This window comes from Yoonia sp. JB2-21, assembly GCF_055693545.1.
The window spans coordinates 512731-623361 of record NZ_JBVFUC010000001.1; the positions used below are offsets into that span (position 1 = coordinate 512731).

A 110631-nucleotide genomic window follows, 5' to 3' on the forward strand; every position below is an offset into this window, starting at 1 on the left:
GTGGATTGCGCCCGCAATTGGATACACTGTCCGGGTCTTAGGACGCGTCAAAATCTACATCCACTTGGGGGAAGTCAGTCATCCCCTCAGTCGGCAAGTCAAGATTTTCAGCAGCAACGAGGTCAGCCGAGACCTCAGGGAATTCATTATCCGGTAGCGGATCGACACCGACGTCAAGGCTCATCGCCACTTCATCGTGCACGACCATTACCGCTTCTCCAACGGACGCAGGAAGATCAGCAAGCAAAGGCGCCGGTGCGGTTTCCAACCGGACGGCCCGGTTCCCCCCAGCCTGTCCGAGTTTCGCCTGCCCCACCGTCTTTCCATCGGGAGCGATGAGGCGAACCGAATGCACCGTGCATCCCGGCAATGGGACGACAGAGCCAACTTTCAGCGAATGAGCAAACCCCAAAGGCACAGAAAACCGATGCAAAACAGCGTCCAATTTAGCCGGGGCCTTTGACACAACATCGTGGAACGCAGTCCCCCAATCGGCCCTGGCGCTTGGTGCGATCGCTACGTTTTCAACGGCTGGCTGAACCGGCAAGATAATCATCAGCAAACCGCTTCGGTCAGCGATCCCAAGATCAACGCTCATCCGGACCGTGCGATAGTCGCAATCCTCAAGCAACAATCCGGCAGCACGTGGACCTTCGATAAGTCCAGCGTGGGAAATCGTCTCCATCCACCCATCCAAGGGGGTCCCGCGGACGGCCTGTGGAAAGGAGGATAGCAGCCTGTCGAGCAGCGGTTCGCAGAGCATTTCATCGGTGCGTGTGGGTTTTCTACCCTCCGCCTTCTGGCCAAGCAGTGCGCCCATCGTTTCCATTTCCAACACGGCACTTCGTAGTTCCACGTCAAACGCGATCAGGCCAATCAGCGCATTGTTCCGTTCCAATCGGATCAGCATAAGATCATCACCAAGCGACCCGAGCATATCCTCAAGATGCGTGATCTCTTCGGCGACGCTACTGACCGTCAAAACGAGATTGACTGTATCGTTAGCGGCCTTTGTCAGCACCAGACGCACAGCGCGCGAAGAGGTAAGCGGATTATCCGTAACCTCAGCGCCTTGCTGACGGGTCATCCGCCGCAACAATGTCGCTTGTGTGCTTTCAGTCATTTGCCTGCCACAGATCTTCGGCGATGACACTAGCCACAAGTGGTTACGTTTGTTCTAACGTCTCTCTTGCATGAACGGGTGGCAGGCTTACTCGGAAAGCGACCCCTGTCTTCTGCGGAAGATAGAACACCTCACCGCCGAGCCGATGCATGATCTCTCGACATATGGCCAGTCCCAACCCAGCACCACCAGCCTTTGATTCATCACCAATGCGGGAAAACTTTTCAAAGATTAGTTCTTCGTTTTCGGGCGCGATGCCTTTGCCATTGTCGATGAAGTCAACGGTACAGTTGGGTCCATCTTTGGTAACTGTGATTGTGAGATGCGGATCCTTCGCGTCACAGTATTTTCTGGCATTTGAGATCAGATTGATGAAAACCTGCGCGAGCCGATCAAGATCCGCTGTCAACACCACCTGTTCGCTCGCGCGATTACGGCTCACTTTCAACGGGCTATCATGCAAGCCGGCGGCACGAACGGCGCGATCCAACAAATCGGCAAGCCAACCCGTTTGTTCGTGCAACACGACCTGACCATTTTCCAGCACCGACAAATCCAACAAATCATCGAGCAATCGCGTCAGTCGCACCGCTTCATCATGAATGATGCCAGCATAGCGCTCTTGATCCGCCTCTGACATCTCGCCATCCCTCAGAATATCCGAGAATGATCGGATGGACGTCATGGGCGTGCGCAGCTCATGGCTGATCTGACTAAGAAACGCGTCTTTCTGGATCGACAGTGCCGTCAGTTTGTCATTCGCGGCGCGTAGGGCTCTTGCGGTCCGTTCTTGCTCCCGCGATTTTGCCTCAAGCCGATTTGAGTACTCCAAAATTTGCGCAGCTTCGTCCGCGACGGCTATAAGGTCTTCGACAGAAACCGTACTGCCGCCAATGACTTGCCCGATCATAGCATGCGCGGTTGCAGCACCAACCGAACCTGCCAGCTCACGCTCCAGCCGCTCGATGAAATCCGGCGTGACCTCAGGCAGATAGCCAACTTTGCCTTGATGCAGGGACTCGCGCTCAAAGAGAGCTTGCGCTTCGCTACTGCCAATAATGCGCTGCGACATGATCAGCAGGTCCTCGGCGCCGGTTGCGGCACTGGTCCAGGCAGGTGCGGCGCTGGAATGTTCAAATACATTGACGAACTGCGCGCCCTGCAGACGCTCCAACGGCGCGGGGAAAGTCAACAAAGACAGTATGACGAAAACGGCGGTGTTGAGCAGCATCGACCACATGATCCCGTGCACCAAAGGATCAAGCCCCGTTACCCAAAATAACGCCTGCGGTCGCAGCCACGCCATACCAAATGGACCGTGATCCATAACCGCCTGGCTGATCACTGCATCCGCACCAAAGCTTGGCAAGAACAACGTCCACAACCAGATCAACAGACCCGTGACGAGACCCGCACCAGCACCGACGCCCGTTGCACCACGCCAGAAAATACCACCAATCATGGCTGGCAATATCTGAACAGCACCGGTGAATGATATCAGACCGATTGCCGCCAAAGCCGTCCCACCGCCCGACATGCGGTAATACAAGAAACCTAATGCCAAGATGCCTGCGACCGAAAGCCGCCGAGACAACAAAATCACATCCCGGACGTCCCCCGACATCACGGCCTGTTGGTTGGTCTGAAAACTGAGCCATATTGGTACGACGATGTGGTTTGATACCATGGTCGCCAGTGCAATCGTGGCAACAATCACCATTGAAGTCGCAGACGAGAACCCCCCCAAAAAGGACAGGATTGCCAGCCCCCCCGGCCTTCGTTCAGTGGTACAGTCAATACAAAGAGATCGGGGTTGCTACCGGCAGGCAAAAGATCCAACCCGACAACAGCAATCGGAACGACAAAAAGACTCATCATGAAAAGGTAAAGTGGAAAGGCCCAACTTGCGATGTGCAGGTGGCGCTCATCTGCGTTTTCAACGACCAAAACCTGAAACATGCGCGGCAAGCACAAGAACGCCGCACCAGATAGGAAAATCAGGCTTACCCAGCGGCCACTGTCTTGGTTCCACAAAATAATATCGGACTGGTCAATGCGGGTCAGCATCTGGGCAGGACCACCGGCGATGCCCCAGACCACAAACACACCGACAGCGACCAAAGCCAATAATTTGACAACCGCCTCAACCGCAATCGCCATGACAACGCCGTGGTGCCGCTCGTTTGCATCGAGATTGCGGGTGCCAAAGATCACGGTAAAGACTGCCAAGCCGACAGCAACCCACATTGCGGTGACATTAAAGTCAGATTGATCCCAGCTGACGCCCCCGCTTTGCGCGAATATGGCGAAAGACAAAGTCACCGATTGCAGCTGCAAAGCAATGTAGGGTGTCGCCGCGATCACGGAGATCACCGTCACAATCATACCCAATTGGGTCGACTTGCCAAAGCGCGATGAGACAAGATCCGCGATCGACGTGATCCGATGCGCGCGTCCGATACGCACAAGACGCCGCAGACACCACCACCAACCAACCATAATCAGCGTCGGGCCCAGATAGATCGTCACGAATTCCAAGCCAGAGCGCGCAGCATATCCGACTGCGCCGTAAAAGGTCCAAGCCGTACAGTAGATGCTAAGCGACAGGGTGTAGATCCACGGAGATGATAGCCAGTTCGCATGACCATTCGTTGCGCGTTTTTCAGCAATAAACGCAATCGCAAACAGCAAAACAACGTAGCCCAGTGCAATGACGATAAGGGCGTTGAAGGACATCATTTGTTTGAGATATCTTCGGCATTCAAAGATGCATCCGATCGCATACGGCTGGACAGTATAGCCGTCAGAATGATGAGCAATACCCACACACCAAAGATATATATCAATCCAGAAGAACCAACCTTGTCGTCCGGCCCGTTGCTTGACCACGCCAGTGGTATCGCTAGCAAGATGATCCCAAGAAACGGAATCAGCTTCGCGCCATCCTGCAGTCGTCTTTGCCGGTAGTTGGCACGTTGCAGGAAAACCGGCAGGTTTTGCTTGCTGCTCATGTCTCCATCAGTCTGCGCACGTGGTCGCGCACCTCTGAATTCGAGAACGGCTTTGTCATGAATAGATTGGCACCAAGACGCATTGCCAAAGCGCGATCTTTTTCCTGACCACGCGCTGTCAGCATCATCACAGGTGTCCGCCGCGTCGCGTCGTGGCTGCGCAACTCACGCAGAATGTCAAAGCCGCTTCTCCCCGGTAACATCACATCAAGGATGATCATGTCAGGTGGCAGATCAAGCACCTTGTCGATTGCGGTTGTCCCATCCTCATGGGTGTGAACAGTCCATCCATCACGAGATAGAATAAAACTGATCGCCTCGATGATGTTAGGTTCATCTTCGATCAGAAGGACGCGTTTGCCCACCTCATCGCCTCCCTTATTTATAGTTCCCTTTCAGTAAAAGGAGCCTCCCCAAGATCAGACTATCACTGCATTTTCCAATGCTGTCAAAGAGGAGGTGAAGGGTTGATCCCCTGCAACGCCGGTTCACGGCGACTTGTGCAGGCATGGCGTGGGCAAATCCGACATGAAACACCAACCGGGTGCGGAGATTGCCCGGTTTCCGGCGGGTCGGGCATGACGAGCATCGTGCTGTGCAGCGGCGGCGGTCCGTCAAATGTGCCACGCCCGACCGGCTCTGCCACCGCATAACATAAGAACCGTGTCGGATTAGGAGCGGGCATCTCGACATGTAACCGCACTGGCTGGGACGGTCGGCTCAGCGCACCATAAAGCGGCCAAAGTGGGCATGCACCGCCGACGCGGGGCATGGAGAAGCCGGCAACCGGTTTCGTGATCAGTAGCGCGCCGGCGGCGTCGCTCACGACCAGCCCCATGGGCGGGTGTCCGTTATCGGGCGGCAACTGTGCCATGCGACGAAGCACTTGTGAGACGGGAACATCAAACTGGTCTGCGACGCGCGCGGGATCATAGCCAGCCTTGCGGCAATATCTTTGGAACGGCAAGAGCGGGAGCGCTGCAACGTCAACGGCATATTGTTTGACGATGGCTTGCAAGATCATAGCGGGCGCGCCGGTCAGGCCAGCGTCCTGCACAATAAGGTTGCCATCAGCCCCCTCTTCCAAAGCCGCCAAATGAAAACCCAATCGAGACAAATAAACTTCGACCTGCTCGAAAGGTGAGCCTGCGTGATCCAACACCGCTTCAGGTGCTTCGAGATAGGTGATCAAAGCCTCGCTACTTGTAGCGAGGCGCACACTGTCGTTGTGGATATTCTCATGAAATCGACGCTGCCAGTCGGTATCCAATTCTTCGGGCCCCACAAGAATTGATGCCGAAGACCGAATGGCGCTCACAGCTGAAATGACCTCATGCAATGCGTTGGCCAGTTTGGGATCATACGCCAGGCGGTCCGTCAGTATCTGACTTTTCTCTTCAAGGTGGGCAATTCTGCGGGCTTGCGCTGCGATCAGGGCGCTCCATCCAGGAAATCGCGCGGCGAGCTCCTCGGTCCGATCCACCTCGACAGCGCCATCAGCAGTTGCAGCCGCACTACGCATATGATCGAGTATTTCTCCATCAGCGCCATCAGCCAACAGGCCGGTATCGACATCCAGCGCGCGCGCAATATCTGCCAGCAGCTTACCGCCGATTCTGCGACGGTTGTGCTCAATGAGGTTCAGGTAAGATGGGGAAATGCCCACCTTTTCGGCAACCGATGCTTGCCGCAAACCAAGGTCAAGGCGTTTTTCCCGGATCCTTGATCCAACGAGCCGCTGCACAGCCATTTCGAATTCCCTCAACAGTTTCAGTGGCTTTCTGCGGGCGCGAGAAAACCGATTTACTAGATTTGCAAGTTATTTGTTCATGATTTTACAAATAAGTCTAGCGCTCTCAATGACTTGTTGCCGAATGAACAGATCGCCACAAATATGACATAGTGTCTAAACGCACGCGTTGCTTGGGCTTGGGGCCCATCTGACAAAAACTTTAGGGAGGATAATAATGTCCAAATCGAATTTCTCGCGTCGTGGCGTCCTGAAAACTGGCATGGTTGCCAGTGCCGGTCTCGCTCTGCCGCAATATCTGCGTGCGGATGCGCATGCCGGGTTCACAAATGCGCCAGGCGACAGTGAGGTCATTCTTGGCTTCAACGTGCCGCAAACCGGTCCTTACGCAGATGAAGGTGCCGATGAACTGCGCGCCTATGAGCTTGCGGTGGAGCACCTGAACGGTGGCGGCGATGGCGGTATGATGAATACGTTCTCGTCACAGGTTCTGGACGGTACGGGTATTCTGGGTCGCGAAGTGAAGTATGTGACTGGCGATACACAGACGAAGTCTGATGCCGCACGCGCTTCTGCACGTTCGATGATCGAAAAAGATGGCGCCATAATGATTACTGGCGGTTCATCCTCCGGTGTTGCGGTGGCCGTACAGGCGCTCTGCCAAGAAGCTGGCGTCATCTTCATGGCGGGCCTGACCCATTCCAACGACACAACAGGTAAAGATAAGCGGGCCAACGGCTTCCGTCACTTCTTTAACTCCTACATGTCCGGTGCGGCGCTTGCCCCTGTGCTAGAAGCGGCTTACGGCAACAACCGGAAAGCCTATCACCTGACAGCCGACTACAACTGGGGTTACACAACACAGGAAGCTGTGCAGTCATCCACAGAAGCGATGGGTTGGGAAACCGTGAACACGGTACTGACACCGCTGACACAGACTGACTTTTCCTCCTACATCGCACCTGTTCTGAACTCTGGTGCTGACGTTCTGGTTCTGAACCACTACGGCGGGAACATGGTGAACTCGCTGACCAACGCCGTTCAGTTTGGTCTGCGTGAAGCACAGGCCAACGGTCAGAACTTCGAAATCGTTGTTCCGCTCTACTCTCGCCTGATGGCGAAAGGTGCAGGTGCCAACGTGAAGGGCATCTTTGGTTCGACAAACTGGCACTGGTCCCTACAGGACGAGGGTTCGCAAGCGTTTGTCCGTTCGTTCGGCACCAAGTACGGCTTCCCACCATCGCAGGCTGCACACACCACATACGTGCAGACACTGCTTTACGCAGATGCGGTCACACGCGCCGGTTCGTTCAACCCATGTGCGGTTGTCGAAGCTCTCGAAGATTTCGAGTTCGACGGTCTGGGCAACGGTCCAACACTCTACCGTGGCGAAGATCACCAGTGCTTCAAGGACGTGCTGGTCGTGAAGGGTAAAGAAAACCCAGAAAACGAATTCGACCTTCTTGAGATCGTCGAAGTCACACCAGCCGCTCAGGTCACATACCCAGCAGATCACCCACAATTCCAGGGTGGTGCTTTGGGAACATGTAACCCAGGCGCGTAAGCCTACAATGCTTCAGGTCACCCTTTACGGGTGGCCTGATCCCCCCAATCACGGGTCATGCGGCGCCAAACTTGGCTGCGGCGTGATGCAGAGCACCGCAAGCTCTTTCCCATAACTGATCAGAGGTCACCAGATGGACCAGTTCATACTCCAGATTCTTAACGGATTAGATAAAGGCTCCGCCTACGCGCTCATTGCGTTGGGCCTGACACTTATCTTTGGTACGCTTGGCGTTGTGAATTTTGCGCATGGTGCCTTGTTCATGCTGGGCGCCTTTGTGGCAGTCACCGTAAGCAATCTACTGACACTGAGCCACAAGGTCGTTGACGAAACGCGGACAGATTTCTTGGGCAATCCCCTACAGGTCGAGGTGCCATATATACACGATTTCTTTGGGCAAGTGGCCGGCGATGCGGTCATCGACTGGGCCGTCCCGATCTCGATCCTCATCGCTATTCCTATCATGGTCGCTATCGGCTTCATCATGGAGCGCGGCCTGATCAAGCACTTCTACAAACGCCCCCATGCGGACCAGATTCTTGTGACTTTTGGTCTGGCCATCGTCATTCAAGAGATCGTCAAATATTTCTATGGTGCAAACCCAATTCCAACACCTGCGCCCGAAGCCTTTGTTGGCAGTTTCGATTTCGGCGTTGCCTTTGGTTTTGATCCAAACGCGATTATCTATCCTTACTGGCGTCTGGTCTATTTCTTCTTCTCGATCATTATCATCGGGGCGGTCTTTGCATTTCTACAATTCACGACCTTTGGTATGGTGGTACGGGCCGGCATGGCCGACCGCGAAACTGTCGGCCTCCTTGGTATCGATATCGACAAGCGGTTTACAATCATGTTCGGGATCGCGGCCGCGGTCGCAGGGCTTGCTGGGGTGATGTATGCCCCCATCAATTCACCCAACTATCACATGGGAATGGACTTCTTGGTGCTAAGCTTTGTTGTGGTTGTTGTTGGCGGCATGGGGTCATTGCCCGGTGCGGTCGCTGCTGGTTTCCTTTTGGGTATTCTGGAAAGCTTTGCGTCGATGTCAGCCGTCATCGACGTGCTGCCAGGGATCAACCAGATCATCATTTATCTTGTCGCAATTATCGTTTTGTTGACGCGTCCTCGCGGCCTGATGGGCCGCAAGGGCGTCATGGAGGAGTAACCAATGCTCGGACTTGAAAAGAAAGACTTTCGTCTGCTGCTGATCGTCGTTGGTTTGACGCTGTTCGCACCTTTCATTCTGAACCCCTTCCCTGAAGGATCCGAAATGGCGCAGTTCAATGCAGGCTATCCAGATTTGATGCAGCGCTTTGTGATCTTCGGGATCTTTGCGATCGGGTTCAACATTCTGTTTGGTCTGACCGGATACCTGTCCTTTGGTCACGCGGCCTTCTTGGGTGCCGGTTCTTACGGTGCCGTCTGGATGTTCAAGCTGCTGAGCATGAACGTGCTGCCAGCCATCGCGATTAGTGTCATCATCGCTGGCCTGTTTTCACTTTTGATCGGGTACGTCTCGCTGCGGCGGTCGGGTATTTACTTTTCGATCCTGACGCTGGCCTTCGCACAAATGTCTTTTGCGTTAGCCTATTCGGTTCTGACGCCAATCACAGGTGGCGAAACAGGGCTCCAGCTTGCCTTGGACGATCCGCGTATTTTTGGTGCTTCGCAAACTGCAACCGGCAATATTCCGGTTCCTGCGCTGTTTGGACTGGAAATGCGATCGAGCTATGAACTCGAACTGGGGGCGTGGTTGTTCACTTTCAACGCAGGCTACTACCTTGCGGCAGTGTTCATGATCATAGCTTTCTACATTGCGATCCGTATCTTCCGTTCACCTTTCGGGATGATGCTGCGCGCAATCAAATCGAACCAAACACGGATGAGTTATACTGGACTGAACGCTAAACCTTATACGCTTGCCGCATTCGTCATCTCTGGCATGTATGCAGGTCTGGCAGGTGGTTTGATGGCCTCGATGGACCCGCTGGCAGGTGCCGAGCGTATGCAATGGACGGCGTCCGGCGAAGTCGTTCTGATGACCATTCTGGGCGGCGCGGGTACATTGATCGGGCCAGTCCTTGGCGCGGGTATGATCAAGTATTTTGAAAACATCTTTTCTAAAATCAACGAAACGATCCTCCATGGCTGGTTTGCTTTCTTACCTGATGGGTTAGAGAACTTTGTGGTGGCGATGATCTATCCGTTTATCGGGAAAGGCTGGCACCTCACGTTGGGTATCGTGTTTATGCTGGTTGTCATCTTCTTGCCTGGTGGCTTGGTCCAGGGCGGTCAAAAAATCGCAGCGGCCTTCAGCCGGAAAAAACCGGAAGACGCCAAGCCAAACGCCACTGAACCGGCCGAATAAGGAGACAGACAGATGGGTTTGTTAGAAGTTAAAGGCATCAACAAGCGGTTCGGTGGTCTGCAAGCGCTGGGTGACGTGAACCTCAGTATTCAGGAAAACACCACCCATGCGATCATCGGGCCGAATGGTGCGGGCAAGTCCACCTTGCTGAATGTCTTGGTGGGCAAGCTGATCCCCGACAGCGGATCGGTGATGTTCGACGGGCAGTCCGTGCTGGGCCGCAAGCCGCACGAGATTAACCAGATGGGCATCAGCCGGGTGTTCCAGACGCCAGAGATTTTCAGCGATCTAAGCGTGTTTGAGAACGTCATGATCCCCTGCTTTGCCAAGCGCGACGGCGCGTTCCGCATGCATGCCATTGAAAGCATTTTTGCTGAAAAAGGCATTCAGGAACAGGCGGGGGCAATTCTGGCGGATGTGAACATGTTGGAAAAGAAAGACATGATTGCGTCTAGCTTGTCGCGCGGTGATAAACGCCGTTTGGAAATGGCGATGTGCCTTGTCCAAGACCCCAAGCTTCTTTTGCTGGACGAGCCAACCGCTGGTATGGCGCGAGCAGATACCGAGAACACGATCAATTTGCTAAAAGAAATCCGCGAGAAGCGCGGGATTACGATGGCGATTATTGAGCACGACATGAATGTGGTTTTCTCACTTGCGGAGCGGATCACTGTGTTGGCACAAGGCACGCCGCTGGTCGAGGACACACCTGACAATATCAAAGGCCACCCAAAAGTGCGCGAAGCGTATCTTGGCGAAGCGCAAGTTTAACTCAGACCATTTAACCAAATGATCTGGGAGGAGACAGAAAATGAACGCACCTTTCAACAAGCACGCCAACAATGCAGCAACCCACCCCGCCTACCTGAGCGTGTGGGAGATCGAGGCCTACTACGGTGAAAGCTACATCGTGCAAAATGTCAGCTTTAACATTCATGAAGGCGAAATTCTCGCACTTCTGGGCCGCAACGGTGCCGGAAAAACGTCGACTCTGCGAACAATCGCCCGCTTGGATGATCCCGAACTGACGCACGGTGAAATCTGGCTCGATCATAAACCGTTACATGAGATGAAAAGCCATGAGGCCGCTGCCAATGGCATTTCGTTGGTGCCAGAAGACCGCCGGATTATCCCTGGCCTAACGGTTGAAGAAAACCTGCAACTGGCCCAGATCACGCCACCGCATGGGTGGTCACTTGATCGAATATACGACCTGTTCCCGCGCTTGGGCGAACGTCGCAAACAAGAAGGCGTGACGCTCTCTGGTGGTGAACAACAAATGCTTTCGATCGCGCGCGCATTGGCCCGTGACATCAAGGTATTGCTGCTGGATGAACCCTATGAGGGCCTGGCGCCCGTTATCGTGCAGGAAATCGCAAAGACACTTGGCGTGATCCGCGATCAGGGGATTACAACTGTAATTGTAGAGCAAAACGCTGTCGCGGCACTCAAGCTTGCCGATCGCGCGGTCATTCTGGACATCGGCAAGGTGGTCTTTGATGGTTCCGCCGCCGAAGTGCTTGAGAATGAGCAGCTGCGCGCGCAGTATTTGGCCATCTGATACGCGGTATACATTAACCTAAAATCGTAGCGAAATTCTTCGCCGCGATTAAGACTTTGGTAATCCGAGAACGCAAAAGTGGTACGATATAGTGCACAGCTTTTCGGAGCCTAGATATGGAAACCACACTCAATTTACAGCCTTCGACGGCAACGAATGTCGCGTCAGCACCAACCTTGCCACGTGCGATCACGACAAAGGTGCAGGAAGTGGAACGCTCCGATCAAGGGGCCACCCTGCCGTCAAACAGACCCTTCGTCGCACAGGTCGTCACTGCGCGACTGTCTGGCTCAGAGTATCCGGAGAACCCAACGGAAATTGCGCCGCCTGACCGGACTTTGCGCCCCTATGATGTGCCGATGCTGCCCTATGATGGAGATGCCGCATCGGCTGACGAAACCTCATCACCCGGCACCCCGGTAACACAAATCACCACTGATGAAGCCTCGCCACAAAAAGTCTGATCGTTTTTCGACCCTATGCTTCCCACCCTCGCAGGGTTGCCCTATAAGCATGTAGATGCTTTGTGACGTAACGTCGCGAAAGCGCCAATAATATGGGCAATGGGCCGAGGACAACATGGGCAACAAAACCTCTCACGATAGCGATGTCAGCTTTATTGCGGCACTGGCAGAACTGCTGCGCGACAACGATTTGACTGAATTGCAGGTCAAACGCGACTATGGCGAAAATGACAGCCTCAACGTCCGCGTCAGTCGTCAAACGCAAACGATTGTCCAAGCGACCGCAGCGCCGGCTGCTGCAGTACCCGCCGCAACCGCTGCACCTTTACCGCCCGCCATGACCAGCAGTAATGAAGACCCTGCCAGCCATCCCGGCGCTGTCACATCGCCGATGGTCGGAACGGTGTATATGGCACCGGAACCAGGGGCCGAACCTTTCTCAACCGTGGGTGCCACGGTCAAGGAAGGCGACACAATCCTCATTATCGAGGCCATGAAAACGATGAACCACATCCCTGCACCGCGTGCAGGAACAATCAAACGTATCTTGGTTGAAGATGGCGGTCCCGTTGAGTTTGGCGCGCCCCTTGTGATTATCGAATAAGGGCAGACCCATGTTCGACAAAATCCTTATCGCTAACCGAGGCGAAATCGCCCTCCGGGTTGTGCGTGCCTGTCGTGAAATGGGCGTAAAATCGGTTGCGGTGCATTCCACTGCCGACGCAGACGCAATGCATGTGCGCATGGCTGACGAGGCGATTTGCATTGGACCTCCCTCCTCTGCGCAAAGCTATTTGTCCTTTCCGGCGATCATCTCTGCCTGTGAGATTACGGGCGCGCAGGCCATCCATCCCGGCTACGGCTTTCTGTCCGAAAATGCAGCTTTTGTGCAGGCTGTCGAAGATCACGACCTGACATTTATTGGACCCACCGCAGAGCATATTCGCGTTATGGGCGACAAGATCACTGCCAAGGACACCATGAAGGACCTTGGCGTGCCTTGCGTACCCGGTTCTGATGGTGGTGTTCCGACGCTTGATGACGCAAAGCGCGTCGGCGAAGAAATCGGCTACCCTGTCATCATCAAAGCCACGGCTGGCGGTGGTGGTCGCGGCATGAAGGTGGCACAAACTGCCGCCGACATGGAGCAAGCCTTTCAGTCGGCCCGCGCAGAGGGAAAGGCCGCGTTCGGCAACGACGAAGTCTATATCGAGAAGTACCTGACAACACCCCGCCATATCGAAATTCAGGTGTTTGGCGATGGCAAGGGCAATGCGGTGCACTTGGGCGAGCGTGATTGTTCCTTGCAGCGCCGCCACCAAAAGGTATTCGAGGAGGCCCCCGGCCCCTGCATCACGCCAGAATTGCGCGCGCGGATCGGGAAGGTTTGTGCCGATGCGGTCGCCAAGATCAATTATATCGGTGCAGGAACAATCGAATTTCTGTTTGAGAATGACGAGTTCTACTTCATCGAGATGAACACGCGCCTGCAGGTCGAACATCCTGTCACCGAAGGTATCTTTGGTGTCGATCTGGTGCGAGAGCAGCTTCGTGTCGCATCAGGTCTGCCGATGTCATTTGGACAAGATGACCTGCAAATCAATGGGCATGCCATTGAGGTCCGCATCAATGCGGAAAAACTGCCTAATTTTGCACCCTGCCCTGGCACCATCACGCAATATCATGCGCCTGGTGGGCTGGGTGTGCGCATGGATTCCGCTTTGTATGATGGGTACCGCATCCCGCCCTACTACGACAGTCTGATCGGAAAACTGATCGTCCACGGACGTGACCGTCCTGAGGCTTTGGCCCGTCTTGAACGCGCCTTGGGCGAACTGATCGTTGACGGTGTCGATACGACCGTCCCATTGTTCCACGCGCTTTTGGCGGAACAAGCCGTCCAAACTGGTGACTACAATATTCACTGGCTTGAACATTGGCTTGATGAAAACCTCGCCTGAGGCCCGTGAAAGATAACGAACCCACCCTCACACCTGAGCTGCTGTTGCAGGCCTATCAGGTTGGGGTATTTCCTATGTCAGAGGGGCGCAACGACCCTGATGTATTTTGGGTTGATCCGCGCATGCGCGGTATCATTCCATTGGACGGGTTTCGGATTTCACGTAGCTTGGCGCGCACAATGCGCCGCGGCACTTTCTCTGTCACCCACGACCGCGCGTTTAAAGAGGTTGTGCAGGGCTGCGCAGATCGCGACGAAACCTGGATCAACGAAACGATCTTTGAGCTTTACTGCGACTTAAATGACAGGAGCTGTGCGCACTCCATTGAAGTCTGGGAGGAAACAGATCTGGTCGGCGGTGTGTACGGTGTCGCGATTGGCGCGGCGTTCTTTGGCGAAAGCATGTTCAGCCGGGCCGCAGATGCGTCCAAAGTAGCACTTGCATATCTGGTAGACCGCCTCAGGCTCGCGGGCTTTCAGCTTTTTGATACGCAATTCATCACCCCGCATTTGGAAAGCCTCGGCGCTATCGAAATACCACGTGATCACTACCGCGCCATGCTGGCGCAAGCGCTCGGTCACAATGCAGATTTTGCTGGTGCCGGTCCGACGCCGAAGGCTCAGGATGTGATACAGCGCAATGCCCAAACATCATAGCGCGGATGGTCCATGGCGTTGAGTGCTGGCGCGGACGCCAACATCCAACCAGAGAAGAGTGTACCTTCGGCATCCCGTACAATGATCTGAGCAAACGCATCGCCGGATGGATTATCAACGGGGTAGCGGCATTCATTCAGCTTGACCGCCAGAAAACCTAAAGTCGCGGTTTGGCCGTTTTCTAACGACAGATCTGTCACTTGGCCGGTCAACTTATCAAGAATACGCAGTTCACCTGCCGTTGCAATAGACACCTTCTGCACCACGGCATCCGTCGAGGTAGAGAGATAGTCTTCGCCTTCTGGTTCGTTCGGCGTCGTGGTCAATTGGCCGATCAGCTCATCCAATGGCACATCTTCGATGGGCGTCGTGACGATTTCTTGCGCTGCCACCGGGGTCGCCGAAAGAAGAGGTGCGAAAACAAGCGCTGCCAGAAGTAACCGCATGATGATACCTCTATTCCGGCGTCCACGCCTCATAGTCTGAACGCGCAGCCGGTGCTTGCCGACGGATCGACCCGGCCGGCGCATAGGCAGCCATTGTTCCAGTCAGGTTTTCTTGATGCGGCTTTTCCCAATCTTTGTGCTTCAGCGCAACTTCGGTCGGCGGCTCATCCCATGTATGATGCAACCATCCATGCCATTCCGGGGCAACGCGCGACGCTTCATTGTCACCGTTGTAAATGACCCAGCGACGACTGTCGTCGCTGTTGCGATAAAACACATTGCCGTCCGCATCCTCACCAACTTTGGTTCCGTTTCGGCTTGTCCAAAGTTGCGTGCCAAAGGACTGACCATCCCACCACGTGAAAATGCGTTTGATGTTATGACCAATGCCCATGTCGCGTCTCCGATTTCGTTAATTATCCATGCACCATGGTGCGGAAAAGGTCCAGTCTACTCAGGCGGGGACCCGCGCAGTGACTTCGATTTCGATCTTCATCTCAGGGCTCTGCAAATTTGCGGAGATCATTGTCGCAGCCGGCTTTGCCTTGGCAAAAGCGGCTGCGGTGATCTCCCAACATTTGGGCCAGTCCGTCTTATTTGGTACGATGTAGTTCACGCGCACTACATGGTCCAAGCTGCTGCCGGCCTGTTCAAGCGCCTTGCCGATTGTGTCAAGCGTATTGCGGCACTGCGCTTCGACGCTTTCAGGCATAACCATGTGGTCGTAGTCATAGCCAGTCGTACCAGCAACAAAAACCCAACCATCCGCCACTACGGCACGGCTGTAACCGATCTGCTCCTCAAAGGGTGATCCGGTGCTAATGTGACGGACGCTCAACGCTTAGCTCGCTGTCGCAGGCTCTTTTTTCTTGCCCTCATCGTGGATCATCAGGGGCGCCACATCAGATGTCACTGCCTCTTCATTCACGACCACTTCCGTCACAGTGTCCATGCCTGGCAGGTCGAACATCGTGTCCAACAGGATATCTTCCATGATCGAACGCAGACCGCGTGCGCCAGTCTTCCGCTCAATCGCGCGTTTGGCGATTGCACTCAGGGCATCTTCGGTGAATGTCAGCTTGGTGCTTTCCAGGTCAAAGAGGCGCTGATACTGTTTCACCAATGCGTTCTTTGGCTGCGTCAGGATCGTGATCAGCGCATCTTCATCCAGATCCGTCAGTGTCGCGATGACAGGCAAACGGCCGACAAATTCCGGGATCAAACCAAACTTGAGCAGATCTTCCGGCTCAAGATCCGTGAAAATCTCTCCAATGCCGCGATCATCGTCTTCGCGCACGTCAGCGCCAAAGCCCATTGCAGACCCCTTGCCACGCTGCGCGATGATTTTGTCCAGACCGGCAAAAGCACCACCGCAAATGAACAGAATGTTTGTGGTGTCAACTTGGAGGAATTCCTGCTGCGGATGCTTGCGCCCGCCTTGCGGGGGTACAGAGGCAACGGTCCCTTCCATGATCTTCAGCAACGCCTGCTGGACACCCTCACCAGACACGTCACGCGTGATCGACGGGTTATCAGATTTGCGCGTAATCTTGTCGACTTCGTCAATATAGACGATGCCACGCTGTGCGCGTTCAACATTATATTCGGACGCCTGAAGCAATTTGAGGATAATGTTTTCAACATCTTCACCGACGTAACCCGCTTCGGTCAGCGTCGTCGCGTCTGCCATCGTGAACGGCACATCAAGAATACGCGCCAGCGTCTGGGCCAGCAGTGTCTTACCGCAACCTGTGGGGCCGATCAGCATGATGTTGGATTTCGCCAGTTCGATGTCCGACTTGTCGGCGTGGTTCAGACGCTTGTAGTGGTTATGCACCGCCACTGACAGCACGCGTTTGGCATGCATTTGACCGATCACATAGTCATCAAGCACGCCACAAATCTCTGACGGTGTTGGAACGCCGTCACCAGCTTTCAAGCCTGCGGTTTTCGTCTCCTCACGGATAATATCCATGCAAAGCTCGACGCATTCGTCACAAATAAAGACAGTCGGACCCGCGATCAGCTTACGCACCTCATGCTGGCTCTTGCCGCAAAAGCTACAGTAGAGCGTATTCTTGCTGTCGGTGCTGTTCGTATTCGCCATCTCAAACCTCTTGGCCCTACGGCCGCTCAAACATCTATCGGACTGCCTCGCCTCCAACACTAGGACAGCCCGCCGAGGTCCACAATGTCAAAATGACCTTGCGCACATCAGCGTTAACAACCCAATAATGCACAATAACGCGCCATGTGAGACGACATTGGGACAGAAACAAGACAAACGCGGCAAATGCCGCGTTTGTTGAGCAAAACGATACTTTTGGGATCAGTCGTCAGCTTTTGTGCGGTTCTCAACAATTTCGTCAATAAGGCCCCACTCTTTGGCCTCTTCCGGCGACATAAAGTTGTCACGCTCGAGTGCCGCTTCAACCTTTTTGAGTGTGTTGCCCGTATGCTTTACGTAGATCTCGTTCAGGCGCGTCTTCAACTTTTGAGTCTCAGCGGCGTGGATCATGATATCGGTCGCCTGCCCCTGATAGCCACCAGACGGCTGGTGCACCATCACGCGGCTGTTGGGCAATGAGAAACGCATGCCTTCATGACCCGCAGTCAACAAAAGTGATCCCATAGAGGCCGCCTGCCCGATCACCAATGTGCTGACCTTGGGGCGGATATACTGCATCGTGTCATAAATCGACAAACCAGATGTCACCACGCCACCGGGGCTGTTGATGTACATGCTGATCTCTTTCTTGGGGTTCTCTGATTCCAGATGCAGCAGTTGGGCCACGATCAACTGGCTCATGCCGTCATGGACGGGTCCATTTACGAAAATGATCCGTTCTTTCAGCAGCCGTGAAAAGATGTCGTAGGCGCGTTCACCCCGGGCGGTCTGTTCAACGACCATTGGGACAAGGTTCATGTAAGTCTCGACGGGGTCTTGCATATATAGTGCCTCACTGTTGGACGGGTTCGTCCTACTTCAAATATCCTGACAGAGTCTTAGTGTTCGGGGTCAGGGGCTTCAAGGGTCCTTGGGGAAACCTTTGACGAATCGTAAGCGGTGACTTACGGTAAGTCATGGCCTACCAAGATGCAATCACCGCTCTCGCTGATCCGACACGCCGGGTCATTCTCGACAGGTTGCGCGCCGGCGCATTGCCTGTCGGGGCAATTGCCGCCGGTATGGCCATCAGTCGCCCCGCAGTGAGCCAGCACCTGCGTGTCCTGTCAGATGCGGGCCTTTTGACGGTAACACCTTCGGGGAACCGCAGGCTCTATGCCATCGCCCCTGACGGCGTGGATCAGCTGCGTCGCTACCTTGATACGCTGTGGGATGACGCGCTTGCCGCCTTTGCCCGCGCGGCCGAAGAAAAAGCAAAGGAAAACAAAGATGCATGACCCTATCAACAAGACATTGACCGTGCCCCTATCTGCGGCAGAGGCGTTTGAGCTCTTTACCTCCGATATGGACACATGGTGGCCAAAGGCCGATTTCTCGGTCACCGGTGCCAAGGCAAAGGTGACCTTTCCCGATCACAAAGACGGCGAGATCATTGAAAAGAGCGACGATGGCAAGACTTCTGTTTGGGGCAAGTTGATCGCTTACGAACCCGGGCAATACCTGGCTTTCACATGGTTTCCCGGCCGCACGGAAGAGGAGGCGACAGTCGTCACGGTGACATTCACACAAACCAATGCAGGCACACAGTGCGACCTGACGCATGGTGGCTTTGACATCTTGGGCGATACAGCAGACGCCGTCAGCACAAGCTATCTGAAGGGATGGGATATGGTGCTCGGCTGCTACAAAGCCGCAGCCAAGTCACCCGTTACGGCCTGAGTTATCCGACGTGGAAAAGCGATGCGAACAAACGCGGATCAAGGCTCTCTGCCGCGAAAGTCTCGCCTTCGGTCAACACCGACACCGCATCGTGGCTGTGAAGACTTTCCTGATGGCTGGCAATCACCCGGAAGTCTGACACGCGCTGATCAAGCTGCAATTGCTCGGTAAACAGACGTGCGGCATCCTCGACAAAGATCGGGTTGGCCGCGTTCAGTTCAGCAAACGCCTGCTCGTCCTCGCGCTTGACCATCACTTGAGTCTCGGTCGGAACAGCGGCACGCGCGCGATCAATCAAGTCTTCGAACCACAAAACGTCGCTACCCTCTTCCAAAAGCACCGAAATACGCGCGACGGATCGTTGGGAATGCGGTGTTGCGAGCTGCCCACGGAATTGGCGGGCATGTTCGGAGAGTTCCAAAGAACATGGGCAGGTCGACGAATAGACATAGTCTAGGTGCACTATTTTTTTGCGGATGCCTGCACTTTCAACCAGTTCAAGCGCGATATCATAATACTGATACCCCGACAGGCCCGACCTCAGGCTTTCAACTTTCATCGGAAAGCTGAACCGCATCTGGATGCGTGCGTCAAAACTCTCAAGATCAGTCTTATAAGCGTCTAAAGCGCGCTCAATCACCTCAAAGCTAAATGTCTCTTCGGCATGCTTGTAGAATGTGCGCATGATCCGGGACATGTTGATGCCCTTCTTCTCGGCTTCAAGCGACACCGTCCCTGTCACAGATGTCTCTAGCGTGAGGTCACCGTTGTCGCGGGTGTGAAAGCGGATTGGCAAGCGAAAATTAGAAATGCCAACGTGCTGGATTTGCTGCTGCGCACCCCGGATCAGACTGGACGGGCCGTTCTGCAAATCAGGCATGGACGCTTTGTAGGCCTCATCAACCTCAAACGCGTCGGGGTAAGCGCGCGCGAGTGCTGGATAATTCGACACCTCCTGCCCAGGGATCAACCGAGAGACAAGCGGATCAAGTGTCGCGACTTCTTCGGCGGTCACGTCAACGACCCAGCGGCGCAGCAGCGCAAGTGCCGCCTCTGCTTCTGCCCTTGTCGGTTCGCGATCCATATCGGGTGAGTGGATATTCATATCTGTGCCCCCCATCGGTGCCTTAGACACCCCAAGATGGGGCCCCTCATCGGAATTTCCAATGATTTCTTTATAGATACGTCGTAATTCCGCGCGCGGATCAGTCATCTGAGGCGTTTTCCATAGGGCTAAACTCATCTAAATTAAGCACTTTTTAGCGCATCCGTCACCTCGTCAGGTCGGTGCAAAGAAAGCCGCCTACTTTTGTAGGGCATTGGCGGCTTCTTGCTGCTCAAGTACACGGCGCAAAGCAGCGACATATAGCCGCCAAACCCCACGTTGCGGCGCATTCATAAACCAACTCTTGCGTAAATCCCAACTCCGGTTGACGGCGGCATCAAGGATATGACCGTTCAGATGAAAGCGTCCAGCTTGGTTGTAGACCGTGATCTCGCCCAGATAGACGATCTTGCCATCTGTCATGATATCAATCCGCAGGAAATCGAATTCCGATCCGATCTCACCAGCGATTTTCAGTCCGATTTCAGCGGCAATTGGCAAAGGCCGTGTGTCAATGTTCGGACTTGTCAGAGCAGGTTTGGTGTCGCGCTCGTATCCGCCCTCCAGCTGACGCAGAAAACGCGCAGCCGAGCCGGGATTGCCATGTCGTCTGATGTTAAACTGCTCAACAATCGAACCGAAGGTATAGTACTTTATTTCGATGAGCGGCTGATCTGGAAACAGTGCCTCCTCTACCAAGAGCCGTGGTTTGATTTTGCGATAGGCCCATTGGTAGGCTTCTCGTCCGTGTTCTCTTTTGAGGAACGCATTCGCCTGTTCAACAATGGATGAACGATCTGCGGGGGGCGACAGAACTGGGATATTCATCTGATACCCATGCGACGCCTTGATGTAGATTGGTTTGTGCCAAAGCTCTTCGGGGATTTCGTTCGCATCCGTGCCAACCCAAAGGGTTGCGGGCATCTTCACATCAAATCCGCGCTCGGCAATCCATTCTTTGCAGGCAATCTTGTCGGTCAGCGTCACAAAAAGAGGGTTGTGGTCGAAAATCTTGCGCCAGAGAAACTTTTCATCACCAAACCGGGGGACCGCCACATCAAGGTCGTGGACGTTGCATTTGCGCATCCGTTTGCGCAGTTCTCGCCACTGCGGACGCGCACGACGTATGATCCAGCCCCGCACCAGCCAAAGAACAGCACCGTCGATTAGCCGCAACATGGAACGCAAAGTCAGATCACCTCAATTGCACCACGTAGATCATCGAGTAGATCCTCTGGGTCCTCAAGACCCACACTCAATCTGATCAGTCCCGGTGTGATCCCCAGCGTCGCTTTCATCTCGTCAGATAACCGTTGATGCGTTGTCGTCGCTGGATGAGTCGCGATGGATTTCGCGTCACCAAGATTATTTGATATCGTCCAAACATTCAGACCATTCAAAAGCTTGAATGCACGATCCTTCGTGCCCGCATCAATCGACAATACGGTGCCACCGGCACCCATTTGTGCTTTGGTCAGCGCATTCTGCGGATGTTTTTCCAACCCTGGATATATCACATCCGTCAGCAGGCCGTCCGCTACAAGGTTTTCTGCGAGATATAGCGCGGTCGTCGCTTGCGCACGCACGCGCAGATCGATTGTCTCTAGGCCCTTCAGCATTAACCATGCCGTAAATGGGGACATGGACCCGCCAGTATGCTTCATAAACGGCTCAACAGTACCGCGAATGAAATCCTTTGTTCCCAATATCACGCCACCAAGCGCGCGGCCCTGCCCGTCTATGTGTTTGGTGGCAGAGTAGACCACGACGTCAGCGCCCTGTGCGATAGCATCCGAGAAGACCGGGGTCGCAAAGACGTTATCGACAATCACCGTCGCGCCTACGGCATGGGCCAACTTGGACACCGCGGTGATATCAATTACTTCCAACGTAGGGTTTGAAATGCTTTCGAAAAAAACGGCCTTTGTGTCGGCCCGGATTGCCGCGTTCCAGGCATCAAGATCAGTGCCATCAACAAACGTGACCTCAACCCCATAGTGCGAGAGTATCTCTTCCAGAATGTAGAGGCATGAGCCGAACAGCGCCCGCGCTGAGACGACATGATCGCCCGCACGCAACATAGACGTCAGTGCCCCATTGACCGCAGCCATGCCCGAGGCCGTTGCAAAGCCACATTCGGCGCCTTCAAGCGCCGCTATCCTGTCTTCGAACATTGCGACCGTTGGATTGCCATAGCGCGCATAAATGAACTCGTCATCGCCCGATGCGATAAAGCGCGCCTCGGCATCTTCGGCAGTGTCGTAGACAAACCCCTGCGTCAGATAGATGGCTTCGCTGACCTCATTATATTGGCTGCGTCTGATGCCGGTGTGCACCGCCTTCGTGCGTTTCTTCCACGTCTTCATTGTTTGTCCTCGCGCATCGATCGCGCAATAAAAAGCCTCGACACCGGGAAAAGGTATCGAGGCATCAAAACCCACAATCCTCTTTAGCAGCATATTTAACGTGGCCCGCAATCCGGTAACAAATCGCCACGCGCATGGCATACGCCGCGACTACGCTATCGTCAAGCAGTGCCCCTTGTTCTTTGGTGGTAAGGTGCGATGTTAAACCTGCGGCGACAAAGGACACAGTATGACAAAACCAATAGACCTGTACTTCTGGCCAACGCCAAACGGCTGGAAAGTCTCCATCGCTTTGGAAGAGATGGAACTGGCCTACACACTGCACCTTGTCGATATCGGTGCGGGAGACCAATTCAAACCAGACTTTTTGAGAATCGCCCCCAACAACCGAATGCCCGCAATTGTTGATCATGATGGGCCCGATGGAGCAGCAATTTCTATCTTTGAATCCGGGGCAATCCTACAGTATCTCGCGCGCAAGACCGGCAAGTTTTATGGCACGACCGAACGCGATCGGGTCAATGTAGATCAGTGGTTGATGTGGCAGATGGGCGGCTTAGGGCCAATGGCCGGTCAAGCGCATCACTTTCTCAAATATGCGCCGGCAATGAACCCACCCAATGATCTGCCCTACGCAAAAGATCGATATCGCGATGAAACAGGCAGACTGTACGGCGTTCTGGATCGACAATTGGCCGATCATGAGTTCGTTGCCGGTGACTTCTTCTCCATCGCAGATATTTCGATTTGGGGGTGGGCTTCCCTTTGGGAAGGCCAACAACAGACGCTGGACGACAAACCCCATATGGCGCGATGGCTTGCGACCATGGGCAACAGGCCCGGCGTACAAAGAGGGCGCGCATTGGCTGCCGAAAAACGCGGTGACTTTCGTAAAGATACCAGCGCGCAAAGCATACTCTTCAAGAAACCGTCGTAACGAATTGTTAGTGCTCAACGCATAAAACAGGGTTAGTTCAAATCAGAGTTGGCCTCGTCATGCAGTATCGCCCACATCGTTACCTCACTGAATTTCCTATCAATTTGCGCACGCCAGTCGGCATGCAAAAATGCAAGGTGATTGATGTCAATAATGCTGGTGCACGCATCTCTGGGCCCTCCAATCTGGAACGTGGACACAAGCTCCAGTTCGATATACTCAGCAACAAAGTTGACGCAGTGGTTTGCTGGGTATCGGGCGACCGGATCGGGATCAGCTTTCGACCGCAAATTACCAACTGCCAAGTCGACACACTTAGGTATCGTCGCGATGCAAGATCTGGCGCAACCCATAGCGCGGTAGGGTTTGCATTTGCAGAAATGCGGTGAGCGCTAACCCTCGTCTTCCGATGTTTCCGCAGGCTCAATAAAGTACCGCTGCAACTGATAAATCTGCACCCACAAGAACACCATTAAGACGACAGGAAAAGCAAACGTTTCCAGCTTGACCCAAAGGTCGGTTGACTGTGTCCGCCAGATGATTTCATTCGCAACACCCAAAGCTGCAAACATATAGCAAAGGCGGCGGGTAAAGATCATCCAACCCTCTTTTTCCATCGGCAGGAATTCTTCCATCACATATTGCAGATAACTTTGCCCACGAAGCAAACCGATACCAAGAAGCCCAGCCATGACGCCGTAAACGATCGTCGTCTTCATCTTGAAGAACCGCTCATCATTGAAATAGGCCGTCAGAGCACCAAAGAAGATCACCATGAACGCCGTAAAGACTTGCATACGACTTAGCTTACCGGTCAGAACCCAAAGAACACCCATCGCAGCCAACAAAATCGGAATGAATATGAGCGCGGCAACAATGAAGCCGGTATAGTCGGTCCCAGCGATAGTGTATGTTTCATCACGGATCCGAAGATAAATCAGGAAAAACGCAAGCGTCGGCCCCAATTCCAACACTTGCTTCAACACTGGATTGATCGTCTTTTCAGCCATGAACCTCTCCCTTATCCACTCATTTCCACGATGACGGCACCAAGTGCAACCAGCGTCATCAAAAACAGCCGACGTGGGCCGACCTTTTCGCCCAAAATAAACCAACCGATCAACGCCGCAAATACAACTGAGGTTTCACGCAAAACGGCGGCTTCACCGACCTTATCTAGTCGTGTCGCGACCAAAACGCCGCCAAAACTTATCCAGGCGATCAATGCCCCGACAAAGCCGCGCCAAACCAATGGACCCAATACGGGTGGGTCCTGCAATCTGCGATAATGCCATGTCGCCAGAAGAGGAAAATCAATCGCGGTCACAAAAAAGAACCATGCCAGAAATGTAAACGGGTCCGGGGATTGGCGGATGCCATATGCGTCGTAGGTCGTGTAAATCGCAACCAAGACACCGCCGACGAGCGCCCAAAGCAGGCCAAGGTTGAGCGCGCGCGGATCAATCACCTCTTCCGCGATGTTACGCGCCGCAAGCAGCAAGATCCCGCCCGACAGGCAAGCGACACCAAACCATTGGGTGGCGGTGAAATGTTCCGAGAAAAACAATGAGGCGGCGATGACAGTCACCAACGGCCCGGTACCGCGCACAACCGGATAAATCACGGTGTAAGCTGCACGCTCATAGGCAAGCGCCATTGTCACCTTGTAAGCAAAATGCACCACGATGGCACCCACAAGGATAAGCGCCGTCGTCGCGGTGGGCCTCGGCACAACGAACAACGCGACCGGTGCTGAAAGAATGCAAAGCCACGCATCAATCGCACCTCGTGTGAGCCAAGGATCATAACGTCCTTTTTGCATGGCTCCAAAAACCGCATGCGCAAATGCGGATACCAAAGCAAGAATTGTCGCCAATCGCGCGCCTTCGGCGGTGCCAGATATCACAACCAGCCAGATGCCGAGGTCGTTCACATGCGCCCCGGTTTCCATGTTAGGTCCACTGTGCTGTCACCGGCGGCATCACTTACAGCAGCAAAGAGGTCGGTATCATCTGCCTGCCCGACAATCGCCCCGGCAAGCTGCCACACGTTGATCCCCTCGCCTGCAGAATTCACGGATAGGGACAGCGTTCCCCGTGCGTTTGGCGTCGCCCCTGCGAACCGTAAGAATTCATTGCGGGTGCGTGTGCTGATCTGGTTTTCACCCACGTTTGTCAGGGCTTCGTTCACAGCGATGCGAGAAAGATCTGACAGGTCGAAACGTGCTTCATTCAGTAAATCTGGCGTCACGAAAAAATCCATGTCCACCCTTGATATCCTCAGCGCCGGCAACACCGCCAACACATCCGTACCGCGATCGATTGTGCCTGTGGTGGCGGTGACGTTCCCGCGAATGCCGCGACCATCGTTTGCTCGTGCGGTAAAGTTGCGCAGCCGCACTGCGCCACTTTCTGGCTGATGCGTGATCACCAAGGAAACATCGAATGTGCCGTAAATGGTAGCGACATCTGCCAAAAGGACTTCAATGGATCGTGCATTCGGCGGTATGTCGACAAACCGGTTTATTCGAAACTCCGCATCAATTCCGCCAGCAGCAAAGGGCCAATCCGCCGTCGCAGTCAGGGCACACCAATTGCCATCTTGTGATGAAACTTCTGCCTGAGAGATGCCCTCGCCCAAAGAGCCTGCAAAAACGACAATGTCTTCCCATGCCGTCGCACAGGCAGCGTCTGCCGTATCGCTCACCGCCGGTGCGGGCCATAGTCCGATGCAAAATGCAGCGATCAGGCCCCTCATCTATCAAGCCCGACAAGTGCTGCGGCGAAATCATCGGGATCAAAGGGCGCAAGATCATCAATCTGTTCCCCTACCCCAATCGCATGGATAGGCAGGCCGAATTTATCCGCCAATGCAACCAGCACCCCGCCTTTTGCCGTACCATCCAGCTTTGTCATCACAAGCCCTGAAACATCAGCAAGCTCTTGAAATACCTTAACTTGTTGAACCGCATTTTGCCCCGTCGTGGCATCTAACACCAACAATGTGTTGTGCGGTGCGTCGGGGTCTTTCTTGCGTATCACACGTACGATCTTGGCCAACTCTTCCATCAGGTCGGCGCGATTTTGTAGACGCCCAGCCGTGTCAATCATCAACAGGTCCGCACCATCGGCCTGCGCTTGGGTCATAGCGTCAAACGCGAGACTTGCCGGGTCGGAGCCTTCGGGTGCTGTCAACACAGGCACGCCTGCCCGCTCACCCCACACCTGCAATTGTTCCACTGCGGCGGCTCGAAACGTGTCGCCCGCGGCGATCACGACCTTCTTGCCCGCGGCACGGAACTGGCTGGCAAGCTTTCCTATCGTGGTCGTCTTGCCAGAGCCATTGACGCCAACGACCAGAACCACCTGCGGTGTTTTGGCGTACAGGGGCATGGGGCGTGCAACCGGATCCATGATCCTGCTGACCTCTTTTGCCATCAGGTCTTTGATTTCCTGCACTGAGAGCTTTTTGCCCAGGCGTCCCTCAGCCATATTTGCCGTAACACGCAAGGCGGTATCGACCCCCATGTCTGCGGTGATCAGCAACTCTTCGAGCTGTTCCAACATGTCGTCATCAAGGGTTCGCCTGACGACTGTCTTAGCCTCGGCCCCACCAAAAAGACGGCCAAGCAGTCCCTTTTTTTCAGGTTCCGGGGTTGGCTCCTCTGTTAACGGTGCGGTGAGATCAACATCAAATTGAAGCGGTGTCTCCTCGACCTCCGCGGCCACGTCACCGATGGCATCCGGGACCTCGGCCACGACATCCACATCTGGCACCGGTTCGACAGTGCTCTGTTTTTCGTCGTTCTCAGGTTCATAGACCGTTGGCTCTGGCTCTGGCTCTGGCTCTGGCTCTGGCTCTGGCTCTGGCTCTGGCTCTGGCTCTGGCTCTGGCTCTGGCTCTGGCTCTGGCTCTGGCTCTGGCTCTGGCTCTGGAATAGGGTCGACGCTCGCCGAGGTCAGCGCAACCTCTTCAGCGACGATTTCTTCTTCCTCACCACCGTCTTGGACAATGGCATCAAGCCCTTCGTCAATCTTGGACGAGGATTTGAACATCCGATCTTTGAGTTTTTTAAAAAACGACATGTCAGCAACCATTCCAGCCTTTCAACCCAACTAATCATCATCAGCTGGATTGGAAAGGCTTCTGGCGATCAGACTTCGTCTTTGAAGTGTTCCATAACCAATTTGATCGGGTTCGGCGCGGCCTGCCCCAACCCACAGATCGACGCATCGCTCATTGCCGTGCATAGGTCTTCTAAGAGCGGTTGATCCCAGCGATCGGCCTGCATCAGCTTGACCGCCTTTTCGCACCCAACACGACAAGGGGTGCATTGCCCGCAACTTTCATCTTCAAAAAACCGCAGCATATTCAAGGCCGCGTCGCGTGCTTTGTCCTGATCGGACAGGATCACAACAGCGGCTGAACCGATAAACGTACCAAGCGGCTGCAAAGTATCAAAGTCGAGGGGCACATCGTTAATGGTCGCAGGCAAAAGGCCAGATGATGGCCCGCCCGGCTGATAGGCCTTGAATACATGGCCTTCCGCCATACCGCCCGCGGCTGCGATGATATCAGTAATCGTGGACCCGGCAGGCAGCAGATAGACACCAGGTGTCGCCACACGCCCGGACACCGAATAGGACCTCAGGCCTTTGCGTCCGTTTTTTTCAGTCGCGTTGAGCACTTCGGGTCCCTCGCGGCAAACGCGCGCCACCCAAAGCAATGTTTCGACGTTGTGCACCAGTGTCGGTCGGCCAAAGATGCCAACCTGCGCGACAAATGGTGGCCGATGCCGTGGCAAGCCCCTTTGCCTTCAATGCTTTCAATCATTGCGGATTCTTCGCCACAAATGTACGCACCGGCACCGCGGCGCAAATCAATATAGCCTTCTTTGACAAGTCCGGCACTTTCCAAGGCCTTGATTTCACGTGCCAGTATTTCCAGCACCGCCGGATATTCGTCGCGCATATAAATATAGCAGGTGTCGGCCTCCACCGCCCATGCGGCGATCAGCATACCTTCCAAAAACAGATGCGGCGTGCGTTCCAGATAGTATCGATCCTTAAAGGTGCCCGGTTCGCCTTCATCCCCGTTCACCGCCAGATAGCGCGGACCTGCGTTGCCACGCACAAACCCCCACTTTTTCCCTGAGGGAAAACCGGCGCCGCCCAATCCACGCAGGCCAGAGGCCAGAACCTTGTCTTGAACGGCTTCCCAGTCGCCATTGTCGCGCAATGATTTCAGGACACTATAGCCTCCATCCGCACAATAGACCGCATAGTCATCGTAGTCAGGAAGATGCGCATGGGTGTCGTCGGCAGCAATTGCCGCCTGCACCTTTTCTACAGCTGCATGATCAATGTGGTTGTGACCCAATTCCAACGTTGGTGCTGTATCACATCGGCCCATGCACGGCGCACGCAGCACCCGCACTTTTGATGCATCCAGACTATCCTCCAGCGCCGCTTTGAGTTGCTGCGCGCCCGCCAATTCGCAAGACAGCGAGTCGCAGACCCGGATCGTCAAAGGTGGCGGCGTGGGATCGCCCTCTTTCACAACATCAAAATGCGCGTAGAAGGTGGCGACTTCATAAACTTCCGCCTGACTAAGACGAAGCTCTTCTGCGAGGGCACGTAAGTGAGCCGCCGACAGACAGCCATGCGCGTCCTGTATAAGATGCAGAAATTCGATCAGCAGATCCCGGCGGCGTGGCCGATCACCCAGCAGATCTTGGACCTCACTCCAGGCAGTATCATCAATTTGCCGTCCCTTGGGCCGATGCCGGCCCTTACCTTTGCCGGATTTCCAAACACCTTTGCGGTTGTCCAAAGCCATCGCGTCATTCCCTGTCAACTTGTCGTCAACATAGGCGGCAAACCACGCACAAACCACGCAAAAACGACACCAGAGCGGACCAATACGCGCAGCTTCACAATTTCCCCTGCAACATGCGGAAACCCATGCTAACTATGCGAAACATGAAAACGGGTCTTTTGCACTTCGGCGTTGCGACGCTTGCCCCCGCGGCTTTGCTGGCTTTTGGCGCCATCTGGGGCGGCGCGTGGGTTTTGGTTGCGGTGGTTTATCTGACTGCCATGACCAGCTTGTTTGACCGCATCTTTCCAAAAAATGTGATTGCGGAACCTTGGGCATCAGACGAAACGCTATCTGTTGCTATCGCAGCCGCGCATTTCTTGCTGCTGCCAATGATCGTCTGGGCCATTGCTGGCCAAACCCTGGGAACAACCGAAAAGATCGGGTTGTTTTTTGCCGCCGGTCTTTGGTTTGGTCAGATAAGCAACGCAAATGCGCATGAACTCATCCATCGCCAAAGCCGCACCCTGCATCGTCTTGGGATGTGGAGCTATGTCACGTTATTTTTTGGCCATCATACGTCGGCCCACGTCCTGGTGCATCACCAGCATGTCGCAACCGCGGTTGACCCAAATACCTCTCGGAAAGGTGAAAACCTATACCGTTACATGCTGCGCGCATGGGGCGGCTCGTTTCGTTTGGGATACCTCGCCGAGCGCGCCCGTCTCCAACGGATTGCGCGGCCCGCATGGCGCAATCCCTACATCATCTATGTCGGTGGTGCGGTGCTCTGCCTGTTTGTCGCTGCGATGCTGGGCGGTTTGCAGGCGGCGTTCGTGTATCTGGCGCTGTGTGCATACGCGCAGACGCAACTGTTGATGTCTGACTATGTTCAGCACTATGGGCTGACGCGCAAACTGGGCCCCGACGGCAAGCCGGAGCCTGTTGCGGCACAGCACAGCTGGAACAGCCCGCATTGGTTTTCATCAACCATGATGCTGAACGCGACCCGCCATTCTGATCATCATGCCCACCCGGGCCGCCACTATCCAGAACTAACGATACCCCAGGATGCGCCAATGCTGCCCCGCCCCTTGCCATTGATGGCAAGCATTGCACTGATACCTCCATTGTGGCGTCGTATCATGGACCCAAAGGTCGAAAGGTTGCACCATGCGTAGTTTGATAATGTGCCTGCTACTCGCGATGCCTGCCGCGGCACAGGACGCAATGACCGCAGAGGAATTTGACGCCTATGTCACTGGACGCACCATAACCTTCAGCACGGCAACCAACCCGTCATTCGGGATCGAGCGCTATTTGCCAAATCGCCGCGTCATGTGGTCCACCTTCGATGGCACTTGCCAATACGGGGTCTGGTTTGAAAGCGAGGGTGATATCTGCTTTCTCTATGACGACGATCCGGAACAAAAATGCTGGGCTATCTACAACGAACCCAACGGGTTGCGCGGTGTTTTCACGACACGGCCAAACACAACGGTAATCTTTGAGGTCTTGGACCGCGACGATCCTCTGATCTGCAACGATCTGTCGTCCTAGAACAGCGAACCCTGCGCGTCCTTGCCAACTTCCAAACGCCCATCCGAAAACTCCACCTCAAGGGTTTTGGCCTGCGCGGCAGCGGTCTTGGTTGTCACTACGATGCCATCACCCCGCACCACGGCATAGCCACGTTTCAGTGTTTCGACATATCCGAGCGTTTCGCGTAGTCGATCCAGAGCGTCTAATCGGGAGACGCGCTCTGCCTGTTGGCGCGATCCACGATCAGAGAGGCGGCGCAACAGGGTTTGAAATCGTTCGGACTGGCGCGCGACACGCATCTCCAAGACGTCGCCACGCAAACCGCGACCGGCTTGTTGCAATGCAATGCGACCATCTCGGGTGCGTCGGTTCAAAGCGGGTTCAAGACGCTCGGCCAAACCATTCAGACGCCGTCGATCTTCAGCAAGACGCCGCGACAGAATGCCCGGTCGCAAAGCCGCTTCACTCATCTGCAAACGTTTTTTGGCGGCGGCGCTCTTAAGAGCCGAAGGCAGACGTTCCCCCAGATAGTCAAGCCGCTGCCTTGGTCCTTCCACCAACGCATCGACTTGAGGCAAAGCACGGCCCAAGTCGCGTAAACGCTGCTGTCGTTGACCCAAACCGGTTGTCAAAGCCCGGCTCAGCCGCGCCCCTTGTTGATCAGCCCATGCCAGCAATTCCATCCGCACAGGGACAGCCAGCTCTGCTGCTGCTGTCGGCGTTGGCGCGCGCATGTCCGAAACGAAGTCGATAAGTGTTGTGTCCGTTTCATGCCCAACTGCAGAAATCAGTGGGATTTCAGACGCCGCTGCGGCACGCGCAACAACTTCTTCGTTAAAGCCCCAAAGGTCCTCAAGCGATCCACCCCCACGGGCGACAATCAACAAATCGGGACGCGGCAAGGCCCCGCCCGGTGTCAATTGATTGAAACCATCAATCGCTGCCGCAACCTCTGGCGCGCATTTGGCACCTTGCACAGCAACCGGCCAGACCAGAACTTTGCGCGGGAACCGATCACGCAAACGGTGCAAGATATCGCGGATCACCGCCCCCGACGGCGACGTCACAACCCCAATGATCTCGGGCAGATAGGGTAGCGCCTTCTTTCGTTCGGACGCAAAAAGCCCTTCGGCGGCCAAGGCAGCCTTGCGCTTTTCTAACATTGCCATCAACGCACCAGCACCTGCGGGTGCGATGTCTTCGATGATCATCTGATATTTTGATTGCCCCGGAAAAGTGGTCAGTTTGCCGGTCGCAACAACTTCCATGCCCTCTTCTGGACGATGGGCAAGCGCTTGCGCCCGCCCCTTCCAGATCACACCGGCAAGAACCGCGCGGTCATCCTTGAGGTCCATGTAGATGTGGCCCGATGCTGGACGCGACACGCGTCCAACCTCGCCTTTAACACGCACATGAGAAAATCCACCTTCAATGGCCTTTTTGACTGCCCCTGAGATTTCGGACACGGAGAACTCTGGAGTATTGTCAGCGGGTTCATCCTCAAAAAGATCGCTCACGTCAGGCCTCTCTCCCGGTCGCGCGCAGCGGCAGCGACGAAAACTTCCATTTCAGGAACCAGGTTGTCACAAATAGCGCCAACCCGAAACCTGCAAACATCAGTGAATTGAACAACAGCGACAAGATCACAGCAAGGATCCCGCTGATCCAGAACAAGATACTGGACATCCGCACCGATGCAAAATCAGGATCAGGCCAGAACTGCACCTGTGGTCGGCCGAATTCTTCGGCGTAATGGTCCAAAGCGCGCAAATAAGCCGGGTCATCTTCGAAAGGCGGGAACTCTCCGGGGTGGTGGATTGTACGGCCAATAATCCGTGGGCAAAAGTCATCAAAATAGGCCTTGGCATCTTTCACATGCAGACGCCAAACAACGTCAACAATTGGCGACGGCGCAAGAGTTTCCCCAGTACTTCCGACCAGATACATATAGCGGCGATATTCCTCGACAAGAATATAGCAGGTATCAACAGAGTGGCCGGTTTCATCGCGCAAGCGATCAATCAAAGATTGCGTCAACGGGCGCTCATGAAAACTGTACCCCTCAAGACGGTGCCAGAGATGTCTGTCCTTTTTCGCGGCCTTCATAGGTATCACCTACTCATCAACTGCCGCCCCCGCCCAAATACTAGTACGAACGTCGGTTTACGCCAAGCACTCTGTCACAAAAGGCGGCGATGTGACACTTGTGGTTGCGAGGTACGCGCCGTAGAACCGGCGAAACAAGGGGCATTGGCAGGGATACACCATGAATATTCTGATCTTGGGCAGCGGTGGACGCGAACACAGTCTTGCATGGGCCATCAAGCAGAACCCAAAGTGTGATCGCTTGATTGTCGCCCCCGGTAACGCAGGAATCGCGGCCATTGCAGACTGTACCGATATCAACATTCTGGACGGTGGAGCCGTCGCAACTTTTGCCGAAGAAAATGCCATTGATTTTGTGATCATCGGGCCAGAAGCGCCGCTGGCTGCTGGTGTTGCGGACAGATTGCGCAGCGCAGGTTTTCTGGTTTTCGGACCAAGCCAGGCCGCAGCACAGCTTGAGGCCTCAAAGTCGTTTACCAAGGCAATTTGCGACGCTGCAAATGCGCCAACGGCGGGGTACGCGCATTTCACCGATGCGGATGGGGCGCGGGCCTATGTCCAGCAACAAGGCGCGCCCATTGTCGTCAAAGCTGATGGTTTGGCGGCCGGCAAAGGCGTCATTGTTGCCACGACAGAAGCTGAAGCGCTTGCAGCGATTGACGACATGTTTGACGGTAGCTTTGGCGACGCTGGCGCAGAAGTCGTAATAGAAGAATTCATGGACGGGGAAGAGGCGTCTTTCTTTGTCCTTTGTGACGGTGAAACGCTTCTACCCGTTGGCACGGCACAAGATCATAAACGCGCATATGATGGTGACACCGGCCCCAACACCGGTGGGATGGGGGCATACTCGCCAGCGCCCGTCATGACCGAAGAGATGACCCAAAAGGCATTGAATGAAATCATCCAGCCGACAATGGACGAAATGCGCGCACGTGGCACCCCGTTTCAGGGCGTGCTTTTTTGCGGATTGATGATTCAGAACGGGCAACCGCGACTGGTCGAATATAATGTCCGTTTCGGAGACCCCGAATGTCAATGTCTGATGATGCGCTTGGGCGGGCAGATCCTTGATCTGTTGCAAGCCTGTGCCGAGGGGCGCCTCGCAGAAACCCGGGCAAATTGGGCCAATGATCACGCCATGACAATCGTAATGGCAGCCAAAGGATATCCGGGTGCCTACGCCAAAGGCACGATTATCAACGGACTTGAGAGCCAGCCTGAAGATAGCTTTCACATGGTATTTCATGCCGGCACCACAAAGATTAATGGCCAGATCACCGCCTCTGGCGGGCGCGTTCTGAATATCACAGCACGAGGGGCCAACTTGGCCGAAGCACATGAAAAGGCATATGCAATGGCGCAAGGCGTTGATTGGCAAGACGGTTTTTATCGCTCAGACATTGGCTGGCGCGCGCTTTAGCCCATTGCATCAGTTGAAGAAGCTGTTGCACCACAACAAAAAACCGCGCCCGAATGGGCGCGGCTTAGCTCCACTTAGCCGATCACCGACTTAGGCAGCACGACCAACCAAAACGGAATCTATCTCGGCGGCAGCGGCATTCTCATCGTTACCAGCCACGGCAGCAATCTCGCGTGTTAGCCGCTCTAGTGCTGCCTCATAAAGCTGGCGCTCTGAATAGCTTTGCTCGCGCTGGTCGTCTTGACGGTGCAAATCGCGCACAACTTCTGCAATCGCGATCAAATCGCCAGAGTTGATCTTTTGCTCGTATTCTTGTGCCCTGCGGGACCACATTGCTTTTTTAACCTTCGCTTTGCCGCGCAGTGTCTTCATCGCATGGCTCACGACGTCGGGGGTAGCTAAAGCGCGCATGCCGACATCTGTTGCCTTATGTGTCGGAACGCGCAGCGTCATCTTGTCTTTCTCGAAAGAAATAACAAACATTTCCAACTCAAACCCGGCAACCTCTTGTGTTTCAATGGAAACAACCTTGCCCACTCCATGTGCAGGATAAACGACAAACTCGTTGGGGCTAAAATCATACTTCTTCTTGCTCATGATCTTCCTTTCATGGCGGTTAGAATACCTGAGCGACAAAAAAACCGCCGGGGGCAAAGCGCCTCCGCCGGGGAATATCGGTCAGAAAATCAAATCAGTTCGTGTGCGTCATTATGGAAAGTATATCACAAATTTGACGCGCGCGAAAGCGCTGCATCGAGGCGATACAAAAAGAAATGAAACCAATGACTTAACATGAAAATAGTTCAGAATCAGCCGCCCTCGCCTGCGGCTTCTGAAAACAGCTCCATCTTGCCTTCTTTGCCGTCCATTTCATCGGCCGTCGGCAGCGGGTCTTTCTTGGTGATAATCACCGGCCACATCTCAGAATACTTGCGATTAAATTCAACCCACTTTTCCATATCCGGCTCTGTATCGGGGCGGATCGCATCAGCAGGGCATTCAGGTTCGCACACACCGCAGTCAATGCACTCATCAGGGTGGATCACGAGCATATTTTCACCCTCATAGAAGCAATCCACGGGGCAGACTTCAACGCAGTCTGTATATTTGCAGGCGATGCAATTGTCGTTGACGATATATGTCATGAGATGTGGGTTCCGTTTAGCTAACGCAGCCTAGCTAGAATAGACTGCGGGTGCATTCAAGGTCCAACAGACGCAGTGACGCGGCGAAGCTTCGTAAAGCAGAACATGGGCCGCATTCGAGCAAGACAGCGCCACTACCAACGCACAAGGCTGGACTGATGACGGTCTTTGGCCCATCTTCACAGTTGAAATCCAATTCCGGGTTACAAATTTTTTGGGGGGAACGACATGTCACTAATGAACACAGTCACGAAGATGGCTATCGGGTTTGCGATGGCAAAAGGCATGGATGCCATGCAAAAGAACGGCGGTATCGGAAACGTGCTTGAGGGGCTCAAGGGCGGCGGGCAAGCGCCGCAGCAGGCCGGCGGCATGGGCGGTCTTGGCGACATGTTGGGCCAGTTGACCGGGGGTGGAGCACAACAAAGCTCCGGCGGACTGGGCGGGATGCTTGGTCAACTAACAGGCGGCGGTGGGGCGACCGGTGGCCTTGGTGGTATGCTCAGCCAATTGGGCGGTGGTGGCGGCGCAGCTGCTGCTGGTGGTCTTGGCGGCCTTGGTGCACTCTTGGGTGGTTTGGCTGGCGCGCGCGGTGGTGAAGCCGGCGGCGGCCTGGAGGCCATGCTCAATCAGGATAACCCTGCCGATGAACCGGACGAAGAAGAGGTTGCAAAGCTGATGTTGCGGGCAATGACCCAAGCGGCGCGGGCTGATGGCGATCTGGATGCGGGCGAGAAAGCAAAACTGACCGGCGCGCTGAGTGATAGCGACCCCGGCACGATGGAAATCTTGCAAGATATCCTGTCATCCCCTGTTGATGCCGCGCAATTGGCCGCTGACACGCCCAAAGGACTTGAAACCCAAGTCTATACAATGTCGGTAAACTCCATCACCCCCGACAATCAGGCAGAGGCACAATATCTGCACGAACTTGGCAGCGCCTTGGGGATCAAGCCCGAAACGTCGAACGCCATTCACGACAGCCTCGGCGCACCACGACTCTATACCTAAACTTTAAAACCTGCGCGGTCCTGTCAGGGCTGGACCGCGCATCCCGCAATACAACGCACGGAGCATTGTATCCGTATGATTGATTTCTTCCCCTACATCTTTGAGACGATACTGACCCAGACACTCAATGGGCGACGCCTGATGTCGCCTGCGATCGTTCTGGATCCAACGCTGACAGAAGACCCGCCATTCGACAGATACCCGAAACTGCGGGTCGAGGCGGAGATCAACGGTTTTGCCCACGAAGGCGCCTTCGTGCCAATCTATGGCGGTCACTATATGATGGTGTCCAAGCGCCTGCGTAAAGCGATCGGCGCCAAACTTGGCGATACGGTGGTCATCCATTTCAAGATTGCTGATCAGGATGCCGTAAAGATCCCGGCGGTTCTGCAAGAGGCGTTCGCGGATGCACCCGATGCACGGGAACTGTGGGACGATATGCCCGTTGGCAAGAGGCGCAGCTGGTGCGTCCAAATCGAAAAGGCCAAAGCAGCACAAACCAAACAGACTAAGATCGGCAAGTTGTTTGATTTACTCTATGACGGCTAATCGCACTGTCCGATCGGGCATGTGAAGCGGAAAGCCATCATGCTTTTTCACAGGTAATACATATTGAAGAAACAATAATCCAAGATATGGAAAAACAATCAGACAGCTACAATACGCGCATCAAAGATTATGGTCCCGAGCGTATCGCTCCGTTCAACGCAGCCAACAAACGATGCCCACAGGCGCGCGAGATTGAGCGACAGCTGCTGATACAGCGTCTCGACCTCCAAGCCGATCATAGAGTGCTGGATACTGGGTCCGGTGGTGGGTATCTTGTCGAAGGGTTCCCAAAATCAGTTCTTGAAAACGGGACGATTATTTGTAGTGACGCCGCCGAACATTTCATTACAACCATTCCAAAACCATTTGTTCCGCTGGTCTGTGATATGGACGATTTTCCGCTGCCGACGGCCTCGATTGATCGAGTCAGTAACCTCGCGGGCCTTCACCACGTCCAATTTAAGGGGCGCTTCTTTCAAGAGGCCGCGCGCGTGTTGAAACCAGGCGGATTGATTGCTGTCGCCGATGTGCTGACTGGCACGCGTCCGGCGCACTGGTTAAACGGCGCCGTAGATCGGTTCACCGATATCGGCCACAACGGTATGTTTGTGGTCGAGGGGGATTTTACCGCGCTGCTAGAAGAGGCCGGGTTCTGCAAAATAGAAGAAAAACACGAGGTTTTCCCCTGGTCGTTTGAGACTTGGGATGAACTCGTTGATTTCTGCCGTGATCTGTTTCGGCTTACCAAGGCAACACGCGCAGACATCGAAGCCGCCTTGCACGACACACTGGTTATCCATCGCGAGAACGGCGGCGTGCAACTTGAATGGGAGTTGACCTATGCCACGGCACGACTACCCTGCTAGGGTGACCCGGGGGCTGCGCGCAAGTCGCCATCATCGGGACGGATGATCGGTCCGTCAACTTTCAATCAATGCCCATATCGCGCCGATCTTTCTTGGTCGGACGTCCACCCTTTTCATAGCGTGGGTTCTTTCCCCGCGCCTCTGCGGGGCGCTCCTTGGATGCCGGCGTTAAGTCTTCATAGAGCGTTTGCGCCTCGGGTGCGGGGCCGCGCCGTTCCCCACAGGCAACGATTTTCACGACACGCGTATCATTTGCCTGCACAAAAGTCAGCACATCCCCCGGCCCAACGGCACGCGCGGGTTTACTGACCGGTTGACTATCGACACGCACTTTGCCACCCGTCACGACACCAGCGGCAATACTGCGCGACTTGAAGAACCGCGCCTGCCACAGCCATTTATCCAATCGAATTGTCGGGCGCGGGTCGGTCAATCCTTTTTGAAGCCCGCCAAGGCGGCTGCAAATGGATTGTCGGGGTCAATTTGCTTTTCGCGCTTGGGCTTGGCTTGGAAGGTCTGCGGCTTGTTGCCACCACCTTGCGATTTACCTTTGCCCTTCGGCTTGCCCTTACCACGCGGACGCGCATCGCCTTGTGGGCGGGCAGGACGTCCAGCACGACCACCCCAAGTAAAGGTATAAAACACCTCCATCTCAGGGCCAATATCTGGCGCTTCGAGCGTCACTTCCGCTGGGGCTTCATCGGTCGGGACCACAACTTCGTCAGGCGCATCAGCGGGAACCTCGGTTGGCGTCGCCTCGGCGATCTCAGCCACAGCCTCAACAGCCACAGCTTTCACCTTCTCACGCTCGCCCTTTTCAGCCTTGTAGCCGAGCCCTGCCATCAAATCAGCGAACTGATCCAGTGTCATGCCCGTAATCGACAGCATGTCAGGGTTCGCCTCAAACCCGCCACGGCTGTCCTTGTCGCGGAGCATGTCCGCAAGACGCTCAAGCATATCGATGCGGATCGCCCGTTCGCCTGCCGCACGATAGCCGGCCATTGCATAGTAGCCCGGTGTCATCCCCTTTGACGTCGGTACTGTTACCAAACCGGGTGGTGGACTTTCTGGAAACTCACCCAAATCTTTCGCCAAAGACCACAAAACCAGACGCAAGCGCGTTGGCGCTGGCTTCAATAGTAAAGGCATGAAGATCGTAAACTGGCCAAAACGCATGCCGTGTTTACGCAATGCGCCGCGCGCATCCTGATCGAGCGCCTTGACTTCGTCTGCGACTTCGCCACGCGGAATAATTCCGAAACCTTCGGCCATGCGGTAGGCAAAACCTTTGGCAGAACCGGTGAGCGCCTCATCATTCTTAAGCGCCAAAAGCGGCTCGAACCCGGCCGCGATCTTGCGATCGATAAAGTGCTGCAACCGGCGCTGGACTTTGGCCGCGACGTCCGGACCGGCTTCCTCGTCAACAAAAGCCTCAACCGCGGGTTTCAAGGGGTCATCACTTTTGACCAACTTGCCAACGGCCTGATCGCCCCACATCAATCCACCCTGTTCCGTAAAATCAATCTCGGGATCTGGGGCGTTGTAGAAGCGATCTGCAAGTAGGTGAAATTGCGGCACCAACGCCTGCACAGAAGCCTGGCGCAGCGTCTTGGCCTCATCCGGGCTACCCGCCTTGTCCATCCGGAAGCGGAAGCCTTCTAGCCGTCCGACGAATTCACCTTCGACGGTCACTTCACCTTTTTCATTTACGTCAGCCAAAAGGCTCTCCTTCTGTTTGAGCCGGCGAAGCAAAATGCTGGTCCGCCGGTCCACAAATCTTTGCGTCAATGCACCATGCAGCGCATCTGATAATCGGTCTTCTACAGCGCGCGTCTCATCACGCCAACGAGATTCGTCAACCAGCCACCCTTTCCGTTGTGCCACATAGGTCCATGTGCGGATATAAGCGAGCCGTTTGGATAGCGTATCAATGTCCCCGTCAGTGCGGTCAATCCGCCGCACCTGCAATCCGAACCAATTGGCGGACACATGCCCAAGCTGGTGCAGATCGTTGTATATATGGGTCAGAAGGCCCGCATGTTCACCGCTACTGATACCACGAAAATCAGGGACGCGGCAGACATCCCAAAGCAATTTTATTGATGGACCGTCGGTCGCCCGCGCCGCGACCTCGTCATCCATCGCCAGCGCCTTGAGGGCGGCAAGGTCATCGCTTTCGCGCACGCGTGTCAGCCAAAAGTCATCTGTGCGTTCTTCCAGCGTCGCGATCAGGCGTTTGACAGATCCAAATTGCAGACGGCTATTACGCCACTGCAGTTTCTTGACCGGCTGAAAGCGGTGATCACAAATCGCCTGCGCCACGCCTTCATCCAATGGTGGTGCTTCACCAGTGACACCAAAGGTGCCGTTATCGACATGCCGCCCGGCGCGCCCTGCAATCTGGGCCAATTCATCCGGTTGCAAATGGCGCATCCGCCGCCCATCAAACTTGGTCAGTGACGAAAAGGCCACGTGATTGATATCAAGGTTCAGGCCCATCCCAATCGCATCGGTCGCGACCAGATAATCCACATCGCCGTTCTGGTACATCTCGACCTGCGCATTGCGCGTGCGCGGCGAGAGTGCCCCCATCACCACCGCAGCACCGCCTTTGGTGCGGCGCAACAACTCTGCAATCGCATAGACATTTTCAACCGAAAACCCGACAATTGCGGACCTTGCTGGCATACGGCTTATCTTTTTCGAACCTGAGTAGGTCAGCTGCGACATCCGCTCGCGGCGCATGAAATTTACATCTGGCACCATCGCAGCAATCGCATCGCGCATCGTTTCCGCGCCCAGAAACAGCGTTTCGTGCAAGCCACGTGCATGCATCAGACGATCCGTAAAAACATGTCCCCGCTCGGGATCATTGCAAAGCTGGATTTCATCGACGGCCAGAAAATCGCATCCCATCCCTTCTGGCATGGCCTCAACCGTACACACCCAATAAGCCGCGCGCGGCGGGACAATCCGCTCTTCGCCTGTGACCAAAGCAACGACACCGGGACCGCGCAGCACAACAATGCGGTCGTATACTTCGCGCGCCAAAAGGCGCAGCGGCAGCCCAATCACACCGGTGCGATAGGATAACATCCGTTCGATCGCGTAATGTGTCTTGCCGGTATTGGTCGGGCCAAGCACGGCCGTGATCCGGGAACCTGTCATATCTTCCCCGAACTTTCGGAGCGCCGCCGCTTAGAGCGACTGACCCTCTAGCTGCAATTTCAAACGCTCAACCGCTGTCAGAACCTCAACCGAATTGGGGTTCATCGTCAGAACCATCTCATAAATCTCAAGTGCATCTTTAGGGCGCTGCAACTCTTCCATGATGATCGCCAAACCGCGCATCGCCTCAAAATGGCGTGGGTTGAGGGTCAGCGCTTGGCGAATATCATCCAACGCAGGTCCGGTCAGACCCAGTAAATAGTAAGAAGACGCACGCCCGTAATACCCTTCGGCGAATGCGGGATCATGGTCGATCAATGCGGTAAAATGCTCTGCCGCCACATCGGGTGCCCCATCATCCAGCGCATCCTTGCCCCGCCGCAACAGCAAATCCATTGCCGCTGACCCGCTCTTTTCCCATTGTGCAATAATTCGCCGTTCGATGCGCGCATATGTCTGCTCATCCGCCTCAGCGAGCTCTTGATAAAGATCGTCAATCGTCGTTTCCTGTGCTTGTACAGGTAGGGAAAACCCTACTGCCAGCAAAAGTGCCGTAACGATACATTTGAAGCGATGTCTTAGCATACCCATAACATGCAATGTAGCGCACTGTGCAGCCAACACCAGAGGGCGTGCAGTCACATCAACGAATAGAGGACTAAAAAATGAGTGATGTCATCAACGAAGCCGTAGCCCAACTCAACGCCAAAATGGATGGGGCAGGTTTCGACGGCACTGCCAAATTCGCCATCGAAGGCGAAGGCAGCATCATTATCGACGCAGATGGCGCGCGTGCCAGCGACGATGACGCAGACGTCACCCTGAGCGCCAGCACAGATGTGTTCAAAGCCATCCTTGACGGTGAAATGAACCCGACAACCGCTTTTATGACCGGCAAACTGGCGGTTGATGGCGATATGGGTCAGGCCATGAAACTGTCCGGCGTTCTGGCCTGATTATGGACGCGGCTCCCCTTTTTGACGATATCGCAGGCGGACCCGCCGGGGGGCTGCACATTGGCTGACAACATCTGATGGGCTGCGCATTCGCGTAGGCCATTGGAACCTCGACAATGCCAAAGGCACGATACTGATTTTTCCGGGGCGTACGGAATTTGTCGAAAAATATGGCCGTGCGGCGCAAAGTTTTCAGGATCGCGGCTATGCATGCCTTGCTATCGACTGGCGCGGACAAGGCATCGCCGACCGGATGACACCCAATCGTGCTGTCGGTCATATTGGCGAATTTCCAGATTACCAGATGGATGTGGCTGCCACGCTTGCCTACGCCGAAGAGATTGGCCTACCGCGCCCATATTTCCTTTTGGGTCATTCAATGGGTGGCTGCATTGGGCTGCGCTCCTTGATCGAAGGTCTGGATGTAGAGGCCGCCGTGTTCTCGGCACCGATGTGGGGCGTCCAAATGGCCGCACCGCTGCGCCCCGTTGCGTGGGGGCTGTCTGCAGTTAGCACGCCACTGGGTTTTGATCAGTCCATCGCGCCTGGTCAGGTCGAAGAAGGCTATGCCCTGCGCGCAAGTTTCGAAGAGAACACACTGACCGGTGACCCCGAGAATTGGGCGATGTTTGGCGAACAACTGCGGGCGCATCCTGACCTTGGCCTTGGTGGTCCCTCACTGCGTTGGCTCAACAGGTCGTTGCGCGAAATGCATCACCTCAGCACCCTTCCCTCTCCTAAACTGCCATGCCTGACTTATCTTGGTACAGAAGAGGCGATCGTTGATCACTTGCGTATTCGCAGCCGCATGGGCAAATGGCCGAACGGCGTTTTGCGGGTCATTGAGGGCGGGCGGCACGAGATGCTGATGGACACGCCCACCATGCGCAACATGATTTTCGATGAAACGGTCGCGTTCTTTGACGCTCGGCTGGCGCAGGCCGCTTAGGCCAGATCACTGCCCGCGCGCACTTTGAACCCGGCAGTTTGCAGGGCATGCACGGTTTCTTCCACGTGCTGCTGATCGCGCGCTTCGATCACAATCTCGAGTTCCGCCTGTTTCAGCGACACACTTTGCATCATGCGCTGGTGGATCACCTCGATCACATTGGCCCCGGCCTCGCCAATAATACGCGAAATGTCCGACAGCTGACCGGGGGTGTCATCAATCTCAAAGGTCAGGCGGGTGATGCGACCATCACGGACCAACCCACGCAAGATCAATGTCGACAACAAGCGCGAGTCGATATTACCGCCGCAAACAACAAGCCCAACTTTCTTGCCTTGAAAGTCCTTTGCATGTTTTTCGATCACAGCCAGACCCGCCCCGGCGGCACCTTCTGCCACAATCTTTTCATGCGAGAGCAAATCAAAAACAGCCGCTTCAATCTCGGCCTCAGTCGCGGTTTCGACGCGGTCAACGTGGCTGGCGATGACTTGCAAATTCGCCGCCGCAGGTGCCTTGACCGCGATCCCTTCGGCCAAAGTGGACCCGCCAAAGTTTGTTGACACATTGTCAAATTCGGCTTTGACCGCATCGAAATTGGCCGCCTGCGCGCCGATCACCTGCACGTCCGGTTTCACCGATTTCGCCGCCACAGCCATGCCCGCGATCAAGCCGCCGCCACCGATGGGCACGACGATGCAATCCAGATCAGGCTCTTGTTCCAGCATTTCCAGCGCGACAGTGCCCTGCCCCGCAGCAACCACCGGATCATCAAATGGGTGCACGAAGGTCATCCCCTTGTCCGCCGCCATATCCAGTGTGAACTGCACGCTTTCATCAAAGCCGCGACCATGCAGTACGACCTCTGCACCGAAATCCTTGGTCCGTTTGATTTTGTTGAATGGCGTCCCTTCGGGCATCACGATAACCGCCGGAATGCCAAGGCGGTTGGCATGATACGCCACCCCTTGCGCGTGATTGCCCGCACTGCATGCGATCACACCCGCCGTCCGCTCTGCGTCCGTCAGCGTCAGCAACTTCGCCAAAGCACCGCGCGCTTTGAACGCGTTCGTGTGCTGCAAATTTTCCAGCTTGAGGTAAAGATCAATGCCCAGATGCAGCGACAGGCGCGCGGCATGCACCGTTGGCGTGCGCATCGTCGCAGGCATAATCGCCTCATATGTTTTTGCAATCAGCGTCGGATCAAGGGTCACGGGCGCGCTCCTTTACATTGATCTTCGGTATCGCACGTAGGGTGGGTGAAACCCACCCCCCATTGGCCCCAGATCAGCGCGCTCTATATTCCAACGCATGGCCGACGTACTCACCTTCACTGACCGGGGCATCTATTGCCCCGCTGGCGATTTCTACATTGATCCGTGGAAACCCGTTGATCGTGCGCTCATCACCCATGGGCACAGCGACCATGCGCGGCCCGGCATGCAGTACTATCTTGCCACAACGGGCACAGCGCCCGTCATGCGGCATCGGCTGGGCCAGATCACATTGGACACCATTCGTTACAATGAAACGCGCCAAATCGGCGGTGCCACCGTGTCGTTTCACCCCGCAGGTCATGTTCCCGGCTCTGCCCAAATTCGGGTTGAGGTCAAAGGCGAGGTTTGGGTCGTCTCAGGCGATTACAAAACGGTGGCCGATGGGCTGTCCGAACCATTTGAGCCTGTCCCATGCCACGCTTTCATCACCGAATGCACCTTTGGCCTGCCCATTTTCAAATGGACACCAGAGGATATTCTGACCCAGCAAATCAACGACTGGTGGGCCGCTAATGCCGCTGCGGGGCGCACCTCGATCCTTGGGGCCTATGCATTGGGTAAGGCGCAGCGATTACTGACAACCGTCAACCCCGATATCGGCCCGATCCTGACCCATGGCGCGATTGAGAACACCAACGCCGTGCTGCGTGGCCAAGGGTTTGCGCTGCCCGACACCACGCTGGTCACGCCAGACATCAGCCATAAGACCCACCCCGGCGCACTTGTGCTGGCAACGCCCAGCGCCCTTGGCACCACTTGGGCCCGGCGGTTTGGCACCGCATCAACCGCCTTTGCGAGCGGATGGATGGCGTTACGTGGCGTGCGACGCAGACGCGCGGCGGACCGGGGTTTCATCGTGTCAGACCACGCCGATTGGGACGGGTTGAACAGCGCCATCAAAGCAACAGGTGCCACCAAAATCTTCGCCACGCATGGCTACACCTCGGCGTTCCAGAAATGGTTGGCCAGCCAAGGGTATGACGCCCATATCGTCAGCACCGACTACCAAGGCGAAGGCTTTGACCAAGCAGAAGAGGCCGAAGCATGAAGTATTTTGCCACCCTTTTCACCCGCATCGACGAAAGCACCAAAACGACGGTCAAAACCGCCGCCCTCGCCGATTATTTCCAGACGGCCACACCCGAAGATCGGCTTTGGACCATCGCGCTCTTCACCGGACGCCGTCCCAAACGGACGATCACCGCAACCCGCCTGCGCGCATGGGCGGCAGAAGTCGCCGGCCTGCCTGACTGGCTGTTTGAGGAAAGCTACAGCATCGTTGGCGATCTGGCCGAGACGATTGCACTGGTGTTGCCCCCTGCCACCGACAGTAAAGACCAAACGCTGACCCATTGGATCGGATACATCAAAACCCTCTCTACGCTGGAAGAGGACGCGCGCAAGGCTGGTATCTTGGACGCATGGAACAGCCTGCCCAACACCGAACGCTTTCTTTTTACCAAGCTGCTGACCGGCGGTTTTCGGATTGGCGTCAGCGCCAAGCTGATCACCCGCGCATTGGCCAAGGCGACAGGGCAGGACGAACCGGCGCTGACCCATAAGCTGATGGGCAATTGGACGCCCGATACGACCACATGGGAAACATTGATAGAGGCCGATGATCCGACCGCAGACCTGTCGCGTCCTTACCCGTTTTACCTCGCTTACCAACTCGACAGCTTCGATGACCTCGGCCCACCCACCGATTGGAACGCCGAACGCAAATGGGACGGGATCCGGGGGCAATTGATCCTGCGCGGTGGCGAACATCACCTGTGGTCACGCGGCGAAGACCTGATGACAGATCGCTTTCCTGAGTTGGCACAGCTCCGCGACTACCTGCCCGACGGAACAGTCATTGATGGGGAAATACTGGCGTTTCAGGACGAAACACCCCTCTCTTTCAACGCATTGCAAAAGCGAATTGGGCGCAAGACCGTCCCCAAAAAGCTGCTGGCCGAAGCACCCGTCATCATCATGGCTTACGATCTGCTGGAACACGGCGGGCAGGATATCCGCGACACGCCCTTGTCCGACCGACGCGATAAGCTTGAAAAACTAGCAGCCGAGGTGCCGCCGTCAGCGCCCCTGCGCCTCTCAGCCTCAGTTCCTTTCAAAACGTGGGATGACCTCAGCGCGGCACGCGACCAGTCACGCGCATTGAACGCAGAAGGGCTCATGCTCAAGCGCCGCGATAGCCCCTACCTGTCAGGGCGCAAACGTGGGGATTGGTGGAAATGGAAGATCGATCCGCTGACCATTGATGCGGTGATGATCTATGCCCAAGCAGGTCACGGACGACGGGCAAACCTGTTCACCGACTACACATTTGCCGTGCGCAACGGCAATGATCTGGTGCCTTTTACCAAGGCCTACTCTGGCCTGACCGACAAGGAATTCCGCGAGATCACCGCTTGGGTGCGCAAAAACACCCTGCAACGGTTCGGCCCCGTGCGCCAAGTGCCCCCCGAACATGTGTTCGAAATCGCATTCGAAGGCATCCAAGCCAGCCCCCGCCACAAATCCGGCGTCGCCTTACGGTTCCCCCGCATGCTGCGCTGGCGGCGCGACAAACCGGTGGATGAGGCGAATACGTTGGATGATTTGAAAGAGATGTTGGCGACGTTTGGGTGATTTGGAGGCATAAAGGGTCTGCTGTGCGGGACTAAATTGCCGTTCGGCTCAGCTAGCTTACTCTCGGCGCTTCGGCAGGCGTCGCTTTTGAAAACCAGTTCTCGATTGTTCGAAACCTGCACTTTCGTAGAACGACAAGGTGGCGGGCCGTGTCGATCCCGTACTCAGCATGACTTTGTAACATTCATGGCTCCACGCGCGTTCGCACGCCGCATCGAGTATCGCCTTGCCAAGCCCTTTTCCTCGGTGGCTAGGATGCGTGACCACGTTTTCAACTACCGCATAAGGCCTTCCACCTCTTGATAAATTTGGAACTACTATCAGGGTGCATGTCGTCAAAGCTTCGCCGTCAATCTCGCCCAATAGCACAGCACTGCCATCAATCTGGCAAATCTTGGAGATATTTGTTTTCGCTAGTTCGAGCGGGCATCTTTCATTGTCGGATGACAGAAAGTCATAGAGCGTTAGCAACGCCTCAGCATCATCGGCGGATGCAGCGCGTGTTCGGATACCACGATTCATGCGTAAATTTTAGGTGGGTTTCTGAGACTGCACAATCATGCACTTCGGACTCTAATCGGTCATTCACCACATTCACCACCACTAAACCCCATCACTCCCCGAAAACCAGACTTATCCGACATTCCACCCATAACAGGGTTTTCACCCCCACGATGCCGACCTATGTATCTTTCAACGCCATATGAAAGGTCACGCTCCATGAACTTCCCTCAGCCCGTTTTCGATGCAAACACCAGCGGCGGAAAGGACCTTGGCAATCTGCCTGAGTGGGACCTGACCGACCTTTATCCTGCCACTGACAGCCCAGAGCTGGAACGTGATATGGCATGGCTGGAAAAGGAATGCGCTGATTTCGCGGCCTCTTACGAGGGCAAGCTGGCCGATCTGGATGCTGCGGGACTGTTGGAAGCGGTGCAGCGCTATGAGCAGATCGATGTCATCGCCGGGCGCATCATGTCCTTTGCAGGTCTGCGCTATTATCAAGCGACCACCGATAGCGAGCGCGCCAAATTCATGGCCGATTGTCAGGATAAAATCACGACATATACGACGCCACTGGTGTTCTATGGGCTCGAATTCAACCGGCTTGATGACGATCACCTTGCCGGGCTTTTGGCCGCAAACGCAGACCTCGCCCGTTATAAGCCGGTATTTGATCGGATGCGCGCAATGAAGCCCCATCAATTGTCGGATGAGTTGGAAAAATTCCTGCATGACGCCTCTGTTGTTGGTGCCTCCGCATGGAACAAGCTGTTTGACGAAACGATGGCCGGGTTGGAATTCACCGTTGATGGTGAAACGCTTAACCTCGAAGCGACGCTGAACCTGCTGACCGAGCATGACCGCAGCAAACGCGAAGCTGCCACACATGCCTTGGCTGCCGTTTTCCAAGACAACATCAAAATCTTCAGCCGCGTGCACAACACGCTGGCCAAGGAAAAAGAGATCGAAGATCGCTGGCGCAACATGCCAACCCCGCAAACCGGGCGGCACTTGTCCAACCATGTGGAGGCCGAAGTGGTCGAGGCGCTGCGCAACGCCGTCGTTGCCGCCTACCCGCGCCTGTCGCACCGCTATTATGCGCTGAAAGCCAAATGGATGGGGCTGGAGCGGATGCAAACGTGGGACCGCAACGCGCCACTGCCGATGGAAAGCGACAGGATCGTCGATTGGGACGAGGCAACAGAGACGGTCATGTCTGCCTACGCTGAATTCGACCCGAAAATGGCCGAGATCGCCAAACCCTTCTTTACCGACGGCTGGATCGATGCGGCGGTCAAACCGGGCAAAGCCCCAGGCGCATTTGCGCACCCGACCGTGACCCCGGTGCACCCTTACGTGATGGTGAACTATCTTGGCAAACCCCGCGACGTGATGACCTTAGCGCATGAATTGGGCCACGGCGTGCATCAGGTCTTGGCCGCAGAACAAGGCGAATTGCTGTCCTCAACCCCGCTGACGCTGGCTGAAACTGCATCGGTCTTTGGCGAAATGCTGACCTTCCAAAAGATGTTGGACGGCGCGCAAACCAAAGAAGAGCGCAAGATCCTGCTAGCCGGCAAGGTCGAGGATATGATCAACACGGTTGTGCGCCAGATCGCGTTCTACGACTTTGAATGCAAATTACATGCCGCCCGCGCCGACGGCGAACTGACCCCTGATGACATCAATGCGCTGTGGATGTCCGTGCAGGCCGAAAGCCTAGGCCCCGTGTTTGATTTCGCCGAAGGGTATGAAACCTTCTGGGCCTATATCCCGCATTTCGTCCACTCCCCCTTCTACGTCTACGCCTATGCGTTTGGTGATGGGCTCGTGAATGCGCTTTATGCAGTCTATGCCGAAGGCGACACTGACTTCCGCGAGAAATATTTTGATATGCTGCGCGCAGGTGGGTCCAAGCACCACAAGGAACTGTTGGCCCCATTCGGCCTTGATGCGTCCGACCCACAATTCTGGGACAAGGGGCTCGCAATGATCGAAGGTTTCATTGACGAGTTGGAGGCGATGGAAGACTAAAGCGCGTCCCGGGCTAGCCCCGGGACGTATTAACTTTTCTCAGTCCAACTCTGTCCAAGGCCAAGGCTTCACCTCACTGGCAGCGGTCTGATACCGCGCAGCTTTGGCCATCCAGACACCCATGGTCGTGCCCAACTCTGCCAATTGCTCGTTCGGTTCGCGCTTGCTGAATAGCATGATCAGGAACTGTGCAACGGTCAGCAGGCCCAAAAGCGTGCTCGTGATGCTCATCATGAATGAGATAATAATCATGTGCAGCAGGCGCACCCAGATACTATCAAGGTCGTCCGCGACGTCCGTTTCAGCCGTCTCTTGATCTTTTGCCATCTGTCACTCCTACTGCGAATGTCCACCCGCCGCAAAAACCATGTCCATCATGTGCTGTGTGCCACGCGAAAATTCAAGCGGGCATGGGTATTCAGCACCAGTCTGCACCGAATTGCAAAAGTTTTCCACTTGGCAGACATAGTGATTAACCGCCGGCCAGCGCTCGGATGTCCGGGTCAGGCCATCATTTTCAAGCGTGAGTTCGGCCACATCAAACACGTTGGCGTTAAACGGGCAGTGTAGTGTCAACACACCTTTGTCGCCGTGAAACAGGATACCCTGGCGATTGAACAGACGCATCGACACCATGCTTTGAAAGGTAAAACCGGGGAAATTCGCGGTAAACTGCGCAAAGACATCAACGCCGTTTTCATAGCGCAGGTTTGCGTAGGGAACGGTATCGGGTTCCTGACCGCTGACAAAACGCGCAGCCCCCATCGTGTACACCCCAATGTCCCGCAAGCCACCGCCACCGGCTTCTGGTCTGTTGCGAATGTTTGCCGCGTCATCATTGTAGAAACTGAATGATGCCTCCACATGTTTGAGCGCACCGATGGCACCGCCTTGCACCAGTTCGCGGGCGCGTTGGAACTGTGGGTGGTGCACAATCATATAAGCCTCTGCCGCCAGAAGACCCGAAGCATCGCGGGCTGAAATTAACCCGTCAAAATCATCTTCGGTCAGCGCAATAGGTTTCTCACACAGAACGTGCTTTCCGGCCGCGAGCGCTTTTTTGCTCCACGCCACGTGAAGGTGATTGGGCAAAGGAATGTAGATCGCATCCATTTGCGGATCAGCCAGCAGCGCGTCATAGTCGCCGTATATCTCCAAATTGGGTACAAAAGCCTGAAAGCCCTCGGCTTTCTTGGCACTGGATGTCGCCAAACCCACCAACTCTGCGCCTTTGGCCGCATGAATGGCCGGCCCCATGTGATTTTGGGCAAAATTAGATGCCCCCAAAATTCCCCAGCGTACTGGTGTCATAATATGTCCCTTCGTCTAGAGGATGTTAGCGCCAACATCCTAAAGATGGAACAAGGCCAAGGCTTCTACCACAATAAAGTATCCCCGCCGGCGGCAACCGGCGGGGATATTTATTTCATCCATTTGTCTTGTCTCAGGCGTCAGCCAGCATACCACGCTGACGGGCCAGCTCGTGCATCTTGGCCTGCAGCTTTTCAAAGGCACGGACCTCAATCTGGCAGAATCCGCTCACGACTGACATCATACTGACCACTCAGATCTTCCAGCGTGATGGTTTCCTCTGCCAAACGACGCTGGACCAAGATATCCTTTTCACGATCGTTCAGGACTTCCATCGCTTCCGCCATCAGCTCACGACGGGCATCCAGCTCATCGCTTGCCTCATAATCAGCCGCCGTATTGGCACTTTCATCCTCAAGCCAATCCTGCCATTGCGCAGCACCTTCGCCATCCGCGCTAACCGTGGCGTTCAGCGAGGCATCACCACCCGACAAGCGACGGTTCATTGAGATGACTTCGTCTTCGGTCACACCCAGATCATTGGCAATGCGCTGCACGTTCTCAGGGCGCAAATCGCCGTCTTCCAACGCGCCGATGCGGTTCTTGGCCTTGCGCAGGTTAAAGAACAGCTTTTTCTGCGCCGAGGTCGTGCCGAGTTTCACCAACGACCATGACCGCAGGATGTATTCCTGAATCGACGCCCGAATCCACCACATGGCATAGGTTGCCAGACGGAAACCCTTTTCCGGATCAAACCGCTTGACGGCCTGCATCAAACCGACGTTCGCTTCTGAGATCACCTCGGCCTGCGGCAAGCCATAGCCGCGGTAACCCATTGCGATCTTGGCAGCCAAACGCAGGTGCGATGTCACCATCTGGTGCGCTGCATCTGTGTCCTCATGGTCTACCCAACGCTTGGCGAGCATATACTCTTGCTCAGGCTCCAGCATAGGGAACTTACGGATTTCTTGCATGTAACGGTTCAGACCACCTTCAGGGGATGGTGCTGGCAAATTCTTATAATTACTCACTGTATATGCCCTCCTATGTTTAAAGGCTTAACATCGATATGGGAACGCTCGCATCGGGTTTCAAGAGGAGCCCTATCCGATTTCCGTAAAAGCAATATGAACTCTTCGGTTTAGTTTTGCGAGGAACGTTTCCGTGCGCTCACGCACATGGGATCGAATATTTCAGCCATTAGCATCAAACGCGCGCAGTAAATCGCGCATATCACGGGGGATTTCCGCTTCAAACTTCAGGAATTCACCAGAGACCGGGTGTTCAAAACCCAATGTCGCCGCGTGCAGTGCCTGACGCGGGAATGCGGCAACCGCAGCAACACCCGCTTCGCCGACCGCTTTCGGGGATAGTTTGCGCCGCCCACCATACACGGGGTCACCGATCAGCGCATGGCCGCAATGGGCCATATGGACCCGGATCTGATGCGTGCGCCCGGTTTCCAACCAACATTCGATCAACGCGGCGCATGGCGGTCGTCCCAATGTTTCCACAATCCGTGACCGCGTCACCGCGTGCCGCCCCGTCGCGAATGAAACTGCCTGTCGTTGGCGGTCCGTACGATGGCGCCCAAGGAACGTCTGGATCTTCAAGATATTGCCGGGCTCAAAGGACGTTCCCTTAATCCCGCGCAATCGGGGATCGTTTTGATCGGGCAGACCATAGCACACCGCCAGATAGCGCCGCTCAACCGTGTGTGCGGCAAACTGATCAGCGAGATGGTGGTGGGCGCGGTCAGATTTGGCGGCCACCAGCAGGCCGGTGGTTTCCTTATCAATGCGATGCACAATGCCGGGGCGTTTCATTCCGCCCACACCTGAAAGCGTCTCGCCGCAATGATGGATCAATGCATTGACCAGCGTCCCCCTCGGCGTGCCGGGGGCGGGATGTACCACCATACCGCTGGGTTTATTGACGACAATCAGGTCGTCGTCCTCAAACACCACCTCAAGCGGAATATCCTCACCGACGATATGGCTTTCTTCAGCAACTGCGACGGTCACGGCGACCGCGGCCCCCTCGGCAATGCGGTGACGGGGATCGGTGACAACGACTCCATCGACGGTGACGGCACCATCGCCAATCAGCTTGGCCAAACGCGACCGGCTGAGCGATGCATCGTCCGGCACATCGCGCCCAAGCGCTTTGTCAAGCCGTGGCGGAGGATTGGGGCCAATTTCAAATGTGATGAGTGTCTCACCCATGGTCGTCTCCGGTACTGCATGGGAGGGATGGTACCGCCTCCCCGGCTTGAACGGGGGACCCCTGGTTCCACAAACCAGTGCTCTAACCAACTGAGCTAAGGCGGCAACAGGGCTGATCTAGCGGGATGGGATCACGATTGCAAGTCCTCTAAAGGTCAATCTAACATGTCTTTTCATGTGGGTTGAGCCCGAGGATTGCACCGCCCTTGCCAATCAAGCCCAGCCCACGGTAGGACAGCAAAGACCAGATCAAAGGGACCGACATGGGTATCAACAACGAACGCGACGTCGAAGCGAATATGCAGATCGGGCCAACCGATCTGGGCATGGTGCGGATCTTTATCGAAGCAGACGGCGTCGAGATCCCGATGGATTTTGATCCTGAGGAAGCGGACGAGATCGCGGACGAGATCAAAGCGGCGGCAATGGCTGCGCGGGCTGTGAAGAAGTAGGGGGACGTTTGCGTGAGGTGCGTGGCTTAGGTCTGCTGTGCATACTTTGCCGACCTTGGAGTTATACCAGTCCTTCAAAGTAAGATCGGTGAACTTCCAGCAAGAACTCGCGAGGTGGTTGGTTAATTTCGCAAATATGTTCTGGGTCAAATGTGATGATGTCACCCTTACTGAGTTGAAGGTTTTCGGCAATCCCTGGGTCACTGTCGAGTATGCCTTGGTAGCGGCCTAATTGAGAACTCGACGCAGGTAGCAAGATGACCCACATCCGGTCGACGCCTCGGTCAATGACTACGCCGTTTGCCTTAGTTTCAATATCAAATAACAACTTAGCACCCATTCCAGGCAACAAGTTATTCCGAATTTTAGAATCAGGAATCTCGAATGTGGCGGGATAGGAGTCACGTTGTTGTTCAGCTGAAACGAGCTGCCAGCCAAGTTCATCCAATTGATTTTCCATCTTGCTCTTTTGACCGTATCTCTACTGAGGTTACAAAACTGCGCAAATCGAAGCGCATGAAGTACCGAAACCCAACTTATTGGCAAATAGAGTGGAAGCTCATTGGGCAATTTGGGCTGATTGTGTTGAAAAACTCTGCTTGTTTGGCGAGCTGATCGCTGATTCAATTTCGGTATTCATACTGGAGGTTGATTGCGATGATGGGACCGAAGCAGGAAGCGCAGGCGGCCTTGTTCTATGAGTTCTCGCTTGAAGATCACGTCCCGCAAGATCACCTGCTGCGTGCGATTGATCGGTTCGTTGACCTCAGCAGCATTCGCGCCCATCTGACGGATTTCTACAGCCACACAGGCCGCCCATCGATTGATCCGGAATTGATGATCCGCATGCTGCTGGTTGGATACTGCTTTGGCATCCGGTCCGAGCGTCGGCTCTGCGAAGAGGTGCATCTGAACCTCGCATATCGCTGGTTCTGCAAACTCGATCTGTCAGATTCGATCCCCGATCATTCAACCTTCTCCAAGAACCGGCATGGACGGTTCCGTGACTGCGATCTGTTCCGCCATCTATTTGAGACGGTCGTGGAGCGCTGCATGGCTGAGGGTTTGGTTGGCGGCGAGACCTTTGCGATAGATGCCAGCATCATCCAGGCCGATGCCAACAAGCAATACTCAGCGTCAAAGGCGGAATGGGAGGCCGCGCAGATCGACCCGGCGGTCGTTCCGCGAGCCGTGCGGGAATATCTTGAGACATTGGATGACGCCGCATTTGGTGCCGCAAGCGATACGACACCAAAGTTCACATCCTTCTCTGATCCCGCCAGCCAGTGGACAGGTGCGTTGAAAGGACCAGCATTCTTTGCCTATTCGACCAATTATCTGATCGATACTGACCATGCGATCATTCTGGATGTCGAGGCGACCCGCGCCATCCGTCCGGCTGAGGTTGGGGCAACCCAAACAATGCTGACCCGCACGCGAGACAGGTTCGATCTTTTTCCAGACCGGCTGGCAGCGGACACCGCCTATGGTTCAGGCAACATGCTGGGTTGGCTGGTCGATCAAGACATTGAACCGCACGTTCCAGTGATCGACAAATCAGATCGCAAAGACGGGACATTCACTAATCTCGAGTTCCGCTACGATCCAGCCACAGACGAATACACCTGCCCTGGTGGCAAACCCCTCAAGAAGTACTGGCGTAAGATGCGCACCCCGCGCACCGGCGTTAGTAAGGATGGCATCAAACGGTACTACGCCAGCAAGACACACTGCTCCACCTGCGCCCTCAAAGAACGCTGCACGCCCAACAAAGATGCCCGCATTGTCTCACGGCATGTCCATGAGGCGGCGCGTGACAAGGCACGCGAGATCGCCAAGACAGACGCATATGCCGAAGCCAGCAGACGACGAAAGAAGGTCGAAATGCTCTTCGCCCATCTCAAGAAGATCATGCGGCTCGACCGCCTGCGTCTGCGCGGACCAAACGGTGCGAAAGACGAATTCCTCCTCGCCGCAACCGCCCAAAACCTCCGCAAACTCGCCAAACTGCGCCCAATGCGCCCCGCGATGACATAAGATCGACGCCAGCCACAATAAACACTCACATCATCGCGCTTCTCAAACCGAGTTTTTCAACACAATCTGCGCGTAGCCGCCATTCCACACATCAGAATGACCGTTCCACAACACTTCCCGGATCACGCGCCGCTTGCGCCCTCACCGCTGCATGACGCGCGAATTTTTGCACCATCACCTTGCGCCGCGCGCCTGCTAATTTTGCCTCTGGTCCCATGCGGATGATCTCGGCGTCATACCCATCCGCGATGATCAATCCGGTGTCGTCCGGCAGCAACTCTGTCGGGAAATCGCTGTCCACGGCCCAAAAGAACCGGTCGCACCATTCCAGATAGCCCTGCCATTTGTGATCGGACTGAAAATCGGCGCGGCTGGACTTGCATTCGACAATCCACACTTCACCTTTCGGGCCCAAAGCCATCACATCCACACGTAAGCCAGATGTCGGCACAAGTTCTTCAACGCTTACAAAATCATGGCTGCGCAGCGCACGTGATACGCCGCGCGCCAAAAGCTGGCCGGGCGTCAGGCGTGTTGTGAAAACATCATCTGGCATGCACAGAAGCATGAACAATACGTGAACAAAACACAAGAAGATAATCTCTTGACGCGATACCTTTTGGTTTTATATAAATGTGAAACCAAAAGGTATCGTAATTGGAGATCAGAATGGAGCCACAACCAACCTTCCGCGCCCTCGCAGATCCAACGCGGCGCGACATCCTCATGATGTTGCGCGGTCAAGATATGACCATCGCCGAGGTTGCGGAAAACTTTGATATGACCCGTGCCGCCGTCAAAAAGCACCTGACTGTGCTGTCGGATGGCGGCCTCATCACAGTCCGTGCGCAGGGTCGCGAACGTATTAACACCTTCAACCCGGCTGGCATGGGACCTATCCGAGATTGGCTGACCTTCTTTGATGCCTTCTGGGATGATCATCTTAACACCCTCAAAACTGCTATTGAAAAGGACACCGCATGACCATTCGCAAATCAATCTATCTCAAAGCCGACAAAATAGAGGTTTGGTCCTATCTGACCGACCCCGATAAATTGGCGATTTGGTTTCATAAGCCAGCCAAGACGCTTGCAGCGCGTGAACCGTACGAAATGTTTGGCACAGAAAGTGGTGACAAACTGATGTGGGGCAATGTCATAGCTGCCGACCCGCACGAGCACCTGTCCTACACCTTCAATATCGCCCCCATGGGTGACGCTGTTAGCACGGTGACATGGACTTTACGGGAGGTTCCCGGTGGAACACATCTTGCGCTGGTGCATGAGGGCCTGCCGGACGGTGTCGCGGCATTTGATCTCATATTAGCTTTGGATAAAGGTTGGGACGATCACCTTGCCCGCATGCGCGCAGCAGCACACCCCACCTAAACGACTCACCATACAAAACTCGGGACGCCTTCTTGTTTGCGTCCCGGGCATTAACCAAGAAACAATATCTGCCAGATGGAAAGATTGACGATAGGTAAACTTAGAAATGCCATTACATCAATAACTTATGGTAAGTTTGTTATTTTCAGTTCACGGAAACCAGACAGCTTTGTGACACAACTTGGACCTGACCCCACGTCACGAAAACCCAAATGCCATGCCCCCGTCACCTTTTCGGCTGCTTTGCTGCTTAAACCTGATGCCAAGAAATAGGGAAGTTGCTTATGTCAGTATTAATGAACGTATCATTTTTTGAAGTCTCAATGGCTCTGCTCTTTGTTGGCATGACCGAACGCGTGCTGCTTGCCTACGCCCCCGCCGAGATGGTTGGTGCCAATGGCTGGCTCATCCGCGGCAAGATCGAAGAATAATACCAGCCCCACTGGCCCCTAGGGCCTTGCCCTTGACCACTCACACCCCTACCTGTTGGACGACGGGTTCTGCACTTCTCGTAACATATAGGTACAAATCCAGCGGCCTTACGCAAATCCTAGGGGGCTGGCTCTGTTCTGACCCTGGTCTGATTACCTGGCGCCCACCTGTACTTACAGGTCCTCAGGATTAGTTACCTGTTACGGTTGCTGCGGTCCCCGTCACTTTAAGATTGATAATGCGATGTTGCGCTCTACCTTCAACGCATGAAACAAACTCTGGTCCCTGCCGCATTTCTCGCGTTCATCGCCCTGCCCGCAACCGCTGACATCACAGTTCGCTTTGTTGAAAGCGCGCCGAAAGATCGCTTTGTGATCAGCAGTGATACTTGCCCACTTTCAAAGGTTGATGTGCTGCTCAATCTTGAAGAATCCGCCGGCAGTCTGATTTTCGACGTAACCAGCGCCGGCGCGGGGGTAGAAGTATTTCAACCTGTCGAAGTGCAAAGCGGCGCTGTCACGGCACAGCCTGTTATTGACGGCGACCAAAAACTTCTTTTTGAAATCAAAACACTCAGCGCCAAAGATGATGTCATCATCTCCGCCGATCTCGATGATGTTTTGACCAATAGTAGTCTGGGCCAAATCCGTGTGTCTGGTGCAGAGCTTGACGGCGCGACGGTTCAGATCACGATCGCAGGCCAAACAGAAACCCAGGTTTTTTCAGGGGGCACGAATACAGTCACCTTTGCGCATAGTTGCCTCAGTTAGATCAGATTTTGCGTGGCCGCGCTGTCGCGCGAACCGGGATCCGCCTTCCCCGCCAAGGCCCATCGTCATCATCATCGTCCGATTGTGACATGACAACGATAGCAAACTGTACGCTGCCGAAAACGGTTCCGTTAAAAAACCATAGCAGGAAAACCGCAAGCCAACCGACGTCGGACCCCAAAATCAAGCCGCGCAGTCCGACAACATCAAACCACAAGATAAGCCCGACAAAGATTGCAGATAGCGCAAACCCTACCGCGCAATGACGCAGATAAAGCCGCATCAGGTCAGGCTCTGGCTTCTGGTTCATTTTCCGGCTCATATACGACACATAGCGTCCGCCGGACGAAGATCAAAGGCGGCCTAGCCGCCGAATGCCTCTGGCTGCGCCTCGCGCGCCATATGATCCAGCACTGCATTGACGAACTTTGGCTCTTTGCCATCTGCTGAAAAGGCTTCAGCCACCCCAACAAATTCGCTGATCACCACCTTGGGCGGCGTTTGTTTCAGCGTCATTTCGGCACCTGCCGCACGGAACAGCGCACGCCATGTCGGGTCGATGCGCGCGATTGGCCATTTTGCAACCAGCGCGCGGTCTGTCAGCTGGTCAATCGCCGCCTGTTCATCCACGGCTTTTTCCATCAGCGCGCGGAACGTATCAACGTCACCTTCTGTCATCTCGCCTTCGTCATAGACAGCGCCCAAACGGTGATCCTCAAATTCCCGCGTGACCTGATCGACAGTTTGGCCCGACGCCTCCATCTGGAACAAGGCCTGTACGGCGTAAAGCCGGGCGGCTGATTTCATCTTGCGCTTTTGATTGTTCGAAAGTGTCATGCTGTGGTTTTGCCGTCCGTATCACCAGCCATCAGAATTTCGCGGGTGAACCCCACGGTCTTCTCGGCTTTGCCCCACTTACGAGCGAGCGAGACAAGGTGCAAGGCCGCAGCCGCCGCCCCGCCGCCTTTGTTCATCTCGGCCGGGTCAGCACGGACTTCTGCCTGCGCGCGGTTTTCCACAGTCAGGATGCCATTGCCGATGCAAAGCCCTTGCAGGCCCAGCAATTGGATCGCGCGGCTGCTGTCATTGCAGACGGTGTCATAGTGGGTCGTCTCACCCCGGATCACGCAGCCAAGGGCGACATAGCCGTCAAAATTGCTCATCCGCTCGGCGATGCCGATGGCTGTTGGGATTTCCAGCGCGCCAGGCACCTCAACATGGTCCCAGGTTGCACCGGCCTTTTCAATCTCGGCCTTGGCCCCGGCAATCTGATTGTCCGAGATATCCTTGTAATAGGGCGACGCCACAATCAGGATTTTCACCGGCCTGTCGAACTCGGGCAGTGGCATGATATAATGCGATGGTCCGGCCATTATCCAATCTCCGAGATTTTGCGCGTGCCTACGATTTCAAGACCGTAAGCATCAAGGCCAACCACTTTGGGACGGGGTGAGTTGGTCAACAGTTCGATTTCATGCAAACCAAGCGAGCTGAGGATTTGCGCGCCCAAACCATACTGACGCAAGGTTTGCGGCGATACTTCTTCGGTCGCATCAAGTTTCATATGAACGTCACGCAATAAGACAAGGGCGCCGCGCCCTTCGTCTGCGATGACCTGCATCGCGTCGCCAAACTCATCACGGCGTCCTTTTGGACCAACGCCGACAACATCCAGCATCGGATCCATCGCGTGCATGCGCACCAGAACCGGTTCATCCGTTGTGATATCACCTTTGATGAGCGCGATATGTTCGGCCCCCTGGGTTTCGTCGGTATAGATCCGTAGTTCCCATTCTCCACCAAATTCGGATTGGATCGTGCTGGTTTCGCGGACACGCACCAGGTTGTCGTGGCGTCGGCGATAGGCGATCAGGTCGCTGATCGTGCCAATTTTGAGGTTATGCAGCTGCGCAAAGGCAATCAGGTCCGGCAGACGTGCCATTTCGCCGTCTTCCTTCATGATCTCACAGATGACACCGGATGGGTTCAGGCCGGCAAGGCGACTGATATCGACGGCAGCTTCTGTATGCCCGGCACGCACCAGCACACCGCCGTCGCGCGCGCGCAGTGGAAAGACGTGACCCGGGGTGGCAATGTCGGCGGCCCCTTTGGACGCATCAATCGCCGTCGCGACAGTACGCGCGCGATCATGCGCAGAGATACCCGTACTGACCCCTTCGCGCGCTTCAATGCTGACGGTAAAGGCCGTTTCGTGTCGAGATGAATTATGCGAGGCCATCAGCGGCAAACCCAGCGCGTCAATACGCTCGCCGGGCAGCGTGAGGCAGATCAAACCGCGCCCATGCTTGGCCATGAAGTTGATCGCATCCGGGGTGGCCATTTGCGCGGGTATCACCAGATCGCCTTCGTTCTCACGATCCTCATGGTCCACCAGTACGAACATACGGCCATTGCGGGCATCCTCGATGATCTCTTCGATTTTGCTGATCGCGTCGGTCCAGTCGCGCTCTACCGGGCCGGGCGTTTCGAAATTCTGGTTCATGGGTCTCTCCGCGGGGCGTCTCATGGTCGCAGATAGCCCAGCGCAGATGCTTTGGAAAGTATCTATGGGTGCGTCAGGTAAGGTGGATCATGATCCACCTTACGTCAAAAGAACTGATCCGCCCGCAAATACCCCGCCGTCTGCGCCGCTTCCGCCCATTCGCGTTCAAACGCGGTATCACCTACGATCACATATCGATCTGCGGGATACCCGTTTGACGTCAGCATGGTGCGGATCTGATCACGCATCACGGCCCAGCTGTCGTTAAACGCCGGGGCCGCATGCGCGCCAGACAATCCCGACAACCCGCCCATATGTGTGGGGGTCACAGGGCGATGGGCAACGCCCGTACACGCGGTACGCACCAAACCAGCGAGCTTGGCGGCGTGCTTGGCGGGCAAAGGCTGCCCCTCTCGCAAGACCTGCAATGCGTTGTTAGAGAACAAAAAACCGATCAGATCATGTCCGGTACTCGCCCGGATTCCCGCGTAGGTCTTATAGGGCAAGCCCAGCTCTGTCGCGCGCCGCACCCGCAACCGCACGATTTCAAGCGGCAAAGTAGGCATCAGCTCTTTGCGTGCTTTCGTCCAGACATGCTTGCGCCAGCTTTGGCCCGGCTCATCCACACGACCAGAGTTATGTCCTATGCCAATTGTCATGCCTGCATCCATCCAACATCGCGCACGGCAGCTTCATGCGCCGCGGCTTCGGTGTCAAACACGGGCGGCGGGGCTTCTGACAGATAGCGCCAACCATGCCCATCTTCGGGGTCACGTCTGCATTCACGGTAAGCAAACTGCCCATAATCTAAGCAGATGATATCGACGCAGCGGTCCCCAGTGTCATCTTCGATCGACGCAAGGACCAGCGGTTTCATCAGCCGTACTCGCGTAGACGCGCCACGTAGCGAGCCATCGTGTCGATCTCTAGGTTGATCCGGTCACCGACAGCGGTGTCGCCCCACGTCGTGGCCACCTTGGTGTGGGGGATAAAGTTAATCCCGAAATCTCGGCCATCGACCTCATTCACGGTCAGCGAGGTTCCGTTCAGCGCGACCGACCCTTTGGGCGCAATGAACCGCGCCAGATCCTCCGGCGCACGGAACGTCACGCGGGTACTGTCGCCTTCGTCTTTCATACCCACAACCTCTGCCACCCCATCAACGTGGCCCGATACGATATGCCCCCCCAGTTCATCCCCGACCTTAAGTGCGCGTTCGAGGTTCAAACGCCCGCCAACCGCCCAGTCGCCCACATTCGTGGCGCCGAGGCTTTCCGCCGAAATCTCAACATCGAACCAATTCTGCGGGGTGTTGCCCAGCGCAATGACGGTCAGACAGCAGCCGTTGCAGGCAATCGAGGCACCAATATCAATGCCTGCGATGTCATAGCCCGTGCCGATCCGCGCGCGCAGATCACCGCGCTGTTCAAGTTCCAGCACTGTGCCGATGTCTGTAATGATACCTGTAAACATGAGGCTCTGGTTCCTTAACTGTTGCCCTTTGACCTAGCGTTTCAGCACCGGCCCGACAAGTCGTAGCGCTTGCCAGATCACGACAATCGCGTCAGTAAGATGTATTAACCTTTTCCAGATGGTCACGTCGTAACCCTGCCCGCAGATGTCACACACCAAAGCATATCTTTTCCTCCAAGGCCCCCACGGCCCGTTTTTCCGCCAATTGGGGCGGATGCTGCGCAAGGCGGGCGTGCCTGTGTGGCGGGTTGGGTTTAACGCAGGGGATGCGGCTTTTTGGGGGCGTGCGCCGGGATATATCCCGTTTCAGGGCGATTTGGCGGGCTGGCCGGAGACCCTCGCCGCGATCATCAAAGCGCGCAAGATTACCGACATTGTCCTTTACGGCGACACTCGCCCCACTCACGCCGAAGCCGTGCGACAAGCCAAAGCGCTGGGTCTGCGTATCCATGTCTTTGAAGAAGGCTATCTGCGTCCCTATTGGGTGACCTATGAGCGTGGCGGCAGCAACGGCCATTCGCGGCTGATGCACTTCTCGGTCCCCGACATGCAAGAACGCCTCGCCCAATCCGACATCGATATGCCAACCCCGCCTGCGCATTGGGGCGATACGCGCCAGCACATCTTCTATGGTGCATTGTATCATTGGTTCATCATGTTTCGAAACGGGCTCTACCCCGGCTACAAACCGCACCGCGCCCTGCCCGTCCATCGCGAGGCGGTGCTTTACACAAAACGACTGTTGTTGATGCCGTTTCTGGCCATTGAACGGAGTTGGGCCACGCGGACCATCAAGGCGGGCGGATATCCCTATCATCTGGGCCTTTTGCAGTTGGAGCATGATGCCAGCTTTCAGGCGCATTCACCGTTTGACGACATGCGGGCTTTCATTACGCTTGTGATTGCGGGCTTTGCAAAAGGTGCACCCGCGCATCACCACCTTGTGTTCAAAGCGCATCCGCTAGAAAATGGCCAGTCATCGCTGCGCCAGATGATCATGCAAGCCGCCGACGAACATGGCGTGCGGGCCAGAACGCATTATCTGCGTGGCGGCAAGCTTGCGCATATTCTGGCCGAGGCGCGCTCTGCCGTCACCGTGAACTCAACCGCAGGTCAACAGGCCTTGTGGCGCGGCATTCCGCTGAAGGCCTTTGGCACCGCTGTCTACAACAAGCCGGAATTTGTATCGAGCCAATCTTTGCCCGTCTTTTTTGCCGAACCGCAAAGGCCAGATGCACAAGCCTACCGCGAATATCGCCAGTTCCTGCTAGAGACCAGCCAAGTCCCCGGCGGATTTTATTCAACTTCAGGTCGTCGCCAACTCCTACGTCAATTGGTTGATATGATGTTGCATGATGAAGACCCCTATGATGCATTGCGGGCCAAGGCTCCGTCGACCCAGCCATTGCGCGTTGTGAACAAGGGCACCCTGCCGTAGCGTGCCATCGATGACCGAGCAAAAACGCCAAAATCTTTATGTCTACAATGGTGGCTTTCTGACCGAAGGTCGTGTGCGGCGTATTTTGGATTTAGCCGGCTATGACATCAAGCTAGGCACTCCCCACGACGATGATCTGGTCGGCGTTTGGGGGCAAAGCCCGACATCGCCAAGAGGCGAAGCCGTCGCGGCACGCAAGGGTGCAAAGGTCGTGCGGGTTGAAGACAGCTTTCTGCGCTCTGTTGGTTTGGGTCGTGATGGTGACCCGCCTATTGGGCTCAATATTGATCGAAACGGCGTTCACTTTGATCCGGCAACGCGGTCAGACCTCGAGACGATCCTGACCGAAAACCCGCTTGATGACACGGCCCTGCTGAACCGCGCGAAGGCCGGGATTACAGCGCTGAAAACCAATCATATTTCAAAATACAACGCCTTTGACCCCACACTTGACGTCCCTGAACCCGGATATGTTCTGGTCATTGACCAAACCCGCAAAGATGCGTCGATCAAGGCCAGTGGCGCTGACAGCAACACCTTCCGCGAGATGTTGTTTTACGCGCAAACCGAACATCCCACCGCGCAGATTATTATCAAGACTCATCCTGAAACGGTGGCGGGGCATCGGGACGGATATTTCACCACCAAAGACACCAATGAGCGGATTACATTATCCGACGAAAACATCTCGCCTTGGTCGCTGCTGGAAGGTGCCATCGCGGTTTATACCGTCAGCTCGCAATTGGGGTTTGAGGCGATCCTTGCAGGCCATAAACCCATCGTTTTTGGGCAACCCTTTTACATGGGATGGGGGCTCACAGACGACCGCACCCCGCTTCAACGCCGCCAGCGCAACCTGACACGCGCACAGCTTTTTGCAGGTGCGATGATCCTGTATCCCAAATGGTATGACCCGTTTCATGACCGGCTATGTAGTTTTGAAGAGGCCACCGCGACCATAAGTGCGGCAGCACAGGCTTGGCGCGATGACTATCGTGGGTGGATCGCCGCAGATATGCGGCTGTGGAAACGCAAACCGCTTCAACAGATATTTGGGAAACCAAAACCGGTTATCTTTGCCGGAAAACCAACCGCCAAAACCAAGGATCGGCGGCTGATGCGATGGGCTGGTAAGGGCGCTGACGAGGCCATTTTGGTAGAGGATGGATTTTTGCGGTCCCGCGGCTTGGGTGCCGACCTCATTGCCCCCCTTAGTCTGGTACTTGACGACATTGGTATCTACTACGATGCGACCCGCCCAAGTCGTCTGGAAAACCTGATCAATGGCTCCGAGAACTTGGATGATGCACAGCGCGCCCGTGCCACTGCCTTGATAGAGCGCCTGAAAGACGCGCGGCTGTCAAAGTACAACCTCTCCTCGCCCCCCTTGCCCGATCTGCCAAACGGTCGCCGCATCCTCGTGCCCGGGCAGGTTATGGATGATGCCTCAATCAAGTTGGGGACATCTGATGTCGCGGATAATCTGGCGTTATTGAAGGCCACGCGCGAGGCGAACCCCGCGGCCGTCATCCTCTATAAACCACATCCAGACGTTGAGGTCGGCCTGCGAGACGGCGGTGTATCGCAGGCCGACGCGCTGGCTGATCTAGTTTTGAACGATACTGATCCGATTGATGCCATCGAAGCTGTTGACGAAGTCTGGACCATGACATCCCTTTTGGGATTTGAGGCGCTTTTGCGCGGTAAGGCCGTGACCTGTCTTGGCACACCATTTTATGCCGGTTGGGGTTTGACGGATGATCGCGCAATGCCTGTCACACGCAGGTCAGCGCGTGTTGACCTTGTGGCGCTCACCCATGCAGCACTTATCGCCTATCCGCGCTACTTTGATCCTGTCACCGGTCTGCCGTGTCCCGTCGAAGTCATCGTTGATCGGATTGAAAACAACGACTTACCGCGTCACGGCAACGTGAACCGGGGGCTTGCCAAGCTGCAGGGGCTTTTTGCGAGCTACGCGTATCTTTGGCGCTAGTTAGACGCGCATCCAGGTATGGCGGATATCATTGCCAATGGGCCGCACACTGTCCAAACCAAAGCGCGGCGCGCCTGCCAATCGGTCGATACCCATCGCGGCCAACATGGGCGTGCCTTCAGCACCGATAGCAGCACCGGCGGTGTACACCACCAGTTGATCAACAAGCCCTGCATGCAGCAACGAGGCCGCGAGCATACCTCCGCCTTCGCAAAACACACGCGTGATCCCTCGCTCTGCCAGCGCGGTCATCACCGCATGCAGATCAATCTGCCCAGAGATCGTCGAACAGGGCATACTGACAGCACCGTGCGCCATCCACGCCTTGGTGTCAGCACCCTCGCCGTGGCAGAGCCAGACCGGAACATCGCCGGCCGTCTGCGCCAACTGTCGCGTAACCGGGATTTTCATGGCGCGCGAAACAACCACCCGCACAGGCTGCTGCGTGATGCCAAGCCCGCGCACGGTCAGCGATGGATCGTCCGCACGCACAGTTCCTGCACCCACCATTACCGCATCGTGGCGCGCGCGCATGGCGTGCACGTCGCGCCGGGCCTCTGGTCCAGTGATCCATTGGCTTTCTCCGGTGGCGGTCGCGATACGCCCGTCCAGCGTGCCCGCGAGCTTTAGCGTCACAAAGGGCCGCTTTTCATTCACGCAGAGTAAGAAACCAGCATGGTCGCGCAGCGCGTCAGCCTCCAATACGCCGTAGTCAACAGTGATCCCCGCATCGCGAAGCATTGTCAGGCCGCTGCCGGCGACACGCGCGTCAGGGTCGCCCGTCGCGACAACCACGCGCGAAACTTTCGCATCAATCAACGCCTGAGCGCAGGGCGGCGTCTGACCTTGGTGGGAACAGGGTTCCAACGTGACAAAAACCGTCGCGCCCTCTGCCGCAGCCCCCGCTTGCGCCAGTGCGCGTGTCTCGGCATGCGGTCGCCCCCGGTCAGCGGTCCAACCGCGCCCGACAATCTGGCCATTCTTGACGATCACGCAACCAACGGCGGGATTGGGCCAAACACGCCCCATGCCACGCCGTCCCAGCGATAGGGCCAACGTCATGAAACGGGCATCCGTTTGGGGGGTCACTCGTCGTCTTCGCCTTGGCTGTCCGGGCGCAACTCACTCACGAATTTATCAAAATCATCTGCGGCCTGGAAGTTCTTGTAAACGCTGGCAAATCTTACGTAGGCAACAGTATCAATCCGGGCCAGGCTTTCCATGACAATTTCGCCTATGGTGCCTGATGGGATGTCTGTTTCTCCCATGCTTTCCAGGCGGCGAACTATGCCGCTGATCATCTGATCAATCCGCTCTGGCTCAACGGGGCGCTTTTGCAGCGCGATGCGGATAGATCGTTCCAGCTTGGGCCGGTCAAAGTCTTCGCGGCGGCCGTTGGTCTTGATCACAACAAGGTCACGCAGCTGCACACGTTCGTAGGTTGTAAAACGACCACCACAGGCCGGGCAAAAACGTCTGCGCCTGATGGCAACATGATCCTCGGCGGGGCGGCTGTCTTTGACCTGTGTGTCGACATTTCCACAAAACGGGCAACGCATGTTCAGTCCTCATTTCTGATGTTGGGGTCTATGGCTTGTATCGCTGCCCCATTTGTCCACAGGCACTATATGAGGGCGCGCAAGTTTTGGGTAGTGGGCAATTGCTGGCGCAAGATGAGGGGCGGCAAACCGTTGCGCGAAGGACTCGGTTGTGTCGGATCAGCCCAGATGGGCCACCACATTTCTGCGATGCGGCCGATCGCGATGCTCAAAAACATAAATGCCCTGCCATGTGCCAAGGGCCAGTTTGCCGTCTGTGACCGGGATGCTCAGATGGGTTGGTAAAAGCGCTGCCTTGATATGCGCAGGCATATCATCTGGGCCCTCATATGTATGGGTCAGATAGGACATCGCAGGGTCGGTCGTGGGCGGTACTAGCCGCGCAAAGTAGTTTTGCAGATCAACCTGCACCTCGGGGTCAGCATTTTCTTGAATGACCAAACTGGCCGAAGTGTGCTGAACAAAAAGTGTCAGAAGTCCGGTGCCATCAGCCCAGTCCGCGATTTGACGGGTAAATTCGTACAGGCCGGGCCCGTTGGTCGCGATTTCAAATCGTGTCTGCATGCCCGTACCTTCCACGGACACACAACAAAGCGCAAGTTACTCTTCGGCGCAGGCGATTGATGTCTGCTGTGGCTGGACGCTGTCGCCGCGCCAGTCCGCAGAAAGGCCCAGAACATTCGCAAGAACTGGGGTGATATTGACCGTGCACGCACCGGCTACATCAGCCGTTTGTGGCGTCGAAATGGCGATCTGCGTCAGGTTCGCGCTGGACTGCGGACCCGGTTCAACCCCGTAGGCGCTGACCGCTGGCGCGAAGGTAATGGACAGCATGGCAGCTGCAAGAGAGATGGACAGTTTTGTCATGACGACATCCTTTCTGTGATTAGGATGTGCGCCCAATAGCGGCTCGTTTCAATCTACTGAAACCGTATGTCACATGATCGTAAATGCACATGAGCCGGGCGTGATGCTGTGAAATATGACCGAACGCTACTCGAACAGCCGCATGCCCTGTTCATCAACCATCTGTTTGGCCTTGGCGATTGAGGCTGCATCGGCCTCTTCTTTTGATTGCAGTACGTCAGAACGGATGAGGGTGTGCTCCTGTCCGTCCTTTTCAATCCGCGCAGCAAGCCGCCAGCCGCCGCTTTCCTTTTGCGGGATCGGTGTGATTGCAAAGTCCTTATACGTTTCAGCAGCGACAGGCTCTGCCGCTTTGCCGCCACCGAAGAGTTTGGAAAAGAGCGCCATTGGCGATCTCCTTCGGTTATTGATCCAAGAACGACCGCAGCTTACGTGATCGGCTTGGATGCTTCAGCTTCCGCAGTGCTTTCGCCTCAATCTGGCGAATACGTTCGCGCGTCACGCTGAACTGCTGACCGACCTCTTCAAGCGTATGGTCGGTGTTCATCCCAATGCCAAAGCGCATGCGCAAAACCCGCTCTTCGCGCGGCGTGAGGGATGCCAGAACGCGTGTGGTCGTTTCCTTGAGGTTCTCCTGAATGGCGCTGTCCAAAGGCAGGATCGCATTCTTATCCTCGATGAAGTCACCCAACTGGCTGTCTTCCTCGTCGCCGATTGGTGTCTCAAGACTGATGGGCTCTTTGGCGATTTTCATCACCTTGCGCACCTTTTCCAAAGGCATCTGCAGCTTCTCTGCCAATTCCTCTGGTGTTGGCTCGCGACCGATTTCGTGCAGCATCTGGCGGCCCGTGCGGACCAACTTGTTGATCGTTTCGATCATATGCACAGGAATACGGATCGTGCGGGCCTGATCGGCAATCGACCGGGTGATCGCCTGACGGATCCACCATGTCGCGTAGGTAGAGAATTTATACCCACGACGATATTCAAACTTATCGACCGCTTTCATTAGGCCGATGTTCCCTTCTTGAATAAGATCAAGGAATTGCAGGCCACGGTTCGTGTATTTCTTGGCAATCGAGATCACCAGACGCAGGTTCGCCTCGACCATTTCTTTCTTGGCCTGACGCGCCTCTTTTTCACCCTTCTGGACCTGCTGCACGATGCGGCGGAATTCGGTGATGTCTACGCCGACATATTGACCAACTTGGGCCATGTCATTGCGCAACTCTTCAATCTTGCCGGTTGATTTCTCGATCATCATCTGCCAGCCACGACCGGACTTTTCGCCCATTTCGTCAAGCCAGTTGGGGTCAAGCTCTCTGCCCCGATACGCGTCGATGAATTCACGCCGATTGATGCGGGCTTGGTCGGCGAGCTTTACCATAGAGCTGTCGATGGACATGATCCGTCGGTTAATTCCATAGAGCTGATCGATCAGTGCTTCGATACGGTTGTTGTGCAGGTGCAGTGAATTCACCAGCTCCACAATCTCAGAGCGCAGCTTTTGATATTTTTTCTCTTGTTTGTCAGAGAAGGATGAATCTTCGTTGAGGGTCGCAGACATTCGCGCGTCCTGCATATCGGACAAATCCGCAAAGTCGCGTGCGATCAATTCCAGCGTTTCCAAAACGCGTGGCTTCAGCGCGGCCTCCATTGCGGCAAGCGACATGTTGGCCTGATCTTCGTCATCATCATCGTCATCTTTGGCAATTGGGTTGCCATCAGCGTCAAGCTCTTGCGTATCTTCTTTCTTTGTCTCCGTTCCAGCCGCAGCCGGGGCGGCAACAACAGTTTCTTCCTCGCCATCTTCGCCAAGCTGATTGCCGAACGTGGTTTCAAGGTCGATAACATCGCGCAGCAGAATGTCTTCTGACAAAAGTTCGTCACGCCAGATCGTAATCGCCTGGAAGGTCAAAGGGCTTTCGCAAAGCCCCAGGATCATCGTATTGCGACCGGCCTCGATCCGCTTGGCAATCGCGATCTCGCCCTCACGCGACAGCAGTTCGACCGAACCCATTTCACGCAGATACATTCGAACCGGGTCATCTGTGCGGTCCAGCTTCTCGGTTTCCGCACCACCAAGCGTGACCTCGCGCGATCCCGCAACCGTCGCAACGGCAGTATTGCCTTGGGTTTCTTCGGTTTCTTCGCTTTCTTCTTCTTCCGTAACCTGAATGCCCATTTCCGACAGCATCGACATCACGTCTTCGATCTGATCCGACGACACCTGCTCAGGTGGCAGCACGGCGTTCAACTGATCGTAGGTGATGTATCCACGCTCTCGCGCGTCAGCGATCATCTTCTTGACCGCAGTTTGGCTCATATCAAGGCTGATATCGCCGTCCTGATCATCTTTACGGTCGTCGTTATCTTTAGCGGCCATGCAGAATGCCCTTTCGAATGCGTATTTCCACGCCGAACTGATTCGGCTGATTCGGTTAAAATCGAATCAACCTCGCATCGAGGTGATCTGCAAGCAGGTCGCGTGTTGTTGTTGGTATCTGTTGCGCAAACTACGATTTAGGGCGGTCGCGCCCTTTTGCAAAGCCGATCTGTTCAAGAAGTTGGTCAAATGCGCTCTGCTCATCTTTCTTCACGCGCGCTCCGTTTTCGCCAACGGCATATTCAGCAGTGTCATCGTCATCACCCCGTCCGGCCTTGTCCAAGGCTTTCGTGGCTTGTGCAATACGCCACGTAACACCTTCGTCTGCAACGCCTCCAAGGTCTTCGACCGCATCTTCAATCTCTCGTATATGACCTTTGCGCGCAGTCAGTTTGGCAAATTCTTCAGCCAAACAAAGTCGTGCTATTTCGGTGTCTCCGCCTCGCCGGACCGCCGGACTGATTGCCACATGGTTGTGGGCAAAAAGCTTTTCAAGGGGCGCCTCGCCAAGATCAGCAATAAGCAGACCGCGCAGGTCGTCTGCGCCAAGATGACGCAGCAGACAGCCCTGTAAATCGCGGTGCATCGGGTCCCGACTGTCGATCTGCTCCAAAGCGGTTTCAAACTCCGGGGCGACTTCGGGTGCTACGATCAGGGTGGCAAAGATAACCGCTTCGCGTAGGTGTTCCTCGTTTGTTGTGCCGGTAGCAAGGGCAGAGCTGCGCGAGGTTGAGACGGGGCTGATATCACGTTTCCATGGATCTTGACGGGAATTCCATGCACGAGCACCTGATTTAAGCGGTGCCTTGGACGGACGGTTCGAAAACAACGCCCAGCGCATATCCTTGATCGCTTGACCATAGTGGTTGCGAATAGAGGGATCTTGGATCAGCTTGATCTTTTCGCGCAGAGCTTTGTCGAGGGCCGCCTTGCGTTCAGGGCTGTCAAAACTCTGCCCTTCAGTTTCACGCCGCCACAACAGCTCGACCATCGGTATCGCCTGATCGAGCAACCGTTGCATCGCCCCTGCCCCCTGGGCCTTGATCAGATCATCCGGATCCAACCCTTCGGGCATCAAGGCAAAGCGCAGCGATTTACCCGCCTCCAACAGCGGCAGCGCGATATCAATGACGCGCATCGCCGCGCGCAAACCGGCGGTGTCGCCATCCAATGCGATGATCGGCTCTGGTGCCATCCGCCACATCAGGCGCAGCTGGTCCTCGGTAATCGCTGTGCCCAAGGGGGCGACCGTTGCGGTAAACCCTGCCTCTGACAGAGCAATAACATCCATGTAGCCTTCGGCCACGACCAAAGGCTTGCCTTTGCCTGCCGCCTCGCGCGCGGGCCCGTGGTTGAACAGGCTCCGTCCCTTGTCAAACAGCGCCGTTTCAGGGGAATTGTAGTATTTCGCCGGATGGTTCGGATCCATCGCGCGACCGCCAAAGCCAATCGCCCGGCCCCGCGCGTCACGGATCGGAAACATAATGCGGCCACGGAAACGGTTATAAAGGCCGTTACCCCGGTCGCTCTCTGCCGCCAACCCGGCATCGACGATCAGCTTCTGATCGACCCCGTTGCCCGACAACTGCTCCAGCACACCCCCATTCGGCGGCGCAAAGCCAATCTCCCAACGCGCCTGCGCTTCCGGGCTTAACCCTCGCCGTTCCAGATAGTCGCGCGCCTCTGCCGCAGCGCCCGTCTGCAACTGCAACCGGTGATACTGCACCGCCTGCTCCATCACATCGACCAAAACTGTGCGCTCGTCCGCCTTCTCCTGCGCGCGCGGATCACGCTCTGGCACAGGCATCCCGGCCTCACCAGCCAGAATTTTCACCGCCTCCATAAAATCCACATTCTCGGTCTCGCGGACAAAGGTGATGGCATCGCCTTTGGCATGGCAGCCAAAGCAATAGTAGTACCCCTTGCGGTCATCGACGTGAAAACTGGCGGTCTTTTCCTGATGAAACGGGCATGGCGCCCAAAGATCGCCCTTGCCCTGATTGGACTTGCGGGTGTCCCACATGACCTTACGGCCCACGACCTGCCCCAACGACAGCCGATTGCGCAGTTCATCCAAGAATCCGGGTGGCAGGCTCATGCTCACATTATCGCTGATGGCAAAGCGGTGCGCCACCCGCTCTTTTCTATGTCTAATCAAACTTCCGCCGGAGGCAATTCTTCTCGCGCCGCCTAGCGGACCGCCAGCGACCGCATCGCGACATCCAGATCATGCACCAATGTCCGCGCCAACGAGCGCATCACCACAATCTCAAATGCGTCCGCCCCCGTTCGCACGATCGTCACCGACATATGGCCCAACATCGTTTTCGCAACATGATCCTTCTTGAATTGCTGCAAACGCAGATCAACGGGGACAAGCCGCGCCAACACATCCTCAGTGACGGTGCCAGATATCTCCAAGATTGCCCAGGCATCGGTTTGATCCGTCACCGCAGCAAGACCCTCCAACATCACATCGCCGGCAACCATCCACGTGCCGTGTCCGAACCAGGTCACTGCACCCAACCGACGGTTTGGCCGGGCAAGCCCCGCTGACACTTGATCGTTTAGTCTGGTAGAAACGGCCTTCTCTTGCCCTGCAAATGGCGCAACAGACATCAGCTGCGGCGAGGCCACCTCAGTTATCGTGATCCCGGCGCGCGTAACTGGTAACAGGTCAGCGAAAGGCGTCAGGGCAATCAATTTAGCCACGGGCGCGTCCTCCGGTTGGGTCAAAGAAAACCGGATCGCAGACTATGACCTCTTCAGTGATATCGCGCAGATGGTCACGCAACTTGATCACGTCGCCATGTCGTGCACGCCCGTTTTCTACAAAGGCCAATGCAAGATATGTATCGAGCGTCGGCGAGTAGCACACAGAGGTTACATATCCCTGGCTATTCATCCGTGTTTCCGCAGCGTCCCGTTCAAACAGATGTGCGCCGGCGGTCAGGGTATGCTCGCTCCCCTTCGCCCGCAGCCCGACAAGCTGCTGACGCGTTTCGCCGCGCAGGCCCGGACGCGCTGCAGCCGCTTTCCCAACGCAGTCCTTCCTGGGGCTGACCATCCGCTCCATCCCGATATCAAATGCTGTCGTGCGGCCATGAATTTCTGCATGCGTGATAAATCCCTTTTCGATCCGCAGCACATTCAGTGCTTCCATCCCATAGGGTCCGCCGCCCATAACTTCGGCTTGTGCGACCAAGAGCCGGAACAGGCTTTCACCATAACGCGATAGCACCGCGATTTCATAGGCGTGCTCGCCAGAGAAAGAGATGCGGAATAGCCGCCCGCCAGTACCACCAATCTTGACTTCACCGCACGCCATAAACGGCCAGTTTTCGTCGGTAAGTTCGTTGTCCAAGACAGTATTCAGAAGCATACGCGCCTTTGGCCCGGCAACGGCAAACTGCGCCCATTGTTCTGTGACCGAGATGATTTTGGCGTCCAGATCGGGTCGCAAGACCTGCAGCACGAATTCCAAATGGCGCATCACCTGGCCCGCGGCGGCCGTGGTCGTTGTCATCACAAAATGCTGGTCACTCAGCCGCGCCGTGGTGCCATCATCCATGACGTGCCCATCTTCGCGCAGCATCAGCCCATAGCGCACGCGCCCGATCTTCAGCGTGGAGAAGGTATTTGTGTAGACAAAATCCAAAAGTGCTGCAGCATCCGGGCCTTGAATATCAATCTTACCAAGGGTCGAGACGTCACAAACACCGACCGCATTGCGCACATAACCCACTTCTCTGTCACAGGATTGCCGCCAGTGTGTTTCACCAGTTTGCGGAAAATAGCTTGGCCGATACCAAAGCCCCGCTTCAATCATTGGTGCGTCGCGCGCGACCGACGCTTTGTGCGACGTCGTAAACCGTTCCGGCGCAAAGCCTTTGCCCTGACTGCCTGCGCCCATCGCGGCAATTGACACCGGCACATAGGGTGGTCGGAATGTTGTTGTTCCCGTTTCGGGGATCCCGCGACCTGTCGCATCCGCCAAAACCGCCAAAGCCACGACATTCGACGACTTACCCTGATCTGGAGCCATGCCTTGCGTCGTGTACCGCTTCATATGTTCGACGGACCGAAAATTCTCTTGTGCGGCCAGCCTGATGTCTTTGACATGCACATCATTTTGAAAGTCGACCCACCTGCGCCCCTTGCCGGGAACCGACCAAAGTTGCGTGATGGTATAGGCAGCATCATCCGCCTCGGGAACACTCAGTTCCACGGTGAACCCCAAATCCTCTGCGACAACTGCTGCAACATCCGCGCCTTCCGTCAGGCAGGCCTGCGTGCTGAAGCTACCATTGCAGGCACCAGCAGTCAGCAGGTTTGGAACGCTATCTGGCGTCGGGACAAAGGACGCTATGTCATCACGCCATGTGGGGCGTCCATTCATATGGCAGGTCAAATGAACAGTGGGGTTCCATCCGCCAGACATCGCCAGACAATCCGTCAGGATCGTCCGCGTACCGCCATTATGGGTGATTGTGATGCGCTCCAACCCATGACGCCCTTTGGTCGCAATCACCTGAGCGCCAGAGTAGATTGGATAGTCACCGCCGGTCGGCGCATCATCGCGACTGTCAATTACAGCGGCGATTTTGATCCCGGCTTCTGACAAATCACGCGCGGTCCGATGCGCATCATCGTTATTGCAGAAAATGGAAACTGCTTTGCCCGGGGCGACACTCCACCGGTTCACATAAGCGCGCACGGCGCTGGCCATCATAATGCCGGGCCGGTCATTGTTGGGAAATGCGATCGGGCGCTCAAGCGCGCCTGCGCAAAGGATCGCGCGTTTCGCGACGATGCGCCAAAAACATTCTAACGGCTTACCTTCGGCGCGACCCCCGGCAAGGCGTTCCACTGCCCCATATGTTCCCTGATCATAGGCTCCGGTCACGGTGGTCCGCGTCATCCGACGGACGTTACCCATTTTATCAAGTTCTGCCAGCGTTGCGGCAACCCAAGCGGTGGCGGGTTGACTATCGATGAGCTCCTGCTCGCGCAGCAGTCGTCCCCCCATCGCCGTGTCTTCATCTGCCAAAATGACATCCGCGCCAGCGCGGCCTGCGGTCAGTGCAGCCATCAAACCTGCAGCTCCTGCACCAATCACCAGCACATCACAAAAGGCGAATGCCTTTTCATAGGTGTCCGGATTGGTCTCGCCGCTCAGCGCGCCCAGCCCAGCGGCACGCCGGATCACGGGTTCATAGAGTTTTTCCCAAAAACTCCGTGGCCACATAAACGTCTTGTAATAGAAACCCGCCGCCAGAAACGGTGACATGACATCGTTCACCGCCATCAGATCATAGCGAAGCGACGGCCACGCGTTCTGACTGGTTACCTCCAGTCCCTCGAATACCTCTAACGTGGTTGCACGTACATTCGGTTCCATCTGCGCACCGCGCCCGACAGTCACGAGCGCATTTTGCTCCTCAGATCCGGCGGACATCACGCCTCTTGGCCGGTGGTACTTGAACGAACGCGCAACCAGCTTGACCCCGTTGGCCAACAACGCCGCCGAGACGGGTTCACCCGGCACGCCCTTGATCCGCCTGCCATCAAAAGTGAAATCTACCGTGTGCTCTGGGGGCCTAAGTCTCATCTTTTCCCTTTTTCGGCCAGGGTCGCTTTGTGAACGGCGTGGGTCACCGTGTTACGCTCAATGACCAGCCATGCACCGCAGCCTGCCTCATGAAACCAAAGATCCCGCGTATCACCAGCAGGGTTGTCCCGGTTGTGCAAATAATCATCCCATACACTCAAACCGGCATCTTCACTGGGGCGATGCAGGGCGAGCGCGTCACCTTGATAGTAAAACTCGCGGCGGTCGCGTTCACCACAGTTAGGGCAAGTTATGCGCATGCCCTGCCCCCGCTACCTGACCAAAAATATTGAAATTCATGTGCATGCCTAATGTAAGTTATGTTGGGACCCGGTGCCCTCTTCGTCCATCAATCCAATCCCAGAACGGAAGCGGTCCAATCTGAATTTGGCTGCAGGTTCATGGTGATTTCCAGTCGCCATCAAATGCGCAAAACTGAAACCCGACCCGGGAACGGCTTTGAAACCGCCGTAACACCAGCCGCAATCGATAAAGAGTCCATCGGTCTGGGTCTTGTCGATGATCGGTGATCCGTCCGGGGTCATATCCATGATCCCGCCCCAAGAACGCAGCACCTTCGCCTTGCCGATCACGGGCATCAGGGTCATCGCCGCGTCCATCACATGCTCTTTCATCGGCAAATTGCCGCGTGCCGCATAAGAGGCATAAAAATCAATGTCGCCGCCAAACACCAAACCGCCCTTGTCAGACTGACTGATGTAGAAGTGCCCCATGCCAAAACTGACAACATGATCAATCAGTGGCTTAAGCCCTTCGGTCACAAAGGCTTGCAGAACATGGCTTTCGATGGGCAACCGCATTCCTGCCATCGCCGCAACTTGACCTGAACGGCCGGCAACAACAATCCCAACTTTCTTCGACCGGATTGCTCCGCGCGTGGTTTGAACGCCTTTGACGGCCCCACCTTCAATATCAATGCCCGTCACTTCGCAGTTTTGGATGATATCAACGCCACGTTGGTCTGCGCCACGTGCATATCCCCATGCCACCGCATCATGGCGCGCCGATCCGCCGCGCGGGTGATAAAGGCCGCCATAAATTGGGAACCGCACGTTATCGAAATCCAAATATGGCAGATGCTCTCGGACACCATCTTGATCCAGCAGGATCGCATCATCACCTTGATTTATCATTGCGTTACCGCGTCGGGCGAAAGCATCACGCTGGCCATCAGAATGAAACAGATTGATCAAACCACGCTGCGAATGCATCACGTTGTAGTTCAAATCCTGTTCCATGCCTTCCCACAGCTTCAACGAATGCGAATAGAACTCTGAGTTGCCGGGAAGAAAATAGTTCGCACGGACGATTGTTGTGTTGCGGCCGACGTTGCCACCGCCGATGTAGCCCTTTTCGAGAACGGCAATGTTTGTCAGGCCGTGTTCTTTGGCCAAGTAAAACGCGGTCGAGAGGCCGTGCCCCCCGCCGCCAATAATGATGGCGTCGTATTCTGACTTTGGCTCCGGATCGCGCCAAACCGGCTTCCAACCTTTTTGGCCTCGAAACCCCTCTTTGATCACGCGAAAGCCGGAATAACCCATGTCATATCCTTTGTGGTCCCAGCGGAGCCTAGCAAGCCAAAACTCCGGATGCATGTGCTCTTTTCGACAATCGGACGCCAGCGCGCGACTTTATGGAGGAACCGCCACCGGTGTGCACACCAGCAAGTTGCACAAAACGCTAACTGATTCGGCGAACCGGCGGGTATCCGCCGACGAACTTAAATGGGAGATGAACAAGCTGAATTTAAAGGCTTGTCGCAAATGCGTTTTGTTTCGTAATTTCAAACAGTAGGGGCAAAAAATCCACAATACGTCACGTAAACTGATGTAATTGGCCCTACCGTCTTTTCCCCGCCCAATTTTTGACACAGGATGCTGGTTGTTATGGTAACAATTCTGCTCATGGCGCCAGGAAGAGGTTGCCTGCTGCTTTTGTCATGCGATTGGGGACTTCACGATGCTGCACTCTAACGATCCGTTGAGCAAGCTTGATCTGCTCAAAACCTCACGAATTGCTTTCCTGAAACAATTCGGACGAGATGAGGAAGGCGGCATCATTATCATGACGATACTGCTGCTGATCGTGATGCTGGTACTTGGTGGCATGGCCGTTGACTTCATGCGTTTTGAATCGCGCCGCGCGCTTTTGCAAAGTGTGTCGGACCGTGCCGTTCTCTCGGCAGCAAGTCTTGACCAGAGCATTCCTGCTGACGAGGTTGTTGTCGACTTCTTCGAGAAATCAGGATTTGGCGACACGATCATCGGCACCCCAGATGTCACAAAAGAGCCGGGGCTTGGAGCAAGCCGTGTGTCGGTCAACTCTGAAATTGACGTAAATACCTTTTACCTGCGTTTGATTGGCATTGATCAACTTACGGCGCCTGCGCGCTCGGCGGCTGTTCAGGGCGCAGGCAATGTCGAAATCTCGCTGGTACTCGACATCTCCGGCTCAATGAATAACCAAGTTACAGCGCAAGTCGCTGTCATTGACCCGGTTACAGGTGAACCACAACGGGATGCCAACGGGAATGTGATGCGTGAATCCCAGCAGCGCACCAAGATGTCGCTTTTGCAGGACGCTGCTGAAGACTTCATTGATGAGCTTCTGGTGGATGACTATCGCGATCTCATTTCCATCAATCTCATCGCATACTCGCAGCAGGTTGCAATCGATGACGACCTTTATAAAGCGCTGAACATCACTCCTGACTCAATCAGTTCGCTTGGACAGATCGGCAGCTCCTACGCGGCGCAGGATGAGGACGGCAACTATTTCATTCCTGAAGACCCCACCGACCCAAATACGCCGGTTGGTATTGCCCTGGCTGACGGTGAGGAACAGTTTGTAAATCCGGCCCGATGCATCGACTTTGAAGCTGAAGACTTTGAACAAGCCGCATTCAACGTTTCAAAGCAGTATGAGCAAGTCGAGTTTTTTGAGCACTATAGTGACAACGACGAAGGTATCGACTTTCCTGTTTGCCCAATGGAAGAGTTCGAAAGTATCCTCTTAATGTCGCAAGATGCAGAAGAGCTGAAGCGGCGGATTAACCTGTTCCGGCCAACCAGCTTTACGTCGATCCACCTTGGGGTAAAGTGGGGTATCTCGCTCCTAGATCCCTCATTGCGCCCGACACTTTCCGCCATCACATCCATTGATCCTGCGTTCCGCGGTTCTCGTCCCGCTGAATATTCCAGCGATACATTGAAGTATATGATTGTGATGACAGATGGCGTGAACGTAGCAAGCCGTCGCATCGACAGGGACGTCGCATATGACACATATGAAGAGCGCGTCCGCTGGGCCGAGTATCCAATGGACTACTGGAGAAATAATATTGCCGAGAACCCCGTACCGTCGCGTGAAGAACTGACAAACAATCCGGGATCCCGCGCGCTCTTCGATACGTGGATGGAAACGCTCTGCGACTATGCCAACGACGTTGATAACGAACGACCCAATCAGCCACCGGTGACAATCTACACGATTGCCATGGGTGCAGGCGACGGCGCGGCACAGATTGCAAAATGTGCGTCAGACCCGCTGAAGGCTTTTGAAACTGACTTCATCCCTGATGCGGATGAACCTGGCATTGATGAAATCTTTGAAACGATTGCACAGCAGATCAAAGCATTGAGGCTGACCCAATAATGCTGACTTCAACTGATTTAAAATCCCTACTTCGCAGGTTTGCCGTCGATGATGAGGGCACTGCATCACTCGAATTTGTGATCGTGTTCCCGGTCTTCTTTGGCTTGTTCTTGATGACCTACGAAAGTGGAATGATATCGGCCCGGCATGTCATGCTGGAACGCGGTGTCGATTTTGCTGTTCGCGATGTTCGTGTCGGCTCAATGCCAGACCCAAGCCGTGAAGCTTTGCGGACCCGTATCTGCGAGGTTGCTGGAATTATTCCAGACTGCATGCGCCAGCTAGAGATCGAGCTTTTGCAACGCAATCCTTCGAATTGGGCTCCCATACCGCGTCAAGTAAGTTGCGTTGATCGCGGTGACCTAGACCGTGACCCTTTGACGATTGCACAAAGCGGTAACAACATGCTGATGATCTTGCGCGCATGTGTGCGGATCGACCCGTTCTTGCCAACATCCGGGTTGGGCAAAGCGATTGTAGAAAACAATAGTGGAAGCGCTGCTGGTGGATCCTATGCACTTGTATCGCAGGGCGCATTCGTCGTTGAACCGTTCCGCGCGGAAACAGATGGAGACGCGGGATGACACGACTGCCCACGCTCTTACGCAAGTTTAGTCGGGACGAAGAAGGATCGATGGCGATCGAGCTGGTACTCGTGACACCAATTCTGGTCTGGGCGCTGTTGTCGACGTACGTTTACTTCGATGCATATCGAGTCGAGGCAAACGTCAATCGCGCCTCGATCGTCATAGCGGAGATGTTTAGCCGGGAGGAAGTGATCACACCACAGTTCCTGAATGGCGCGCGCGAAGTGCTGCGGACGCTAACATTCGAAGAAGACGCGCCCGACTACCGCGTGACTGTTTATCGCTATAGATCCGGAGTTGATCGGTATGTTCGCGTTTGGTCGCGACATCGCGGTTTTGGGGGCCAGCTTTCAAATGCAGATGTGCGCAAACTTGGGGCAGATGACCGGCTGCCAAGGATGAACACCTTCGACCACAATATTCTTGTTGAGACACGCATTCAATATGATGCGCCATTCTCGTTGGGTCTTGGTCCATTCACCGCAACAAGTCTTCAAGACCTAACCTTCTCAACATTCACAGTCATCCGGCCACGTTCGAACAAGCTGTGCTTTGACTCAACACCGGCCGACGACGAACTTAGCGGGTGGACCTGCGGCCCGGGCTAGACCTGCGATTTGATCCGCATGGCAATCTGCTCAGCCATGAATTTCGACTGACCCGCGTTCGTCACCCCGCCAATACCCACACGGCGCCCAAAACGCCACCAAAGCCCCGGCAACCATGCGCGGGGCTTTTTGCTGTGCAGAACTAGCGTGAAACCGTTCGATGGCTTAAACGCAAATGCCCCCCTCTCAACGCTACGAACCTCATCAATACGTGCAAGTACGGTGCCCGCGCTATCGCGTACTTCTGTGTCAGTGAGTTCAATAAGCACCGTGGTTGCGCGGCGCAGTCGCTCTGCCTGCCACAGCATCATGATACCAAAACCCAACATAAAGATCATCCACGGCAGCGAGGGGGGATGCGACAGGGTAAAGTATATCAAAATGCCGCCTAGAATGAACTGCACACCATATGCAAAAATCCGACGCGGCGGCGAGGCTTGAACACGGGCATAGACACCGTTTTCATCAGGCTCAAACATGGTACTTTCTCCAACTCCGTTAACGCCTTACCGCAGAAGAAACCAAAAGCCTAGGCAATGACCGACCGCTTGACCATGTCCCAATAGATCGCGGTGATCGTTTCGGTTTCGAGACGCCCCCCTGCCCGATACCAATTGCCGATACCGGTCAGCATAGCAATCAACGCCATTGTGGTAACCCTTGTGTCAGAAACCAAAAAGGCACCTTCTGAAACGCCTGCGCGCAAAATGGCTTCTAGCGCATCTTCATACTGTCGGCGCATCCGTTCGATTGCCTCGAAATTTGGAGCTGAGAGGTTGCGCAACTCCATGTAGGAGACAAAAACCTGATCCGGCCGAGGAAGGTGGAATTGAATGTGAAAACGGGTAAAGCCTTCTAGGCGTTGGAGTGCCGTACCGCGCAGATCGGCGGCCTCTAGCGCATGTAGCAATTCCACCATGTGGCTTTGCATGAGGTCAAAAAGCAGCGTTTGTTTGTCCGGGGTGTAGTTATAGAGGGCACCCGCCTGCATACCCACTTCAGAAGCAATTTGCCGCATCGAAACAGCGGCAAACCCTTGTTGGGCAATCAGCCTTAGTGCGGCGTCACGAACCTTCGGGCCTGTGATATCAGAGTGAGAACCTTGTTTGCGTGCCATAGCGGCATTTAACTGAACGCTTGTTCATTTGGAAACCCCTGATCAGAGGTTGCTCCTGTACAGAAGTGACCGTTAGTGTGCCAATTATGCGAATGAACATGCTTTTTATATTCTTATTGGCCGCATGCGCTGACTTTCCCGCACTTGACGGAACCATCAGCGATGCCGCCCGGCAAGCCCCCTACCCGAACTTGACAGAGATCCCAGCAGAACCAGCAATTGGTGAGAATGCACAAGCCGCGATCCAAGCACGGATTGATGCGTTGCAAGCTCGCGCTGCACGGATCCGCGAACGCCAAATCGGCGCGTTGCAGTAGCCTCCAGCTTTCGCTAGACCCACCCTGACAACTCGCAACGATGGATGACCTTTGATGACAACACCTCTTCGCCTTGGAATTGCGGGTCTGGGCACCGTGGGTGTGGGCATCGTTCGGATCGTCCAGAAGCATAAGCTTTTGCTGGCAGAGCGCGCTGGCAGGCCCATTGAGATCGTAGCTGTGTCTGCCCGCTCCAAGACAAAAAACCGGGATGTCGATCTGTCCAACTATGCATGGGAAAACGACCCCGTAAATTTGGCGCAACGTGACGACATAGATGTTTTCGTCGAAGTGATGGGTGGCCACGAAGGCCCGGCAAAAGACGCAACCGAAGCTGCGATCGCATCTGGTAAAGATGTGGTAAGCGCCAACAAGGCCTTGCTCGCAATCCACGGGCAAGCCCTTGCACTCGCCGCAGAGACCGCGGGTCGGGTCATCCGCTTCGAAGCGGCCGTCGCGGGCGGCATACCAGTCGTCAAATCCCTGACCGAAGGACTGGCCGGCAATGAAATCAGTCGTGTGATGGGTGTCATGAATGGAAGCTGCAACTACATCCTGACCCGGATGGAGGATGCAGGGCTTAGCTATGAAGCCGTCTTTGACGAAGCCAATCAACTCGGCTTTCTGGAGGCAGATCCTGAATTAGACGTTGGTGGCATTGACGCCGGGCATAAACTTGCACTGCTGTCCTCGATCGCGTTTGGCACGCAGGTCGACTTTGATGCCGTCGAACTGGAAGGTATCGGCTCCGTCACTATTGAAGACATCAAACAAGCCGCTGACATGGGGTTTAAGATCAAACTGTTGGGTGTCGCGCAGATGACTGGTCGGGGACTCGAACAACGTATGTCGCCCTGCCTTGTGCCAGATAGCTCGCCACTTGGTCAGCTACAGGGCGGCACGAATATGGTCGTACTCGAAGGCGATTCTGTCAGCCAAATTGTGCTGCGTGGACCCGGTGCCGGCGAAGGGCCAACGGCAAGCGCAGTTTTGGGCGATGTTATGGATATTGCACGCGGCCTGCGGATCTCTACCTTTGGACAGCCAGCACACAGCTTGCGTAAGGCGCGCGCAGCCCGCGCCGCAGTGCCTGCGCCGTATTATCTGCGGATGCAATTGCTTGATAAGCCTGGTGCGCTCGCCAAAGTCGCGCATGCCTTGGGCGAAGTCGGCATATCAATTGACCGCATGCGCCAGTATGACCATCAAGACGCTGCTGCGCCGGTTTTGATCGTCACCCATAAGACAACCCGATCTGCGCTGGACGAAGCCCTGTCCAGTTTCGCAACAACAGGTGTTGTCACCGGTGACCCGGTCGCGATCAGGATTGAGGCCGTTTAGCGCAAACAGGCTTGTCCCGGGACCACGGACAGGCTTTAGGGATTTTAAGCAACAAAGGATTTACCATGCCTGCCGCAACTGACTTTAACGATCGCAACCTTTCACTGGGCCTTGCCCGTGTTTCTGAAGCTGCGGCAATTGCCTGCACACCCCTCATCGGGCGCGGTGACGAAAAGGCTGCGGATCAGGCAGCCGTGGACGCCATGCGCACCCAGCTGAACCGGCTTGATATCGCTGGTGTCGTCGTGATCGGCGAAGGAGAGCGTGACGAAGCGCCAATGCTGTTCATCGGTGAAGAGGTTGGAACCGGCACAGGCCCGGGCGTCGATATCGCGCTTGATCCGCTGGAAGGCACGACACTGACTGCCAAGGACATGCCCAATGCACTGGCAGTCATTGCCATGGGCCCACGCGGATCGATGCTACATGCCCCCGATGTCTACATGGATAAACTTGCTGTTGGGCCGGGTTTGCGCCCGGGTGTTGTCACGCTTGATATGTCACCATCAGAGCGTGTTTCGGCACTGGCTGCGGCCAAAGGCTGCTCGACCAACGACATTACAGTTTGCGTCCTCGAACGCCCACGCCACGAAGACATGATTGCAGAAATCCGCGGCACTGGTGCCGCTATCCGACTGATCACCGATGGTGATGTCGCTGGCGTCATGCATTGTGCAGAACCGGATTTGACTGGCATCGATATGTACATGGGATCAGGGGGAGCGCCCGAAGGCGTACTGGCCGCAGCCGCGCTGAAGTGCATGGGCGGGCAGATTTTTGGTCGCCTGATGTTTCGCAATGATGATGAACGTGGGCGCGCAAAAAAGGCAGGGATCACAAATTTTGACCGGGTGTATACCCGCGATGACATGGTGACGGGCGATGTGATCTTTGCTGCGACTGGCGTGACAGACGGATCATTGGTGCCGGGGATCAAGCGTGAGGTCGGCTTTGTGACCGCCGAGACGATCTTGATGCGTTCAAAGACGGGATCAGTGCGACGCATGATCTACCGTAACCCTGTCACATAGATTAAGCACGTCCGTCACTATTTTCGGCAACACACGAAGGTAGGCGTGGTCAAACGGGGCCACGCTGCATATTGTGACGCTTAATGACTGACACACCAGATAAACCCGCTTTCCTACATGTATCCGCCTCTGCGACGGGCCGCCGCTGGGTTGGACCCACCGCGGAAGAGGATCGCCTGTCAGAAGCAATGGCGCAGGAAACTGAGCTTGCACCGGCGCTATGCCGTATCTTGGTCCGGCGAGGCGTTCAAACGCAGGATGCAATGGCATTTCTGTCCCCGACCTTGCGTGATCTCTTGCCTGATCCTCAGGGCCTAAAAGATATGGACCGCGCAACGCAGCGCTTTCTGCACGCTGTCAAAACCAAACAGGGGATCGCCATCTTTGCGGATTATGATGTCGATGGCGGCAGCTCCGCCGCGCTCCTGATCACCTGGCTGCGCGACATAGGTTTGTCCGCAACACTCTATGTCCCTGACCGGATCGATGAGGGGTATGGACCAAATGATGACGCGATGGCGGGATTGGCGCAGGATCATGACCTGATTATCTGCGTTGATTGCGGCACGCTTTCACATGGTCCGATTGCTGCTGCGGTGGGTGCTGATGTCATCGTCCTCGATCACCACCTCGGGGGCGAAACGTTGCCGGACGCGGTAGCCGTGGTCAATCCAAACAGGCAGGATGAAACTGGCGAACTTGCACATCTTTGCGCAGCAGGCGTTGTTTTCTTGATGCTCGTCGATGCAAACCGACAATTGCGTGACAGTGGACAAAACGGGCCGGACCTGATGGCCATGCTTGATCTGGTGGGATTGGCGACCGTTGCCGACGTGGCCCCGTTAATTGGTGTCAACCGCGCATTTGTACGGCAAGGACTGAAGGTGATGGCGCGGCGAGAGCGCATCGGCCTTACCGCACTCGCAGATGTTGCAGGCCTCGACCAAGCGCCCACAAGCTATCATTTAGGGTTCTTGTTTGGACCACGGATCAATGCAGGTGGACGCATCGGCAAGGCAGACCTCGGTGCGCGGCTCTTGTCCACCATGGATCGCCACGAGGCAGAGGCGCTTGCGGCAAAGCTGGACACATTGAACACCGACCGGCGCGAGGTCGAAGCGCAGGTGCGCGATCTTGCATTAGAACAAGCGACATCGCGCGGGCTGGACCGGCCATTGGTTTGGGCGGCGGGTGAAGGCTGGCATCCGGGCGTTGTGGGTATTGTTGCGGCACGACTGAAAGAGGCAACCAATCGCCCCGCCATCGTTATCGGACTTGAGGGTGACGAAGGCAAAGGATCAGGGCGATCTGTGACTGGAATAGATCTTGGTGCGGCGATCCAACGGGCCGCCCATGACGGGCAGCTGATCAAGGGGGTGGTCACAAGATGGCTGCTGGCCTGACAGTTGCCCGCGACAAACTTGAAGAGGCAATGGACAGGCTCAGCGATCTACTGGCCAAGCAAGGGGCTGCAGATATTGGCCCTGCGGACCTGAGGATCAGCGGCATATTGATGCCCGGCGCCGCAACGCTTGATCTGGTGAAACAGATTGAAGATGCAGGACCCTTTGGTGCGGGGGCTCCTGCACCACGATTTGTTTTCCCGGATTGCCAAATCCAGTTCGCAAAGCAGGTAGGCGCCAACCATCTCAAAATCACTTTTGGCGATGGCTTAGGAGGGCGCATTGACGCGATTAGTTTCGGAGCGATGGACGGCCCACTTGGCCCGATGTTGATCGGCCACAACGGGGCGCGATTCCATCTGGCCGGACGGTTGGAAGTCAACACTTGGCAAGGACGACAATCGGTCCAATTGCGGTTGGAAGACGCGGCCCCGGCCCATTGAAGCCAAGGTGTAAAAAACGAAAAAACCCTCTTGCGCGCCGGTCACGGTTTCCCTAAAAGCGGCGCACCAAGTGTGGTCCCTTCGTCTATCGGTTAGGACGCCAGGTTTTCAACCTGGAAAGAGGGGTTCGATTCCCCTAGGGACTGCCATTGGTTTCTCCACAACATCAAATTGCTGTATTAGGCATTTACTGTGGCTCACCGTTGGCTAGGCTTGACTGGAACAACGACGACTGGAGAAACCGATGTCCCTGAAATACCTTCACACCATGGTCCGCGTGAAAGACCTTGAGAAGTCGATGGCCTTCTATGAACTGCTTGGACTGAAAGAGACCCGGCGACATGATAGTGAAGGTGGGCGGTTCAGTCTGATCTTTATGGCACCACCCGGACAAGAGGAATGCCCGGTCGAGCTGACGTACAATTGGGATGGAGACGACGATCTGCCAAGCGATAGCCGGCACTTTGGCCACCTCGCCTATAGCGTCCCGAATATCTATGAAACATGCCAGCACTTGATGGACAACGGCGTGACCATCAATCGTCCACCGCGGGACGGGCGTATGGCGTTCGTACGTTCACCCGACAACATCTCGGTTGAGCTTCTGCAAGAGGGCGACAGCCTGCCCGCAGCGGAACCCTGGGCAAGCATGGAAAATACCGGCCATTGGTAAGGGTCGGTATCCTTTCATGTCTTTGCATGGCAGCAGCCCCGGCAGAGGCCTGCCGCCTTGCTTTGGTTCTGGCGTTAGATATCTCCTCCTCGATCGACGCAGGTGAAGATCTCTTGCAGCGCAATGGTCTCGCATCCGCGCTCATCGCCCCGGAAGTACGCACCGCTTTCTTTTCCAGCCCTGAGCCCGTTGCTCTGCAGATTTTTGAATGGAGTGGACGCGGGCATCAAACAGATTTGCTGGAGTGGACATTGATCACCGCACCGTCAGACTTGTTGGACGTTGCGGATCAGTTGCGCGGCAGCATGCGCAGCGCCAGTGGACTCCCCACAGCTATGGGGCATGCCCTGGGCTACGCATCCCTCAAGCTGCAAAAAGCGCCCGGTTGCCTATTCCACACCATTGATGTGTCCGGTGATGGTGAAAACAACGAAGGCTTTGGTCCACGCGAGGTTTATGCGACGTTTCCGTTCGACGGCGTGATCGTGAACGGTTTGGTGATTGCCGAACCGTCGGGAACTGCACATGACTACTATGACACTGTCGTTGTTCGTGGACCCACTGCATTTGTCGAAGTTGCGGACGGATTTGAGAATTTTGAGACCGCTATGCGTCGCAAGCTCGTCAGGGAGCTAACAGCGCAGATTATTGGCCGCGTCGCCAACGGGGAAGATCTCGAACGGATGATCCGCCTCTGCCTCACTCTTTTGCTGCTCCCCGGTCTTGCAAATGCCGCTTGCCGCCAGGCACTTTCACTTGGGCTGGATGTTTCGAGTTCCGTTGATGACGCAGAGTACCAACTGCAACTGGATGGTGTCGTCGCTGCCCTGAACGCCCCCGTTGTGCAAGACATCCTCTTTCTGCAACCTGATGCGCCCATCCGCATTCACGTGTTTGAATGGAGCGGACCGGTCAATCAAACCATCATTGTGCCTTGGACAACGATCACAGGACCGGCCGATCTGGCATCTGTTACCGCAAGGCTGCAAGCGCATACCCGTGGCGTAGCGGCACCCAACACCGCGGTCGGCTCTGCCCTGCTTGCTGGTTTTGCCTATCTTGAAGAACATCCTGATTGTTGGGCGCGTACGCTTGATCTGTCAGGAGATGGCGAAACCAACACAGGCCCTGCCCCCCAAGATATCCCGGAAAATGCGACGCCCACCGGTGTCACAGTGAATGGACTGGTTGTTGGGTCAGGAAACTTTTTCGGTGACCAGGTCGGCCGACAAGCGCTTGATGATCTTGTGATCTATTATGAAGAAAACGTGGTCCGTGGGCCTTTGGCATTCGTTGAAGTGGCGAGAAACTACGATGACTACGCTGAAACGATGGAACGCAAACTTCTGAAAGAACTCTCTGCCCTTGCGGTAGGACGATTATATGCTCCAGATGGGTCGGACGGTTGATCCGCTTTATTCTGCCGTGTCTTGTCGTTCCAAACATACTGGATGCTGCTTGTCGTCAGGCGCTTGCGCTGGGCATGGATGTGTCTGGGTCCGTCGATGCGACCGAATACCGTTTGCAACTCGATGGGCTTGCACTCGCGCTGAACAGTGATGACGTCAAAGACGTCTTGTTTGTCCAACCTGACGCGCCAATTCAAATATTGGTTTACGAATGGAGCGGCCCAGGCGACCAGACGATCATTGTGCCTTGGACAGCCATACAAACCGCCAACGATCTCGCTCGGATATCAATGACACTGCACACCCACCCGCGTGAGGTGGCAGCCCCAACAACAGCAATCGGGTCCGCAATGCTCGCCGGTTTTACGTTTCTAGAGCAGCGGGCAGACTGTTGGAAGCGGACACTTGATTTGTCTGGTGATGGGCAGACCAATACTGGCCCAAGACCGCAAGACATCGGACCAGATCGCACACCGCCCGGTGTCGTCGTCAATGGTTTGGTGGTCGGTTCAGGAAACCTGCGCGGCGGAGATGAACGGTTTGCAGACATAAAGGAGTTATCTTCATACTACAGATCATATGTGATCAGAGGCTCTGACGCCTTTGTTGAAACTGCGCTTGGCTTTGAGGAATTTGCCGCAGCAATGGAGCGTAAGCTGCTACGCGAATTGGCAAGTATCGTCCTGGGGCAGTTGGATACGGAGCGTCGATAGCGCTTCACATGTTCCGCCCGTTCAATAGAAAATGGGTCGGCGCTCCAGCGCGCCGACCCATCAAACCCTTGCCCTCGTTAACCAGTCTCTTCCGATTATCTGACTGACTGAAGCGCGTCAGCATCAATATCCGGAAAAGGCCGATTTGCCGCATATGTCGCGCTAGTAGATGTAACGTATCTGCTCAGTCCAATAGCGTTCAACGCGGCGCAACGCTGTCGTGATGTCCTCAACGCCTTGGTGATCCAGCACGCCGCGATCCATCAACCCTTCAGAATGCGTGCGAAACAACCGTGTGACCAAAACATGCACACCGCGCCCCTTTTCGGTCAGCCGGACCCTGACGGAACGGCGGTCAATCTCACTGCGTTCATGATGCATATAGCCTGCCTCAACCAATTTCTTAAGGTTGTAGGACACGTTAGAGCCCTGATAATAACCGCGCGACTTTAGTTCACCTGCCGTAACTTCATTGTCGCCGACGTTGAAAAGCAAAAGCGCCTGCACAGGGTTGATTTCAAGCAGTCCAACACGCTCAAATTCATCTTTTATGACATCAAGCAAGAGACGATGCAGCCGTTCAACAAGTGTCAAAGCATCAAGGTAGGAATCCATGAATGCGGCACTTCGCGCCGCCGACCTGCCCGGCGCTTCACCTTCGCCCAAATCGGTATGAATGCTCATTGCTCTGTTGCTCCGTTATTCTGTTCGCCCAACGGGGATAAAACGAAACAAACAATATTCAGTTAAGCCGACAATTAGCGCTTAACTAAGGTCGGGTCACACCTTCGGCACCGCTGGCAATCCGCGTTATAATATCCAGATAGGCCTCTGGCGTGGGGATATTACCGCCAATCCAGCCATAGATATCATGGTCATTTTCAGACAGCAGCTGATCATAAAGCATCAGAGCCTCTTCCGAGAAACCTGCCAGGTTTGCCTGCGCAAAGGCAGACAAAATCAAATCCATTTCTTTGATCCCGCGCCGCATTGATCGCATATGCAGCCGCTTGATCATGGTTTCGCGCGTCTCAGTCATCTTAGTTCTTCAACGCAGTACGCAGGCGCTTTTCGAGGCGCCCCAACTTTTCGCCTGATTGCACGATCTGACCGCGCAACGCACGCATCTCCGCCAGCAGATCGACAAGATCGTCTGTCATGGGGCTTTCGTCATCAGGCGCATCGGGACCTTCGCCAACACCTGTCAAAAGCCATGTCATAGAGACGCCCAAGATGCCGGAAACCATCTGAAGCCGGTTCGCGCGGGGCTCTTTCAGGTCGTTTTCCCACCCAGCAATCACAGGTTGTTTAACGCCCAGTTTTGCCGCCAATCCTTTTTGATCGAAACCTGCCGCTTCACGCGCTCCGGCCAGTCGATCACCAAAAGTTGCCGTATCTTCGCCAAACCAGTCTTGGTCGTCTGCCATATCGCCATCCTTCGATGCTTGCCATGTGCTGTGTTTGCGTCCTATGTCACAGGCATTACCTTTTTACCATCGGATCTTCAGATGACATTTCTTTCTGCGACACTGGACCGCGTCAAACCGTCTCCGACAATTGCTGTCACCACCAAGGCCGCCGAACTCAAGGCTGCCGGGCGGGATGTGATTGGTCTTGGCGCCGGCGAACCCGACTTTGACACACCCCAGAACATCAAAGATGCCGCTGTTGCAGCGATTGCGGCTGGCAAGACCAAATACACCGCCGTTGATGGTATATCCGAGCTGAAAGAGGCGATTTGCGCCAAGTTCAAGCGAGATAATGATCTGGCATATGAACCTGCCCAAGTCACCGTTGGAACGGGCGGCAAGCAGGTACTTTACAACGCCTTCATGGCGACCCTGAATCCCGGTGACCAAGTAATCATCCCCGCCCCCTATTGGGTCAGCTACCCTGATATGGTCCTGCTGGCCGGTGGGACGCCCGTAACGGTGGAGGCAACGCTGGAGGCGAATTTCAAGATTACTGCAGCTCAGCTAGAGGCCGCGCTCACACCAAACACAAAATGGTTCTTGTTCAATTCCCCATCCAACCCGACCGGTGCGGGCTATAGCTGGTCTGAACTCAAAGAACTCACCGACGTCCTGCTGCGCCATCCGCATGTCTGGATCATGACGGATGATATGTATGAACATCTGGCCTACGGGAACTTCAAGTTCTGCACCCCTGCACAGGTCGAACCGCAACTCTATGACCGCACGCTGACAGTGAACGGCGTCTCCAAGGCCTATGCAATGACGGGTTGGCGGATTGGATATGCAGCTGGCCCGGAAGTTTTGATCAAGGCAATGCGTAAGGTGCAATCGCAATCAACATCGAACCCCTGCTCTGTCAGCCAGAATGCTGCGGTCGAGGCGCTCAACGGAACGCAGGACTTTCTTGCGCCCAACAACGTACTATTCGAACGCCGCCGCGATCTGGTTGTGTCCATGCTCAACAAAGCCCCCGGCATTGTGTGCCCGAAGCCAGAGGGCGCATTCTATGTCTATCCTTCCATCGCGGGCTGCATCGGCAAGACATCTGCCGCTGGTACTTTGATCGACAACGACGAAACTTTCGCAACCGCGCTTTTGGAAGAAACCGGCGTCGCGGTTGTCTTTGGTGCTGCTTTCGGTCTCAGCCCCAACTTTCGGGTCAGCTATGCGACAGCAGACGCAGCGCTGAAAGAAGCATGCCAGCGGATCATCACTTTCTGCGAAGGTTTGACATGACCGATTTGCCAGAACTCTATTTCCGCGTGCGCGACAATGGCGCAGTTGTCTTCCGTATCAACACCGAAAACCGGGAAAGGCGGATTGAGATGGCCCAGGTCGCCGTGGTGAATACCAACCGCGGTGACTTCAAAGCGCATGGTGAGGCGACACTGACCGCAGAGGAAGAAGATATCATCGAAAAATGGATGCAAGCGCGTCTTGATGTTCTGGCCGCGCGCGACATCGATGATATCCACCGAGCAATGGATCACCTCAACCTGACGGCACAATGGGCACAATCAAAAGCCAGCGATGCGCAGCTTGAACTCATCACAGACCAGCTCTTGATGGCGATGCATGATTTGCGCAGCGTTTTGGTTCGCAAAAAAGCGGACCGCCTGAATAAGTCAAGCTAGGGCAGAGCGCGGGAATTGCGCTCTGCCCCGGAACAACGCTAGTTGCTCATCTCATGCGTGCTGTGATCCATTTCCATGGCATCTTCTGCCCCGCGTTCTTCGACATTAAAGATCACATCAAGCGATCCTGCCTTTTCGAAGACAAGCGTTGCCGGAAAGCTCTCTCCGGCCTCAAAGGGGTCCCCATCCAGCCCCATGAACATCACGTGAAGACCTCCGGGGGCTAGTGACACCGTTTCTCCGGCCGGAATTTCCACTGCATCAACATGCATCATGCGCGCAACATCGTCTTTCATCTCGGTGGTGTGCAGCATGACACGGGGAAAGTCCGCCTCAACCGCGATAAGGCGCTCCATCTCGGCGCCGTTGTTTGTAATCGTGAGGTAACCACCACCTGACATCGCAGTGGCTGCCGTTTCAAAGGTCATCGGATGATCAACGACAAGGTCACCGATCTTATATTCATGTGCTGTCGCGCCGGTCGCAAAAACACATACAGCCGCTGTAGCTGCAATAGACAAAAGTTTCATTGGGGGTCTCCAATATTTGCGACCAAATGTGGCCGCGCGTTTGATAGGCAGAGTTCTGATTAGTCAAACGAAGGGTGGCGCGCGGACCCGGTGTGACCGTTCCAGCGTCAGCGGCAAAGCGGTCAATAAGGGCGTGCAGGATGAATCACGCTGATCAAAAGCAAGGACCAAACCATCATCCGAATGGGCAGACAGAAGAGTGGTGCCATCAACCACGCGGCATGCATCACAAGTGTGCGTGCTGGCTCCAAATTCAAAATCACCACAAAGATCACTAAGCGTGCCGCCTGCGTCGACATAGGCGCGCAGGGTTTCATCAATCTGCTGCGGAGCAACGCGATGGGCGAACCCCGATCCCGTCATCGCGAATAAGATCGCAATAACAACACTCAGGCGCGCAGGAAGGGAAAGCAAACGTGGCATATTGATGCCGGTATAGGATGTCAGGCAACAACCGACCAGACCGATTAATTGCGACGTAAAGTCCCTAGCACGGTGCTACGCGAGGTACGGGTCGATCAACGCGGCAAAGATCACAAATTCGCACCGCCTCTGTGATGCCCATCAATGCCAAATCGCGAAATGTTGGCAGGGCATACGGATCAGCGACAGCATAATCTACGGCATAGCCCAGATCCTCGAATGACGCGATGGACATCCGGCTCAGAGGCCTGTTCGTGCCAGACAGGAAACCTGTCAATAACTCATCCCCGAAAACCAGCTCGCGCCAATGACCTTCGCGTGTGCCGACGCCACCGGTATTCGCAAGCGGGACGAACGGGCCATCATCAGGCGCAAGCGCTGCAAATTCGCGGGCAGTAGCACGCCCGGTAAAACGCGGATCATTTGTGCCAGAACCGTTGACCAGATCGGCCATGACCCAAAGAGTTCCGAATCCAAGCACATGCGCCATTTCATGCAAAATCACATCGGCAAAACTGCCTTCGGCCTCAAGCCGCGCAATATCGGCATCATCAAACTGCATGATGCCTTTCGCGGGCAATCCGGTGTCTTGGCGCAACACGGTCGGCCCTGCCTGACCCAGCACACCAGCATCGCCATCTATGGGTGTGATACTCGCGTCAATCATCAAACCGGTGAGTGTGTCACCGTCGATATCGATCGGGTCAAAGCCCGTATTCATAACGCCGTCCCACCGTCGCGCCGCCGCTTCAAAGACATCGCGACGCACAGCGGACACCGGATTGATGAAATTGATCGTAATCATTTGCCTACTCCTTTGACATCAGAGGCTACATCAAATCCGATCATTCTGAGCGTTTGGTTCTTGCTGCTGAAAGTCGCGCGCAAGAAATCGCCAGCCTTTCACACGGCCTGCGGCAAAGGACGGCCGTCGTCCCACGCAAAGATGTTATCGAGCGCCATTTGGCCCATCGCTTCGCGAATTTCGAGGGCGGCCGTGCCAAGATGTGGCAGCAACACGACATTTTCCATTGCACGCAAAGCGTCCGGAACGGTGGGTTCTTTGGCAAAAACGTCCAGACCCGCACCCGCAATCTGCCCCGTTTGCAAAGCCGCAATCAGCGCGTCTTCGTCCACGACATCACCACGGGCGATATTTACAAAGATCCCGGTTGCCTTCATGGCTGCAAGTGCGGCAGCATCAATCAGATGCGTATTCCCGCCACCGCCTGGAACCGTGACAACGATGACGTCACAAGCGCGCATCAGATCCGCTAAGGTTGCGACCTGCTCGGCCGGAAAATCGACGGCCTTTGGGGAGCGATTGAAATATTTCACCCGCATTCCAAAGCCAAAATGACAACGGCGCGCGACGGCTTGGCCGATGCGCCCCATTCCAACAATGCCAACGGTCTTGCCTGTGACATGCGTCCCCAACATCTGTGTCGGGGCCCAGCCGTCCCATTTGTCGGCGCGCACTAAGCGCTCGCCTTCCCCTGCCCGGCGACAGGTGGACAAGATCAACGTCATACCGATATCTGCGGTTGCATCGGTTACAACATCCGGCGTGTTTGACACCGCGATGCCCGCTTTTGCCGCAGCCCCAACATCAATGTGATTGTAGCCCACACCAAAGTTTGCAAGTACACCACAACGCAGATCACCGTTAAAAGCCTGCGCCGAAAACTGGTCACCCAAAGTCGGCAAGATCGCATCAAAGTCACGTAACGCAGCGGCTGCCTCAGCCATCGTCATACCGTCATCAGCATCGCGTACAGTCACATCATAACGCGCCCGCGCCGCAGTAAGGTTTGCGTCCGGCAAGAGCCGCGTAATCAGAAGCTTTTTCAATGCAGGCGCCCTCCAATCGGCACATCCCGGTCGGGGCCAACAAGAATAACCTCTCCGTTTTCGTCCGGCATGCCAAGGACTAGCACCTCGGACATGAATTTGCCGATCTGGCGCGGCGGAAAGTTTACAACCGCCATAACCTGCCGCCCGACAAGCGTTTCCGGGGTATAGTGCGCGGTAATCTGGGCCGAGGTTTTTTTCTCGCCAATCTCTTCGCCGAAGTCGATCCACAGTTTGATCGCGGGCTTACGCGCCTCAGGATAGGGTTCAGCTCGCAGAACCGTGCCGACGCGCACATCGACCTTCACAAAGTCATCAAATGCGATCTCACTCATTGGCCAACTCGCGTGATCGGGAAGCCGCAGCCGCCACCGCGCGGCGCAGCAACGCAGGGAAACCGGCGTCATTGTCCATCAGGACCTCCAGCGCTGCTTGGGTGGTACCGTTTGGTGAGGTAACATTCACACGCAACTGTGCAGGCGCGTCATCCGCATCCTCTGCCAATGTCCCCGCACCACCAACGGTTGCTTTGGCAAGCTGCAAAGCAAGACCAGCCGAGAGGCCCTCGGCCTCGCCGGCTGCTGCCAACGCCTCAATTAAAAGAAACACATAAGCTGGGCCTGATCCCGAAACCGCTGTCACGGCATCCATCTGGGCTTCGCTGTCGAGGCGAACAACTTCCCCAATCGCCAAAAGCAATGCCTCTGCCAGATCCACGTCGTCAGGTTTCGTGTGCGCATTACCAATCAACGCAGTAATGCCCCGCCCAATGGCGGCGGGCGTGTTCGGCATTGCGCGGATGATCGGTGTCTTTTCACCCAGCGTTGTCTCAAAGGTCGCAATCGAGGTGCCGGCTGCAATAGAGATAAACAGCGTATCTCCATTTCCAAAACCCTGCATGACCGGCAGCGCGTCCGCCATCATCTGCGGTTTCACTGCGATCAGTACAATTGCAGGGTTGGCTGGAAGGTCGCCGCCAATCTGCACCCCCTGTGCCAAAAGCCACTCCGAAGGTTTGGGGTCAATGACCCAAACAGACGTTGCAGGAAGGCCCGTGCGCAGCCAGCCTTCCAGCATAGCAGAGCCCATCTTGCCACAGCCCAACAACACCAAACCGCGCGCCGCGACATCATTCATATTCATGGCTAACCTCTTGGATACGTCGCAAGAGGTTAGCCAAAGGCGTCGTGGGTTGGAAGATGCGAATTAGATGGCAGTGGCCCTCGGATGGGTCAGTTGCTTTGATCGATCATACCCGTGACCAGCTCATAAAGCTCTTCCGCTGGCAAACCACGCTCAGAATTCTCGGCGATCCATGACGAAGCTGCAGGTGCCGCAACAGCGTTGTCGATCGAGGCCAATATCTCGTTGTTGATGGTCAATTCGATGATGCCGCGTTCCTGAAGCGCAGGCCCCCATGCCTCCATGGTTGCACCATTATAGTGCGACACATAGTGATCGAGCGCCTCGTCAACAGATGAAGTCAACGCAACTCGGTAGGACTCAGGAAGCTGATCGAACGCCGGCGTATTAATGACGACAGGGCAATTCACGGTCCCGGGGTTGAGGTTTGTTGTCCACCAGGTAGCGCCATCAATTGTCCCGAATGACATATGCGCATGTGGCGCGAAACTCACGGCGCGGACATCGCCTGCAATCATCGCATCCAAAACGCCAGTCGCTGGTATGGAAACCAGGTCAGCGCCAAGCGACTCGACGGCTTTGCCGATACCACCAGTCGCGCGGATCGGCATGCCAACAAAATCGTCAAGTGCGATCGGCGGAAAGCCTGTTCCAATAATGTTGTACTGCGGCAAAGGTGACGGCATCAGCAGCGTCGCATTCCAGCGTGCCATGTCCTCCATCGTAGCAGGGTGGCTATAGACGGCCATGGACAAGTCTATCTCTTGTTCAAGAGAGCTGACACCGAGGAAAGGCAACTCCAGTACAGTGATGGATGGGTTCTTATCGGGGTGATAACCGGCGCAGAACTGAGCCATCTCAAAGTCGCCGGCGGCGATGCCATCGAGGTTCTCGCGGCTATCTGAAAGGCCGCCATACGAGAGAGCGAGTGTAAACTGGCCATCCGTTTTTTCAGACACCAACTCTGCCAACCGCTCAACGTGCTCAGTGAAGGCACGGCGCTTGCCCCAAAGCGAGACGTTCCAGACAACGGCGGTCCCCTCAGACACTTCAAGGACAGGACATGCGTCGCCAAAACACTCCACAAAGTCGCGGTCGATGCGCAAAGGACCATAGGGCGACGACAGAACGTAGGCAGTACCTTCGACGGCCATCAGTTCTCCGGTCATATTGATGGCGCCATCATCGGATTTCAGGGTCACCTCTTGCGCGTTGGCGACGGTTGCCGCGCAAATGGCCAAAGTGGCAAACATGCTTTTGGCCAAGCTGTTTTGCATATCAAATCCGCGCTTTTGGACAGTTCTCATCCACATATCATTTTCCTTCTGAAACTGGGCGCCAGCATCTATATGCGGGTCCCAAATACGTTGTTCTGAGGAAGCAACAATACCCAATAACGGGTGAAATTGAGGCGGCTCTTTGTCTACTCTGAGGCGTGCTGTCGAAAGTTGGCATTACGCACGGTTTTTTTACCTTGCTGCACATTCCAGACCAATAGTCCGACAACAGCGGCGGCACCAAAACCGTTGATGATCAGGCTTGTCGGCCAAAGGCAGGCTATGCCCGCCAACAGGCAAAGCAGCCGCATGAAAATACCAAAGGGTTTTTCCATACAACCCTGAAGCGCAGCAGAAATGGCGTAAATCCCGATTACAGCAAAAGCAAAAACGCGCAACATTGCGGGCCAATCGCCCGAAAGCAATGGCGTGTAAGCGAAAAGCAGCGGGACAATATAAAGGCCCTTGGCCAGCTTCCAGCTGGTCACACCTGTCGCCATCGCCGGCGCTTTTGCGATGGCTGCGGCGGTAAAGGCGGCCAAGGCGACGGGTGGGGTCACATTGCTGTCCTGTGACAGCCAGAAAATGATCATATGGGCCGACAACAGCGCCGCCATTGCGACGTTTTGCGGTACCACCAGATCGCGCAAAGGTGCTGCGATTTCCAGTGGCAGGTTTCGTACTAGCGCAGTCGCTTCAGCGTAAGTCACTTCACGGCTCAGCAACTCGGCCTGTTCAGGCACACCCAAAAGCAACACCGCGCGTGCCGCCTCAGAAATGCCCCCAGAAGCAAGCTGCTCGATCACAAACTGATCAGCAATCATACCCGACAGCGCAGGTGCCGAAAGCGTCGCCAAAACGATGTAGGCCGCCGTCACTGGCAACCCCATTCCCAAGACAAGGCTCGCGATTGCGATCAGAGCGACAGCGATCAAGATGTTTCCACCGGCCCAGCCCGCAATCATCAAGCTGAAGGTGTTACCGACACCAGCTGTCGCAATCACGTTAACGATCAACCCGACCGAGCACAGCAAGACAGCCGTCAGAACCATGCTTTTGGTGCCCATGACGAAGGCTTCGTAGATTGCCCGTGGTCCCATTGGATTCTTGGTCAGCCAACTGGATCCGATGACGGCAAGTATCCCAAAAACCGCTGCGTAGGTGGGCGTGAAACCTGCAACCAACATGCCGATCAACGTGCCGATCGGCACGCAAAAGCTTGCGCCGCCCTCCTTGAAAGCAGATGTCAGCGTCTGCCCTTCATCGGGCATGGGTGGAAGGTTGTGACGGCGTGCCTCAATCCGCACGAAAAAGGCGACCGACAAGAAGTAGAGCAAGGCCGGCAACGCCGCGACCGCCACGATTGTTTCGTAGGGAATCTGTGTAAAGCTGGCCATGACAAAAGCACCTGCACCCATAATGGGCGGCATCAGCTGCCCGCCTGTGGATGCGGCGGCTTCCACCCCTCCCGCGAATTTTGGGGCAAAGCCTGCGCGTTTCATCAATGGAATGGTAATAACACCAGTTGAAGCAGTATTGGCCACCGCTGATCCCGAAATAGTTCCGGTCAAACCAGATGCAATGACAGCAACAATGCCCGGGCCACCCACCATGCGCCCGGCCACCGCGCGGGCCATGTTGATGACGAATTCGCCAGCGCCAGACCGCAACAGAAATGCACCAAAAATGATAAACAGAAAGACGTAAGTCGATGAAATCCGGGCGATCGTGCCAAACATGGCATCATCCCCATAGATGGATCGAAAAGCGACTGTCTCTAACGACAGGCCGGGAAATGCAAAGACACCGCCAATATATTTGCCCCAAAATGCAACATAGCTGAGCGCAAGAATGATCAGCGCCGGAATGATCCAGCCAGCAAGGCGCCGGGTAAGCTCAATCGCGCCAAATACACAGATCACTGCCGCGATCCAGTCGGGAAGCGCGAGTTTGACGCCACGGTCATAGATGGCATTTTCAGCGAACGTCAGCCAAACGGCAGCTGTGGCAACGCTGATCCCAATGACAAAATCAAGTGCCACTGGCGCCCCCCGCCACATAGGGAACAGAATGGCGGCAAGTGCTGCAAAGCCTGCAAAGTGAAACGCGTTCCGTTGAAGCTCCGAAATCACGGGGTCAAAAGCCACGTAAATGTGGCCGACGGCAATCAAAAAGCACAAAATGCCCAAGATCGCGTTTGGCGTGTCCGAGAAAGTACGTCGCGCACCGGTATCATCAGGCGTGGGGGCGTCTGCCATAGGTCACCTCAGAAAGTGCATCGGTCCACACCCAAACGGTGCGGACCGACAGGGAGGGCGCTACTGCGCGATCAAACGGTCAGGAATTTCGATCCCAACCTCTTCGTAGTACCTCTGCGCGCCGGGGTGCAGCGGAAGTGGCAAACCCGCAATCGCATTTTCGACAGCCATGACCTTGGTCGCCGGATGGATTGCCTGCAGGAATGGCAGGTTCTCATAGATCGTCTTGGTCAACTGATAGACGTGTTCTTCGGGCAGATCCGCAGTTGTCGCCAGAAAGTTCGGTTGTGCAATGGTTTGCACATCCGCTTCCTGACCAGGGTAAGTGCCAGCCGGAATGGTGAAAGGCGTCCACAAGCCACGTCCACCATCTGCCTGCGCCATCTGCTCTTCGGTAAAGCTCAGCAGTGTCACGTTGTCCCCTGCGGCAGCCATCAATTGGCTGACTGCACCAACAGGCACGCCTGCTGGGATCCCCGCACCTTTGACCTGACCGTTTTGCAACGCTTCGGCAGAGGGGCCGTATCCGCCAAAGACCAGTTCATAGTCTGTTTCAATGTCGACACCAAAGCCGGACAGGATTGTTGCGTTTGATCCGATCGTTCCTGAGTTCTGACGGCCCATCGCCATGGCTTCGCCGGTCAAAGCGGCCAAGTCAGACATCGTGCCAGTTTCGGCAACATCAGAGGCTACAACGAAATGTTCGACGTTCTGCCAAAGCATCGTCACAGAGCGTAGGTTCTCTTGCGGCCCGGACTCTTCGAGGGGTCCGGTGCCACTCGCGGCATAGTAGCCGAAAAGCCCTTGCATGATCCCAAACTGTGCTTCGCCTTCGCGCAGCAGACGGACATTTTCACCAGAACCGGCAGAGCTGATTGCCGACATGCCAATCTTTTGCTTTGGCTCAAGTTTCACTTTGGCCAACGTCGCCAATGCGACACCAACCGGGTAGTAAGTTCCGCCAGTGGATGCAGTCGCAAGCACGTAATTCACGCCTTCATCCTGCGCATAGGTAACCGATGTAGCACCCAGTGCCAGGCATGCTGCCAAAGCAGCTGCGTTCGTCAATTTCATGGTATCCTCCCAATGTTCGAGCCGAAACGGCACGTGAACAAAAGGTTAAATTACCCATACTACCGGCGATATGTGGTAATCCGCAGGTTCTGAAAAACATCTCTGCGGAAATCCGCAGGCCTTAGCCAATCAGTTCAGATTTATCCAAACCCAGTTTGACAATTTTTTCGTTCAGCGTGCGACGACCGATCCCCAATGCCTCGGCCACGGCATCCATGCGCCCTGCATGACTTTTGATCGCTTGTGCGATCAGCGTCCTCTCAAACGAAGCGACGGCCTCTCGCAAGGTCGCGGGGACGTCATCTTGCATCTCATCCATACGCAGGGCGGTCGCGACAGATCCCGAACCCCGCCGCGCAGCGAGTACGCGCCGTTCCGCAACATGACGCAACTCGCGCACATTGCCTGGCCAATCATGGGCCAAAAGCGCTGCAACATCTTCAGGCAGCAGTGGTGGTGGGGTGACCTCATAGGTCTCGGACAGCTGGCGTAGAAAGTGCTCAAACAACAGTACGATGTCGTCACCACGCTCGGCCAGCCGCGGCAATGACAGCTCAAACGTATTCAGCCTAAATAGAAAATCGCGCCGAAAATCCCCACTACCGACCCGGGCCTCAAGATCCTCATTCGTCGCTGCGACCAGTCTAACATTCGTGGCAATCTCGGCGTCGCTGTCCAATGGCTGAACCGTCCCTGTCTCCAGAACACGCAAGAGTTTGGCCTGCACATCGACAGAGCAAGCCCCCACTTCATCCAGAAACAATGTGCCACCATCTGCCTTGCGAAAACTGCCAAGCCGGCCATCGATCCTGCCAAAAATCTGTTCTTCCACCCGTTCGGGCGCCAAGGTGGCACAATTGATCGCCACGAAATCTGCGTCGCTACGTGGGCCAAGTCGGTGGATCGCCCGCGCAATCAGTTCTTTGCCTGTGCCCGTTTCACCGCGAATAAGAACGGTCCCATCAGTGCCTGACAAATCTACGACTTGGCTCTTCAGTTCCGCCACACGGGGGTCTTTGCCCAAGAGCACCCGATCCAGCCCCGAAAGCGATACAAGTTGTTCACGCATACGCCGCGCCGTATCTGCAAGGCGGTATTGCTCGGCGGCATGGCGCATCACGGTCAGTAGGCGACGTGGCTCAAACGGTTTTTCAAGAAATGAATATGCTCCTACCTGAATCGCATCGACGGCCATCGGGATATCACCATGCGCTGAAATCAAAACAAGCGGCGGTCCGCCCTTCCCGATCAAGGCATCCAACACGTCCAACCCCGACATGCCCGGCATTTTGACGTCCGACAACACAACGTCGGGCGCACAGGTTTCCAGCTGGGCCATTGCAGCCGCACCGCTAGAAAATGCCTCGACGCGCCATCCGGCGCGTTCTAGCAAAACGCACAGTGATTGGCGCATCTCGCGATCGTCATCGATGACCATTGCCGCGAAACTGTCAGCCATCTTAAGTACCTCGCTTTGGGAAGGTCAGTGTGAAACACGCGCCGCCGTCGGCACCGTTATGTGCCGTCAGGCTGCCGCCCATTTCTTCGACAATTTGTCCTGAAATCGCAAGGCCAAGACCCATACCTTTGCCGGACGCTTTCGTGCTGAAAAACGGCTCACGCAACTGGCTGATATCCAGATCGCCCACTCCCGGCCCGTTGTCCGTCACCGAGACCGTTACCGCGTCGTCGGTCTCGGAAAGAACAAGCATAACACGCTCATTTCCGACCTCCGCGCAGGCGTCAATCGCATTGCGCAGCAGATTGACGATCACCTGCTCAAACCGATCCACATCGCCGCCAAGCTCCAATGCGACCGTTGGTAGCTTCACCTCGATCTGGATGTGGTCTTCGTCCGCAGAATGCCTCACCAATGCCAGCGCTGATTTGAGAGCATCCTGCACCACAAAACGAACTTGGGGCGGTGTCGTACCCTGTCGCCCGAACGACCGCAATTGATCCAAAAGCCGCTGCATCCGATCAACCAACCCGGTCAGTTCGGGCCGCCCCTCCCCCGGTTTTGCCCCGGTCGCGATTTCATCAGCAACCAGATAGTTGCGCATTGCTGAAATCGGTTGTCCCAACTCGTGCGTAATCGAAACTGACAGTCGCCCGAGTGTTTCAAGCTGGTTCTTTTGTGCGAGTGCGGCCCGCGCGGCGTCCAGACGTTGCTCGGCGCGTTTTCGTTCGTCAATCTCAGCCGTGAGCCTGCTCCGATCTGCGTTTGAAACGGCAAGCGCCCGCCGCAACTGCGACGCCCGGTAAATCGCTGCTGCAACGATCAAGGTGAGGCCTGCCAAGGCGCCTATGGCGACGTACAGGATGGCTTGTCGGCGTATATCACCAACATCCGACAACAAATGAAGCGTCCAGTCTTCGTTTTCGAGGTCCGCTTGGGTCCAAATATATTGCGTGCCATTCAAGACAGCCCGATTGGCGGATTGCGGCGTCCAGTCGAGCGGAAAAAGGGTTTGATCACCAAATTGCTGTTGTTCCTCCAAAGAACGGCGATCAAAAGCGGACAGAGGTGACAAATGTCCATAAATCAATGCGGCATCGGAACTTGTGATCACCACGCCTTGGCGATCCGACACTAACACCAATGCGCCGCTGTCAGAAAGCGCCCGGCTTAGCTCCGCAAATCCGATCTTGACGGCGACGACGCCATGAATTGTCCCATCGGCACTACTGACAGGTTGCGATATGAAATAACCCGGCCGCCCGGTTGTCACGCCCACAGCATAGAACAGTCCCTCATCCCCGTTCAACGCTTCGAGGAAGTAGGGGCGAAAGGTATAATAGTTCCCGACGAGGCTATCGGCCGCCTTATAGTTTGATGAGGCAATCGTCTGTCCGTTAATATCGAGCAGATAAACAAATTCAGCGCCCGACCTGTTTGCAATATCTGCAAGCCGGGGATTAAGCAAAGTTGCGTCACCAGATCGCAAGGCATCGAGCGTGATTTGCTCACTTGCGATGACAAAGGGCAAATGCCGCAGCCGCGTCAGCGCATCATCAATCGAAGACGCAAAGAACTGGGCCTGCTGCGGTGTCCGCTTCGCGGCATTCGCCACAAAGTAGGAATTCAACGCCAGATAACCAAAGACGGCGCAAGCCACAAAAACCACGGCCACCGTTATCGCGAGGGAGCCGCGAAAACGAGAAGCAAAGGGAAGGTTAAGCCGCGCAACAGACATAACACGCTCTATAGCAATAAATGCACGCAAAGGCGCAACTGCTTAAAATGCCTGCTCGGTCACAGAGGTCGTCATTAGCGAGCCGGAAATCCACCACAACAGACATAGTATACAGGCAATGCACGGGCCCATGCTGCAAAATCGAAACATATCGGATATCGTGGTGGAATGAAGAATTCCCGGCGACCCATTTCGTTCATTGCCACAGATGCACCCGACAAGGTGCGCGTCTTTTTCACGGACGTCATAGGGCTCCAACTTATCGAGGAGTCGTCGTTTGCATTGGTATTCGCCGATGGCGAACAGACCCTGCGCGTGCAGGTCGTTCCAGAGTTTGTCCCAGCGCCACATACTGCGCACGGTTGGCAGGTTACAGACATCCAGACCGAGGCAGAGCGACTAATCGCCAAAAATGTTCAACTTCTTTTGTTTAATCATCTTCCACAAGATGATCTCGGCATCTGGACAAGCCCTGATGGCCATAAAATCGCGTGGTTCAACGACCCCAGCGGAAACATTCTGTCATTGACGCAATATGTCTAGGGCGCTTTGTGCGTAGTGCCTGAACAGGTGAACGGACAAAGGGTATCGGGTGGCCGTTAGGCCCGCCCGTACGCTCCACCAATCGCGACCTGAACCGCCTCTTCGGCGGTACGGTCGGCCCATGTGACCAGTTGAATAGCTGGATAATACTGCTCGCAGGCCGCAACGGCGGCGCCGATCATTGTATCAATCTGATCTGGCCCCGCGACCTGATCACCGGTCAACATCAGCCCATAGCGATAAACCATCAGCTGTTGTTCATCCCACCACGTGAATGCCCCTGCCCAGCAGCGGTCATTGATCACGTTCAGCGTCTCATAAAGGGCCGACATCCGCGCTGCGGGCGGCTCCATGTCAAACGTACAAATCAGGCGCAACGTCTCATCGTAAGCGGACCAGGCAAGGGTGATGGAATAGGTGCGCCACTGGCCCTCAACAGCCATTGCGATCTGATCATCGTGGATGCGATCAAATTCCCACGCATGATGTTCTGCGATATGTTCCACGAGATCAATCGGGTGAAGATCATCAGCCTCAAGGTAATGTTCGGACAATGCCATATGCTCGGCCTCACTGCGTTGGCGCATGGGTCATGGCAGTGCCCAAGCGCTAGGTGCCTGCTCTAGGGGCGGTGTTGTTCACCTTTGTTCCCTACTAGATATCGTGGCCCAATCGGGACGCATCTGTAAAGCAATTTCTTGGGGATAATCGCCGCTTGGCGGAAAATTCATGTGGATAATTGCGTTCCGCCGCACCGCAGCGCAATCTGTGCCCAACAAAGGAGCACCCGATATGAATACTGACCTTCTCAAACGTCTTTGCGAAACCCCCGGTGTGCCCGGTCACGAAGAGCGCGTGCGCGATCTGATCAAGTCAGAGATTTCGGGCCTGTTCGATACCATTGAGACTGATCCGATGGGATCGCTGCTTTGCAAACGGAATGCCACGGGCAAAGACGCGCCCAAAGTCATGCTGCTCTGTCATATGGATGAGATCGGTTTTTTGGTCAGCCATATCGACAAGAACGGCTTTCTCTACGTCCTGCCGGTAGGTGGCTTTGACCCCCGCAACCTGTTTTCCCGTCGTGTCTTGGTCTGCACGGATGACGGCGATTTCAAAGGGGTGATGAACCCCGGCGGCAAACCGGTGCATATTTCCTCCCCCGAGGACCGCAAGAAAATCCCTGAGGTGGGTGAGTTTTTCATCGACCTTGGCATGGGCAAGGCCGCGCATGATGTGGTCAAGGTCGGCGACTACGTGGTGATGGACGAACCCTTCCTTGAGATGGGGGACAAGTTTGTGTCCAAAGCGCTGGACAACCGCATCGCCTGCTGGCTGGGGATCGAGGCGATCCGGGCCTTGGGCAAGAAAGGGCGCGGGGCGGAAATCCACGTGGCCTTTACGACGCAAGAAGAGGTCGGCTTGCGCGGGGCGCGCACATCCTCCTTCGCGATCCAACCTGATATCGGGCTGGGCATCGACGTGACCCTGTCGTGTGACACGCCGGGAATACCGGGCAAGGATGTGACAACGACACAAGGCAAAGGCTTTGGCCTGCACGTCCGCGATGCGTCCTTCATCGCAGACAAAGGGCTGGTGCAGGATATCGAAGCGCTCGCCATCAAGCACAAGATCCCCTACCAGCGCACAATGCTTGCGTCCGGCGGACAAGACGGGGCGGCCGCACAACAAGCGGCCGCAGGCGCGCGGGCGGTCGGGATCACGGTAGGGACACGGTATATCCACACGGTGACCGAGATGATCGCAACGGATGATTTGCAGGCGGCGCTGGATATTTTGGTGGCGTATTTGGGGGAGTTTTAGGGGGTCTGCTGTGCGGGACTTTGCTGCCGTTCGGTGCACGATTAGCAATGAACGGTTCCAGCCGATTGTGTTGAAAAACTCGGTTTGAGAAGCGCGATGATGTGAGTGTTTATTGTGGCTGGCGTCGATCTTATGTCATCGCGGGGCGCATTGGGCGCAGTTTGGCGAGTTTGCGGAGGTTTTGGGCGGTTGCGGCGAGGAGGAATTCGTCTTTCGCACCGTTTGGTCCGCGCAGACGCAGGCGGTCGAGCCGCATGATCTTCTTGAGATGGGCGAAGAGCATTTCGACCTTCTTTCGTCGTCTGCTGGCTTCGGCATATGCGTCTGTCTTGGCGATCTCGCGTGCCTTGTCACGCGCCGCCTCATGGACATGCCGTGAGACAATGCGGGCATCTTTGTTGGGCGTGCAGCGTTCTTTGAGGGCGCAGGTGGAGCAGTGTGTCTTGCTGGCGTAGTACCGTTTGATGCCATCCTTACTAACGCCGGTGCGCGGGGTGCGCATCTTACGCCAGTACTTCTTGAGGGGTTTGCCACCAGGGCAGGTGTATTCGTCTGTGGCTGGATCGTAGCGGAACTCGAGATTAGTGAATGTCCCGTCTTTGCGATCTGATTTGTCGATCACTGGAACGTGCGGTTCAATGTCTTGATCGACCAGCCAACCCAGCATGTTGCCTGAACCATAGGCGGTGTCCGCTGCCAGCCGGTCTGGAAAAAGATCGAACCTGTCTCGCGTGCGGGTCAGCATTGTTTGGGTTGCCCCAACCTCAGCCGGACGGATGGCGCGGGTCGCCTCGACATCCAGAATGATCGCATGGTCAGTATCGATCAGATAATTGGTCGAATAGGCAAAGAATGCTGGTCCTTTCAACGCACCTGTCCACTGGCTGGCGGGATCAGAGAAGGATGTGAACTTTGGTGTCGTATCGCTTGCGGCACCAAATGCGGCGTCATCCAATGTCTCAAGATATTCCCGCACGGCTCGCGGAACGACCGCCGGGTCGATCTGCGCGGCCTCCCATTCCGCCTTTGACGCTGAGTATTGCTTGTTGGCATCGGCCTGGATGATGCTGGCATCTATCGCAAAGGTCTCGCCGCCAACCAAACCCTCAGCCATGCAGCGCTCCACGACCGTCTCAAATAGATGGCGGAACAGATCGCAGTCACGGAACCGTCCATGCCGGTTCTTGGAGAAGGTTGAATGATCGGGGATCGAGATCTGACAGATCGAGTTTGCAGAACCAGCGATATGCGAGGTTCAGATGCACCTCTTCGCAGAGCCGACGCTCGGACCGGATGCCAAAGCAGTATCCAACCAGCAGCATGCGGATCATCAATTCCGGATCAATCGATGGGCGGCCTGTGTGGCTGTAGAAATCCGTCAGATGGGCGCGAATGCTGCTGAGGTCAACGAACCGATCAATCGCACGCAGCAGGTGATCTTGCGGGACGTGATCTTCAAGCGAGAACTCATAGAACAAGGCCGCCTGCGCTTCCTGCTTCGGTCCCATCATCGCAATCAACCTCCAGTATGAATACCGAAATTGAATCAGCGATCAGCTCGCCAAACAAGCAGAGTTTTTCAACACAATCTGCGCGTAGCCGCCATTCGCGATTAGAGCAGCACTTGGCTTAGTGGGCTCTAAGCAGACATGTGCAAAACATCGCTGAAATGGCTCCGCGAATTTGGAGATGTCAAAGGACTGCTGTTTTTCTTAAGAGACAGTTGGGCGGAGTTTCCCCCGCCCCCTAGACCTATGCCTCGCCCTTAAACTTCGCGATCATCTCGTCCAGATCGATCCCAAGGCCATCCAGCATCGACAGATCAAACCCTTTTTCTTCGATCATCGCCTTCACGCCCTCAACATCGAGGTTTTCCAGCATGGAGGGGTTGATCCCCAGTTCTTCCATCTTTGCGCCAAAATCAAAGTCGCCGCCAGCGCCGCCACCCATCATGCCTGTCACTTTGCCGATCATATCACCTAGTCCCATCGTCATTCTCCTTGTTTGACGTGTCGTTGGGAGGACAGTCACAGAACAAAGGCGTAGCGTCTAGGGGATGAAGCGGGTGGTTTTCCCCGTGAGTGGCATAAGCTTTGTTGGAAATTGATGTGATCACATGAATTTCGTGAAGAACGTCCCCAATGCGGGGGCTGCCCCGCCGCTTTCTTATCCGTATCAGGGCAAACCCTGACCTACTTCTTCTTGCCTTCCAGCGCCGCCAATCTTGCCGCCAGCGCTTCATTCTCTTCGCGGGCTTTCTGCGCCATCGCCCGTACCGCATCGAACTCTTCGCGCGTCACGAAATCACGGTCAGCCAGCCAGCGGTCCATCATAGATTTCATCGCGGTGTTCGCCTCGTCCTTCGCGCCTTGTGCCACGCCCATTGCGTTGGTCATCAATTGGCTCAGGTCGTCGAAAATCTTGTTGTTGCCTTGCATAGCTTTCTCCAGTTCAGCTTTGACCATATATGGGGTCTGTCGCCCTGCCCCACAACCCAAACCATCCGGTTGACTTTGCCGCACCCGCAGACAAGGAATAGCGCCATGTTTGGTGCTATCCCCTTTCCCGATATCTCGCCCGAGATTTTCTCGTTCACCGTTGCGGGGCGCGAGATTGCGCTGCGCTGGTATGCGATGGCCTATATCGTGGGGATCGCGATTGGCTGGCAATTGATCAAACTGGCGTTGAACCGCCCTGCGCTGTGGCGCAACGGCCCGCCGATGAAGGTCAGCCAGTTAGAAGACCTGCTGACCTATATCGTCGTCGGTGTCATCGGTGGCGGGCGTCTGGGTTATGTCTTTGTCTACAAACCGGCTGACTTTCTGGCCGCCCCTCTCGATATCTTCAAAATCTGGGAAGGCGGGCTGTCCTTTCATGGTGGGTTCTTAGGCGTCGTCGTCGCTGTGTATCTCTTCAGCCGCCGTCACAAAGTGCCCCTGCCCGATCTGGCCGATATCATCGCCGTTGCCGCCACCCCTGCCGTGCTGCTGGTGCGCATCGCGAATTTCATCAACGCAGAGCTTTGGGGACGACAAACCGATGTCCCATGGGGCGTGATCTTTCCGGGCCAAGCCGCCCAAACCTGTGCGACGGCGCTAGAGCCTTGCGTGCGCCACCCCTCGCAACTTTATGAAGCGGGGTTGGAGGGGCTGCTGCTCGGCACCATACTGATCCTGCTGGCCTTCCGCTTTGGCGGCTTGAAGAAATCGTGGCTCTTGTCGGGTGTTTTCTTCATGGGCTACGGCATTGCGCGTTTTCTGGTCGAATTCGTCCGCCAGCCCGACGCCCAATTCGTCAGCGTGGGCAATGAACTGGGGCTGGCTTTCCACGTGAACGGGTACGGGTTGACCATGGGCCAAACCCTGACCTTGCCGATGATCCTTGTCGGCTTGACCGTCGTCATCATGGCCGCGCGCAGATGACGGCCTTGGGTGATCTTCTGATTGCCCGGATCGCCCGGACCGGCCCGATCAGCCTGGCTGACTATATGGCCGATTGCCTGATGCATCCGCAGCATGGCTATTATGCGACACGTGATCCCTTTGGTGCCGCGGGCGATTTCACGACAGCCCCGGAAATCAGCCAGATGTTTGGAGAGCTTATCGGTCTGTCACTGGCACAGGCGTGGCTGGATCAAGGGCAGCCCGCACCTTTCACGCTGGCAGAGCTTGGTCCGGGACGCGGCACGTTGATGGCTGATGCCTTGCGCGCCACCGGATCCATACCTGGCTTTCATCACGCCCTGACGGTACATCTGGTCGAGAGTTCACCGACGCTTCGCGCGGCACAAGCAAAAGCGCTGCCAGACGCGATCTGGCACGACACCGTAGACACTCTTCCCGACGCCCCCCTATTCCTCATCGCAAACGAGTTTTTTGACGCGCTGCCGATCCGGCAATTTGTTCGCGACGGGGACCTTTGGCGTGAAAAAATGGTTGGTATTACGGAAGGTCAGCTTAGTTTGGGACTATCTGCATCAGCGCCAATTGGCTTTTTGCAACATCGCTTAGACGATACGAAAGATAGCGATCTGATAGAGTATTGTCCGGCATTGAGGTCGATCACGTCAACTATTGGCGGTAAGATCGAAGAGTATGGCGGCGCAGCCTTGATCGTTGACTATGGCGATTGGCAATCATTAGGTGATACATTTCAAGCGCTGAAGACACAAAGCCCCGTGGACCCTTTGGCGACGCCGGGCGATGCCGATCTGACGGCGCATGTGGACTTTGCCGCAATCGCGCGCAATGCCGCCCCTGCGCGTTACTCTCGTTTAAGTACACAAGGGGTGTTCCTTGAACGGCTTGGTATCACGCAGCGCGCACAGACGCTTGCAAGTGGGCTGTCAGGCACTGCACTATCATCGCATATCGCTGCACATCGGCGCTTGACCCACCCGGCCGAAATGGGTGACCTTTTCAAAGTGATCAGTATCTATCCGTCCTCTGCCGGACCGCCACCAGGACTAGAGCCATGACACTCGACATTATTACCGACCCGCTT

At 55.5% G+C, this 110631-nt stretch carries 116 protein-coding genes, 2 tRNA genes, 6 pseudogenes and 1 riboswitch (2 of these 125 cut by a window edge); of the genes and pseudogenes, 52 read left to right on the plus strand and 72 right to left on the minus strand.

Annotated features, from left to right (window positions below; all coding sequences use genetic code 11):
* A protein-coding gene (locus ACZ1G5_RS02515; RefSeq protein WP_472731357.1) for a protein tyrosine phosphatase family protein crosses the window boundary here: on the plus strand, window positions 1–41 show its 3' end. It extends 385 nt beyond the left edge of the window; the window shows 41 of its 426 coding nt (coding positions 386–426); its start codon lies off the left edge, out of view; it ends in the stop codon at window positions 39–41.
* Here the strand turns inward: ACZ1G5_RS02515 and ACZ1G5_RS02520 are convergent.
* The 5 genes and pseudogenes from ACZ1G5_RS02520 to ACZ1G5_RS02540 all read right to left on the minus strand — a co-directional run bounded on the left by ACZ1G5_RS02520 (window position 38) and on the right by ACZ1G5_RS02540 (window position 5884).
* Entirely contained in the window at window positions 38–1123 is a 1086-nt protein-coding gene (locus ACZ1G5_RS02520; RefSeq protein WP_472731358.1) for a FliM/FliN family flagellar motor switch protein, read from the minus strand. The genes ACZ1G5_RS02515 and ACZ1G5_RS02520 overlap by 4 nt on opposite strands.
* 43 nt (window positions 1124–1166) lie before the next feature.
* Window positions 1167–3862, minus strand: a pseudogene (locus tag ACZ1G5_RS02525) (ATP-binding protein).
* Complete coding sequence (locus tag ACZ1G5_RS02530) at window positions 3859–4134, minus strand: hypothetical protein (RefSeq protein ID WP_472731359.1); 276 nt, start codon at window positions 4132–4134, stop codon at window positions 3859–3861. The pseudogene ACZ1G5_RS02525 and the gene ACZ1G5_RS02530 overlap by 4 nt, the downstream one beginning before the upstream one ends.
* Window positions 4131–4499 (minus strand): response regulator transcription factor, encoded by a 369-nt coding sequence (locus ACZ1G5_RS02535; RefSeq protein WP_472731360.1) that lies wholly within the window; start codon window positions 4497–4499, stop codon window positions 4131–4133. The genes ACZ1G5_RS02530 and ACZ1G5_RS02535 overlap by 4 nt, the downstream gene beginning before the upstream one ends.
* Window positions 4500–4582: 83 nt before the next feature.
* The gene (locus ACZ1G5_RS02540; RefSeq protein WP_472731361.1) at window positions 4583–5884 is read right to left on the minus strand and encodes a short-chain fatty acyl-CoA regulator family protein; all 1302 of its coding nucleotides are present in this window, start codon (window positions 5882–5884) and stop codon (window positions 4583–4585) included.
* A gap of 217 nt (window positions 5885–6101) precedes the next feature.
* Here ACZ1G5_RS02540 and ACZ1G5_RS02545 point away from each other — a divergent pair, with 217 nt between their 5' ends.
* The 10 genes and pseudogenes from ACZ1G5_RS02545 (at window position 6102) to aat (ending at window position 14458) form a co-directional block, all read left to right on the plus strand.
* Complete coding sequence (locus ACZ1G5_RS02545; RefSeq protein ID WP_472731362.1) at window positions 6102–7448, plus strand: substrate-binding protein; 1347 nt, start codon at window positions 6102–6104, stop codon at window positions 7446–7448.
* Window positions 7449–7581: 133 nt separating this feature from the next.
* On the plus strand, window positions 7582–8613 hold the full coding sequence (locus tag ACZ1G5_RS02550; RefSeq protein ID WP_472731363.1) for a branched-chain amino acid ABC transporter permease: 1032 nt from the start codon (window positions 7582–7584) through the stop codon (window positions 8611–8613).
* A 3-nt stretch (window positions 8614–8616) separates the two neighbouring features.
* The gene (locus ACZ1G5_RS02555; RefSeq protein ID WP_472731364.1) at window positions 8617–9816 is read left to right on the plus strand and encodes a branched-chain amino acid ABC transporter permease; all 1200 of its coding nucleotides are present in this window, start codon (window positions 8617–8619) and stop codon (window positions 9814–9816) included.
* Between the two features lie 12 nt (window positions 9817–9828).
* Window positions 9829–10347: pseudogene (locus ACZ1G5_RS02560) on the plus strand (ABC transporter ATP-binding protein); the annotation flags it as partial.
* Between the two features lie 105 nt (window positions 10348–10452).
* Window positions 10453–10587, plus strand: coding sequence for an ABC transporter ATP-binding protein C-terminal domain-containing protein (locus ACZ1G5_RS02565; protein ID WP_373412707.1), 135 nt, complete (start codon window positions 10453–10455; stop codon window positions 10585–10587).
* Window positions 10588–10627: 40 nt separating this feature from the next.
* The gene (locus ACZ1G5_RS02570) at window positions 10628–11377 is read left to right on the plus strand and encodes an ABC transporter ATP-binding protein (RefSeq protein ID WP_472731365.1); all 750 of its coding nucleotides are present in this window, start codon (window positions 10628–10630) and stop codon (window positions 11375–11377) included.
* A 116-nt stretch (window positions 11378–11493) separates the two neighbouring features.
* Window positions 11494–11841, plus strand: a complete 348-nt coding sequence (locus ACZ1G5_RS02575) for a hypothetical protein (RefSeq protein WP_472731366.1) — start codon at window positions 11494–11496, stop codon at window positions 11839–11841.
* Window positions 11842–11956: 115 nt separating this feature from the next.
* Window positions 11957–12445, plus strand: coding sequence for an acetyl-CoA carboxylase biotin carboxyl carrier protein (gene accB, locus ACZ1G5_RS02580; RefSeq protein ID WP_472731367.1), 489 nt, complete (start codon window positions 11957–11959; stop codon window positions 12443–12445).
* A gap of 10 nt (window positions 12446–12455) precedes the next feature.
* Entirely contained in the window at window positions 12456–13802 is a 1347-nt protein-coding gene (gene accC, locus ACZ1G5_RS02585) for an acetyl-CoA carboxylase biotin carboxylase subunit (protein WP_472731368.1), read from the plus strand.
* Between the two features lie 5 nt (window positions 13803–13807).
* Window positions 13808–14458, plus strand: coding sequence for a leucyl/phenylalanyl-tRNA--protein transferase (gene aat / locus ACZ1G5_RS02590; protein ID WP_472731369.1), 651 nt, complete (start codon window positions 13808–13810; stop codon window positions 14456–14458).
* On the opposite strand, the gene ACZ1G5_RS02595 is transcribed toward aat, so the two are convergent.
* The 5 genes from ACZ1G5_RS02595 to ACZ1G5_RS02615 form a co-directional block, all read right to left on the minus strand.
* On the minus strand, window positions 14422–14904 hold the full coding sequence (locus ACZ1G5_RS02595) for a DUF2155 domain-containing protein (protein WP_472731370.1): 483 nt from the start codon (window positions 14902–14904) through the stop codon (window positions 14422–14424). The genes aat and ACZ1G5_RS02595 overlap by 37 nt on opposite strands.
* A 10-nt stretch (window positions 14905–14914) precedes the next feature.
* Window positions 14915–15298: an NADH:ubiquinone oxidoreductase subunit NDUFA12 gene (locus ACZ1G5_RS02600; protein ID WP_472731371.1), complete on the minus strand. Its 384-nt coding sequence runs from the start codon at window positions 15296–15298 to the stop codon at window positions 14915–14917.
* A 60-nt stretch (window positions 15299–15358) separates the two neighbouring features.
* Window positions 15359–15742: a RidA family protein gene (locus tag ACZ1G5_RS02605; RefSeq protein WP_472731372.1), complete on the minus strand. Its 384-nt coding sequence runs from the start codon at window positions 15740–15742 to the stop codon at window positions 15359–15361.
* A 3-nt stretch (window positions 15743–15745) separates the two neighbouring features.
* A complete protein-coding gene (clpX, locus tag ACZ1G5_RS02610) occupies window positions 15746–17011 on the minus strand; it encodes an ATP-dependent Clp protease ATP-binding subunit ClpX (protein WP_472731373.1) in 1266 nt (421 codons plus the stop codon).
* Window positions 17012–17233: 222 nt separating this feature from the next.
* Window positions 17234–17854 carry an ATP-dependent Clp protease proteolytic subunit gene (locus ACZ1G5_RS02615; protein ID WP_472731374.1) on the minus strand — a complete coding sequence of 207 codons (621 nt, stop codon included), beginning with the start codon at window positions 17852–17854 and terminating at the stop codon, window positions 17234–17236.
* A 134-nt stretch (window positions 17855–17988) separates the two neighbouring features.
* Between ACZ1G5_RS02615 and ACZ1G5_RS02620 the strand changes: the two genes are divergently transcribed.
* Window positions 17989–18309: an ArsR/SmtB family transcription factor gene (locus ACZ1G5_RS02620; RefSeq protein WP_472731375.1), complete on the plus strand. Its 321-nt coding sequence runs from the start codon at window positions 17989–17991 to the stop codon at window positions 18307–18309.
* Window positions 18302–18751, plus strand: coding sequence for an SRPBCC domain-containing protein (locus ACZ1G5_RS02625; protein ID WP_472731376.1), 450 nt, complete (start codon window positions 18302–18304; stop codon window positions 18749–18751). Before ACZ1G5_RS02620 ends, ACZ1G5_RS02625 begins: the two co-directional genes overlap by 8 nt.
* A gap of 1 nt (window position 18752) precedes the next feature.
* Here ACZ1G5_RS02625 and folE2 read toward each other — a convergent pair whose 3' ends face one another.
* The 3 genes from folE2 to metZ form a co-directional block, all read right to left on the minus strand.
* Entirely contained in the window at window positions 18753–19856 is a 1104-nt protein-coding gene (gene folE2, locus ACZ1G5_RS02630) for a GTP cyclohydrolase FolE2 (RefSeq protein WP_472734259.1), read from the minus strand.
* Window positions 19857–20054: 198 nt separating this feature from the next.
* Window positions 20055–21035 (minus strand): ATP-grasp fold amidoligase family protein, encoded by a 981-nt coding sequence (locus ACZ1G5_RS02635; protein ID WP_472734260.1) that lies wholly within the window; start codon window positions 21033–21035, stop codon window positions 20055–20057.
* 11 nt (window positions 21036–21046) lie between these two features.
* Window positions 21047–22222: an O-succinylhomoserine sulfhydrylase gene (metZ, locus tag ACZ1G5_RS02640; RefSeq protein ID WP_472731377.1), complete on the minus strand. Its 1176-nt coding sequence runs from the start codon at window positions 22220–22222 to the stop codon at window positions 21047–21049.
* Window positions 22223–22284: 62 nt separating this feature from the next.
* Window positions 22285–22362: riboswitch (SAM riboswitch) on the minus strand.
* A gap of 89 nt (window positions 22363–22451) precedes the next feature.
* On the opposite strand from metZ, the gene ACZ1G5_RS02645 reads away from it, so the two are divergent.
* Both ACZ1G5_RS02645 and ACZ1G5_RS02650 read left to right on the plus strand, forming a co-directional pair.
* Window positions 22452–23159, plus strand: a complete 708-nt coding sequence (locus tag ACZ1G5_RS02645) for a glutathione S-transferase N-terminal domain-containing protein (RefSeq protein ID WP_472731378.1) — start codon at window positions 22452–22454, stop codon at window positions 23157–23159.
* A gap of 59 nt (window positions 23160–23218) precedes the next feature.
* On the plus strand, window positions 23219–23548 hold the full coding sequence (locus ACZ1G5_RS02650) for a PilZ domain-containing protein (RefSeq protein WP_472731379.1): 330 nt from the start codon (window positions 23219–23221) through the stop codon (window positions 23546–23548).
* 3 nt (window positions 23549–23551) lie between these two features.
* On the opposite strand, the gene ACZ1G5_RS02655 is transcribed toward ACZ1G5_RS02650, so the two are convergent.
* The 5 genes and pseudogenes from ACZ1G5_RS02655 to ACZ1G5_RS02675 all read right to left on the minus strand — a co-directional run bounded on the left by ACZ1G5_RS02655 (window position 23552) and on the right by ACZ1G5_RS02675 (window position 28997).
* Window positions 23552–24169, minus strand: coding sequence for an inner membrane-spanning protein YciB (locus ACZ1G5_RS02655; RefSeq protein ID WP_472731380.1), 618 nt, complete (start codon window positions 24167–24169; stop codon window positions 23552–23554).
* A gap of 11 nt (window positions 24170–24180) precedes the next feature.
* On the minus strand, window positions 24181–25110 hold the full coding sequence (locus ACZ1G5_RS02660) for an EamA family transporter (protein WP_472731381.1): 930 nt from the start codon (window positions 25108–25110) through the stop codon (window positions 24181–24183).
* Window positions 25089–25916 carry a hypothetical protein gene (locus tag ACZ1G5_RS02665; protein WP_472731382.1) on the minus strand — a complete coding sequence of 276 codons (828 nt, stop codon included), beginning with the start codon at window positions 25914–25916 and terminating at the stop codon, window positions 25089–25091. The genes ACZ1G5_RS02660 and ACZ1G5_RS02665 overlap by 22 nt, the downstream gene beginning before the upstream one ends.
* On the minus strand, window positions 25913–27244 hold the full coding sequence (gene ftsY / locus ACZ1G5_RS02670) for a signal recognition particle-docking protein FtsY (RefSeq protein WP_472731383.1): 1332 nt from the start codon (window positions 27242–27244) through the stop codon (window positions 25913–25915). The genes ACZ1G5_RS02665 and ftsY overlap by 4 nt, the downstream gene beginning before the upstream one ends.
* 68 nt (window positions 27245–27312) lie before the next feature.
* Window positions 27313–28997: pseudogene (locus ACZ1G5_RS02675) on the minus strand (NAD(P)H-dependent oxidoreductase subunit E).
* Window positions 28998–29140: 143 nt separating this feature from the next.
* Between ACZ1G5_RS02675 and ACZ1G5_RS02680 the strand changes: the two are divergent.
* Together ACZ1G5_RS02680 and ACZ1G5_RS02685 are read left to right on the plus strand one after the other, a co-directional pair.
* The gene (locus tag ACZ1G5_RS02680) at window positions 29141–30157 is read left to right on the plus strand and encodes an alkane 1-monooxygenase (protein ID WP_472731384.1); all 1017 of its coding nucleotides are present in this window, start codon (window positions 29141–29143) and stop codon (window positions 30155–30157) included.
* Window positions 30150–30536, plus strand: a complete 387-nt coding sequence (locus ACZ1G5_RS02685; protein ID WP_472731385.1) for a hypothetical protein — start codon at window positions 30150–30152, stop codon at window positions 30534–30536. Before ACZ1G5_RS02680 ends, ACZ1G5_RS02685 begins: the two co-directional genes overlap by 8 nt.
* On the opposite strand, the gene xseA is transcribed toward ACZ1G5_RS02685, so the two are convergent.
* Together xseA and ACZ1G5_RS02695 are read right to left on the minus strand one after the other, a co-directional pair.
* Window positions 30533–32035 (minus strand): exodeoxyribonuclease VII large subunit, encoded by a 1503-nt coding sequence (xseA, locus tag ACZ1G5_RS02690; protein ID WP_472731386.1) that lies wholly within the window; start codon window positions 32033–32035, stop codon window positions 30533–30535. The genes ACZ1G5_RS02685 and xseA overlap by 4 nt on opposite strands.
* Window position 32036: 1 nt before the next feature.
* Window positions 32037–32624 carry a glycine-rich domain-containing protein gene (locus tag ACZ1G5_RS02695; protein ID WP_472731387.1) on the minus strand — a complete coding sequence of 196 codons (588 nt, stop codon included), beginning with the start codon at window positions 32622–32624 and terminating at the stop codon, window positions 32037–32039.
* A gap of 160 nt (window positions 32625–32784) precedes the next feature.
* On the opposite strand from ACZ1G5_RS02695, the gene purD reads away from it, so the two are divergent.
* A complete protein-coding gene (gene purD, locus ACZ1G5_RS02700) occupies window positions 32785–34047 on the plus strand; it encodes a phosphoribosylamine--glycine ligase (RefSeq protein ID WP_472731388.1) in 1263 nt (420 codons plus the stop codon).
* Between the two features lie 90 nt (window positions 34048–34137).
* Here purD and ACZ1G5_RS02705 read toward each other — a convergent pair whose 3' ends face one another.
* Window positions 34138–34644 carry a CarD family transcriptional regulator gene (locus ACZ1G5_RS02705; protein WP_247228905.1) on the minus strand — a complete coding sequence of 169 codons (507 nt, stop codon included), beginning with the start codon at window positions 34642–34644 and terminating at the stop codon, window positions 34138–34140.
* Window positions 34645–34856: 212 nt separating this feature from the next.
* Window positions 34857–35192 (minus strand): ferredoxin FdxA, encoded by a 336-nt coding sequence (fdxA, locus tag ACZ1G5_RS02710; RefSeq protein WP_472731389.1) that lies wholly within the window; start codon window positions 35190–35192, stop codon window positions 34857–34859.
* A 228-nt stretch (window positions 35193–35420) separates the two neighbouring features.
* On the opposite strand from fdxA, the gene ACZ1G5_RS02715 reads away from it, so the two are divergent.
* From ACZ1G5_RS02715 to ACZ1G5_RS02725, 3 genes are all read left to right on the plus strand, one after another.
* The gene (locus tag ACZ1G5_RS02715; protein WP_472731390.1) at window positions 35421–36203 is read left to right on the plus strand and encodes a DUF533 domain-containing protein; all 783 of its coding nucleotides are present in this window, start codon (window positions 35421–35423) and stop codon (window positions 36201–36203) included.
* A 75-nt stretch (window positions 36204–36278) separates the two neighbouring features.
* A complete protein-coding gene (locus ACZ1G5_RS02720) occupies window positions 36279–36752 on the plus strand; it encodes a YdeI/OmpD-associated family protein (protein WP_472731391.1) in 474 nt (157 codons plus the stop codon).
* Window positions 36753–36838: 86 nt separating this feature from the next.
* Window positions 36839–37618, plus strand: coding sequence for a class I SAM-dependent methyltransferase (locus ACZ1G5_RS02725; RefSeq protein WP_472731392.1), 780 nt, complete (start codon window positions 36839–36841; stop codon window positions 37616–37618).
* Window positions 37619–37679: 61 nt separating this feature from the next.
* Here ACZ1G5_RS02725 and ACZ1G5_RS02730 read toward each other — a convergent pair whose 3' ends face one another.
* Genes ACZ1G5_RS02730 through ACZ1G5_RS02740 form a run of 3 tightly spaced genes read right to left on the minus strand, consistent with a single transcriptional unit; the run spans window position 37680 to window position 41377 of the window.
* Window positions 37680–38051 carry an RNA-binding S4 domain-containing protein gene (locus ACZ1G5_RS02730; protein WP_472731393.1) on the minus strand — a complete coding sequence of 124 codons (372 nt, stop codon included), beginning with the start codon at window positions 38049–38051 and terminating at the stop codon, window positions 37680–37682.
* A complete protein-coding gene (locus ACZ1G5_RS02735) occupies window positions 38048–40786 on the minus strand; it encodes a helicase-related protein (protein WP_472731394.1) in 2739 nt (912 codons plus the stop codon). The genes ACZ1G5_RS02730 and ACZ1G5_RS02735 overlap by 4 nt, the downstream gene beginning before the upstream one ends.
* Window positions 40787–40816: 30 nt before the next feature.
* Window positions 40817–41377, minus strand: a complete 561-nt coding sequence (locus ACZ1G5_RS02740; protein WP_472731395.1) for a tetratricopeptide repeat protein — start codon at window positions 41375–41377, stop codon at window positions 40817–40819.
* Between the two features lie 74 nt (window positions 41378–41451).
* On the opposite strand from ACZ1G5_RS02740, the gene ACZ1G5_RS02745 reads away from it, so the two are divergent.
* Window positions 41452–41742, plus strand: a complete 291-nt coding sequence (locus ACZ1G5_RS02745) for an SCP2 sterol-binding domain-containing protein (RefSeq protein ID WP_472731396.1) — start codon at window positions 41452–41454, stop codon at window positions 41740–41742.
* A gap of 136 nt (window positions 41743–41878) precedes the next feature.
* A complete protein-coding gene (locus ACZ1G5_RS02750) occupies window positions 41879–42691 on the plus strand; it encodes an alpha/beta fold hydrolase (RefSeq protein ID WP_472734261.1) in 813 nt (270 codons plus the stop codon).
* Here ACZ1G5_RS02750 and ACZ1G5_RS02755 read toward each other — a convergent pair.
* Window positions 42688–43902 (minus strand): threonine ammonia-lyase, encoded by a 1215-nt coding sequence (locus tag ACZ1G5_RS02755; protein ID WP_472731397.1) that lies wholly within the window; start codon window positions 43900–43902, stop codon window positions 42688–42690. The genes ACZ1G5_RS02750 and ACZ1G5_RS02755 overlap by 4 nt on opposite strands.
* Window positions 43903–43999: 97 nt before the next feature.
* Here ACZ1G5_RS02755 and ACZ1G5_RS02760 point away from each other — a divergent pair, with 97 nt between their 5' ends.
* Both ACZ1G5_RS02760 and ACZ1G5_RS02765 read left to right on the plus strand, forming a co-directional pair.
* Window positions 44000–45013 carry a ligase-associated DNA damage response exonuclease gene (locus tag ACZ1G5_RS02760; protein ID WP_472731398.1) on the plus strand — a complete coding sequence of 338 codons (1014 nt, stop codon included), beginning with the start codon at window positions 44000–44002 and terminating at the stop codon, window positions 45011–45013.
* A complete protein-coding gene (locus ACZ1G5_RS02765) occupies window positions 45010–46599 on the plus strand; it encodes an ATP-dependent DNA ligase (protein WP_472731399.1) in 1590 nt (529 codons plus the stop codon). The genes ACZ1G5_RS02760 and ACZ1G5_RS02765 overlap by 4 nt, the downstream gene beginning before the upstream one ends.
* A gap of 57 nt (window positions 46600–46656) precedes the next feature.
* On the opposite strand, the gene ACZ1G5_RS02770 is transcribed toward ACZ1G5_RS02765, so the two are convergent.
* Window positions 46657–47121, minus strand: a complete 465-nt coding sequence (locus ACZ1G5_RS02770) for a GNAT family N-acetyltransferase (RefSeq protein ID WP_472731400.1) — start codon at window positions 47119–47121, stop codon at window positions 46657–46659.
* Window positions 47122–47319: 198 nt separating this feature from the next.
* Here ACZ1G5_RS02770 and ACZ1G5_RS02775 point away from each other — a divergent pair, with 198 nt between their 5' ends.
* Window positions 47320–49137 carry a M3 family oligoendopeptidase gene (locus ACZ1G5_RS02775; protein WP_472731401.1) on the plus strand — a complete coding sequence of 606 codons (1818 nt, stop codon included), beginning with the start codon at window positions 47320–47322 and terminating at the stop codon, window positions 49135–49137.
* A 39-nt stretch (window positions 49138–49176) separates the two neighbouring features.
* On the opposite strand, the gene ACZ1G5_RS02780 is transcribed toward ACZ1G5_RS02775, so the two are convergent.
* The 5 genes and pseudogenes from ACZ1G5_RS02780 to ACZ1G5_RS02800 all read right to left on the minus strand — a co-directional run bounded on the left by ACZ1G5_RS02780 (window position 49177) and on the right by ACZ1G5_RS02800 (window position 52778).
* Entirely contained in the window at window positions 49177–49464 is a 288-nt protein-coding gene (locus tag ACZ1G5_RS02780) for a DUF4389 domain-containing protein (protein WP_472731402.1), read from the minus strand.
* A 9-nt stretch (window positions 49465–49473) separates the two neighbouring features.
* A complete protein-coding gene (locus ACZ1G5_RS02785; protein WP_472731403.1) occupies window positions 49474–50448 on the minus strand; it encodes a Gfo/Idh/MocA family protein in 975 nt (324 codons plus the stop codon).
* A gap of 133 nt (window positions 50449–50581) precedes the next feature.
* Window positions 50582–51479, minus strand: a pseudogene (gene rpoH, locus ACZ1G5_RS02790) (RNA polymerase sigma factor RpoH).
* 162 nt (window positions 51480–51641) lie between these two features.
* Window positions 51642–52673, minus strand: coding sequence for an RluA family pseudouridine synthase (locus ACZ1G5_RS02795; protein WP_472731404.1), 1032 nt, complete (start codon window positions 52671–52673; stop codon window positions 51642–51644).
* A gap of 28 nt (window positions 52674–52701) precedes the next feature.
* Window positions 52702–52778, minus strand: a tRNA-His gene (locus ACZ1G5_RS02800).
* Window positions 52779–52936: 158 nt separating this feature from the next.
* On the opposite strand from ACZ1G5_RS02800, the gene ACZ1G5_RS02805 reads away from it, so the two are divergent.
* Window positions 52937–53125, plus strand: coding sequence for a DUF6324 family protein (locus tag ACZ1G5_RS02805; RefSeq protein WP_472731405.1), 189 nt, complete (start codon window positions 52937–52939; stop codon window positions 53123–53125).
* Window positions 53126–53186: 61 nt separating this feature from the next.
* Here the strand turns inward: ACZ1G5_RS02805 and ACZ1G5_RS02810 are convergent, their stop codons facing one another.
* Window positions 53187–53585 (minus strand): hypothetical protein, encoded by a 399-nt coding sequence (locus ACZ1G5_RS02810; protein WP_472731406.1) that lies wholly within the window; start codon window positions 53583–53585, stop codon window positions 53187–53189.
* Between the two features lie 197 nt (window positions 53586–53782).
* On the opposite strand from ACZ1G5_RS02810, the gene ACZ1G5_RS02815 reads away from it, so the two are divergent.
* Window positions 53783–55162: an IS1182 family transposase gene (locus ACZ1G5_RS02815; RefSeq protein WP_472731407.1), complete on the plus strand. Its 1380-nt coding sequence runs from the start codon at window positions 53783–53785 to the stop codon at window positions 55160–55162.
* Window positions 55163–55253: 91 nt separating this feature from the next.
* On the opposite strand, the gene ACZ1G5_RS02820 is transcribed toward ACZ1G5_RS02815, so the two are convergent.
* Complete coding sequence (locus ACZ1G5_RS02820) at window positions 55254–55718, minus strand: MmcB family DNA repair protein (protein WP_472731408.1); 465 nt, start codon at window positions 55716–55718, stop codon at window positions 55254–55256.
* A 113-nt stretch (window positions 55719–55831) separates the two neighbouring features.
* On the opposite strand from ACZ1G5_RS02820, the gene ACZ1G5_RS02825 reads away from it, so the two are divergent.
* The 4 genes from ACZ1G5_RS02825 (at window position 55832) to ACZ1G5_RS02840 (ending at window position 57752) form a co-directional block, all read left to right on the plus strand.
* On the plus strand, window positions 55832–56146 hold the full coding sequence (locus ACZ1G5_RS02825; RefSeq protein ID WP_472731409.1) for an ArsR/SmtB family transcription factor: 315 nt from the start codon (window positions 55832–55834) through the stop codon (window positions 56144–56146).
* Complete coding sequence (locus ACZ1G5_RS02830; protein ID WP_472731410.1) at window positions 56143–56550, plus strand: SRPBCC family protein; 408 nt, start codon at window positions 56143–56145, stop codon at window positions 56548–56550. The genes ACZ1G5_RS02825 and ACZ1G5_RS02830 overlap by 4 nt, the downstream gene beginning before the upstream one ends.
* 296 nt (window positions 56551–56846) lie before the next feature.
* A complete protein-coding gene (locus tag ACZ1G5_RS02835) occupies window positions 56847–56981 on the plus strand; it encodes a hypothetical protein (protein WP_472731411.1) in 135 nt (44 codons plus the stop codon).
* Between the two features lie 267 nt (window positions 56982–57248).
* Window positions 57249–57752, plus strand: a complete 504-nt coding sequence (locus ACZ1G5_RS02840) for an aggregation factor core (protein ID WP_472731412.1) — start codon at window positions 57249–57251, stop codon at window positions 57750–57752.
* Window position 57753: 1 nt separating this feature from the next.
* On the opposite strand, the gene ACZ1G5_RS02845 is transcribed toward ACZ1G5_RS02840, so the two are convergent.
* The 7 genes from ACZ1G5_RS02845 to ACZ1G5_RS02875 form a co-directional block, all read right to left on the minus strand.
* Window positions 57754–58062 (minus strand): hypothetical protein, encoded by a 309-nt coding sequence (locus ACZ1G5_RS02845; protein ID WP_472731413.1) that lies wholly within the window; start codon window positions 58060–58062, stop codon window positions 57754–57756.
* A 53-nt stretch (window positions 58063–58115) separates the two neighbouring features.
* Window positions 58116–58589: a transcription antitermination factor NusB gene (gene nusB / locus ACZ1G5_RS02850; RefSeq protein ID WP_472731414.1), complete on the minus strand. Its 474-nt coding sequence runs from the start codon at window positions 58587–58589 to the stop codon at window positions 58116–58118.
* Window positions 58586–59125: a 6,7-dimethyl-8-ribityllumazine synthase gene (locus ACZ1G5_RS02855; RefSeq protein WP_472731415.1), complete on the minus strand. Its 540-nt coding sequence runs from the start codon at window positions 59123–59125 to the stop codon at window positions 58586–58588. Before ACZ1G5_RS02855 ends, nusB begins: the two co-directional genes overlap by 4 nt.
* Window positions 59125–60255 carry a 3,4-dihydroxy-2-butanone-4-phosphate synthase gene (gene ribB / locus ACZ1G5_RS02860; protein ID WP_472731416.1) on the minus strand — a complete coding sequence of 377 codons (1131 nt, stop codon included), beginning with the start codon at window positions 60253–60255 and terminating at the stop codon, window positions 59125–59127. The genes ACZ1G5_RS02855 and ribB overlap by 1 nt, the downstream gene beginning before the upstream one ends.
* A gap of 104 nt (window positions 60256–60359) precedes the next feature.
* A complete protein-coding gene (locus ACZ1G5_RS02865; RefSeq protein WP_472731417.1) occupies window positions 60360–60914 on the minus strand; it encodes a hypothetical protein in 555 nt (184 codons plus the stop codon).
* Complete coding sequence (locus ACZ1G5_RS02870) at window positions 60911–61132, minus strand: hypothetical protein (RefSeq protein ID WP_472731418.1); 222 nt, start codon at window positions 61130–61132, stop codon at window positions 60911–60913. Before ACZ1G5_RS02870 ends, ACZ1G5_RS02865 begins: the two co-directional genes overlap by 4 nt.
* A complete protein-coding gene (locus ACZ1G5_RS02875; protein ID WP_472731419.1) occupies window positions 61132–61728 on the minus strand; it encodes a riboflavin synthase in 597 nt (198 codons plus the stop codon). The genes ACZ1G5_RS02870 and ACZ1G5_RS02875 overlap by 1 nt, the downstream gene beginning before the upstream one ends.
* A 145-nt stretch (window positions 61729–61873) precedes the next feature.
* Here ACZ1G5_RS02875 and ACZ1G5_RS02880 point away from each other — a divergent pair, with 145 nt between their 5' ends.
* Together ACZ1G5_RS02880 and ACZ1G5_RS02885 are read left to right on the plus strand one after the other, a co-directional pair.
* Entirely contained in the window at window positions 61874–63166 is a 1293-nt protein-coding gene (locus ACZ1G5_RS02880) for a capsule biosynthesis protein (RefSeq protein WP_472731420.1), read from the plus strand.
* Between the two features lie 10 nt (window positions 63167–63176).
* The gene (locus ACZ1G5_RS02885; protein WP_472731421.1) at window positions 63177–65159 is read left to right on the plus strand and encodes a capsular polysaccharide biosynthesis protein; all 1983 of its coding nucleotides are present in this window, start codon (window positions 63177–63179) and stop codon (window positions 65157–65159) included.
* Here ACZ1G5_RS02885 and ribD read toward each other — a convergent pair whose 3' ends face one another.
* From ribD to ACZ1G5_RS02940, 11 genes are all read right to left on the minus strand, one after another.
* On the minus strand, window positions 65160–66248 hold the full coding sequence (gene ribD / locus ACZ1G5_RS02890) for a bifunctional diaminohydroxyphosphoribosylaminopyrimidine deaminase/5-amino-6-(5-phosphoribosylamino)uracil reductase RibD (RefSeq protein ID WP_472731422.1): 1089 nt from the start codon (window positions 66246–66248) through the stop codon (window positions 65160–65162).
* Window positions 66245–66718 carry a transcriptional regulator NrdR gene (nrdR, locus tag ACZ1G5_RS02895; RefSeq protein WP_472731423.1) on the minus strand — a complete coding sequence of 158 codons (474 nt, stop codon included), beginning with the start codon at window positions 66716–66718 and terminating at the stop codon, window positions 66245–66247. The genes ribD and nrdR overlap by 4 nt, the downstream gene beginning before the upstream one ends.
* Before the next feature lie 159 nt (window positions 66719–66877).
* Window positions 66878–67282, minus strand: a complete 405-nt coding sequence (locus tag ACZ1G5_RS02900; protein ID WP_472731424.1) for a secondary thiamine-phosphate synthase enzyme YjbQ — start codon at window positions 67280–67282, stop codon at window positions 66878–66880.
* A gap of 36 nt (window positions 67283–67318) precedes the next feature.
* Window positions 67319–67585 carry a hypothetical protein gene (locus ACZ1G5_RS02905; RefSeq protein ID WP_472731425.1) on the minus strand — a complete coding sequence of 89 codons (267 nt, stop codon included), beginning with the start codon at window positions 67583–67585 and terminating at the stop codon, window positions 67319–67321.
* 126 nt (window positions 67586–67711) lie between these two features.
* Entirely contained in the window at window positions 67712–67972 is a 261-nt protein-coding gene (locus ACZ1G5_RS02910) for an HlyU family transcriptional regulator (RefSeq protein WP_472731426.1), read from the minus strand.
* Window positions 67973–67988: 16 nt separating this feature from the next.
* On the minus strand, window positions 67989–69971 hold the full coding sequence (gene rpoD / locus ACZ1G5_RS02915; RefSeq protein WP_472731427.1) for an RNA polymerase sigma factor RpoD: 1983 nt from the start codon (window positions 69969–69971) through the stop codon (window positions 67989–67991).
* 130 nt (window positions 69972–70101) lie between these two features.
* Window positions 70102–72069 (minus strand): DNA primase, encoded by a 1968-nt coding sequence (dnaG, locus tag ACZ1G5_RS02920; protein ID WP_472731428.1) that lies wholly within the window; start codon window positions 72067–72069, stop codon window positions 70102–70104.
* 92 nt (window positions 72070–72161) lie between these two features.
* Window positions 72162–72683 (minus strand): sarcosine oxidase subunit gamma, encoded by a 522-nt coding sequence (locus tag ACZ1G5_RS02925; protein WP_472731429.1) that lies wholly within the window; start codon window positions 72681–72683, stop codon window positions 72162–72164.
* A complete protein-coding gene (locus ACZ1G5_RS02930; protein ID WP_472731430.1) occupies window positions 72676–75582 on the minus strand; it encodes a sarcosine oxidase subunit alpha family protein in 2907 nt (968 codons plus the stop codon). The genes ACZ1G5_RS02925 and ACZ1G5_RS02930 overlap by 8 nt, the downstream gene beginning before the upstream one ends.
* Window positions 75579–75842, minus strand: a complete 264-nt coding sequence (locus ACZ1G5_RS02935; RefSeq protein WP_472731431.1) for a sarcosine oxidase subunit delta — start codon at window positions 75840–75842, stop codon at window positions 75579–75581. The genes ACZ1G5_RS02930 and ACZ1G5_RS02935 overlap by 4 nt, the downstream gene beginning before the upstream one ends.
* Before the next feature lie 48 nt (window positions 75843–75890).
* On the minus strand, window positions 75891–77144 hold the full coding sequence (locus ACZ1G5_RS02940) for a sarcosine oxidase subunit beta family protein (protein ID WP_472731432.1): 1254 nt from the start codon (window positions 77142–77144) through the stop codon (window positions 75891–75893).
* Between the two features lie 418 nt (window positions 77145–77562).
* Here ACZ1G5_RS02940 and ACZ1G5_RS02945 point away from each other — a divergent pair, with 418 nt between their 5' ends.
* From ACZ1G5_RS02945 to ACZ1G5_RS02955, 3 genes are read left to right on the plus strand one after another with little or no spacing between them, the layout of a single operon-like run.
* Window positions 77563–79257, plus strand: coding sequence for a pilus assembly protein TadG-related protein (locus ACZ1G5_RS02945; RefSeq protein WP_472731433.1), 1695 nt, complete (start codon window positions 77563–77565; stop codon window positions 79255–79257).
* Entirely contained in the window at window positions 79257–79841 is a 585-nt protein-coding gene (locus tag ACZ1G5_RS02950) for a TadE/TadG family type IV pilus assembly protein (RefSeq protein ID WP_472731434.1), read from the plus strand. Before ACZ1G5_RS02945 ends, ACZ1G5_RS02950 begins: the two co-directional genes overlap by 1 nt.
* Window positions 79838–80452: a TadE/TadG family type IV pilus assembly protein gene (locus ACZ1G5_RS02955; protein ID WP_472731435.1), complete on the plus strand. Its 615-nt coding sequence runs from the start codon at window positions 79838–79840 to the stop codon at window positions 80450–80452. The genes ACZ1G5_RS02950 and ACZ1G5_RS02955 overlap by 4 nt, the downstream gene beginning before the upstream one ends.
* Here the strand turns inward: ACZ1G5_RS02955 and ACZ1G5_RS02960 are convergent.
* Window positions 80449–80931: a hypothetical protein gene (locus ACZ1G5_RS02960; RefSeq protein ID WP_472731436.1), complete on the minus strand. Its 483-nt coding sequence runs from the start codon at window positions 80929–80931 to the stop codon at window positions 80449–80451. The genes ACZ1G5_RS02955 and ACZ1G5_RS02960 overlap by 4 nt on opposite strands.
* 50 nt (window positions 80932–80981) lie before the next feature.
* Window positions 80982–81569, minus strand: coding sequence for a TetR/AcrR family transcriptional regulator (locus tag ACZ1G5_RS02965; RefSeq protein ID WP_472731437.1), 588 nt, complete (start codon window positions 81567–81569; stop codon window positions 80982–80984).
* A 98-nt stretch (window positions 81570–81667) separates the two neighbouring features.
* Between ACZ1G5_RS02965 and ACZ1G5_RS02970 the strand changes: the two genes are divergently transcribed.
* From ACZ1G5_RS02970 to ACZ1G5_RS03005, 8 genes and pseudogenes are all read left to right on the plus strand, one after another.
* Window positions 81668–81886: a hypothetical protein gene (locus ACZ1G5_RS02970; protein ID WP_472731438.1), complete on the plus strand. Its 219-nt coding sequence runs from the start codon at window positions 81668–81670 to the stop codon at window positions 81884–81886.
* A 54-nt stretch (window positions 81887–81940) separates the two neighbouring features.
* Window positions 81941–83227, plus strand: coding sequence for a homoserine dehydrogenase (locus ACZ1G5_RS02975; protein WP_472731439.1), 1287 nt, complete (start codon window positions 81941–81943; stop codon window positions 83225–83227).
* Between the two features lie 65 nt (window positions 83228–83292).
* Window positions 83293–84258, plus strand: coding sequence for a class II fructose-bisphosphatase (gene glpX, locus ACZ1G5_RS02980; protein WP_472731440.1), 966 nt, complete (start codon window positions 83293–83295; stop codon window positions 84256–84258).
* 83 nt (window positions 84259–84341) lie between these two features.
* A pseudogene (gene recJ, locus ACZ1G5_RS02985) lies at window positions 84342–86104 on the plus strand (single-stranded-DNA-specific exonuclease RecJ).
* A gap of 74 nt (window positions 86105–86178) precedes the next feature.
* Window positions 86179–86253, plus strand: a tRNA-Glu gene (locus tag ACZ1G5_RS02990).
* A 95-nt stretch (window positions 86254–86348) separates the two neighbouring features.
* Window positions 86349–86777 carry a VOC family protein gene (locus ACZ1G5_RS02995; protein ID WP_472731441.1) on the plus strand — a complete coding sequence of 143 codons (429 nt, stop codon included), beginning with the start codon at window positions 86349–86351 and terminating at the stop codon, window positions 86775–86777.
* 26 nt (window positions 86778–86803) lie between these two features.
* Window positions 86804–88186 carry a DUF1194 domain-containing protein gene (locus tag ACZ1G5_RS03000; RefSeq protein WP_472731442.1) on the plus strand — a complete coding sequence of 461 codons (1383 nt, stop codon included), beginning with the start codon at window positions 86804–86806 and terminating at the stop codon, window positions 88184–88186.
* Complete coding sequence (locus ACZ1G5_RS03005; protein WP_472731443.1) at window positions 88183–88899, plus strand: DUF1194 domain-containing protein; 717 nt, start codon at window positions 88183–88185, stop codon at window positions 88897–88899. Before ACZ1G5_RS03000 ends, ACZ1G5_RS03005 begins: the two co-directional genes overlap by 4 nt.
* Window positions 88900–89061: 162 nt before the next feature.
* Here ACZ1G5_RS03005 and ACZ1G5_RS03010 read toward each other — a convergent pair whose 3' ends face one another.
* The 3 genes from ACZ1G5_RS03010 to ACZ1G5_RS03020 form a co-directional block, all read right to left on the minus strand.
* Window positions 89062–89514 (minus strand): MarR family winged helix-turn-helix transcriptional regulator, encoded by a 453-nt coding sequence (locus ACZ1G5_RS03010; RefSeq protein WP_472734262.1) that lies wholly within the window; start codon window positions 89512–89514, stop codon window positions 89062–89064.
* A gap of 154 nt (window positions 89515–89668) precedes the next feature.
* On the minus strand, window positions 89669–89938 hold the full coding sequence (locus ACZ1G5_RS03015; RefSeq protein WP_472731444.1) for a succinate dehydrogenase assembly factor 2: 270 nt from the start codon (window positions 89936–89938) through the stop codon (window positions 89669–89671).
* Window position 89939: 1 nt separating this feature from the next.
* The gene (locus ACZ1G5_RS03020) at window positions 89940–90326 is read right to left on the minus strand and encodes a helix-turn-helix domain-containing protein (RefSeq protein ID WP_472731445.1); all 387 of its coding nucleotides are present in this window, start codon (window positions 90324–90326) and stop codon (window positions 89940–89942) included.
* An 81-nt stretch (window positions 90327–90407) separates the two neighbouring features.
* Here ACZ1G5_RS03020 and ACZ1G5_RS03025 point away from each other — a divergent pair, with 81 nt between their 5' ends.
* Both ACZ1G5_RS03025 and ACZ1G5_RS03030 read left to right on the plus strand, forming a co-directional pair.
* On the plus strand, window positions 90408–91610 hold the full coding sequence (locus ACZ1G5_RS03025) for a pyridoxal phosphate-dependent aminotransferase (RefSeq protein WP_472731446.1): 1203 nt from the start codon (window positions 90408–90410) through the stop codon (window positions 91608–91610).
* Window positions 91607–92008 (plus strand): hypothetical protein, encoded by a 402-nt coding sequence (locus tag ACZ1G5_RS03030; RefSeq protein WP_472731447.1) that lies wholly within the window; start codon window positions 91607–91609, stop codon window positions 92006–92008. Before ACZ1G5_RS03025 ends, ACZ1G5_RS03030 begins: the two co-directional genes overlap by 4 nt.
* Before the next feature lie 38 nt (window positions 92009–92046).
* On the opposite strand, the gene ACZ1G5_RS03035 is transcribed toward ACZ1G5_RS03030, so the two are convergent.
* From ACZ1G5_RS03035 to ACZ1G5_RS03085, 11 genes are all read right to left on the minus strand, one after another.
* A complete protein-coding gene (locus ACZ1G5_RS03035; protein WP_472731448.1) occupies window positions 92047–92538 on the minus strand; it encodes a copper chaperone PCu(A)C in 492 nt (163 codons plus the stop codon).
* A gap of 63 nt (window positions 92539–92601) precedes the next feature.
* A complete protein-coding gene (locus tag ACZ1G5_RS03040; protein ID WP_472731449.1) occupies window positions 92602–92961 on the minus strand; it encodes a hypothetical protein in 360 nt (119 codons plus the stop codon).
* A gap of 64 nt (window positions 92962–93025) precedes the next feature.
* On the minus strand, window positions 93026–93766 hold the full coding sequence (locus tag ACZ1G5_RS03045; protein WP_472731450.1) for a leishmanolysin-related zinc metalloendopeptidase: 741 nt from the start codon (window positions 93764–93766) through the stop codon (window positions 93026–93028).
* A gap of 98 nt (window positions 93767–93864) precedes the next feature.
* Window positions 93865–94812: a 2-hydroxyacid dehydrogenase gene (locus tag ACZ1G5_RS03050; RefSeq protein ID WP_472731451.1), complete on the minus strand. Its 948-nt coding sequence runs from the start codon at window positions 94810–94812 to the stop codon at window positions 93865–93867.
* Window positions 94809–95147, minus strand: a complete 339-nt coding sequence (locus tag ACZ1G5_RS03055; protein WP_472731452.1) for a tRNA-binding protein — start codon at window positions 95145–95147, stop codon at window positions 94809–94811. Before ACZ1G5_RS03055 ends, ACZ1G5_RS03050 begins: the two co-directional genes overlap by 4 nt.
* Entirely contained in the window at window positions 95140–95955 is an 816-nt protein-coding gene (gene proC / locus ACZ1G5_RS03060; RefSeq protein ID WP_472731453.1) for a pyrroline-5-carboxylate reductase, read from the minus strand. Before proC ends, ACZ1G5_RS03055 begins: the two co-directional genes overlap by 8 nt.
* An 89-nt stretch (window positions 95956–96044) precedes the next feature.
* Window positions 96045–97268 (minus strand): type 2 periplasmic-binding domain-containing protein, encoded by a 1224-nt coding sequence (locus ACZ1G5_RS03065; protein ID WP_472731454.1) that lies wholly within the window; start codon window positions 97266–97268, stop codon window positions 96045–96047.
* Window positions 97269–97378: 110 nt separating this feature from the next.
* Window positions 97379–99490, minus strand: a complete 2112-nt coding sequence (locus ACZ1G5_RS03070) for a TRAP transporter permease (RefSeq protein ID WP_472731455.1) — start codon at window positions 99488–99490, stop codon at window positions 97379–97381.
* A gap of 60 nt (window positions 99491–99550) precedes the next feature.
* Window positions 99551–100564: a TAXI family TRAP transporter solute-binding subunit gene (locus ACZ1G5_RS03075; RefSeq protein WP_472731456.1), complete on the minus strand. Its 1014-nt coding sequence runs from the start codon at window positions 100562–100564 to the stop codon at window positions 99551–99553.
* A 121-nt stretch (window positions 100565–100685) separates the two neighbouring features.
* Window positions 100686–102023 carry a sigma-54-dependent transcriptional regulator gene (locus ACZ1G5_RS03080; protein WP_472731457.1) on the minus strand — a complete coding sequence of 446 codons (1338 nt, stop codon included), beginning with the start codon at window positions 102021–102023 and terminating at the stop codon, window positions 100686–100688.
* Window position 102024: 1 nt separating this feature from the next.
* A complete protein-coding gene (locus ACZ1G5_RS03085) occupies window positions 102025–103698 on the minus strand; it encodes a sensor histidine kinase (protein WP_472731458.1) in 1674 nt (557 codons plus the stop codon).
* Window positions 103699–103929: 231 nt separating this feature from the next.
* On the opposite strand from ACZ1G5_RS03085, the gene ACZ1G5_RS03090 reads away from it, so the two are divergent.
* The gene (locus tag ACZ1G5_RS03090; RefSeq protein WP_472731459.1) at window positions 103930–104304 is read left to right on the plus strand and encodes a VOC family protein; all 375 of its coding nucleotides are present in this window, start codon (window positions 103930–103932) and stop codon (window positions 104302–104304) included.
* Between the two features lie 56 nt (window positions 104305–104360).
* Here the strand turns inward: ACZ1G5_RS03090 and ACZ1G5_RS03095 are convergent, their stop codons facing one another.
* Window positions 104361–104864, minus strand: coding sequence for a type III secretion system chaperone family protein (locus ACZ1G5_RS03095; protein WP_472734263.1), 504 nt, complete (start codon window positions 104862–104864; stop codon window positions 104361–104363).
* 232 nt (window positions 104865–105096) lie between these two features.
* Between ACZ1G5_RS03095 and ACZ1G5_RS03100 the strand changes: the two genes are divergently transcribed.
* Window positions 105097–106128, plus strand: a complete 1032-nt coding sequence (locus tag ACZ1G5_RS03100; RefSeq protein ID WP_472731460.1) for a M42 family metallopeptidase — start codon at window positions 105097–105099, stop codon at window positions 106126–106128.
* Between the two features lie 130 nt (window positions 106129–106258).
* Here the strand turns inward: ACZ1G5_RS03100 and ACZ1G5_RS03105 are convergent.
* The 3 genes and pseudogenes from ACZ1G5_RS03105 to ACZ1G5_RS03115 form a co-directional block, all read right to left on the minus strand.
* A pseudogene (locus ACZ1G5_RS03105) lies at window positions 106259–107639 on the minus strand (IS1182 family transposase).
* A 241-nt stretch (window positions 107640–107880) separates the two neighbouring features.
* A complete protein-coding gene (locus tag ACZ1G5_RS03110; protein WP_472731461.1) occupies window positions 107881–108117 on the minus strand; it encodes a hypothetical protein in 237 nt (78 codons plus the stop codon).
* Between the two features lie 203 nt (window positions 108118–108320).
* Complete coding sequence (locus tag ACZ1G5_RS03115; RefSeq protein ID WP_472731462.1) at window positions 108321–108566, minus strand: accessory factor UbiK family protein; 246 nt, start codon at window positions 108564–108566, stop codon at window positions 108321–108323.
* A gap of 105 nt (window positions 108567–108671) precedes the next feature.
* Between ACZ1G5_RS03115 and lgt the strand changes: the two genes are divergently transcribed.
* The 3 genes in view from lgt to pgeF are tightly spaced (each overlapping or abutting the next) and all read left to right on the plus strand, a layout consistent with a single transcriptional unit that may run on beyond the window.
* Window positions 108672–109550, plus strand: a complete 879-nt coding sequence (gene lgt / locus ACZ1G5_RS03120) for a prolipoprotein diacylglyceryl transferase (RefSeq protein WP_472731463.1) — start codon at window positions 108672–108674, stop codon at window positions 109548–109550.
* Window positions 109547–110605, plus strand: coding sequence for a class I SAM-dependent methyltransferase (locus ACZ1G5_RS03125; RefSeq protein ID WP_472731464.1), 1059 nt, complete (start codon window positions 109547–109549; stop codon window positions 110603–110605). The genes lgt and ACZ1G5_RS03125 overlap by 4 nt, the downstream gene beginning before the upstream one ends.
* Window positions 110602–110631, plus strand: partial view of a peptidoglycan editing factor PgeF gene (gene pgeF, locus ACZ1G5_RS03130; protein ID WP_472731465.1) — the 5' portion only. 726 nt of this gene lie beyond the right edge of the window; only the first 30 of its 756 coding nucleotides appear in the window; the start codon lies at window positions 110602–110604; the stop codon falls past the right edge of the window. The genes ACZ1G5_RS03125 and pgeF overlap by 4 nt, the downstream gene beginning before the upstream one ends.

What these genes read in the sequence shown, in the direction of transcription:
- ACZ1G5_RS02830 (WP_472731410.1), top strand. Translation starts at nt 56,143, where the DNA reads ATGACCATTCGCAAATCAATCTATCTCAAAGCCGACAAAATAGAGGTT.
- ACZ1G5_RS02685 (WP_472731385.1), top strand. Translation starts at nt 30,150, where the DNA reads ATGCGTAGTTTGATAATGTGCCTGCTACTCGCGATGCCTGCCGCGGCA.
- ACZ1G5_RS02550 (WP_472731363.1), top strand. Translation starts at nt 7,582, where the DNA reads ATGGACCAGTTCATACTCCAGATTCTTAACGGATTAGATAAAGGCTCC.
- ACZ1G5_RS02570 (WP_472731365.1), top strand. Translation starts at nt 10,628, where the DNA reads ATGAACGCACCTTTCAACAAGCACGCCAACAATGCAGCAACCCACCCC.
- ACZ1G5_RS02725 (WP_472731392.1), top strand. Translation starts at nt 36,839, where the DNA reads ATGGAAAAACAATCAGACAGCTACAATACGCGCATCAAAGATTATGGT.
- ACZ1G5_RS02970 (WP_472731438.1), top strand. Translation starts at nt 81,668, where the DNA reads ATGCTTTTTATATTCTTATTGGCCGCATGCGCTGACTTTCCCGCACTT.
- ACZ1G5_RS02795 (WP_472731404.1), bottom strand. Translation starts at nt 52,673, where the DNA reads ATGGGTGAGACACTCATCACATTTGAAATTGGCCCCAATCCTCCGCCA.
- ACZ1G5_RS02765 (WP_472731399.1), top strand. Translation starts at nt 45,010, where the DNA reads ATGAAGTATTTTGCCACCCTTTTCACCCGCATCGACGAAAGCACCAAA.
- ACZ1G5_RS02810 (WP_472731406.1), bottom strand. Translation starts at nt 53,585, where the DNA reads ATGGAAAATCAATTGGATGAACTTGGCTGGCAGCTCGTTTCAGCTGAA.
- ACZ1G5_RS02930 (WP_472731430.1), bottom strand. Translation starts at nt 75,582, where the DNA reads ATGAGACTTAGGCCCCCAGAGCACACGGTAGATTTCACTTTTGATGGC.
- ACZ1G5_RS02760 (WP_472731398.1), top strand. Translation starts at nt 44,000, where the DNA reads ATGGCCGACGTACTCACCTTCACTGACCGGGGCATCTATTGCCCCGCT.
- ACZ1G5_RS02880 (WP_472731420.1), top strand. Translation starts at nt 61,874, where the DNA reads ATGTCACACACCAAAGCATATCTTTTCCTCCAAGGCCCCCACGGCCCG.
- ACZ1G5_RS02865 (WP_472731417.1), bottom strand. Translation starts at nt 60,914, where the DNA reads ATGACAATTGGCATAGGACATAACTCTGGTCGTGTGGATGAGCCGGGC.
- ACZ1G5_RS02855 (WP_472731415.1), bottom strand. Translation starts at nt 59,125, where the DNA reads ATGGCCGGACCATCGCATTATATCATGCCACTGCCCGAGTTCGACAGG.
- ACZ1G5_RS03125 (WP_472731464.1), top strand. Translation starts at nt 109,547, where the DNA reads ATGACGGCCTTGGGTGATCTTCTGATTGCCCGGATCGCCCGGACCGGC.
- ACZ1G5_RS02720 (WP_472731391.1), top strand. Translation starts at nt 36,279, where the DNA reads ATGATTGATTTCTTCCCCTACATCTTTGAGACGATACTGACCCAGACA.
- lgt (WP_472731463.1), top strand. Translation starts at nt 108,672, where the DNA reads ATGTTTGGTGCTATCCCCTTTCCCGATATCTCGCCCGAGATTTTCTCG.
- ACZ1G5_RS03065 (WP_472731454.1), bottom strand. Translation starts at nt 97,268, where the DNA reads ATGTGGATGAGAACTGTCCAAAAGCGCGGATTTGATATGCAAAACAGC.
- ACZ1G5_RS03010 (WP_472734262.1), bottom strand. Translation starts at nt 89,514, where the DNA reads ATGGATTCCTACCTTGATGCTTTGACACTTGTTGAACGGCTGCATCGT.
- ribB (WP_472731416.1), bottom strand. Translation starts at nt 60,255, where the DNA reads ATGAACCAGAATTTCGAAACGCCCGGCCCGGTAGAGCGCGACTGGACC.
- rpoD (WP_472731427.1), bottom strand. Translation starts at nt 69,971, where the DNA reads ATGGCCGCTAAAGATAACGACGACCGTAAAGATGATCAGGACGGCGAT.
- ACZ1G5_RS02530 (WP_472731359.1), bottom strand. Translation starts at nt 4,134, where the DNA reads ATGAGCAGCAAGCAAAACCTGCCGGTTTTCCTGCAACGTGCCAACTAC.
- ACZ1G5_RS02910 (WP_472731426.1), bottom strand. Translation starts at nt 67,972, where the DNA reads ATGGCGCTCTTTTCCAAACTCTTCGGTGGCGGCAAAGCGGCAGAGCCT.
- ACZ1G5_RS02620 (WP_472731375.1), top strand. Translation starts at nt 17,989, where the DNA reads ATGGCCTACCAAGATGCAATCACCGCTCTCGCTGATCCGACACGCCGG.
- ACZ1G5_RS02820 (WP_472731408.1), bottom strand. Translation starts at nt 55,718, where the DNA reads ATGCCAGATGATGTTTTCACAACACGCCTGACGCCCGGCCAGCTTTTG.
- ACZ1G5_RS03075 (WP_472731456.1), bottom strand. Translation starts at nt 100,564, where the DNA reads ATGAAATTGACGAACGCAGCTGCTTTGGCAGCATGCCTGGCACTGGGT.
- ACZ1G5_RS02635 (WP_472734260.1), bottom strand. Translation starts at nt 21,035, where the DNA reads ATGTTGCGGCTAATCGACGGTGCTGTTCTTTGGCTGGTGCGGGGCTGG.
- ftsY (WP_472731383.1), bottom strand. Translation starts at nt 27,244, where the DNA reads ATGTCGTTTTTTAAAAAACTCAAAGATCGGATGTTCAAATCCTCGTCC.
- ACZ1G5_RS02835 (WP_472731411.1), top strand. Translation starts at nt 56,847, where the DNA reads ATGAACGTATCATTTTTTGAAGTCTCAATGGCTCTGCTCTTTGTTGGC.
- ACZ1G5_RS02600 (WP_472731371.1), bottom strand. Translation starts at nt 15,298, where the DNA reads ATGGGCATTGGTCATAACATCAAACGCATTTTCACGTGGTGGGATGGT.
- ACZ1G5_RS03095 (WP_472734263.1), bottom strand. Translation starts at nt 104,864, where the DNA reads ATGGCATTGTCCGAACATTACCTTGAGGCTGATGATCTTCACCCGATT.
- ACZ1G5_RS02815 (WP_472731407.1), top strand. Translation starts at nt 53,783, where the DNA reads ATGATGGGACCGAAGCAGGAAGCGCAGGCGGCCTTGTTCTATGAGTTC.
- ACZ1G5_RS02555 (WP_472731364.1), top strand. Translation starts at nt 8,617, where the DNA reads ATGCTCGGACTTGAAAAGAAAGACTTTCGTCTGCTGCTGATCGTCGTT.
- ACZ1G5_RS02665 (WP_472731382.1), bottom strand. Translation starts at nt 25,916, where the DNA reads ATGAGGGGCCTGATCGCTGCATTTTGCATCGGACTATGGCCCGCACCG.
- ACZ1G5_RS02965 (WP_472731437.1), bottom strand. Translation starts at nt 81,569, where the DNA reads ATGGCACGCAAACAAGGTTCTCACTCTGATATCACAGGCCCGAAGGTT.
- ACZ1G5_RS02950 (WP_472731434.1), top strand. Translation starts at nt 79,257, where the DNA reads ATGCTGACTTCAACTGATTTAAAATCCCTACTTCGCAGGTTTGCCGTC.
- dnaG (WP_472731428.1), bottom strand. Translation starts at nt 72,069, where the DNA reads ATGAGCCTGCCACCCGGATTCTTGGATGAACTGCGCAATCGGCTGTCG.
- ACZ1G5_RS02845 (WP_472731413.1), bottom strand. Translation starts at nt 58,062, where the DNA reads ATGAACCAGAAGCCAGAGCCTGACCTGATGCGGCTTTATCTGCGTCAT.
- ACZ1G5_RS03000 (WP_472731442.1), top strand. Translation starts at nt 86,804, where the DNA reads ATGGCAGCAGCCCCGGCAGAGGCCTGCCGCCTTGCTTTGGTTCTGGCG.
- proC (WP_472731453.1), bottom strand. Translation starts at nt 95,955, where the DNA reads ATGAATATGAATGATGTCGCGGCGCGCGGTTTGGTGTTGTTGGGCTGT.
- accC (WP_472731368.1), top strand. Translation starts at nt 12,456, where the DNA reads ATGTTCGACAAAATCCTTATCGCTAACCGAGGCGAAATCGCCCTCCGG.
- ACZ1G5_RS02805 (WP_472731405.1), top strand. Translation starts at nt 52,937, where the DNA reads ATGGGTATCAACAACGAACGCGACGTCGAAGCGAATATGCAGATCGGG.
- ACZ1G5_RS03090 (WP_472731459.1), top strand. Translation starts at nt 103,930, where the DNA reads ATGAAGAATTCCCGGCGACCCATTTCGTTCATTGCCACAGATGCACCC.
- ACZ1G5_RS02940 (WP_472731432.1), bottom strand. Translation starts at nt 77,144, where the DNA reads ATGGGTTATTCCGGCTTTCGCGTGATCAAAGAGGGGTTTCGAGGCCAA.
- folE2 (WP_472734259.1), bottom strand. Translation starts at nt 19,856, where the DNA reads ATGAATATCCACTCACCCGATATGGATCGCGAACCGACAAGGGCAGAA.
- ACZ1G5_RS03030 (WP_472731447.1), top strand. Translation starts at nt 91,607, where the DNA reads ATGACCGATTTGCCAGAACTCTATTTCCGCGTGCGCGACAATGGCGCA.
- ACZ1G5_RS03025 (WP_472731446.1), top strand. Translation starts at nt 90,408, where the DNA reads ATGACATTTCTTTCTGCGACACTGGACCGCGTCAAACCGTCTCCGACA.
- ACZ1G5_RS02565 (WP_373412707.1), top strand. Translation starts at nt 10,453, where the DNA reads ATGAATGTGGTTTTCTCACTTGCGGAGCGGATCACTGTGTTGGCACAA.
- clpX (WP_472731373.1), bottom strand. Translation starts at nt 17,011, where the DNA reads ATGGCGAATACGAACAGCACCGACAGCAAGAATACGCTCTACTGTAGC.
- ACZ1G5_RS02705 (WP_247228905.1), bottom strand. Translation starts at nt 34,644, where the DNA reads ATGAGCAAGAAGAAGTATGATTTTAGCCCCAACGAGTTTGTCGTTTAT.
- ACZ1G5_RS03080 (WP_472731457.1), bottom strand. Translation starts at nt 102,023, where the DNA reads ATGGCTGACAGTTTCGCGGCAATGGTCATCGATGACGATCGCGAGATG.
- ACZ1G5_RS02695 (WP_472731387.1), bottom strand. Translation starts at nt 32,624, where the DNA reads ATGAAGGCCGCGAAAAAGGACAGACATCTCTGGCACCGTCTTGAGGGG.
- ACZ1G5_RS02840 (WP_472731412.1), top strand. Translation starts at nt 57,249, where the DNA reads ATGAAACAAACTCTGGTCCCTGCCGCATTTCTCGCGTTCATCGCCCTG.
- ACZ1G5_RS02715 (WP_472731390.1), top strand. Translation starts at nt 35,421, where the DNA reads ATGTCACTAATGAACACAGTCACGAAGATGGCTATCGGGTTTGCGATG.
- ACZ1G5_RS02735 (WP_472731394.1), bottom strand. Translation starts at nt 40,786, where the DNA reads ATGACAGGTTCCCGGATCACGGCCGTGCTTGGCCCGACCAATACCGGC.
- ACZ1G5_RS03040 (WP_472731449.1), bottom strand. Translation starts at nt 92,961, where the DNA reads ATGCCACGTTTGCTTTCCCTTCCTGCGCGCCTGAGTGTTGTTATTGCG.
- ACZ1G5_RS03055 (WP_472731452.1), bottom strand. Translation starts at nt 95,147, where the DNA reads ATGAGTGAGATCGCATTTGATGACTTTGTGAAGGTCGATGTGCGCGTC.
- ACZ1G5_RS02575 (WP_472731366.1), top strand. Translation starts at nt 11,494, where the DNA reads ATGGAAACCACACTCAATTTACAGCCTTCGACGGCAACGAATGTCGCG.
- ACZ1G5_RS03070 (WP_472731455.1), bottom strand. Translation starts at nt 99,490, where the DNA reads ATGGCAGACGCCCCCACGCCTGATGATACCGGTGCGCGACGTACTTTC.
- ACZ1G5_RS02650 (WP_472731379.1), top strand. Translation starts at nt 23,219, where the DNA reads ATGCAGTATCGCCCACATCGTTACCTCACTGAATTTCCTATCAATTTG.
- ACZ1G5_RS03015 (WP_472731444.1), bottom strand. Translation starts at nt 89,938, where the DNA reads ATGACTGAGACGCGCGAAACCATGATCAAGCGGCTGCATATGCGATCA.
- ACZ1G5_RS03110 (WP_472731461.1), bottom strand. Translation starts at nt 108,117, where the DNA reads ATGGGACTAGGTGATATGATCGGCAAAGTGACAGGCATGATGGGTGGC.
- nrdR (WP_472731423.1), bottom strand. Translation starts at nt 66,718, where the DNA reads ATGCGTTGCCCGTTTTGTGGAAATGTCGACACACAGGTCAAAGACAGC.
- ACZ1G5_RS02785 (WP_472731403.1), bottom strand. Translation starts at nt 50,448, where the DNA reads ATGACACCAGTACGCTGGGGAATTTTGGGGGCATCTAATTTTGCCCAA.
- ACZ1G5_RS02870 (WP_472731418.1), bottom strand. Translation starts at nt 61,132, where the DNA reads ATGAAACCGCTGGTCCTTGCGTCGATCGAAGATGACACTGGGGACCGC.
- ACZ1G5_RS02520 (WP_472731358.1), bottom strand. Translation starts at nt 1,123, where the DNA reads ATGACTGAAAGCACACAAGCGACATTGTTGCGGCGGATGACCCGTCAG.
- ACZ1G5_RS02680 (WP_472731384.1), top strand. Translation starts at nt 29,141, where the DNA reads ATGAAAACGGGTCTTTTGCACTTCGGCGTTGCGACGCTTGCCCCCGCG.
- ACZ1G5_RS03115 (WP_472731462.1), bottom strand. Translation starts at nt 108,566, where the DNA reads ATGCAAGGCAACAACAAGATTTTCGACGACCTGAGCCAATTGATGACC.
- ACZ1G5_RS02945 (WP_472731433.1), top strand. Translation starts at nt 77,563, where the DNA reads ATGCTGCACTCTAACGATCCGTTGAGCAAGCTTGATCTGCTCAAAACC.
- ACZ1G5_RS02875 (WP_472731419.1), bottom strand. Translation starts at nt 61,728, where the DNA reads ATGTTTACAGGTATCATTACAGACATCGGCACAGTGCTGGAACTTGAA.
- ACZ1G5_RS02935 (WP_472731431.1), bottom strand. Translation starts at nt 75,842, where the DNA reads ATGCGCATAACTTGCCCTAACTGTGGTGAACGCGACCGCCGCGAGTTT.
- accB (WP_472731367.1), top strand. Translation starts at nt 11,957, where the DNA reads ATGGGCAACAAAACCTCTCACGATAGCGATGTCAGCTTTATTGCGGCA.
- ACZ1G5_RS02625 (WP_472731376.1), top strand. Translation starts at nt 18,302, where the DNA reads ATGCATGACCCTATCAACAAGACATTGACCGTGCCCCTATCTGCGGCA.
- nusB (WP_472731414.1), bottom strand. Translation starts at nt 58,589, where the DNA reads ATGACACTTTCGAACAATCAAAAGCGCAAGATGAAATCAGCCGCCCGG.
- ACZ1G5_RS03045 (WP_472731450.1), bottom strand. Translation starts at nt 93,766, where the DNA reads ATGATTACGATCAATTTCATCAATCCGGTGTCCGCTGTGCGTCGCGAT.
- ACZ1G5_RS02900 (WP_472731424.1), bottom strand. Translation starts at nt 67,282, where the DNA reads ATGCAGACACGATTTGAAATCGCGACCAACGGGCCCGGCCTGTACGAA.
- ACZ1G5_RS02540 (WP_472731361.1), bottom strand. Translation starts at nt 5,884, where the DNA reads ATGGCTGTGCAGCGGCTCGTTGGATCAAGGATCCGGGAAAAACGCCTT.
- ACZ1G5_RS02825 (WP_472731409.1), top strand. Translation starts at nt 55,832, where the DNA reads ATGGAGCCACAACCAACCTTCCGCGCCCTCGCAGATCCAACGCGGCGC.
- metZ (WP_472731377.1), bottom strand. Translation starts at nt 22,222, where the DNA reads ATGAAGACGTGGAAGAAACGCACGAAGGCGGTGCACACCGGCATCAGA.
- ACZ1G5_RS02545 (WP_472731362.1), top strand. Translation starts at nt 6,102, where the DNA reads ATGTCCAAATCGAATTTCTCGCGTCGTGGCGTCCTGAAAACTGGCATG.
- ACZ1G5_RS02595 (WP_472731370.1), bottom strand. Translation starts at nt 14,904, where the DNA reads ATGCGGTTACTTCTGGCAGCGCTTGTTTTCGCACCTCTTCTTTCGGCG.
- ACZ1G5_RS02905 (WP_472731425.1), bottom strand. Translation starts at nt 67,585, where the DNA reads ATGACAAAACTGTCCATCTCTCTTGCAGCTGCCATGCTGTCCATTACC.
- ACZ1G5_RS02660 (WP_472731381.1), bottom strand. Translation starts at nt 25,110, where the DNA reads ATGGAAACCGGGGCGCATGTGAACGACCTCGGCATCTGGCTGGTTGTG.
- ACZ1G5_RS03035 (WP_472731448.1), bottom strand. Translation starts at nt 92,538, where the DNA reads ATGAAACTTTTGTCTATTGCAGCTACAGCGGCTGTATGTGTTTTTGCG.
- ACZ1G5_RS02995 (WP_472731441.1), top strand. Translation starts at nt 86,349, where the DNA reads ATGTCCCTGAAATACCTTCACACCATGGTCCGCGTGAAAGACCTTGAG.
- ACZ1G5_RS02960 (WP_472731436.1), bottom strand. Translation starts at nt 80,931, where the DNA reads ATGTTTGAGCCTGATGAAAACGGTGTCTATGCCCGTGTTCAAGCCTCG.
- ACZ1G5_RS02780 (WP_472731402.1), bottom strand. Translation starts at nt 49,464, where the DNA reads ATGGCAAAAGATCAAGAGACGGCTGAAACGGACGTCGCGGACGACCTT.
- ACZ1G5_RS02645 (WP_472731378.1), top strand. Translation starts at nt 22,452, where the DNA reads ATGACAAAACCAATAGACCTGTACTTCTGGCCAACGCCAAACGGCTGG.
- purD (WP_472731388.1), top strand. Translation starts at nt 32,785, where the DNA reads ATGAATATTCTGATCTTGGGCAGCGGTGGACGCGAACACAGTCTTGCA.
- ACZ1G5_RS02775 (WP_472731401.1), top strand. Translation starts at nt 47,320, where the DNA reads ATGAACTTCCCTCAGCCCGTTTTCGATGCAAACACCAGCGGCGGAAAG.
- fdxA (WP_472731389.1), bottom strand. Translation starts at nt 35,192, where the DNA reads ATGACATATATCGTCAACGACAATTGCATCGCCTGCAAATATACAGAC.
- ACZ1G5_RS02975 (WP_472731439.1), top strand. Translation starts at nt 81,941, where the DNA reads ATGACAACACCTCTTCGCCTTGGAATTGCGGGTCTGGGCACCGTGGGT.
- ACZ1G5_RS02655 (WP_472731380.1), bottom strand. Translation starts at nt 24,169, where the DNA reads ATGGCTGAAAAGACGATCAATCCAGTGTTGAAGCAAGTGTTGGAATTG.
- ACZ1G5_RS02885 (WP_472731421.1), top strand. Translation starts at nt 63,177, where the DNA reads ATGACCGAGCAAAAACGCCAAAATCTTTATGTCTACAATGGTGGCTTT.
- ACZ1G5_RS02955 (WP_472731435.1), top strand. Translation starts at nt 79,838, where the DNA reads ATGACACGACTGCCCACGCTCTTACGCAAGTTTAGTCGGGACGAAGAA.
- ACZ1G5_RS03100 (WP_472731460.1), top strand. Translation starts at nt 105,097, where the DNA reads ATGAATACTGACCTTCTCAAACGTCTTTGCGAAACCCCCGGTGTGCCC.
- ACZ1G5_RS02745 (WP_472731396.1), top strand. Translation starts at nt 41,452, where the DNA reads ATGAGTGATGTCATCAACGAAGCCGTAGCCCAACTCAACGCCAAAATG.
- ACZ1G5_RS02770 (WP_472731400.1), bottom strand. Translation starts at nt 47,121, where the DNA reads ATGAATCGTGGTATCCGAACACGCGCTGCATCCGCCGATGATGCTGAG.
- ACZ1G5_RS02615 (WP_472731374.1), bottom strand. Translation starts at nt 17,854, where the DNA reads ATGCAAGACCCCGTCGAGACTTACATGAACCTTGTCCCAATGGTCGTT.
- ACZ1G5_RS02740 (WP_472731395.1), bottom strand. Translation starts at nt 41,377, where the DNA reads ATGGGTATGCTAAGACATCGCTTCAAATGTATCGTTACGGCACTTTTG.
- glpX (WP_472731440.1), top strand. Translation starts at nt 83,293, where the DNA reads ATGCCTGCCGCAACTGACTTTAACGATCGCAACCTTTCACTGGGCCTT.
- ACZ1G5_RS03020 (WP_472731445.1), bottom strand. Translation starts at nt 90,326, where the DNA reads ATGGCAGACGACCAAGACTGGTTTGGCGAAGATACGGCAACTTTTGGT.